This window comes from Nocardia sp. MDA0666 (assembly GCF_003023875.1).
GTDB lineage: Bacteria > Actinomycetota > Actinomycetes > Mycobacteriales > Mycobacteriaceae > Nocardia > Nocardia aobensis.
Window position 1 is genome coordinate 227,414 of record NZ_PYHT01000002.1, and the last position, 111,858, is coordinate 339,271.

Below are 111,858 nucleotides of genomic sequence, written 5' to 3' on the forward strand. Positions count from 1 at the left end.
ATCGACGCCTGCCTGCGGGTGGCCGATGCCGCCGGAGTCCAGGTCGCGCTGCATTCCGATACGCTCAACGAGGCCGGATTCGTCGAGGACACCCTCGCCGCGATCGCCGGGCGGGCCATCCACTCGTATCACACCGAGGGCGCCGGCGGCGGGCACGCGCCGGACATCATCACCGTCGCCTCGCACCCGAATGTGATGCCCAGCTCGACCAATCCGACTCGCCCGCACACGGTCAACACTCTCGACGAACATCTGGACATGCTGATGGTGTGCCACCATCTCAATGCGGCCGTGCCCGAGGATCTCGCCTTCGCCGAGAGCCGGATCCGGCCCTCCACCATCGCCGCGGAGGACCTGCTGCACGATCTGGGCGCGATCTCGATGATCGGCTCGGATTCCCAGGCGATGGGCCGCATCGGAGAAGTGGTGATGCGGACGTGGCAGACCGCGCACATGATGAAGGTCCGCCGCAGCGCGCTGCCCGGCGACGGGGCCGCCGACAATCATCGGGTCCGCCGCTATATCGCGAAATACACGATCTGCCCGGCGGTGACGCACGGCCTGGACCACGAGATCGGGTCGGTGGAAGTCGGCAAACTGGCCGATCTGGTGCTGTGGGAGCCGGCCTTCTTCGGCGTGCGCCCGCATGCGGTGCTCAAGGGCGGCGCGATCGCCTGGGCCGCGATGGGCGATGCCAACGCCTCGATCCCGACCCCGCAGCCGGTGCTGCCGCGGCCGATGTTCGGCGCCGCGCCGGTGGTGGCGGCGGGGACGTCACTGCATTTCGTCTCCCCGCAGGCCGTCGAGGACGGACTCGCCGAGCGGCTGCAGGTCCGGCGCAAACTCGTGCCGGTGGCCGATGTGCGCCGCCGGACCAAGAGCGATCTGCCGCTCAACGACGCGATGCCGCGCATCGAGGTGGAACCCGACACCTTCACCGTCCGCATCGACGGCGAGGTGTGGGATCAGCAGCCGGCCACCGAGCTGCCGATGGCGCAGCGCTACTTCCTGTTCTGAGACCCGCTCTTGCCGTATGGAGTCGCCGACGGCACTGCGCTGCACCGGTCGGGTCGCGGTGGCACACTGGCCGATATGACGAATGCCGAATGGGGCGCGGTCGATCGCTACGTCGTGGGCACTCTGATCGGCGATGCCGATTCCGATGTGGCGCAGGCGAATTCCGAGGCGGGTCTGCCGCCCATCGACGTCTCGCCGGCACAGGGCAAATTCCTGTATCTGCTCGCGCTGTCGGCCGGGGTGCGGCGCGTCCTCGAGATCGGCACGCTCGGCGGATTCAGCACCCTGTGGCTGGCGCGTGCGGTGGGACCGCAGGGCAGCGTCGTGACGTTGGAATACGATCCGCACCATGCCGAGGTGGCCCGCGCCAACCTCGATCGCAAGGGGGTGGGGGAGCGGGTGGAGATCCGGGTCGGCGCGGCGCTGGACACCCTGCCGGGAGTCGCCGAGGACCACGGCGAGCCCTTCGACCTGGTCTTCATCGATGCCGACAAGGTCAACAACGCCAACTATGTGCGGTGGGCCTTGCGGCTGACCCGGCCCGGTTCGGTGATCATCGTCGACAATGTCGTGCGTCGTGGCGCCCTGGCCGACGGCGATCCCGGCGACCCCGCGGTCCGCGGAGCCCGGGAAGCGCTGGGACTGCTCGCCGACGAGCCGCGGCTCGAGGCCACCGTGCTGCAGACCGTGGGCAGCAAGGGCTGGGACGGATTCGCCTACGCCGTGGTCACCGGCTGACCGGTGCCGAATCGCCGTGCCCGATCCGGTCGGGACGGTCGGCCAGTTCGGTCCAGAAGTCCACGTACGCCTGTTCGTGGCCGATGCCGAGTTCCAGGATGCGGGAACGGGATTGGGCGCGCACGGTATCGGCCGGGTCGATCTCGGCGTGCATGGCGCGGTAGCGGTCGAGCCAGCGGCGGTGCTCGGCCGCCTGGCGGCGCGCGAGGGCGATCACGTCCTCCGGTGCGCCGAGGTCGGCGAAGAACAGTTTCACCTGCGCCGGATCACGCGTCTCCGGCGGCGGGCACCCGGGGTCGGCCAGCCATGCGCGTAACGCCTCGCGTCCGGCGTCGGTGAGCTGGAATACCCGGCGCCGGCGGCCGGTCTCCTCGGCGTCCTCGTGCAGCAGGCCGCGCTCGGCCAGCCGGGCCGGAATGCGGTAGAGCTGCGCATGCGGCACCGGCCAGAAGTAGTCGACGCTCTCCTCCATGCGCGCTTTGAGTTCGTAGGGGGTGAGCGGGCCGTGCCGGGCGATGAGCCCGAGCACGATATGGTCCTGCGCTCCCAGATCCGCCATGGTCGTCAGCTTTCGGTTCGGCACGTCTCGGTTCGGAACGGCATTGACACGGTCTCACTGAGACTATAGCTTCATATCCGTCATACCGTATCAATGAGACTATTGGGGAGTGGACATGCGCGCATACGGAATCGGACTCTTCGACCGCTGGACGGCGATGTGGAACGGGGAACTGGACCTCGCGAGCCGAATCATGGCCCCGCACTTCACACTTCGGTATGCCCAGCCGGGCGCCGAGGCCTACGACGGCATCCACGACCCGGAGACGTTCGCGCGGCAGATCGCGGCCTTCCGAGCGGCCGCGCCCGGGCAGCGATTCGAAACCCAGGGCGAGGCGGTCGTCGAGATCGACGACCGCCGTACCGGGACCGTGGCGCGGCCCTACGGTTCGCGCCGACCCGTCGCCGACGGTGAGATCGCCGTGAGCGGCACCGATATCCTGCGCGTCGAGGACGGGCTGATCGTGGAGGTGTGGTCGGTCTCCGGCGGCGTCCAGGGCCGGTCGTACTACTGAGTGCTGGTCAGCCGTGGCGTGCGGCGAAACCGTCGCACATCGCCGACAGGCCCGAATGCAATTGCCGCACCGGATCGAGCAGATCGCCGAGTCCGGTGCCTTCGAGGGGCGCCAGCGCGGGCGGGCTCGGCCAGCGCGGGGTGCCCTCGAGAAGTGCCGTCAGACCGGAGGATTCGTCGTGCTCGTCCTCGCGGGCGGCCAGGATGGTGGCGCTGACCTGCTGGAGAGCGATGCCGGCGATATAACTCCAGACCTCGAGCGCCATCGCGGTGGCCTCGCGGCGATCATCGGTCAGTTCGAGCAGACCTTCGGTCAGCCAGCCCAGGCACGCCAGGCTGTGCGGGCCGAAGTTGTAGCGCGGCACCGCGAAGGTGAACAGCACCCACGGGTGCAGCCGGTAGAGCTGCCAGTCGATATCGGCGGCCGCGCGCACGCGGTCGCGCCAGGTCCAGCCCGCTTCCGGCGCCGGATACGGGTAGCGGCGCGCGACCTCGTCGGTCATATCGGCCAGCAGTGCGTCCTTGTTCGGTACGTGCCGATACAGCGACATCGCGCCCACGCCCATCCGCTCGGCGATGCGGCGCATGGACAGTCCGTCGATGCCGTCCGCGTCCGCCAGTGCGATGGCGGTGTCGACGATCGCCGCCCGCGTCAGCCGCTCGGGCTGAGACGGGCTCGGAGAGCCCGAAGGCGCAGGTGAGGATGGGTGGGAAGGTTTCGGCATCGAAACTCGCTTTCCTTTCTGCGGCCGGATGCGTACGCTGTACCCCGGTCGCGTACGACGTACGCACGAGATGAAGGATAGGTGATGGTCGGCATTGAGACCTCGGCGGCGGGCTACACCGCGCCGAGCGCAACCCCCCGGCGGGCGTGGCTGGGTCTGGCGGTGTTGATCCTGCCGGTGCTGCTGGTGTCGATGGACATGTCGGTGCTGTACCTGGCGATGCCGACGCTGACCGAGCATCTGGACCCCTCGGCCGAACAGCAGCTGTGGATTCTCGACATCTACGGATTCATGATCGCCGGACTGCTGATCACCATGGGTAATCTCGGTGACCGTATCGGGCGGCGCAACATATTGCTCGCCGGCGCAACGGTTTTCGGCATCGCCTCGCTGCTGGCCGCCTTCGCGCCCAGCGCCGGGGTACTGATCGCGGCGCGCGCGCTGATGGGTGTCGGCGGTGCGACGCTGCTGCCGTCGAGCCTGGCGCTGATCTCGAGTCTGTTCCCCGAGGCGCGGGCCCGCGGCACCGCGATCGGCATCTGGACGGCGTTCTTCGCCGGCGGTTCGGCGGTGGGGCCGGTGATCGGCGGTCTGCTGCTGCACAAGTTCTGGTGGGGGTCGATCTTCCTGATCAATACGCCGGTACTGCTGGTGCTGCTGGCGCTGGGACCGCTGCTGCTGCCCGAACACCGCTCCGCCGGTCGCGGACCGCTGGATCCGGTGAGCGTGATCATGTCCATCGGCGGCATCCTGCCGCTGGTGTATGCGGTGAAACGAGCGGCGGCCGAGGGCGTCGACGCGGTCTCGGTCGTGCTCGGACTCGCCGGTGTCGCGGTCCTGGTGGCATTCGTGCGACGCCAGCGCACTCTGGCCGAACCGCTGCTGGATCTGAGCCTGTTCCGTAGCGGCCTGTTCCGCGTGGCGATCGGGTCGTCCACCGTCGGCATGATGTCGCTGGCCGGTATGAGCTATCTGACCAGCCTGTATCTGCAGTCGGTGGCCGGGCGCGACGTCCTGGGCGCGGCGCTGCTGGGTATTCCGGCGGCGGTGGCGGTGTTCGTGTGTTCGATGGGCGGGGCGCGGGTGGCGCGCCGGCTCGGCACGCGCGGCTCGTTCGTGCTGGCGTTGAGTGCGGCCGCGGTCGGCAATCTGCTGTTGCTCGGTATCGGTGTCGACGGCGGAATCGGCTGGTACATCGCGGGATCCACGATCGCGGGCCTCGGCTACGGCATCGTGTTCACCCTGGTGTCGGAGGTCGCGGTGTCCTCGGTTCCGGCCGAACGCGCGGGCTCGGCGGTCGGCATCTCCGAAACCAGTTTCGAATTGGGTAACGCACTGGGGTTGTCGCTGCTGGGTTCGCTGGCGGCGCTGGTGTTCCGGTCGGGTGGCGATTTCGCCGACACGCTCGGCGAGACGCTGGTGCGCCATCGCGGCGACGCGGCCGTGATCCATGCCGCGCAGAGCTCGTTCGTCACCGGCATGCACACCGCGCTGGTGGTCGGCGCGGCACTGCTGATCATGATGGCGGTGACAGCCGCGGCGACCTCGGGGCGCCGGCGTCGGCGTGCGATCGCGGTGGATACCGCCTCCGCGGCGGCGGGAACGCGCTGACCGGTTCCCGGTCGCGGCGACGATTCCGGCCCGCCGGTGGAGGCGGCCCAATACAGTTTCGGCTGTGACAGATACCGCTTCACCGGGCCGTCCGCTGGCCGAGCGGGTCGCGACGCGGTTGTTGTATCCCACGTCGCGGCCCCGCGAAACCGCGCTGCGCGAGGCCGTCTCGGGCCGGGTCGTGCTGGTGACCGGCGCCTCGCACGGCATCGGGAAGGTCACCGCCGCCAAATTCGCCGCCGCCGGAGCCGTGGTGGTGATGGTGGCGCGCTCGACGGCGGAGCTGGATGCTGCAGCCGACGAGATCACCACGAGCGGCGGCATCGCGCACACCTACAGCGCCGACCTGACCGATATGGAGGCAGTGGACGAGCTGGCCCGCGACATCCTCGCCACACACGGGCGGGTGGATGTGGTGATCAACAACGCGGGCCGTTCGATCCGGCGCTCGATCGACGAGTCCTACGATCGTTTCCACGATTTCACCCGGACCATCGATATCAACTACCTCGGCCCGGTGCGATTGCTGCTGGCCCTGCTGCCGGCGATGCGGGAGCGCGGTCGCGGGCATATCGTCAACATCTCCACCTGGGGGCTGCGCATGCCGCCGGCGCCGCGATGGGCCGCCTACGGCGCGTCGAAGGCGGCATTCGACCAGTGGTTGCGCACGGTGGCGACCGAGGTGGCGGCCGACGGCGTCACCACCACCTCGATCTACATGCCGCTGGTGCATACGCGCATGAGCGCGCCCACCGATTTCGGCTCCATGCCGGGCCTGACCGCCGCCGAGGCCGCCGATCTGGTGTGTCACGCCGTCGTCGCGAAACCGGTGGAGATCTCGCCGTGGTGGAGCGGTCCGCTGCAGGCGTGGACGGATCTGACCCGCGGCCCGATGCAGCGGCTGATGGCCCGGAGCATCCGCTTCACCTGAACCGCATGCGTGGGCCGTGGCCGATGGCGGGATTGTTTCAGCTCTGCAGGAACGCCAGCAGATCGGCGTTGAAACGTTCCTTGTCACCGGGCACCAGGGCGATGCCATGTGAACCGCCCTCGTAGACGGTGAGGGTCGCGTCCGGGATGATCTTCGCCGCCTTGCGGGCGGTGGCGTCGATGGGCACGATCTGGTCGTCGTCGCCGTGCACGATCAACGTCGGGATATCGAATTTCTGCAGATCGGCGGTGAAATCCGTGTATGCGAAGGCGTCCACACAGCGCACCCCGGCCTCGATCGACTCGTGCATCGCCATGAACCAGAACGCGTCGCGGTTGCCCTGGGTGGCCTTGGTGCCCGGCCGGTTGGCGCTGAAGAAGCCCTCGGAGGTATCGCGCCAGAACTGCGAGCGTTCGGTCAGGATGCCCTTCTTGATCTGATCGAACACCTCGTCGGGCACGCCTTCGGGGTTGTCCGAGGTGCGCACCATCAGCGGCGGGATAGCCGACAGCAACACCGCCGAGCGCACCCGTCCGGTGCCGTGGCGGCCGATGTAGCGAGCCAGTTCGCCACCGCCCATGGAGTGCGCCACCAGTGTGACATCGCGCAGGTCGAGCCGGCTGAGCAGATCGTTCAGGTCGTCGGCGAAGGTGTCGAAGTCGTATCCGCTCCACGGCTGTGCCGAACGCCCGTGACCGCGGCGGTCGTGTGCGATACCGCGAAAGCCGTTGTCCGCCACATGTTTCAACTGATCGTCCCAGGCGTCGGCGTTGAGCGGCCAGCCGTGGATGAAGACCACGGGGCGGCCCGAACCCCAATCCTTGTAGTAGATGTCGACCTCGTCGCGCGTCGTACACACGGGCATGGACGAACCTCCTCTGCGTGCGCCCGCCGGCCTCGGTCGCGGGCCGTGAGAACGAGACACGACCTCCAGCGTAGGAGCCGCGACCGAGGCGAGGGGCTACGAATCGGTTACGTCAGCAATTGATCAGCTATCGACTGTTACGGCTCGAGGACGACCTTGCCGACGGTGGCGCGGTCCTCGAGGGCCCGGTGCGCCGCGGCGGCATCGGCGAGGGCGAACCGGTGCACCGCCGGGCGCAACCGCCCGGACCCGGCCGCGGCCAGGGCGCGCGTCTCCAGCGCCGCGATTCCGCCGCCACGTTCGAGCATTTCCGGACCGAGAACCGACCGTGAGGTGATGCCACGGGCGGCGAGGTCGCCCGGGTCGAATTCCAGTGCGGCATCGCTCCAGCCGAAGACGAGGCGGGTGCCGCCGGGTGCGAGCAATTCGACCGCCGCCCGGCCTGCTGCGCCGCCGACACCGTCGAAGACCCAGTGCGCGGGCCGGTCGCCGAAGCCCGCGCGCACCGCGTCCGGCCACCTCGGGTCGGTGTAGTCGAGGGCGAGGTCGGCGCCGTTGGCCGCCACGGTAGCGACCTTGGCCGGGCTGCCGGCCAGGCCGACGACGGTGAGCCCGGCGGCGCGCAGATATTGCACGAGCAGTGTGCCGATCCCACCCGCCGCGGCCGGCACCACCGCGAGCTGTCCCGGCTCGACCTCGGAGAATCCCAGAATGCCCAGGGTAGTTCGGCCGGTGCCGATCATCGCCACCGCCGCGGCCGCGTCAATCGCGTCCGGAATGCGGTGCAGCCGTTGCGCATCCGCGACCGCCAGCGCGGCATAGCCGCCCGGTGCGGCGCCCAGATGGGTCACGACCCGAGCGCCCAGCAGATCCGGGTCGGCGCCGGGACCGACCAGGTCGACGACGCCCGCGACCTCCCGGCCGGGGATCGTCGGTAACTGCGGCGGCGGATAGGGCCCCGGCAGGCCTCGGCGCAGATAGGTGTCGACCAGGTGAATTCCCGCCGCGGCCACCGCGATTCGGACCTGTCCGGGTTCCGGCAGGGGATCGGGGGCGGTCTCGTAGCGCAGGTTCTCGGCCGGACCGAATTCGTGCAGGCGTATCGCTTTCATGAGCCCAGCCTGCAACCTTCACCATTGTTGAGGTCAAATATGCGCGGAGGTGCCCACACCACGCAGCAGGGTGTCGACCACGATGTCGGCCGCGCGGGCCGGATCGAGCTGCGGAAGGTTCTCGGCGGCGTTGACCATCAGCTGCGCCAGCAGTGTCGACACCCAGCCCTCGGGCAGGCCGGGGCGCAGCAGGCCTTCGTCGGTGGCTCTCCGGAGAAACCTGTCGACCTCGGCGATCAGCGGTGCCCGGCGCTCGCGAACGGTTTCGTCGGCCACCAATCTCGCTGTCTGCACCGGCCAACGGCGGTTGACGCCGATGATCGCTTCCACGTACCGGTGCAGGGCGACCGCGACCGGCGCCTCCCGGAGCCGGGCACTCGCTATGGCTTCCTCGACCGCGTCGTATCGAGCCTGGTAGACGGCCGCGAGGAGGTCGTCACGCGAGGCGAAGCGGCGGTAGACCGTGCGCCTGTCCACGCCGGCTTCGGCGGCGATGGCCGACAGGCTCGCGGACGGATCGTCGGCGAGCAGCCGGGCTCCGGTGGTCAGCACCTGTTCGATATTGCGGGCGGCGTCAGCTCTCACGGCTTCAATGTACACATGTGAGCAGCGGAACTATGAATAACTGCTGCTATTAAGCAGCGAAAATTGGATTAAATGCTACATTGATGTGGCACTTCAAATTGTCTGGTCGCCGACAGCGCCCGGACCGTGGAACGGAGAAGAGAACATGGCCGGAACATGGCTGATCACCGGTGCGTCGCGGGGCCTGGGACGCGAGCTGACCGAGGCCGCGCTGGCCGCCGGGCATCGGGTCGTCGCCGGTGCGCGCCGCCCGGAACAGCTGGACGACGTGGTCCGGCGCTACGGCTCGCACATCCTGCCGGTGCGACTGGACGTCACCGACCCGGCGGCGGCCGAGGCGGCCGTGCGCGCGGCCACCGAGACCTTCGGCTCCCTCGACGTGGTGGTCAACAACGCCGGATACGCCGACAGCGCGCCGATCGAGGAGATGGCCGCCGACGATTTCCGGGCGCAGGTCGAGACCAACCTGTTCGGCGTCGTGCACGTCACCCGCGCCGCACTCCCGGTGCTGCGGGCCCAGCGCTCGGGGACCTTCGTCCAGATCTCCTCGATCGGCGGCCGGGTCGGTGGTTCGCCGGGCCTGGGCGCCTATCAGACGGCGAAATTCGCGGTCGAGGGATTCTCCGAGGTGCTGGCGAGCGAGGTGGCCCCGTTCGGGGTCCGGGTCGTGATCGTCGAGCCGGGCGCCTTCCGCACCGACTGGCAGGGCGCCTCGATGACCATCCATCCGGTGGGAGCCGACTACGAGGCGACCGTCGGCGCCGTCCACCGTTTCCGCCGCGACAACAACGGATCCCAGCCCGGCGACCCCGCTCGCGCAGCCCGCCTCATCGTCGAGGTGGCCGACTCGGACGAACCGCCACGCCGGCTGCTGCTGGGCAGCGATGCGCTGGCCGCGGCCCGCGCGGCCGGACAGGCGCGAGCCGAGGAAACCGAGAAGTGGGCCGCGGTGAGCGCTGCCGCGGACTTCGCGGCGGCCGGCTGACCGCGCGTTCTAGGATCGGAGATCGTGCCCGCCCGCAGGAGATGCCCATGAGTCTCGCGATGGTGATGTCGCTCGCCGACTCGCGGCTGCCCATCGGCGGGCACGTGCATTCGGGCGGAGTCGAGGAGGCGGTCAGCTCCGGGCTCGTGCGTGACCTCGACACGGTGGCGGCCTATCTGCGGCGCCGGATCCGCACCACGGGTCTGGTCGCGGCGTCGCTGTCGGCGGCCGTCTGTGCGGGAGCCCTGACCCCCTCGGCGGCCGAGGCGGAAGCCGATGCCCGCACCCCGGCACCGGCGGCGCGCACGGCTTCGCGGGCGCAGGGCCGCGGACTGTTGCGGCTCGCGAAACAGGTATGGCCGCAGCATGATTGGTCCGACCTGGGCATGCGGCCGCATCTGTCCACGGTGTTCGGTGCCGTGGGCCGGGCCGCGGGGGTGCAGCCGGTGGAGATCGCCGGGGTCGTGGTCTATACGACGATGACCGGAGCCGCCACCGCGGCCCAGCGGTTACTCGCCCTCGATCCGGCCGCGGTCGCGGCGATCACGCTGGAGCTGGCTGCGCTGTGCGACGAGACCGCCCGCGCGGCCACGATCGGCCCGGCGGCCCTGTCCGATCCGCTCGGTGACGTACTCGCTCAACGCCATCTCGACCGTGAGATGCCGCTGTTCGCGTCGTAGCCCGCGCGGCGGAGCAATTGCCGGCCGGGAGAGTCGCCGGCCGGGAGGTAACACCGGGTTCACATGAATCGGCCACGATGATCGCCGAGAGTCGAGGCCCGAAGGAGAGCTCATGCCGCCCCATCTGATCGACGGTGAACCGCACGATCACGCCCACGATCGTCCCAAGCGGGTGCGGACGCCGGGGGAGCCGGTGCGCATCGGGATCGGCGGCCCGGTCGGATCCGGGAAGACGGCGCTGGTCGCGGCGCTGTGCCGGCAGCTGCGCGCGGAACTGTCGCTGGCGGTGCTGACCAACGACATCTACACCACCGAGGACGCCGATTTCTTGCGCCGCCACGCGGTCCTGCCCGATGAACGCATCAGCGCGGTGCAGACCGGCGGTTGCCCGCACACCGCCATTCGCGACGACATCACCGCCAACCTCGACGCCATCGATGATCTGATCGAGGCGAATCCGCCGCTGGATCTGATTCTGGTCGAATCCGGCGGCGACAACCTCACCGCGACCTTCTCCGCGGGCCTGATCGATGCGCAGATCTTCGTCGTCGACGTGGCCGGCGGCGACAAGGTCCCGCGCAAAGGCGGTCCGGGCGTGACGTTCTCGGATCTGCTGGTGATCAACAAGACCGACTTGGCACCGATGGTGGGCGCCGACCTCGAGGTGATGCGCCGCGATTCCGCGGCGGTGCGCGCGGGCCGCCCCTTCGTCTTCAGCTCGCTGACCGAGGATCCGGCCGCGACACCGGTGCTGGCGTGGGTGCGCGATCAGCTGGACGCGGTGGCGGCCGCCGAGGCCGCCGGGGAAAGCGCTGTTGCGCACTGATATTCGCATCGTCGCGCGCGCCGGGGCGCTGCCGTGGTCGGCGGCCACCGGCGCGGTGGCGGTCCGCTGCACCGGACCGGATACGGTGCATCTGATCGGTGCCGCGGCCACGCCGCTCGGCGGGGACGAACTCGATATCCGCATCGTGGTCGAGCCCGGCGCTCGCCTGGTGGTTCGTTCGGTGGCGGCGACGATCGTGCTGCCCGGCCGCACCACCCGGACGTCGACGGCGTCGTGGTCCTTCGACGTCGGCGCGGGTGGTGAACTGGACTTCGATCCGGAACCGACGGTCGTCGCCGGGGGAGCCGGCCATCGTGCCGTCACCACCGTGCGGCTGGCCGCCGACGCCCGCATCCGCGTTCGCGAACGCGTGCAGATCGGCCGCACCGGCGAGGATCACGGCCGCTGGTGCGGTGATCTCGTCGCCGACCTCTCCGCCCTGCCGCTGCTGCGGCATCGCCTCGAACTCGGCGCCGGCACCGCCTCCGACGACCTGCTGTCGGCTCCGCGCGCGCTGTGCAGCGAACTGCGATACCCCGACGACAGCCCCGCCGCCACCGCCGGTCTCGCGGCCGCAGTGCTTCCGCTCGCCGCCGGTGGCTCGTTGTCGACGTGGACGGGTGCGCGGCTGTCCGAAGCGTCCGGCAGTTCCCGCGTCGACGCCGGGTGACCCACCCGGGCAACGTTCGCCCGCCGAGAACGGGGCACCCAGCCCCTGTCTCGGAAAGGTGGATCCGCGTCCTGTCGTGAATACACAAGGGCCGCAAGCTCATCGGCTCGCGGCCCTCGGTGCTGCGGTGGTGAAACCGGCGTGCTCAGCCGGCCTTCGGACGTGACGAGCCGGAGGTGGTCGACTCGCTACTGCCGGAGGCGGGGGACACGTCGGCGGATTCGCTTGTGGCGGAGGACTTTTCGCCGTCCGGCGTAGCGGCCGCCGATTTCGCCGGAGATTCACCCGGTGCGGCGGGAGGCGTCGTGTTGCCGACCTCGGCCTGCACCTCCCGGGCATCGGTCTCGTTGCCGTTCATGGCCTCGAGTGCCAGCCGGGCGAAGACCCACTGTTCGGTGGCCGCCATCTGCCCGCGGTTGCGGCCGAGGAAGGCGACGAACCACTGGAACACCGTGACGGTCCGGCTGCGGTAGCCGATCAGGTAGTACAGGTGCAGCACCAGCCAGATGAGCCACGCGAGGAAGCCGGAGAACTCCAGCTTGCCGATCTGACACACGGCGTTGAACCGCGAGACCGTCGCCATACTGCCCTTGTTGAAGTACTTGAACGGCTTGCGCTGATCCGGGGTCTGCTTACCGGCGACCTCGGCCTTGATCTGCTTGGCCGCGTAGGTGGCGCCCTGAATGGCGCCCTGGGCCTGACCCGGCACACCGGGCACCGCCATCAGGTCGCCGACGACGAAGACGTTCGGATATCCCTTGATCGTCAGATCCGGTTCGACCACGACTCGCCCGGCCCGGTCGGTTTCGGTGCCCTTGGACCGTTCGGCCAGCATCTTGCCCAGTTCGCTGGCCTGCACGCCGGCCGACCACACTTTGCACGCCGATTCGATGCGACGCTCGCTGCCGTCCTTGTCCTTGACCGTCACACCACGGGCGTCGACGTCGGTGACCATGGCGTTGAGCTGGATCTCCACGCCCATCTTCTCGAGGCGCCGCTGTGCCTTGCCGCCGAGTTTTGGTCCCATCGGCGCGAGTACCGCGCCGGCGCCTTCGACCAGCAGAACGCGCGCGTCGCGCGGATCGATGTTGCGGAAGGTGCCGACCAGGGTGCGATCGGCGAGTTCGGCGATCTGGCCGGCCAGTTCGACGCCGGTCGGGCCCGCGCCGACCACGACGAAGGTCAGGAACCGGTCGCGTTCCTCCTGGGTCTTCGCCAGTTCGGCCTCCTCGAACGAGCCGAGGATGCGCGCGCGCAGTTCCAGCGCGTCGTCGATGGTCTTCATCCCCGGCGCGTAGGTGGCGAACTGGTCGTTGCCGAAATAGGACTGCTGGGCGCCGGTCGCGACGATCAGGCTGTCGAAGGAGGTGACGGTGTCCTGGTTGAGCAGTTTCGACGTCACGGTCCTGTTCACCAGGTCGATATCGTGGACCTCGCCCAGGATCACCCGCGTGTTGTGGTGTTTGCGCAGCACGATGCGCGTGGCGGGGGCGATCTCACCGGTGGACAGAATGCCGGTGGCGACCTGGTAGAGCAGCGGCTGGAACAGGTGCGTGGAGGTCTTGGAGATCAGTACGACATCGACGTCGTCGTGCTCGAGATGTTTGCACGCGAACAAGCCGCCGAAGCCGGATCCGATCACCACCACGCGGTGGCGTCGATTCTCGACAGTTTCGGTTCCCATCAGCGCTCCTCGCCGGACGTTCGGTCTACGACAGGCTCAACGGTAGTCGGCTGCCCGAAGGCAGTCACGACGAGCACCGAATGTCGGCGCGTCCGCGCCTCAAGCCCGGTTTCGCCCCGCGCGGGGCGGGTATGCGTTCACTTCGGCACCGGCTCCGCCGCGCCCACCAACGGCCCGACGAGGCGGTCGCCGCCGATGCTCTCCACGCTCGGCCACAGGAAGGCCGCGAGCTGGTCGACGAATTCGGCGCGGGATCGGATCGGCTGCTGTATCCAGGCCTCGGCCGACATCAGAATGGCGCCGACGGTGGCGGTCGCCCAGATCCGCGCCAGCGCCGGGTCGGCGTCGAGGCGGCGCAGAATGATGTCGAAAATCGATGTCGCCCAATCGGATACGCGGGTGAAGAACGGCCGGTGCTCGGCGTCGCCGTGCTCGAGTCGCTGCATCATGACGTGGTGCAGGTTGGGATTGGCGTCGACGAAATCGCACATCAGGGTCACCACCGCCCGCAGCAGTTGCCGGGCGGGTAGCGGCTGGGCCAGCAGATGGTCGGCGGCGGCGATGATCGCGTTCATATGCCGCTCGGCCAGCGCGTCGATCAGCGCCGGGAGGTCCGGGAACACCGCGTACACCGCGGTGCGCGCGTATCCGGCCTCGGCGGCGACCTGCGCGATCGTCATGCGCGCACCGGAGTCGGCCACCACCCGCTCGGCCGCGTCGAGAATCTCCCCGCGCCGGCGGTCGGGATCCCGGGGTGGCCCGGGCGGGCGGCCTGGACGCCGAATTTCTGTGTCCCTTGTCACAGCGTGATTCTACCTCTAATGTACGAGGTGTACTTTTCTTGCGGCCGGGCGGCGTGGCGCGGTCGCTGTGTTCGGGAGGCATCAGTCATGGTCAGCGTCGACCCGCGTCCCTCCGGCGCCGAGCGGGAGAACATCGGCTTCATCGAAATACCGGACGGCCGTCCGATCGACCGGCTGCTGCACCGATTACCGGCGCGGGAGCAGGTCCTGGCGACGCCGCCGCGGGGCAGTGCGGCATCGGCCGTGCGCGGCGACGCCGGACTGCCGGTGCTGGGCCGCTCGCTGCAGTATCTGCGCTGGGGTCCGGCCGAGATGTACGACCGGTACCGCCGCTACGGCCCGGTCAGCTACAACAAATCCTTCGGTGTCGACCGCGTCCTGGTCGCCGGCCCGCAGGCCGTCGACGAGGTACTCGGCAAGCGGCGCAACGATTTCGGGCAGGGCTGGGACTTCCTGATCGGCTCGTTCTTCCGCCGCGGACTGCTGCTGCTGGAATTCTCCGAGCACATGTTCCACCGGCGCATCATGCAGCAGGCGTTCACCCGCGAGCGGCTGGAATCGCATCTGGCGCAATTGAGCCCGGTGGTCGAGGCCGCGGTCGAGCGCTGGAGTCCGGCCGGTGCGCGCACCCTGCGGCTGTATCCGACGGTGAAAGATCTCACTCTCGAGATCGCCACCGAAACCTTCATGGGCGTCGATGCCGGGCCGCAACGCCACCGGCTCGGGCAGGCCTTCCTCGACTGCACCCACGCACCGCTGGCGCTGGTGCGCTATCCGGTGCCCGGCGGTGCGTGGCGGGCCGGTCTGCGCGGGCGCAAGACGCTCGAGGAGTACTTCACCGCGATGGTGCCGCACAAGCGCCGCGAAGAGGGTGCGGACTTCTTCTCCGCGCTGTGTCACGCCCGCACCGAGGACGGTGCGATGTTCTCCGACGCCGACGTGGTCAACCACATGATCTTCCTGATCATGGCCGCTCACGACACGACCACCACCACCGCGACCTCGGTCGCCTACTATCTGGGCCGCCACCCCGACTGGCAGCAGCGGGTGCGCGCCGAGGCACAGGCACTGTTCGACGAGCTCGACGGCGCGCCGCCGACGATCGCCGACCTGGATCGCCTGCACGATCTGGATCTGGTGATCAAGGAGAGCCTGCGGCTGGTGCCGCCGGTGCCGGGCCTGGTGCGCCGCGCCGTACGCGACACCGAGGTGGCCGGTCACTACATTCCGGCCGGCACCCACGTCGACGTCGCCTACGGCGTCAACCATCTGATCCCCGAATTGTGGTCGCATCCCGCGCGTTTCGACCCGGAACGGTTCACCGAGGGCCGGCGCGAGGACAAATCGCACCGGCTGGCGTGGATGCCGTTCGGCGCGGGAGCGCACAAATGTATCGGCATGCATTTCGGCACCCTCGAGGTGAAGGTGGTCATCGCGGCGATGGTGCGCGCCTACAGCTGGCACATCCCCGACGACTACCTGATGCCGTGGGGATTCAACACCATCCCGTTCCCGCGCGACGGGGCGCCGATGCGGCTGTCGCGGCTGTGACTAGCGTCCGGCGAACAGCAGCTGCGCGACATGCGTGGTGGTCTCCTCGCCGTCGGTGTAGCCGCCTTGGTCGCCGAGGGAGTTCATCACCGCGAGGGTGTAGCGCTCACCGGGCCCGGCGAAGCCGACCGAGTTGACCACCCAGCCGCCGTTCTCGTCGGACCAGCCGTTCTTGAGGCCCGGATGCATGGCATCGCCGGCACCCCACACGCCCCAGTGCTGGTTGGTGTCGACCTTGCGCATCCGATCGAGCAGATAGCCGCGGTCGTCGGGGTTCATGTGGTCGAGCACATTGTTCATCAGCCGGTCCAGATCGGACGGCGTGCACTGCTGAAAACCCCAGTCCGGGAACAGATGTCCGTTGCCGTTGGTCGGGCGCGGCACCAGGCCGGTCATCCCGTCGGCGCGGAAGGCGTTGTTGAACGCCTGCCGATCCGGGCCCGCGTACTTGTTCCACAGGAAGTCCGCCGCGGCGTCGTTGGAGGTCGCCAGCATGGACTCCATCTGGGTGCGGTCCTCGGGCGTCAGCGTGATCGCGCCGACCCGCGCCCGGTTCAGCAGATCCTCGGCGATGGCCAGTTTGATGGTGGAGGCGGTCCAGAACAGGGTCTCGGCGTTGCCGTTGGCATAGGTGCCGCCGGTGACGCGGTCACGCACCACATAGCCGGTGACGCCGGGCCGGGAGGCCAGATAGTTGTCGACGGCCGCGATCCGGCTGCTCATATCGCAGTCGAAGCCGTCGCGGCAGCCCTGCATACGCAGCGGGACGGCGGCGGCCGGAGCGGGATCCAGCACGGGGGTGCCCGCCATCAGCGCGGCGGCGACGACGCAGGCACCGGCGGCCAGGCGGGTGGTTCGAATGCCGCGGGACGCGGTCCGGGGATAACGCACGGTGAGCCACAATAGCCACAAATGCGCCGATCACGCACGTCTTGAGGTCGGCCCGCGGATGTGCTAGCTACGCGGAGATCGTTGCAGGCCAGCGCATTTCGGCCATATCGACCGCAACGACGCAGGTCAGCGGAATGCTGCGAGCAATTCCTCGACGCTGCGGCCGTTGAGCCGATAGCAGTGCTCGAAGGCCTCGGAATGTCCGTCGCGAGCCCAGCTGTGCAGCACCACACCGCGGCCGTAGTGCCGGGAGTTGATCAATTCCCACGTCTCGCCCGATCGCCGTACCGTGAACCCGGATCTGGGTACGAGGGGGACCACCGTCGCAGACATGAATCGAACCAGCCTTTCGATACCGCTTCTCCCGAAACCTCCCCGCGGAAAACTGTGGCACACGACGGACCCGGTGTGCGGGTGACACGCGGTGGCGAATTGCGTTCGTGATAGCCGAATGGTCATGATGGCCGGATTCGATTGTGTTGCCGAATGTTTGGTGACATGCTGCGAAGGGCGGCAAATCGGTGGTAACGGGCGTTTACGGGTCGGTTGCGGAGGGCTCGTACCGCGGCGTTCACCGGGTGCGGCGCTCCGAGACGGGCCGGTGCCGCCGGGAGCGGTGGCCGGGTTTGTAGGATCGGGCGCGCCGCATCACCGCGACAAGGGATCGCGCGCGAGGGACTAGAGAGGCGGTGCGCAGGTGCTGCACATCCACCGGGCCGAGTCGGCGCGCACGCTCGCCGACGCGCTCGCCGCGATGCTGTCGCACCCGCTGCCGGACCCCTTCGCCGCCGAGGTCGTCGCGGTCGGCGCGCACGGCGTGCAACGCTGGCTCAACCAGCGGCTCGCGGTGACCCTGGGCGCGCGGACCGGTGACGGCGTGGCCGCCAACATCGACTATCCGACCCCGGCGGCGCTGGTCGCCGACATCTCGGCCACTGCCTCCGATATCGCCGCCGACGCCGACCCGTGGGCGCCCGACCGGCTGGTGTGGCCCGTACTGGCAGCGATGGACGCCGCGATCGGCGAGCCGTGGGCGGCGGTGCTGGCCCGGCATCTGGGCATGGGCGCCGGTCCGGCCGAGGCGTACCGGGCGGGGCGACGGCTGAGCACCGCGACGCATATCGCGACCCTGTTCGACACCTACGGCACCACCCGCCCCACCCTGATCACCGACTGGGCCGACGGCGCCGACACCGACGGCTGCGGCGCCGACCTACCCGACGACCTGCGGTGGCAGCCGCGGCTGTGGCGGCGGGTGCGCGAGGCGATCGGCATTCCCGCACCGGCGCAGCGGCTCGACACCGTCTGCCGCCGGCTGCGCACCGATCCGGCGAGTATCGATCTGCCGCAGCGCCTTTCGGTCTTCGGACTGCCCCGGATCGCGGCCGCGCAGCTCGCGGTACTCGAGGCGGTGGCCGAACACCGCGAGGTGCACCTCTGGCTGGCCCATCCCAGCCCGGCGCTGTGGGAGCGGTTACGGTCCGCCCCGGATGTCGCCCCGGATGTCGCCCGTCCGGCGGGAGCCGGCGCCACCGGATCCGGCGAGACCGCGGAAGCCGTTGCAGGGCTCGCGGGTGCGGCGACGATCGTGCGAAGCCCTCTCGCCGCTCCCCGGCGGGTGGTGGCCGATCCGATCGCCCGGCATCCGCTGCTGGCGGCGCTGGGCCGCGACGTGCGCGAGGTGCAGAACAGGCTGGCGACCGTGGATTTCGCCGACCAGCATCACCAGCCGAATCGCACGAGTGACGAAAACGGTTCGGGCACAGTGCTTTCCGAGCTGCAAGAGGCCATCCGCGCGGACCGCTGGCCACCGATGGTGTGCGACGCCGACGACAGCGTGCAGATCCACGCCTGCCACGGCCCCGCCCGGCAGGTGGAGGTGTTGCGCGATGTCCTGCTCGGCCTCTTCCAGCGCGATCCCACTCTCGAACCGCGCGACGTGATCGTGCTGTGCCCCGATCCCGACGGCTACGCCCCGCTGGTGCGGGCCGCCTTCGGCCAGGGGCCCGCCGCGCTCGACGACCCCGACGCGAATCCCGCACACGGCTTACGGGTGCGGCCCGCCGAACGCAGTGCGGGCGCGGCGAATTCGGTGCTCGCGGTGCTGGAGGATCTGCTGGCGCTGGCCGAGGGACGTCTCGGCGTCACCCAGGTGCTCGACCTCGCCGCCACCGAACCCGTCCGGTATCGCTGCGGATTCGACGACGACGATATCGAGCGGCTGCGCGAATGGGCCGCCGAAACCGGCGCCCGCTGGGGGATCGGGCAACGGCAGCGGCAGGCCTTCGGGCTCGCCGAATTCGGCCAGAACACCCTCAACGCGGCGGTCGACCGGATTCTGCTCGGCGTCGCCGCGGGGGAATCGGGCGAGGACTGGCTGGATCTGGCGCTGCCGCTGGACGACGTCGACTCCGGTGATGTGGATCTGGCAGGGCGTTTCGCCGAATTCGTCGACCGGCTCGCGGTCTGCGTGCGCGATCTGAGCGGACCCACCCCGGCCGAACCCGCCGGCGCACCGCGCCCCGCCCGGCAGTGGCTGCAGATCCTGCATCGCGCGCTCGATCTGCTCACCGATCTACCGGCCGCCGCGGCCTGGCAGGGGGTGCAGGCGCGCCGGGAACTGGCCGCCGCCTTCGAGCACGCGGATGCGGCCGAGTTGCGGCTGCCCGATGTGATCGCCGCCCTGCGGGCGCGGTCCCGGGCCCGGGCGCCGCGCTCCAATTACCGCACCGGTGAGCTCACCGTCTGCGGGCTGGCGCCGATGCGGTCGGTTCCGCATCGGGTGGTGGTGCTGCTCGGGCTCGACGACGAGGTGTTCCCGCGCACCGGCGGCATCGACGGCGACGACGTGACGGCGCGGGAACCGCTTGTCGGAGAACGCGATCCGCGCAGCGAGGACCGCGGACTGCTGCTCGATGCCGTTCTGGCCGCGCACCAGCATCTGGTGGTGCTCTACACCGGTGCCGATCCGGTGACCGGTACACCCCGGCCGCCGGTGACACCACTCGCGGAACTGATCGACGTGGTGCGCGCCCACCGTGGGACCGGTGAGGTGGTGCGTCGGCATCCGCTGCAGGCATACGACGGCCGCAATTTCGAGGCGCGGGACCCGTTCGGTTTCGACTCCCTGGCGCTGGCCGCCGCCCGCGCCGCGGCTCGCCCCGCGCAACCGATTCCGCCGTGGTTGTCCGGCCCACTGCCGGCCGTGGCGCGCACGGATGTGGAACTGGCGGAACTGGTGTCGTTCGCCGAACATCCGATCCGGGCCTTCCTGTGGCAGCGGCTGGGCATCCGGGTGCCGGAGGAGGACGAGGACATCGATGAACGCCTGCCCATCGAACTGACCGGGCTGGCCACCTGGAACATCGGTGAACGCATGCTGGCGGCCCGGCTCACCGGCGCCGATCCGGGCGCGCTGCGCGCCGCGGAATGGCGGCGCGGCACCCTGCCGCCGTTCGGCCTCGGCGCTTCGGTGCTCGCCGAGGTGGAATCCACCGTGGACCGGCTGGTGCAGGTCGCCGCGCCACTGCAGCAGGCGCCGGCACGCACCATCGATATCGCGGTGGATCTGGGCTCGGGGCGGCGGCTGACCGGGACGGTCGCCGATGTGCACGACGACGCCGTCGTGCGCGCCACCTATTCGCGGCTCGCGCCCAAACATCGGATGGCGGCGTGGGTGCGGCTGCTGGCGCTGGCCGCCACCGAACGCCATCAGAGCTGGCAGGCCGTGAGCATCGGGCGCGGCAAGTTCGGCCGCCCGGCCTGGCGTTCGTCGCTGACCGCACCGGCCCCCGCACTCGCGGCGGACCTGCTGCGCGAGCTGGCCGACCTGCGCGAGGAGGGCTTGGCCGAACCACTGTCGTTCGCGCCGTCGGCCTCGGCGGTGTACGCCGAACGCCGCTGCCGCGGAGCCGATCTCGACTCCGCCCGCGCCGCCGCGGAAGAGGAGTTCTACGGCGGGCCGAAGGGACCGCGCCCGTTCGGTGACCACACCGACCGCTACCTGACCTACATCCGAGGACCCGAACCGAGCTTCGAGCAACTGGAAACCCCGCTGCCCGAACCGGACCGCTACGGCGAGACCACCACCTTCGGCTCGGTGGCCCGGCGACTGTGGAATCCGCTGCTGGCCAACGAATCCCAGGGGCAGCCATGACCGAGGAACTGTTCCCCGTCACCGATCTGCGCGCCCCGGAAGCGGCGGCGCACACCACCACCCGCCGCCGCGCTCGTGATGCCGATGAATCGACCGGCCCGGCCGAACTTTTCGCCCTCGACGAACTCCGACCGGAAAACGAGACGGACCTTCTCGATACGGCTGCCGAACCCTCCGATGCCGCCGCCGACAGCGGTGTCGAAGAGCAGCGCAACGGTGGTTCGGATGCCGGCCGCCGTGACCGCGCCGCCGACACCGATGACAACGGGCGGCGCGACGGCGGGTTCGAGTTCGCCGACCGCGCACCCGAATCCGCAGGCGCCGAGAAGCGCGGGGACGCCATCCAGAATTGTGGAGGCACCGACGCGGAAGGTGCGGGAGAACCCACGGAAACGAAAGCCGGTGGCTCCGCACCGTTCGGCCAGTTCGCTCTGTGTGGTGACTTGCCTACGGGGACAACTGTTCTCGAGGCGAGCGCGGGGACGGGGAAGACATACGCCATTGTCGGGCTGGCGGTGCGGTTCGTCGCCGAGGGGCTGGTCGACATCTCGCAGCTGCTGCTGGTGACCTTCAGCCGGGCGGCGACCCAGGAGTTGCGGGAACGTACGCGGGAGCGGTTCGTCACCGTCGCGGCCGCGCTCGACGATCCGGAGGCCGCGCGCGCCGGAACCGACGAGTTGATCGCCCATCTGGCCGACGCCGATCCGGCCGAGGTGGCGCGGCGGCGCCGGAGGTTGGTCGCGGCGCTGTCGGATTTCGATGCCGGGACCATCTCCACCACCCACGGGTTTTGTCAGCGCATGCTCGACGAACTCGGCATCGCGGGCGAACACGATCCGCGGGTGCGGCTGGTCGAGGGCATCGAGGAACTGGTGAGCACCGTCGCCGAGGATTTGTACCTGGCCCGCTACGCCCGTGGCGGCGCGCCGATGCCGGTGCGCCAGGCGCTGTCGCTGGCGGCGGCCGCGGTGGCGGACCGGCGCGCGCGGCTGGTGCCGGGGGAGGAACTCGGCGATCACCCGGCGGCCGAGGCGGCGGCGTTCGCGGCGGCGGTGCGCGCGGAAGTCGATCGGCGCAAACGGCTTTCGGGCATCCGCGACTTCGACGACCAGCTGGTGCTACTGCACGACGTACTCGCCGACCCGGTCCACGGCGAGCGCGCATGCCGCCGCATCCGCGACCGCTTCCGCGTGACACTGGTCGACGAATTCCAGGACACCGACCCCCTGCAGTGGGACATCCTGCGGCGGGTCTTCCACGACCACACGACCCTGGTGCTGGTCGGCGATCCGAAACAGGCGATCTACGCCTTCCGCGGCGCCGAGGTCCTCAGCTACCTGGACGCTGTCGCCCACGCCGACACCCGCCGCGAACTCGATACCAACCGGCGCAGCGACGCCGGTCTGCTGGCGGCACTGCACCACATGCTCGGCGGTGCCGCCCTGGGACATCCGCAGATCACGGTGCCGCAGGTCACGGCGGTGCGGCCGCACAGCCGGCTCACCGGGCCCGAGGGTGCGGCGGTTCCGTTGCGGCTCAGGTGTTTTCCCCGCCAGGGTGCCGGAGCGTTGAACGGGAGCGGATTCCCGGTGGTGGGCCGCCAGCGCGATCGGGTCGCCACCGACCTCGCCGCCGATATCGTCCGCACCCTCGAGTCCGGGGCCCGGTTCGGCGACCGCCCGCTGGGACCCGGCGATATCGCCGTGCTGGTCCGCACCCGCGCGCAGATCGACCTGGTGCGCGCGGAACTGGACCGCGCCGGTGTCGCGTCCGTACTCGCCGGTGGTGCCAGCGTTTTCGCCACCCGCAGTGCCACCGACTGGCTGTGGGTGCTGCGCGCGCTGGAACAACCGCACCGCGGTGATCGGGTCCGGCTCGCGGCGACCACCCCGCTGCTCGGACTGTCCGCGGCCGATATCGACGCCGGTGGCGCGGATCTGGTGGGCCGGCTCAGCACCCAGCTGCGCGACGCGGCCCGGCTGTTCGCGCGGTCCGGTTTCGCGGCCGTGTTCGACCGGCTGTCCGCCCAGGCGCAGCCCGCGCCGCGACTGCTGGCCCAGAGCGGCGGTGAACGGCGCCTGACCGATCTGCGGCATATCGCGCAACTGCTCGACGAGGTCGCCGCGCGGGAATCGCTCGGGCTCACCGCGCTGACCCGCTGGCTGGCCGACCGGGTGCGTGATCCGGCCTCGGGCGCCGTCGCGGGACGCAGCCGTCGCCTCGACCGCGATGCCGCCGCGGTGCAGATCGCCACCGTGCACGCCAGTAAGGGCCTGGAATTCCCCGTCGTCTATCTGCCTTTCGCGTGGGACGGCGCGAAGAACCCCAACCCGTCGACGCTGCTGTTCCACAACGGCGACGAACGGGTCCTGGACGTCGGCGGCCCTGAGGCGCCCGGTTACGCCGAGCACCGCCGTCGCTGTGAGGCCGAGGAAGCGGGGGAGGAGCTGCGGCTGCTGTACGTCGCGGTGACCCGGGCGCAGTGCCAGGTGGTGGCCTGGTGGGCGCCGGCCTACGGAACGGCCGCCGCGCCGCTGCACCGGATGATCCTGGGCCGCGACCCCGGCAGCGCCGAGGTGCCGGCCCGCAGTGAGGTGCCCGCGGACCCGATCGTGTTGCAGCAGTTGCGCGAATGGGCCGCGGCCGCCGGTCCCGGCCTGATCGAGATCGAGCCCGTCCGCGCGGCGGTCGAGGCGCAGTTGCGCACCGAACGCGGACAGACCGGCGACCAGACGCTCGAGGCGGCGCGGTTCACCCGCTCCGTCGACCACGACTGGCGCCGTACCTCGTACTCTGCGCTCACCGCCTCGGCGCACGAAACAGCCCATGGCGCAACGGATTTGGTGGTGACGGATCCCGTCGAAGGCGGCACCGACGAGCCGTTGTCGCCGGCGCCGGAACTCGGTCCCGGCCTCGGAGCGGAGGATGAATTCGCCGGTGCGGCACCGTCGTTGATGAACGACCTGCCCTACGGCGCCGAATTCGGCACGCTCGTGCACGGCGTGCTCGAGCTGGTCGACACCGATGCGCCGGACCTGGCCGCCGAGGTCCTGCTGCGCTGCGAACAGGCCGTCGAGCAACTCATGGCCGATATCGATCCCGGCGAACTCGCCCGCGCGCTCGTCGCGGTGCTGCGCACACCGTGCGATCCGGTCGCGCTGGCCGACATCCGGTCGCGGGATCGGTTGAACGAATTGGAATTCGAACTGCCGCTCGCGGGCGGTGACGACCCGGTGGCGGAGCGGGTGACGGTCCGGCGGATCGGCGCCCTGCTGCGGAAATATCTGCGGTCCGACGATCCGTTCGCCACCTACGCCGATGCCCTCTACCTGCTCGACGACATTCCGCTGCGCGGATATCTGACCGGAAGTATCGACGCGGTGCTGCGGACCGACGGCCCCCGCTTCCTCGTCGTCGACTACAAGACCAACCGGCTCGGCACCGGTGAGCTGACCGTGGCGCACTATCGGCGCGACCGCATGGCCGAGGAGATGATGCGCTCGCACTATCCGCTGCAGGCGCTGCTGTATTCGGCCGCGCTGCACCGCTATCTGCGGTGGCGCCTGCCCGACTACGATCCAGCGCGCCACCTCGGCGGGGTGCGCTATCTGTTCGTGCGCGGCATGATCGGCCCCGCCACCCCACCCGGCCACGGCGTCTTCGACTGGGACCCACCGGCCGAGCTGATCGTGGCACTGTCGGATCTCCTGGCCGGCCAGGAGGGCCGATGACAGCGATTGCTCTGGCGCAGCGCGCCACCGGCCTGCTGCGAACCTTCAACACCGCCGGCGTGCTGTCGGCGGCCGATGTGCACGTGGCGTTGCGGCTGGGCAAGCTCGGCGGTGAATCAGGGGAGCAGGTGCTGCTGGCCGCCGCGCTCGCGGTGCGTGCGGTGCGGTCGGGGTCGGTATGCCTGGAATTGCGGCGCATGCACGAAATCGGTGTCGACGGTGAGGGTTTCGACCTCGGCGAGGCGGAACCGATCGATCCCGCACTGCTGCCCTGGCCGGACGTCGACAGCCTGTGCGAGCAGTTGCGCGCGAGCCCACTGGTGTGCGGCAGCCCGGCCGGTCCGCTGTGCCCACTGCGGCTGGTCGATTCCGAGGGCGGGCCGCTGCTGTATCTGGACCGCTACTACCGGCAGGAGCAGACGATCCGCGAGGTGCTCGCGGACCGTGCGCACGGGCATCCGCTCGTCGACCCGGACACCGTGCGCCGGGAACTGGACCGGCTGTTCCCCGGCACGGGCGGGCCCGGCGCCGCCCCGGACCGTCAGCGCATCGCCGCCACCGTCGCCGCCACCAGCTGGACCACGGTGGTCGCCGGTGGTCCCGGTACCGGTAAGACCCACACCATCGCCCGCATTCTGGCACTGCTGGTCGCGCATCAGCGCGCGGTCGCCGACACCGCACCGCTGCGTATCGCGCTGGCCGCGCCGACCGGCAAAGCCGCTGCGCGCCTTCAGGAATCGGTGCGTGAACAGGCCGGCGACCTCGACCTGCCGGAACTGACCGCGGCCACTGTGCACCGGCTGCTGGGCTGGCAGCGCGGCGGCACCACCCGCTTCCGCCATCACGCCCACAATCGGCTGCCCTACGACGTCATCGTCGTCGACGAAACCTCCATGGTGTCGCTGACCATGATGAGCAGGCTGCTGCCGGCTGTGCGCCCGGACGCCCGGCTGGTCCTCGTCGGTGACCCGGATCAGCTCGCCTCGGTCGATGCCGGTGCCGTCCTCGCCGATCTGGTCGCGGGCCCGGTGGCCGGGCCGCCGAATCCGATCCTCGAGCGGATCCTCGACACCGGTTCCGGTCCGGTGGCCGGTGCCGAAGATCTCAGTGAACGGGAACGAAACCGATTGCGCGGCGGCATGATTCGCCTGACCCGCGGCCGCCGGTTCGGCGGCCGGATCGCCGATCTGGCGGTGGCGGTGCGCGCCGGAGACGCCGAGACGGCGCTCGCGCTGCTGCACGACGGCGGTACGGAGCTGTCCCTGCACGAACCCGACGACATCGCCGATGTGCGTGCCGACGTGGTGCGCGCCGCCCGCGAATCCACCACTGCCGCCGAGGCCGGGGACGCCGCGGCGGCGCTGCGGGCGATGGAATCGCATCGCCTGCTGTGCGCGCACCGGCAGGGGCCGTTCGGCGTCGAACGGTGGGACCGCATGGCCGGCGGCTGGGTCGCCGCGGCCGGGATCGGCACGGAATCCGTTGCCGGACAGTGGTTTCCCGGCCAACCCCTGCTGGTGACAGCCAACGACCACGAGGCCCGCATCTACAACGGCGACACCGGTGTCATCGTGCGGTCCGGCGACGGTGGCCTGCGCGCGGCGCTGCAGCGTGGCAGCGAACCGTATCTGGTGCATCCCACCCAGTTCCCGGGTGTCACCACGGTGTACGCGATGACCATCCACCGCAGCCAGGGCAGCCAGTACGGTGCGGTGACGATCGTGCTGCCGGGCCCGGAGTCGACGCTGCTGACCCGTGAACTGCTCTATACCGCGATCACTCGCGCCCGGCAGCGGGTGCGCATCATCGGTACGGCCGAGGCGCTGGAGGCCGGGATCTCGCGGCGGGTGCTGCGGGCGAGCGGGCTGCGCGGCTGATCCGGGGCGTCGTCGCGGGAGTTCAGCCCTGTACGGGCAGGAAGATGCCCGGAATCGTCAGGGCGAGTTCGACATCCTCGCGTCGGCCGAGGGTGACCAGCACCGTGCGGATCATCGTCAGCCGGGCCTCGGCGACCGCCTCGGGATCCGGGTCCGCGCCCGGTGCGGTGGCCAGCGACACCTGGTAGACCACGAATGCGCAGACCTGCAGTGCCGTGTCGAGGTCCAGCGGTGCGGGCAACTGCCGGCCCAGTACGGCGAACTTCTCCCGCACCAGCGCGCGGATATCGTCGAACGCCTCCTCCCGGTACGCCGAGACCGGTGAGGCCGGATCGTGCAGTTCCGCGAACACCGGGCGCAGCATCGGCCCGTGCCCCCGGGCCCAGTCCAGGTAGGCGTCGATGATGCCGATGCCGAGCGCCACCGGCTCCTCGGACTCCTCCAGTGCCCGGCGGATACCGCCCACCAAGCCCTCGTTGGACTGCGTGAGGACGACGTCGAGCGGGGCCGTGGCGTTGGCGAAATAGCGGTAGAAGGTGGGCCGCGAGATCCCGGCCTGTTCGATGATGCGCGCGACACTCAGTCCGCGCGAACCGGATTCGGTGAACACCGCGGCGGTGGCGGCGACGATGCGGGAGCGCACCTCGTCGGCCTGTGCGGGCGTCTGCGGCGGCCGGCCCCGGCGAGCGGCGCCGTTGTGAGTGGTGAGCACCCCGTCCTGCGGCATCCGTGGTACCTCCCTGATCGGTTGTGCGGACTTGACATGGCCCGGCATCGCCCCATTAATCTAACATCGGTGTTAATCTAACACTGGTGTTCAACAAATTGTTGGCGCCTGCCGACCGAGAGGGCCGACAATGACGACCGCCCCAGACCTCGCCGCTGCACCGGCCCTGCCGCAGGAGTTGGTGCACCGCCTGCTCGCGCACGCCACCGCGGGTGGCGCTCCCTCGGTGGCGGTCCTCGCCCCGGCCACCGGCGCCAAGATCGCCGATCTGCCGCAGTCGTCCACCGCCGATATCGAGTCCGCCTTCGCGACCGCCCGCAGCGCTCAGCAGCAGTGGGCGCGGGTTCCCGTGCGCGAACGGGTGGCGGTGCTGCGCCGCTTCCACGACCTGGTCCTGGCCGAACAGGACACCGTCCTCGACATCGTCCAGACCGAGGCCGGCAAGTCGCGCGTGCACGCCTTCGACGAGGTCGGGGATGTGGCGGTCAACGCTCGCTACTACGCCGCCGCGGCCGAACGGCTGCTCGCCTCGCGCACCCCGCGCGGTGTGCTGCCGGTGCTCACCAAGGTCGAGGTCCGCAACCGGCCCAAGGGTGTGGTCGCGGTGATCTCGCCGTGGAACTACCCGTTGGCCCTGGCCGTGTCCGACGCGCTGCCCGCGCTCATGGCCGGTAACGCGGTCGTCGCGCGACCGGACAACCAGACCGCGCTCACCGCACTGTGGGCGATCGACGCCGCCGAACGCGCCGGCCTGCCCGCGGGGCTGTGGCAGGCGGTGCTGGGCCGCGGCTCGGTGATCGGCGGTGAGGTGATCGCGCGTGCCGACTACGTCGACTACACCGGTTCCAGCGCCACCGGCCGCACCATCGCCCGGCAGGCGGGGGAGCGGCTGATCGGCTACTCGCTCGAACTGGGCGGCAAGAATCCGCTGCTGGTGCTCGCCGACGCCGATGTGAGCGCGGCCGCCAAGATCGCGGTGCGCGCCTGTTTCGCCTCGGCGGGGCAGCTGTGCGAATCCATCGAGCGCATCTACGTGCACGACCGCGTCTACGATCGGTTCGTCAGCGAATTCACCTCCGCCACAAAGGCTTTGCGGCTCGGTTCGGCGCTCGACTACTCCTACGAGATGGGTTCGCTGACCTTTCCGCGCCAGCTCGACACGGTCACCGAACACGTCCAGGACGCCGTCGCCAAGGGCGCGACCGTGCTGGCCGGCGGCCGCGCGCGGCCGGACCTCGGCCCGTACTTCTACGAGCCGACCGTCCTGGCCGGGGTGCGACCGGGTATGACCGTCTACCGCGAGGAGACCTTCGGCCCGGTCGTCTCGATCTACCGCGTGCACAGCGACGACGAGGCCGTCGAGCAGGCCAACGACACCGCCTACGGTCTCAACGCCAGTGTGTGGAGCCGTGATACCGGACGCGCCCGTGAGATCGCCGCCCGCATCCACGCCGGATCGGTGAACGTGAACGAGGGCTTCATCGCCGCGTGGGGCAGTGTCGCGGCCCCCTCCGGCGGGCTCGGCATCTCCGGCAGCGGCCGCCGCCACGGCCCGGAGGGACTGCTCAAGTACGTCGACACCCAGACCATCGCGGTCCAGCGCGCGCTGCCGATCGCGCCGCTGCCGGGCATGTCGGAAGCACTGTGGGCCAAGACCATGACGCTCTACTTCGGCGTGATGAAGGCGTTGCGACAGAAATGATCTCGCCCGCTCGGGCACATCGGGAAAGGGAACGGATATGGATACGGTCGCGGGCAAGCGGGTACTGATCACCGGCGCGGCGATGGGCCTGGGCAAATCCTTCGCCCAGCGGGCGGTGCGCGAACAGGCCGCCGACGTGGTGCTCTGGGATGTCAACGAGACCGCGCTGAAGCAGACCGCCGCCGAACTGTCCTCCGGATCGGTGAGCCGGGTGCATCACTACGTGGTCGACGTCGCCGATCAGCAGTCGATCATCGAGGCCGGCGCCGCGGTGCGATCGGAGGTCGGCGATATCGACGTGCTGGTCAACAATGCCGGAATCGTGCGCGGCAACGGCTACTTCTGGGAAACCGAGAACCGCGCCGACATCGACAAGACGATGGCGATCAATTCGCTGGCGCCCATGTACGTCGCGCTGGAATTCCTGCCCGCGATGGTCAGCCGCAGGACCCCGGCACGGGTGCTGAACATCGCCTCCTCGGCGGCGCTGGTGGCCAATCCGCGCATGAGTGTCTACGCCGCCTCCAAGTGGGCGGCGCTGGGCTGGTCGGACTCGGTGCGCCTGGAACTGGAGCAGTCCGGCAACGAGCACGTGAAGGTCACCACGGTGTGCCCGACCTACATCAACACCGGAATGTTCGACGGCGCCAAGGGTTTCTGGTTCACGCCGATCCTGGAGCAGGAAGAGGTCGTCGACACCGCGTGGCGGGAGATGAAGAACGGTGCGGCGCTGGTCGTGCTGCCGTGGACCTCCCGCCTCAACCGCGCCATCTCCGGTCTGCTGCCGCTGAAGGTGCGTGACTACTATCTGAACAAGGTGGGCGTCTATCACTCGATGGACGAATTCACCGGTCGCAAGTCCTGAGGCTCAGTCGATTCCAGCGGCTTGGCCGAATCACGAGGCTTCACCGGGCCGGTCGCGCCACGGGAGCGTGACCGGTTCGGGTGGAATCCGACCCGCCAGCAGATCGCCGAGGAGCCCGGCGAGACCGAGCGGGTAGACCTCCTGATCGGTGCTCGCGAGCTCATCGACACTCCACCAGCGGAATTCGTCGATGGCGGTGCTTTCGTAGGTCAGCAGGCCACTCGTGTCCAGGTCGGTGCCCGCGGTGGGCAGCCGGTAGAAGAAATAGTCCTCGCGGAACATGCCCGACAGCCAGCCGGGGATCTCCAGATGCCCGGCCGCCACCGCCACCTGAGGTCCGAGATCGGCTGCGGTGACCCGTAATCCGGTCTCCTCGCCCAATTCCCGGGCCGCGGCCTCCGCGGGCGACTCGGCCGCATCGATCCCACCGCCGGGGGTGATCCAATACAGCGGATCCAGCGTGCCGCGATAGGCGATGAGCAGAATCCGGTCGTCGGCGTCCGCGAGGATCACCCGTCCCGACCTGCGCACGTATCGCTGCTCCACAGGGCCTCATGCTAGCGGCCGCGGCGAATCCGTTTGTGCCATACTCGGCGCGGCGGAATGCGCCGAGGGAGGACGGAAGTACGCATGGGCCTGATGGACAAGATCCGCGGTGAATTCGTCGACATCATCGAATGGCTCGACGATACGAATTCCACGCTGGCGTGGCGATTCCCGCGCTACGACAACGAGATCAAGAACGGCGCCGAGCTGATCGTGCGCGAGGGCCAGCAGGCCGTCTTCGTCTACCGGGGGCAGCTCGCCGACCGCTACGAGCCCGGCCATTACGCCCTGACCACGGAGAACATGCCGATCATGTCCACCCTGCAGGGGTGGAAGCACGGGTTCAACAGCCCGTTCCGGTCGGAGGTGTATTTCGTCAACACCCGGCCGGTCACCGATTTCCGCTGGGGCACACCGCAACCGGTGACGGTGCGAGATCCCGACTTCCGCATGGTGCAGGTCCGCGCCAACGGCACCACCATCGTGAAGGTGGTCGACCCGGCCGTGTTCCTGCGTCAGGTGATCGGCACCGAGAGCGTCGTCGACATGGAGCAGATCACCGATCTGCTGCGGCGCACGGTCGCGCTCGCGTTCTCGGATATGGTGCTCGCCACTGGTCTCGGCGCGATCGATCTGCAGGGCCGCCAGGTCGAATTGTCCGACAAGCTACGCGAATTCGTGGCGCAGCGGGTGGCCTCGTTCGGACTGGGCGTCGACGCGGTCACCATGACCATCTCGCTGCCGGAGGAGATCCAGCAGGCGATGACCCGCGGTGTGGCCCGCGGCGTCGAGGCCAGCGGATTCGCCGACAACGTCCGCGATCCGAACCGGTACCAGCAGGTGCAGGCGGCCGACGCGATGCTCGCCGCCGCGCAGAATCCCGGCGGCGGTGCGATGGGCGCGGCGATGCAGGCCGGAATGGGCGTGGCCCTGGGCGGGCAGATGGCGGGCGCGATGCAGGGAGCCTTCGCCCAGCCCGCCGCCGGCTACGCCCAGCCCGGCTACGGGCAGCAGCCGCCGCCGCTTCCGGTGCAGCAGCAGTTCCACATCGACCTCGACGGGCAGGCGGCGGGTCCTTTCCCGGTCGACCAGCTGCGCCAGTTCGTCGCCGCCGGCCGCCTCACCCCGCAGACGAACGTCTGGACCACCGGCATGTCCGCGTGGGCCGCCGCCTCGACCGTCCCCGCGCTGCAGTCGTTGTTCGGCGGTCCGCCGCCGCTGCCCGGCACCCCGCCCCCGCCGCCTCCCGTCGGCTAGCCGCACACCAGCCGAACCGGGGGACCGATGAACGACCCACGCCCACAACCGCACTCGTCTCCGATGCCGCCACCTGCGCCCGATGGTTATCGCGAGGCGGCGGGGATGCCTCCGCTGCGGTCACCTGCGCCAGGTGGCAATCGCGAGCCGGGGAGTATGCCCCCGTCACCCATGCCGGGCGGTGGTTACCGCATGCAGGACGGCACGACGCCGCCACCGGTGGGCGTCGGCGCGGATTATCCTGCCCCGGTCATCGGTCGTCCCGGGCCGCCACCGGTCGCGAATCGCGGGCCGGGAGTGGGCGGCGGCCCAGCGCTCTATCCGCCCGCGAACCATCCGCCGGCTGGCATGCCGCCGCTCGGCCCGCCGCCAGCTTCGCAGGGTTCCGCAGATCCGGCGATGCTGCACCGGACCGAACTGACTCGTACCTACCCCTGTACGGCCTGTGGCGGCCAGTTGGTATTCGATATCGCCTCGCAGCAGTTGCGGTGTCCCAGTTGCGGGAACTACTCGCCGCTGTCGGCGCCGCGGGCGCCGGTCGTCGCGCGGGATCTGCGGCAGGCGATGGGGGAGTTGCGTGCGCTGCAGGCCGTGACCGCCGGGCCGGAGGTCACCGGAGAACGAGAGGTGAAGTGCCAGAATTGCGGTGGCACAACCACGTTCGTCGGCAGTCTGACCGCGACCCGCTGCCCCTACTGTGCCACGCCGATCCAGCGCGACGACGTGCACAATGCTCCCGCCCGGTTGCCGGTGGACGGTGTCGTCCCGTTCCGCATCGACGAGAAGGCCGCGCGCGAACGCGTCGAGAAGTGGGTCTCCGGACGGTGGTTCGCCCCGACCGCGTTCAAGAAGTACAAGCGGCTCGGTTCGCTGGCCAGCGTCTACCACGCCTATTTCACCTACGACGCCGACGTGCACACCTGGTATCGCGGTGAACGCGGCGAAGAGTACACCGAACGCTACTGGGACGACGGAGAGCTGAAGAGCCGCACCGAAATTCGCTGGTATCCGGCGACGGGAGAGGTCGGCAACCGATTCGACGATCTGCCGATCCTCGCCAACGACATCGATGACAGCGCACGCGTGGCCGAACTCGAACCCTGGCCGGTCATGGAGGCCACCGGCTATTCGCCGGAGTACGTCGCCGGGCATCTGGCCCGCACCTACGATCGCGACGCCGAGCAGATGTTCCCGGTCGCCCGCGCCCGGATGGAGAAGGTCATCGAGCAGACCGTGCGCGCGGACATCGGCGGCGACCGTCAGCGCGTCCACGATGTGCGGTCGAGCTGGAATTCCCTGGCGTACAAGCACATTCTGCTGCCGATCTGGCTGCTGACCGTGGTCTACGCGAACACCCCGTTCCGGGTCTACATCAACGGCCTGACCGGTGAGGTCGTCGGGCAGCGGCCCTGGAGCAAGGTCAAGCTCGCCGCCTTCGTCACGGTCGTCACGCTGCTGATCATCGGCGCGGTCGTCGCCTTCTCGATGTGGCACGGCGGCGGAACCCACCATCACAGCACCGGCCACACCACCGTCGTCCATCACGGGAGCTGACATGTTCGTGCTGCTACTGCTCGTGCTGGCCTTCCTGGTGATCGTGGGCGGGGCGGTCGCGGTCGGCGCGGTGGCCCTGGCGCATCAGCGCCGCCGTATCGCCGCCGAGAACCAGGTGGTGCCGGGCACGGCCACCCGCGCACCGTCCGCGTGGGCGCGATCGCATGATCCCGAGGCCCGCCTGCACCGCCGCCTGCGCGATGCGATGACGGCGTTGCGCGCGGTGACCGCGTACGACACGGCGGCAACGGTGACCCTGCGGGCCGATCTGGAGCAGTCGGCACTGGCTCTCGACGACCACCTGGTCGCGATCTCGATGCTGCATCCCGACGCGCGCACCGCGCAGCGGGCACAGGCCGAACGTGCCGTCGCGGCGGTCGAGGCGGGTGTCGCCGACTATGCCACGGCGGCGACCCGGCCGGATCTCGGTGCGCTCGAGGCGGATCTGGCGGAGGTGCGGGCGCGGTTACGCACGGCCGACGACCTGCGCCGCGGCATCGGCAGCTAGCTCCCGCGGCTCAGCCGGCGGGTGTTCTGGTTCCGCACACCACGGTCGCGCCGTAGTCGGACGATTCCGCGATCGCGGGCCGCAGCCCCGCTGCCGCGACGATGGCGGTAGCGGTGTCGATCTGGGCGGTGCCGATCTCGACCAGCATCCAGCCGCCGACCGCGAGCCACCGGCCGGCGGCATCGGCCACGCGGCGCAGCACGTCGAGCCCGTCCTCGCCGCCGTCGAGGGCGGTGCGCGGTTCGTGGTCGCGGGCTTCCGGCGGCATCCGGGCGATCATCGCGGTCGGCACATACGGGGTGTTGGCCAGGAGCAGATCCACGCGTCCGATGAGTTCGCCGGGCAGTGCGGCGAACAGATCGCCCTGGAACACCTGCGCGCCCAGCGGTTCCAGATTGCGCCGCGCACACGCCACCGCGACGGTGTCGATATCGGCGGCGACCAGCTCGACGTCCACCTCACCGGCGCGCAATGCGGTCGTGGCCGCCAGGCCCAATGCGCCGGAGCCACAACACATGTCGACCACGGTGCGCCGATCACCCGGCCGGGCGGCAGTGCGTTCGAGCGCCTCGTCGATCAGGAACGCGGTGCGCTGCCGCGGCACGAAGACGCCGGGGTCGAGTGCCACCCGGACGCCGCGAAAGTCGGCCCAGCCCACCAGATATTCGAGCGGTATGCCTTCGATGCGGCGGGCGACGAGTGCGGAGAGCTCGCCGGGTGAGGAGGCGGCCTGCCGGAGCAGGGCCGCTTCCTCCTCGGCGAAGACGCATCCGGCGCGGCGCAGATCCGCCACGATCGCGTCGGTGCCGGATTCTTCGGATTCGGGGTCGATCACCCCATCATTGTCGGCACGGCGTCAACCACAATTTTTCGTGCGCGAGCACCGGTCAGCGGGCCGCCGGCAGCAGGAAGGTGCGGGTCGCGTCGAGATAGATGCCGCGCTGAGCGGTCTTGCTCGGCGGCGGCAGCTGCGACACCAGCTGGTCGAGCGAGGTCATCGCCCCGACCACGCGGGTGCCGGCGACGATGAAATCGGCCACTGCACGCCGGATGTGGTTCGGGGAAGTGACCACGACCGCACTGGTCGCGCCGGCGTCTCGCAGCATCTGGGTGCTGAACAGTGCGTTCTGCACGGTCGAGTTGGCGCGGTCCTCGACCAGCACGCGGGAGGCCGGAATGCCGTGGCCGATCAGCCAGCCGGCCATCGCGGCCGCCTCCGGCACGCCGTTCTGCGGGTTGCCGCCGGTTACCACGATCGGCGACGTCGGCGCAGCGATCGCCTGCAACCACGCGGCGGTGAGCCGGTTGACCAGTTCGGGGCGCAGACTGCCGTCGGGCAGCAGCCCGTAGCCGAGCACGACGATGCCGGTCTGCGGGCCGACCAGCGCCGGCAGCGGATTGGGCAGGGTGCCCACGGCCGCGCCGATGGCGCCGATGAGGTTGCGGGCCCCCTGAGCCATGCCGGGGTCGATGGCCGCCAGCCGGTTGAACGCGGCTTCGCGGGTGAGCAGATCGCCGGTGTAGTCCGACCAGATGCCCTGCAGGGCCAGTGCCTGCGCGTCGTCGGGGGTGCTGTCCAGCAGCGAGCGCAGGTCGGCGAGACCTGCCGCGTCGTTGCCGTTGACGAAGTTCTCCTGCGCCGAGTTGTACAGCGGCGCCGGTCCGTCGGCGGCCGTGGCCGTCGTGGTGAGCGGTCCGGCCAGCAGCGCGGCCGCCGAGGCCGCGACGAGAAGATGTTTTATACGTCTGGCGATGTTCACTGCAGTTGTCACCTTTCCGGGCGAGCGGGATCCCGCGTGGGTGGGGTGGGGCGTGGGCACAGCCGTGCCCACCATACGACCCGATTCGGTGCGGGCCCCGGATTTGCCCCCGCTGGAGTCGGCATTCGCGGGGGGTGGCGGCGGCCGTCGGCGCAGGTGCGCGGCCCGATAGGGTGGCCGGGTGGACACCTTACCGCTGACCGGGAAACAACTCGCCTCCGACCTCAACGCCGAGACGAAGAACCGCGCCGCCGCACTGGCCGAAGCCGGGGCCGCCCCCCGTCTGGTGTTGGTGGTGGCCAACGACGATCCGGCCAGCGGGTGGTATGTCAACTCGTTGCAGCGCGCGGCGGGACGCCTCGGAATCGACTGCGAGACAAAAGATCTCGGTGCGCAGGCGAGTGCTGTGGAGATTCGCGACGCGCTGGCGAAACTCAGCGAGGATCCGGCGGTGCACGCGGTGATGTTGCAGACGCCGCTGCCCGCCGGTGTGGAACTCAACGACGTCAGCTCGGCCATCGCCGCGGCCAAGGACGTCGACGGCGTCAGCCCGCTCTCGCTGGGACTGCTCGCCGCCGGACTGCCCGGATTCCCGCCGGCCACCTCACAGGCGGTGGTGGAGCTGGCCAAGCATCACGACATCGCGCTGTCGGGCCGGCATGTCGCGGTCGTCGGCCGTTCGAACGTGGTCGGCAAACCTTTGGCACAGCTGCTGCTGGCGGAGAACGCGACGGTCACGGTGTGCCATTCGCGGACCACCGACCTGCCGGCGGTCACCTCGGCCGCCGATATCGTGGTCGCGGCGGTCGGGCGAGCCGGACTGATCGGCGGGGATCACGTGCGCGAGGGCGCGGTGGTCATCGACGTGGGGACCAACGAGGGACCCGACGGTGGCATCGTCGGCGATGTCGACGCCGGCTCGGTGGAAGGCCGGGCAGCGGCACTGAGTCCGGTGCCCGGCGGTGTCGGACCGGTCACCACCGCGCTGCTGATGCGGCACGTGGTGGAGGCGGCCGAAGCGACGCGCTGATCACCAGTGGGTGGTCACCGGATCGCCCACACTCACGTTGTCGTAGTACCACTCGGCGTCGGCGGGGGCCAGGTTGATGCAGCCGTGGCTGACGTTGGAATTACCCTGCTGGCCGACCGACCACGGCGCCGAATGCACGAAGACGCCGCCCGAGGTGAGCCGTTCGGCGAATTCGCCGGTCAGGTAGTAGCCCTCCGGGTCGTCGAGCGGAATGCCGATGGTGCGCGAGTCGAAGATGATGGTGCGGTCCTTCTCCATCACGGGGAAGGTGCCGACCGGGGTCTCGCGTCCGGGCTTACCCATCGAGGCCGGCATGACCCGCGGCGCCTGGCCGGGAATGAACACGGTGAACGTGTGCGCTGACATGTCGGCATCGGCGCTGGTCCCGCCGTCGGTCCGGAATTCGGACCGGGCGTTGCCCGCGGTCACGGTGAATCGCGCATCGGCCGGCAGGTATCCGGTGGAGTTCCAGACCAGTTCCCTGTCGTCGGTCCACGAGAACGTTCCGGCCTGGGCGCCGACGTGCACGGACCGTTCGGCGCGGGCGCGATCGGTGACGGGTGCGGTGAATCGGACGGTGATCGGATGGGCGATTCCGACGACGGCGCCGTTGCCCGGTGAAATCGAGGCCACGGATGCGGTCTGTGGTGTGGCCAGCACCGCTGTCGCGGTGCCCGTGGTGACTGCGGCCAGTACTGCGATGACTGTCGCCAGGAACAAATGACGCATCATGTTCCTCATGGCTCCACCCCCTCAGGTGGTTTGCGTATCAGGACTTCGATCCTAGTTCCGGATGATCATGGTCGCCGGAATAGTTTTCGCTTCGTAACGACAGTTACGGTGTGGCAAACCAGGTTTAGCCGAGGGGTGTGGTAGTGCGATCAGCCGACGACGGCAGCGAGAACGTCCGTGTGCAGCGCGTCCGCGCGGGCGAAGATCTCCTCGATGCGCTGCAGCGCGGGCGCGAACTCCTCGGCCTCGTGGTCGCCGAGCGAGCCGACGTTGATGGCGATATTCAACTGTGAACTGGCGGCGGCGGAGCGGGCGGCATCGGCGGCGGCGCCGATGTCGGTGACCACGTTCGGATTGCCGATCGGCAGCAGATCCGCGGCCAGCGAGAGCACCTCGTCGGCTTCGGCGACCACCGCGGCCGGCACTCGCGCGGCCTGCAGCAGGGCCGAGGCGATCGCCTCCTTGCGGGCCGCGATCTGCTCGTCGCTGTCCTTGGGCAGTTTGTAGGCCGCCCCGACCGCGGTGAAGGCGGTGGCGTCGGCGTCGGCCAGGGCCAGCGCGCGCTCCCGGGCGGCGTCGGCGGCCGCGATGATCCGATCGATCGCCGGACGGTTGTCGGCATCCTTGGCGCGGGTGGTGTAGCGGGCCACCATCGCCACCAGGGCGGCTCCCTGGGCGGCATGCAGCGCCGCGACCGCACCGCCGCCGGGGGCGGGGATCTTGGCGGCGAGATCGTCCAGGTAGCGGCCGATCGTCGACTCTCCGAACGTCGTGGTGTCCGGCGACGATGCGGTGTCCTGAGACATGCTGCGGGGCCTCCCGTTTCGAGGAATCGGCGTGCGGTACGCCGATAACCGTACCGGGCCGCGCGACCGGTCATCGAGCGGGCCGCGCCGCCCTGTCGCGGACGGCGTGCGGGCGGTGTGCAGGATGGAACCCGAGGCCACCCCGGCCGTGGTCGCGGATCGCGGTTTGTGACGGGTGGTGCAGTGCGATAACCTCACTGCAACTAGTTGCATATGAACGGAGTTGCATAAGATGCGGATCGGGTTGGGCATCAACTATGCGGGGGGCTTCAAAGAAGTCGCGGCCGAGGTCGCCGACCTGGAACAAGCCGGCCTGGACATCGTCTTCGTGCCCGAGGCCTACTCCTACGACGCGGTGAGCGGTCTGGGCTATCTGGCGGCCAAGACCGAGCGGGTGCAGCTGGCCTCGGGCATTCTGCAGCTCTACACCCGCACGCCCACGCTGACCGCGATGACCGCGGCGGGTCTGGACTACGTCTCCGACGGCCGCTACGTCCTCGGCCTGGGCGCCTCGGGTCCGCAGGTCATCGAAGGGTTCCACGGCGTGCCCTACGACGCGCCGATCGGCCGCACACGCGAGGTCGTGGAGATCTGCCGCAAGGTGTGGCGACGCGAACGCCTGGAATATCAGGGCAAGTACTACACGATCCCGCTGCCCGCCGAACGCGGCACCGGGCTGGGCAAGCCGCTCAAGCTGATCAACCACCCGGTGCGTGACCGCATCCCGGTGCTGCTGGCCGCGCTGGGGCCGAAGAACGTGCAGTTGGCCGCGGAACTGGCCGAGGGCTGGCAGCCGATCTTCTTCCTGCCGGAGAAGGCCCGCGACGTGTGGGGTGAGGCGCTGGCCGCCGGCACCGCGAAACGCGATCCGGAACTCGGCGACCTCGACATCTACGCCGGACCGGCGCTGGCGATCGGCGACAACGTGGAGCCGCTGCGGGAGTTCGTCAAACCGCATCTGGCGCTCTATATCGGCGGTATGGGCGCCAAGGGCAAGAACTTCTACCACTCGCTGGCCACGCAGTACGGCTACGGCGCCGAGGCCGACCGTATTCAGGAGCTGTATCTGGCCGGCAAGAAGGACGAGGCCGCCAAGGTCGTGCCCGACGAGCTGGTGCGTGACATCTCGCTGATCGGTTCGGCGAGCTTCGTCAAGGAGCGGGTGGCGGCGTTCCGGGCGGCCGGTGTCACGGTGCTGAACGTGGTACCGCTGGCCGCGACCGCGGGGGAACGGGTGAAGCTGATCGAACAGCTGCGCGAGCTGGTCTGATCGGTCCGGCCGGCAGTCCGTTCCGGTCTGCCGGCCGTCTCGGCTCAGCCTTGGTGCAGCGCCGCGAGCGCGGCGTCGAGGGTGGGGTGCAGGGCGAATACCTGATCGAGATTGGTCAGTTTGAGCTGTCTGCTGGTGGCCGGTCCCTCGGCGACCAGGACGATGCGCGTCGCGGAGCCGGCCCGCTGATGGGCGGCCACCAGCGCGGCCATTCCGGCCGAGGCCAGGAAACTCACCTGCAACAGGTCGATGATCAGTGCCGCGGGTTTACCGCCGAGGGTCGCCTCGATCGCACTCTCCAGTGCGGGAGCGGTCGCCAGGTCGACCTCGCCGGCCACCGTGAGCACGGTCGCATCGTCGTGCACGCTGACCGAGGTGGTCATCGCGTCGGCGAGGGGATACGCGTCTCCGGAAGTATTGGTCACGGTTGTCAATCTACCTGCTGGGTACTCGTGGCTCTCTCCGGCCGGGCAATTGCTTTCCGGCGCAAAGAGTTAACCACCCGCCGCATGCGAAATTCGTCGCCCGCGCGCACCGGAGGAGGTGTCGCCACCGATTTCGCGGGTATCGCGAGCAATAACCGGAGAGGCGGTTCGCTCACGGGCGGAGCGAGTTCGCCCGATTCGATCGTGCCCGGAGGAGTGGTTGGTCAGATGTCGCATATCGAGAACGGCCGAGCGCCGGAGACGGCGTCGGTGGCCGAATTGGTCGGCACGACCACGGAGCAATTGAGCCGGCTGGTGCGCGAAGAGGCGAAACTGGCGGTCGTCGAGGCGCAGGGCAAGGCCAAGCGGCTGGGAGCCGGTGCGGGGATGCTCGCCGCGGCCGCCGTGCTGGGGCTGGCCGTCCTCGGCGCCCTGGTCGCGGCAGCGATCGCGGCCTTGGCGCTGGTGCTGCCCGTATGGGCGTCCGCGCTGATCGTGGCCGCGGCGCTGGCCGTGGTCGCGGGCGTCTTCGGTCTCCTCGGGCGGACGAGCATCCGCAAGGGGAGTCCGCCGATACCCGAGCAGGCCGCCGCGAACGTCCGGGAAGACGTGGCCGTCATCAAGGAGAGGACTCGGCGATGAACATCCCTTCCGATCCGGAAGCGTTGCGTTACGACCGCGATCTGACGCGCGAGGAACTGGGCCGCACCGTGCAGGCGCTCAGCGACAAGCTCGACGTGCCCGGCCGCACCCGCGAGCGGCTGCATCGCGGTGCCCGGTCCGCTCAGGACAATGCGGACCGCGCCGCGCAGGTCGTCAAGCAGATCCCGCTGCCGGCGATCGGCGTCACCGCGGCAGGAGCGCTCGCCGCGGTCTGGCTGCTGCGGCGCAAACGGTCGTGACGGATCAGTTCGCGCTGCCGGCGCCAGGCGGCTCCCCGAGCGGCCAGCGCGCGTAGGTACGTTCCGGCCGCACGGTGATCACATCGGTCACCTCGACGAGTTCGGCGGGGACGATGCCGTCCGGGAAATGGTCGAGACTTGGCACGATCACCGCCTCGGCGTCGTGGGTGATCGCCGCGCCGATCAGGAATTGCACCGGATTGTCGGTGCGATCGCCGAAGGCGACCGTTTCCGAGAGCTTGTAACCCAGACGTCTTGCCAGACAACGGATTTGCGCCGCATCCCATTCCCGGTGCAGGTGTGAGACCTCCGTGCGCAGAAAGCCGAGGGCCAGAAAAGTCATGGCAGTCCTCCTCGCGTCGTCCGCAATCCGGAACCACCGGCGACGTGGTGTGCGCCCGCCGATCGGTTCCGCCGCTGTACTTCTCGCGGACAGACCCGCGAATACCTAGCAAACTCAGAAGGTATTTCCCGATCGTGAAAGCGGGCAAACCCCTGTCCGGGGGTTGACGCCTTCGCTCGTCCGGTGCTGTTTGCTGGAGTCTGCCGGGGCATTCTCGACGTCAAGGCCAGTTTTCTGTTGATCTTGTGAGCGGCGGTATCGCCCCGGGAAGGGCGATGAGGTCATCTGCATCGCCGCATCGTGTCCGCTCCCGGGGTGGAGCGAACACCCATCGGTGACGGCGAGTGCGGGTGCGTTGCCGCGCGACATGTCGCCCCTTCTCGAGTCGGCTACAGCACATTCACAGCTAACTGTTGGAACCGCGCCGGTGAAGGCCGAGAGCCCCCGCAGGTTCAGGACTTGACCGCGTCGAACAGCGTGCGTGAGGAGTGAGCGACGAACGGCCCCTCCCGCCGGATCCGGTCATCCAGTTCACGCAGCCGGTCGTGATAGCGATCGACCGTGAATCCGGGGACGAGCCAGATCACCTTGCGCAGGAGGTACACGACCGCTCCGATATCGAAGAATTCCATCCGCAGTCGTTCGTGGCGCAGATCGACGATCCGCAGTCCCGCGGCGCGCGCGGCGGCGGCTTCGTCGTCGTGGTGGCGCCGGCGCCGGGCCTCGGGTTGCGGTCCGAGGAAGTATTCGATCAGTTCGAAGACGCTCGCGGGTCCGACGTGCTGCGCGAAATAGGTGCCGCCGGGCCGCAACACTCGGGCAATCTCGTGCCACCGCACCACGGCCGGATGCCGGCTGGTCACGAGATCGAAGGCTGCGTCGGCGAACGGGAGCGGGGCGTCGTCGGTGGTGGCGACCACCACGGCCCCGCGTGGATGCAACCGCGCGGTCGCGGCGGCGGCGTTCGGCGGCCACGATTCGGTCGCCGCCATCGTCGGCGGGAACCCGTCGGCCTCGGCGAGCACTTCGCCGCCACCGGTTTCGAGGTCGAGTGCCGCCGTCGCGGTCGCCAGACGCGCGCTCATCGATCGCTGATAGCCCCACGACGGCCGCTGTTCGGTGGCCCGCCCGGCCAACCACGCGAAACCCCAGCCGTCCACCGGTGCCGCCGCGGCGTCGTCGAGCAATTCCTCGAAAGTTCGCTCCATACGTCGAATTCTGCCGCCGGACCGGAATCCGGCGGCAGGGAGGTCGCTATGCGCGGTAGGCGTCGGTTCCCGCGCGGGACAGCACGATGTTCGGAACCACCGCCCGCGACGACAACCGCAGCAGGGCATCGACCATTTCGACGATGTCGCCGACGGCGAGCATCTGCTCCGGCGGGATGCGGTCGTGGATCCAGGCGCTCATATCGGTGTCGACATATCCGGGGGCGATGGTGGTGGCGCTGATGCCGTTACCCGATTCCTCGGCATTGAGGGTGGCGATCAGGGAGATGAGCGCTGCCTTGGCCGCGCCGTAGACGGCAAGTCCGGCTTCGGCGTAGACGCCCGTGATCGACGACAGCGCAATCACTTTCGCGCCGCGATCCGGTGCGGCCGCGGCGGCAGCGCGCAGCATCGGCAGCGCGCCCTGGATGAGTTGCAGCGGCGCACGCAGATTGACCGCGAGGGTTTTGTCGAAGCGCCGCATCGAGGTGTCGGCGAGCGGACCGGCGGTGCCGACGCCCGCGTTGAGGATCAGCGCCGACAGGGTGCCGAACCGGTTCGCGTGCTCGGCCACCACCCGGTCGACGCCGTCGGTATCGGACATGTCGGCGGCCACGGCGACGACGTCCGCCGCGCCGGCCGACCGCAGTTGCGCGGCGACCTCGTCGAGGCGTGCGGCATCGCGGGCGGTGACGGTGAGTGAATAGCCCTGTTCGGCAAGGCGGTGCGCGATCCCGAGCCCGATGCCTCGGGACGCTCCGCTGATCAGGGCGGACTTATGATTTCCGGTCACTTCCGGACTCCTTTCAGTGCGCGCAGCCCGGCGGCCATGAACTCCGGTGTCGCCTCGGCCGCGCGTTCGGCGGCGGAGCCGGCATCCGAGCCCCGCAGCGCGCGGTGGGTGATGCCCTCACCGATGACGCCGAGTTTGAAGTTGGCCAGGGCGAGATAGAAACCCCAATCGCCGAGATCGCGGCCCGAGGCCGTGGCGTAGGCCTGGGCGAGATCGTCAGCGCCGGGCATGCGGTGGCTGGTCCACGCGGCCGGCGAACCGAGCACCAGATCGAAGATCGGTGCCCGGTACACGCACATCAACGCGACATCGGTGAGGGGATCGCCGAGGGTGGACAGCTCCCAGTCGACGACGGCGCGGACCCGGCCGGGATCGCGCGCATCGAGAATGGTGTTGTCGATGCGGAAGTCGCCGTGCACGATCGAGGCAGCCGACCGGTCCGGCACCGACTCGGCCAGCGCGGCGTGCAGCGTCGCGACGTCGGGAAGTTCGCGGGTTTTCACCCGTTCCCATTGCGAGGCCCACAGATTGACCTGCCGGGTCACGAATCCGTCCGGGCGACCGAACTTTTCGAGTCCGACCGCGACCGGATCCACCGCATGCAGCTCGGCCAGTACCCGGACCAGTTCATCGACGGCGGCGTCGATCTGGGTGTCGGTGAGTGCGGCGAGATCGTCCTGATCGCGGATCACGGTGCCGTCGACGAACTCCACGACGGTCATCGGCGCGCCGAGTGCGGCGCCGTCGGCGTCGAAGGCGACCGTCTTCGCCACGGGCACCGCCGATTCGCGCAAGGCGTGGGTCACCGTGAACTCGCGGGCCATATCGTGCGCGGACGGGGTGAGCCCCGCGACCGGCGGGCGGCGCACCACCCATCTCGACACCTCGTCGGAGGCGACGAAGGTCAGATTCGACCGGCCGCCGCTGATCAGGTCCACGCGCAGCTCACCGCGCACGTCGACGCCCTGCTCCCGCAGGAACCGCTCGAGCGCGGCGACATCCATTCCGGGCAGGCTCATTCGGCTGCTCGCAATGCACGCTTCGCGGCGCCGACCGCACGCTTGGCGATCGCCCACCGATGGACCTCGGACGGTCCGTCGTAGATGCGGAAGGGTCGCACCTCACGCGACAGCCGCGCCAGCGGGAGATCGCCGGACACGCCGAGGCCGCCGCACATCTGCATACTGCGGTCCACGATCCGGAAAATGGCTTCGGCGGCAAAGGTCTTCGCGATCGAGGTGGCGTTGGCGGCCGGCTCGCCGCGGTCGAGTTCCCAGCACGCGCGGGTCAGCAGCGCGCGGGTGGCGGCGATATCGATCTCGTTGTCGGCGATCATCTTCTGCACCATGCCGAGGTCGCCGAGGCGCGAACCGAAACCCTCGCGCCGGGCCACGTGCGCGACCGCGACGTCGTGTCCGCGGCGGGCGGCTCCGAGCCAGCGCATCACATGCGTCATGCGGGCCGGGCCGAGACGGACCTGGGCGTATTCGAAGCCGCGGTCGACTTCGCCGAGAACGGCCGTGTCCGGAACGAGCAGGTCCTCGACGAAGACCTCGCAGTGCCCGCCGACCATCGAGCGGTCCAGCGTGTCGAGGTGGCGTCCGACCCGGATGCCGGGAGTGTCGGCCGGCGCCAGGAACATGGTCGCGCCGCCGCGCTGACCCGGCTCTCCCGACGTGCGGGCCATGATGATGAAGAAGCCCGCGCCCTCGGCGCCGGTGATGAACCACTTGCGTCCGTTGATCCGCCATCCGCCCTCGGCGCGGACCGCGCGGGTGGCCAGCGCCGACGGATCCGATCCCGCGCCGGGCGCCGGTTCGGTCATCGCGAAGGCGGACCGCACGTCGCCGCGCGCGAGCGGCGCGAGAAACTGCTGCTTCTGCTCCGGGTTCGCGATATGGGCGAGCATGTGCACATTGCCCTCGTCGGGGGCGGCGATATTCAGCGCCGTCGGGCCGAACAGCGAATAGCCGGCCTCCTCGAAGACGGGCGCGCGATCAGACATTCCGAGACCGTGGCCGCCGTATTCGACCGGCGCGTGCGGCGCGAAGACACCCGCCTCGCGGGCGGCCTGCTGCAGTTCGACGCGGAACGTATCGCCACCGGCCGCGGTGATGTCGCCGTCGTGCGCATCCTCGAGCGGCAGTACCCGATCGCGGATGAAGTCGCGGGTACGTTCGGTCAGTTCGTGTACCTCGGGCGGCAGGGACAGCTCGATCGCCACGTCCACTCCTCGATCTCAGTCGCCGAACGATCGCTCGGCGATCACCTGTCAGGCAGACTCGCATGTCACGATAAAGCCTGTCAATTCGGTGTTCTTCGCGCAGCTTCGCTGTTCAGGTATTCTGAACACCATGGATGGTGCGGAGCAGGATCGACACGGTGTGGGCGGCCGGGTGCGGCAGGCGAGAACCGATGCCGGGCTGTCGCTGCGCGCGACCGCGGAACGGATCGGCGTCAGTCCGGCCACCCTCAGCGCGGTCGAGAACGACAAGACCGGCGTTTCGATCGCCCGGCTGCGTGCCTTGGCCGCGGTGCTCGACACCACGGTCGCCTGGCTGATCGGTGAATCTCCCGCGCCGCGGCCGGCCCGCCCGCGCCTGCGAACGAGCGGTACGCCCGAGCGCGACACCGCCCGTGCCTGGCGCGAATTCCCGCCGCTGGACATCGATCCGGTCCTGGCCGCTGCCATCGATTCCTTCGTCGAGACCGGATATCACGGTGCGACCATGCGGTCGATCGCCCACCGCGCCCGGATGAGCGTGCCCGGTGTCTATCACCACTACCGCGACAAACAGGAACTTCTCGTCCGCGCGCTCGACCTCACCATGGACGAATTGCATTGGCGCACAAGTGCGGCACGCGGCGAGGCGATCGGTGGCCGCGACCGCCTGATCCGCGTGGTCGAGGCCCTCGCCCTGTTCCACACCCACCGCCGCGAGCTGGCCTTCATCGGCGCGAGTGAGATGCGCAGTCTCACGCTGGACAATCGCCGACGAATCACCGCATCCCGCAACGAGATTCAGTATCTGCTCGACGCGGACATCGACACCGCCCTGGCCGAGGCGAACCTGCCTGCCGCGCACGCGCGTGTCGCCGGCCGGGCGATCGCCACGATGTGCACGTCGTTGCCGCAGTGGTTCCGGCTCGACGGGCCCGCGACTCCCGAGCAGATCGCCACCGAGTACGCCGATTTCGCCCTCGGTCTCCTCGGAATCGAGACGCGCAACACGTTACCGGCGACGGACTGAGCTCAGACCCTGCTCGCCGCCGAGAACGTCACCAGCGGCAGTTTCGTGGTCAACCGCACCCGCGTGCCGGCATCGGTCTGCTCGATCTCCACATCGTCGGCGAGGGCGCGCATCATGGACAGCCCGCGCCCGCGGGTGCCCGGATCCTCGGGCTGCGGCCGCCACGTCCCGGTGTCGACGATCTCGAGACACACCGCGCCGCGCACATGGGCGGCGGTGAGTGTCACGTGGCCGGAAGCGCCGGGGGCGTAAGCGTGCTCGATGCTGTTCGTGCAGGCCTCGTTGGCGGCGGCGACCAGATCGGCGGCGAGGTCGTGGCCGACGGCGGCCGCGGACAGCCACGACGTCAGCGCGCGGCGCACACCCGACAGCCGTGCGGGTTCGGCGGGGATGTCCAGGTGCAGTGGTTGCGGCGGCTGCCGGTAGACCACCATCGCGATATCGTCGTCGTAGCCGACGTCGGGGCGCAGCCGCGACAGCACCGCGTCGGCCACCTCGCGCGGCAGATGCGTTGCAGCGCCGGACAATTCGTCGGCGATCTGATCGAACCGAATATCGATGTCGATTCCGCGCTGCTCGACCAGGCCGTCGGTGAACAACACCAGTGTCGAACCGGGTTCGATCGCGGTGGTCGCCTCGGGCCGATTCGGGGTGTCGAAGGTGGCCAGCGGTACCGCGCGCCCGCCTTCGAGCAGCCGGCCGGTCTGCCCGGGCGACGCCAGCACGGGCGGCATATGCCCGGCACTGGAGTACCGCACCAGCCCGCGCGCGGGATCGAGGATGGCGGCACAGACCGTCGTGCACATGGCGCCGGGGATGCGGGCGGCCACCGCGTCCAGTTCGGCCAGCAGCTGGGCGGGACCGGCGCCGCGCAGCAGCAAAGCCTGTGCCGCGGTGCGCAATTGGCCCATCACCACCGCCGCCGACAGGCCGCGGCCGACACAGTCGCCGACCACGATGCCCAGGGTGCCGTCGCGCAACTGCACCACGTCGTACCAGTCGCCGCCGATCTCGAGCGGGGGGAGTGCGGGTTCATAGTGCACCGCGAATCCGGGCGGCAGTTCCAGCGGCCCCAGCATGGCCCGCTGCAACGTCAGCGAGGTCGAGCGGGCCTGGTCGAAGTTGCGGGCGCGCTGCACGGCCAGGCTGAGGTGGCCGACCAGCAGCGAGAACAGCGCCCAGTCACCCGAGCTGATCGCCCGCGGCGCGGCGAAGCGCACCCACAGTGCGGCGTCGCCGGTTTCGCCCAGCGGCGCCACGATGCCCTCCGAACTCGCCGCGCCTTCGGGGATGGCGAACATGGCGCGATGCGGGCGCATCCGGGTGCGGTCCAGCAGCGCCCGCGCTCGTGCGTCGATCACCTGCCGGGAGACGGCGTCGCCGCCGGCCACCGGGCCCGAGACGTACAACTCGGGTGCGGTCTGGCGATTGGCCCACATCGACACCACCGCGGTTTCCGCGCCGATGGCCCGGCGCAGTTCCTCGAGCCCCACCGACAGCACCTCGGCCACCGTGGTGGCGGCGCCGACGGCGGTGGCCAGCAGCGATACCGCCTGGTCGCGGGCCTGGGCGTCGTGTTCGGCGGTCACGTCGCGGATGGTGCCGACGAAGAGCCGCTCGTCGTCTTCCGGATTGCGCAGCGACGACGTACTCACCGCCAGCCACACCCGCCGCCCGTCGCGGTGGCGGGCCGGCATCACGAATCGGGCGGCCTCGGTGCCCAGCGCCGGATAGTGCGTGGCTGATTCGTCGTCGGTCCACGGATGCGGCAGCGGGTAGGGGACGGAGTCGGGCCCGTATCCGGTCAGCGCGCCGAAGGCCGAGTTGACCTCGGTGATGGTTCCGTCGTCGGCGGCGACGAAGAAGCCGTCCTGCAGCGACTCCACCAGGGCGGTGCGGAAGGCGTCGCGGCCCTCGAGATCCTCGGCGCGCAGCCGCTGCAATTCGTAGCTGCGGGTGCTGTCGAGAAAGCCGCGGGTGGCGACGTCGAGCGCGGCGAGGGTTTGCAGCAGGAATTCCAGCGCCGCCTGCGCGCGCTGCGCGGCATCACCGTCGAGTTGCTGCGCCGCGGGGCCGGCGATCAAACCCTGTTCGTCGAGCAACCGGAAGTGATGCTCGGTGAGATCCAGAATGCTCACACCCTCGACCAGTGCGCGCCGGCCGAGTTCGTACCCTTCGGCGAGCGTGTGCTGGGTGGGTGAATCCATGTGCAGCCGAAGCGCATTCGCATACGCCTCGCGGAACGCGGCCAGTACCGCGCTCATCGCCGCACCCGGGGTGCGCTCGTCGGCCGGCCCGGCCGGCTCACGAGGCACCCGCGATCGGACCGCGGTGGCGCGCGGCCAGCACCAGCGCGTCGTCGGTGTCCTTGACGTAATCGCGCAGGATGTCGTCGGCGATATCGGTGGTCGGCTGCGCCAGATCCAGGGTGTCGACGAAATCGCTGACGATGCCGTCGGTCGACATCACCAGCACATCGCCGGGCCGGATCGCCACGGTCTGGGTCTGCAGATTCGGCGGCAGCAGATAGCCGACGATCCCACCGGTCAGCAGCGCCGTCGCGCGGACCGCGGGCTTGCCGGGGCCGATGGCGACCACCCGGGATTCGACGTTGCCGACCCCGAGCCAGTGCAGTTCGTCGTCGCCGGTGAACAGCACCAGCGAGACCGCCGCACCCCGGGTGTCGGCCATCGCGCGATGACACAGCACCATCAGCACGTCGAGCGGTTCGGCGCGATTGTCGGCGAGTACCTGCGCGGCCCGGTCGGCGGCATCGGCGGCCGCGGCCCCGTGTCCCAGTCCGTCGAGCACCGCGAACAGCACCGAACCGTCGCCGGCGTCGAGTACCACCGACCGGTCGCCGGAGACGCGCTGACCCGGCAGGGCCCGGCCCGCCACCGCCCATTCGACAGTGCCGACCGATCCGTCCTCATGCACCGGTGGGTACCCACTTCCACATCTCCACCAGCGTTCCCTGTCCGGGCGCCGACTCCACGATCAATCCGTCCATCAGCCGTCGCGCGCCGGGTAACCCCAGCCCGAGTCCGCGGCCGGTGGAGTAGCCGTCTTCCAGCGCCCGGGGGATGTCCCGGATACCCGGCCCCTGGTCTTGGGCCTGTACGACCAGGGCGCGGCGGCCGTCGCGCTCCTGCACCGCGACCCGGATCTCACCGGTTCCGGCGTAACTCGTGATATTGCGGGCGATTTCGGAGATGGCCGTGGAAATCATGGTGATGTCGGTCAACGTGAAACCCAGCTCGGTCGCCAGCTCCCGCCCTGCCTGACGCGCGGTCACGATGTCGCCCGACACCTTCACCGCTATCACCATGTTGTCGGAGGCCACGATCACCGACCGCTTCGCCGGCCGTTGGGCAGCTGTCTGTTGAGCCAGGCCAGCCCCTCCTCGAGGTCCAGAGCCGTATGCATGCCCTCGAAGGTCAGGCCTAGCTGGACCATCGCGAATGCCACTTCGGGCTGCAGACCGACGATGACCGTCTCCGCACCCCGCAGTTTGGTCATGTGCGCGATGGTACGCAGGGAGCGGGCGGCGAAGGAGTCCATGACGTCGATCGCCGTGACGTCGACGATGATTCCCTGGGCACGATACTTGCTGACATAGGTCATCAAGTCGTCCTGCAGGCGTTCGGTATCGGCGTCGGTGAGCGCCGATTGCACGGACGCGATCAGGTAGGTGCCCTGCTTCAGAATGGGTACCGGCATGAGGGGGCCTTGACTACCGTCCGTCGCGGTCGGTGAGTCTCGAGATCTCGTAGCCGAGCAGTCGCTCGGCCTCCTCGATACCACCCTGTAGGTCACCGACCGCGTTCATCTTCGTCAGATCGAGGCCGATGGTGACCAGCGCGAGCGCGATCTCCGACGAGAGGCCGGTGATGATGACGTTGGCACCCATCAGATTCGACGCGTCGACGGTCTGCACGAGGTGGTTGGCCACCGTGGAGTCGATCATCGGAACACCGGTGATGTCGATGACGACCACCTTGGCGCGATTGGCGCGGATCGCGCGCAGCAGCTGTTCGGTGAGCTGGCGGGCGCGCTGGCTGTCGAGCACGCCGATGATCGGCAGAATCAGCAGCTGCTCACGCACCTGCAGCACCGGCGTCGACAGCTCGCGGATGGCTTCCTGCTGCTGGCGGATGACGCGCTCGCGCTCCTGCACGAACGAGATGGCCACGGTGTTGGCGATCCGGTTGGCGGCGGGCTCGTAGGCGTCCAGTACTCGCTTGAGCAGTTCGAAGTCGGACTGGTATTTCTCGAACAGGCTGCGCGCGAGCACATCTCGCAGCAGCAACACGATGCCGACGACCTCGTCGGTTTCGACGCCTCGCGGGATGATGCGTTCGGACAGGTCGCGGGCGTAGGCCTGCAGCGCCTCGACGCTACCGGTCTGCAGCGCCTCGACGTAGTTGTCGTAGATGGAGGTGGCCTCGGAGAAGATCTCCTCCGGGGTCATCGCGGTCAGCAGTGCGGCGTCCCCGATACGACGAGCCCATTCCTCACGTAGCTCAGTGCGATTCTGTCGCAGATGTTCGACCAGTTGCGGCAGCAGATTCTCGACCGGACCCGCCGGTATCGAATCCGGAGAGAGGCCGATGGACACGTCGGACATGAAAACTCGTGCCCCTTTCCTAAGGGAGGTCGGTTCGTCGGGGTCGCTCGCGCGTGGCTGCCGTCGAGAAGCCGCAGTCGAGCCTAGTCTCACTCGATACCCGCTGGCGAACAATCGAAACATGTCGCGAAGGTGTGTGCTCGGCCACCCCATCAGCCCGGCTGCGGACTGGGCTCGCGCGGCACGGCGCCGCTGTGGTCGATGCAGGCCTCGCCGCCCGGATCCGGCGCGCGATGATGGGTCAGCAACGTGTCGTAGATGTCGGCGAGTGCGGCCAGCTGGTCGCGGTCGAGGACGTCGATCATGTGCCGTCGGACGCTCTCGACGTGGGCGGGAGCGGCGGTGGCCAGCACTTCCGCGCCCTTCGGAGTGAGGACGGCGGCGGTGCGGCGGGCGTCGTCGGGGATGGCCTCGCGGGCAACCAGCCCGCGCTTCTCCATGCGGGTGATCTGGTGGGAGAGCCGGCTCTGCGACCATTCCAGCACCGAGGCCAGTTCGGCGAAGCTGCGCCGGTGGTCGGTGGCGTCGGCCAGTCGGGCCAGCACCGTGTACTCGACGTAGGTGAGATTCGAGGCGCGCAGGGAGTCGCGGCCCACGGCGGCGGCGATGAGATCACGGGTGAAGACGAAGCCGAGCCACGCTCGCGTTTCGAGATCGTCGAGCCAACGGGGTTCGGTCACAATTCCTCTCCAGGGTTCTGCGTCGGTCATGGTATTGCCTTCCCGCTGTCGGCGATACCCGAAGTCGCGGTATCGGATCGACACCTACACCCACCACGTTGAAGGTGCAACCGTTGTACTCGGCAATGAAGATTAGGCTGGCCTGACCTCGGTGTGACGCGGTGTGCTGATTAGAGTCGGAGCGTTGTTTCGGCCGCGAGCGGTTCTCCCGCCGGCCGAGTGCACCCGCAGACACACAAGGAGTGCGATTCGTGACCGCGCCTGAGTTCCGCTATTCGGATCTGCTTCCCACCGGAGCCGACGAGACCCCCTACCGGTTGCTGACCACCGAGGGTGTCAGCACATTCGAAGCGGGCGGACGCACGTTCCTGCAGGTCGACCCCGACGTACTGCGGATGCTGACCGCCGAGGCGATGCACGACATCAGCCACTATCTGCGCCCGGCGCACCTGGCCCAGCTGCGCAAGATCATCGACGATCCGGAGTCCTCCGGTAACGACCGTTTCGTCGCGCTGGACCTGCTCAAGAACGTCAACATCTCCGCCGGCGGCATCCTGCCGATGTGTCAGGACACCGGTACCGCGATCGTGATGGGCAAGAAGTCCGAGGGTGTGCTCACCGGCAGCGACGACGCGGAATGGATCTCGCGCGGTGTGTTCGACGCCTACACCAAGCTGAACCTGCGGTACTCGCAGCTGGCGCCGATCACCATGTGGGACGAGAAGAACACCGGCTCGAACCTGCCGGCGCAGGTCGAGTTGTATTCCACCGCAGGCGATCCCACGCATCCGGCCTACAAGTTCCTGTTCATGGCCAAGGGTGGCGGCTCGGCGAACAAGTCGTTCCTCTACCAGGAAACCAAGGCCATCCTGAACCCCACCCGGATGCTGGAATTCCTCGACGAGAAGATCCGCTCATTGGGCACCGCCGCCTGCCCGCCGTACCACCTGGCCGTGGTCATCGGCGGCACCAGCGCCGAATTCGCCCTCAAGACAGCGAAATACGCCTCCGCGCACTATCTCGACGCGATGCCGACCGAAGGTTCGATGGCCGCGCACGGCTTCCGGGACCTGGAGCTGGAGGAGGAGGTCTTCAAGCTGACCCAATCCTTCGGTATCGGCGCGCAATTCGGCGGCAAGTACTTCTGCCACGACGTGCGTGTGATCCGCCTGCCGCGCCACGGGGCGAGCTGCCCGGTCGCGATCGCGGTGTCGTGTTCGGCCGACCGGCAGGCGCTGGCCAAGATCACCCCCGAGGGCGTGTTCCTCGAGCAGTTGGAACGCGAACCGGCGCAATACCTTCCGGAGCAGACCGACGAGATCCTCGGCGGTGACGTGGTGAAGGTCGACCTCAACCGGCCGATGTCGGAGATCCGCGCCGAACTGTCGAAGTATCCGGTGAAGACGCGGCTCTCGCTCACCGGTCCGCTGGTGGTGGCCCGCGACATCGCGCACGCCAAGATCAAGGAGCGCCTCGACGCCGGCGAGCCGATGCCGCAGTACCTGCGCGATATGGCCGTCTACTACGCCGGTCCCGCCAAGACCCCCGAGGGTTACGCGTCGGGTTCGTTCGGTCCGACCACCGCGGGGCGCATGGATTCCTATGTCGACCAGTTCCAGGCCGCCGGCGGGTCGTTCGTCATGCTCGCCAAGGGCAACCGCTCGGCGCAGGTGACCAAGGCGTGCAAGGAGCACGGCGGTTTCTACCTCGGCTCCATCGGCGGCCCCGCCGCCCGCCTTGCCCTGGACTGCATCAAGAACGTCGAGGTCCTCGAATATCCGGAACTCGGCATGGAAGCGGTCTGGAAGATCGACGTCGAAGACTTCCCCGCCTTCATCGTGGTCGACGACAAGGGCAACGACTTCTTCGCCGAAACCCAGAAGCCGATCGCGCTGCGCGTGCGGACGCGCTCCAAAGAGCGGGTCTGAGCAACTGCCCGGGCCGCTGTCGACAGCGGCCCGGGCAGTTACCCGCGGCTGAACGGAACTAGAGGGCGCCCTTGTCCGGGTCGCCCGCCGGGACGGCTTCGAGGACCTGCACGTCCAGCGTGCCGGTTACCAGCCCTTGGAGTCCTTCGTTCAAGGCTTTGAGGTTCGGTGAGCCGCCGTGGGCACCCAGCGCTGCCATGTCCCGCCACTTCTCGACGAACACGAAACGGTCCTTGCCCCGGTGCAGGGCGTAGAGCTCACACCCGTCCTCGGCGTGGACCTCCGGGATGAGGCGGGTGAGAACTTCCGCGACCTCGTCGAATTTTTCGGGCTTCGGGGTGATGGTGGCGACGATCACAGGCACGAGGCGAGGGTACCAGTCGGCCTCGGCAGGCGGGCCCGAGTCTCGGACAGGATCGGCTACGGCGAAACATCGGACGTTCTGCTCGCCCGGAAGAACCGGCGGGTCGCGAGATCGGCGGGGAAATAGGCTTCGATGGCGATCTCGTCGAGCGTGATATCGAAGGCCGCGCCGAACGTCGTCACCGTGTTGACCAAGCACAGCTCGGTCCCGTGATGCGCGATCCGGATGGGCAGCGCGATGTCGGTGGGGTCGGGAGGCGGAGGCTCGTGTGCGGGGCCGAACTCCGCCAGTTCCTCGTACAACGCGTGCAGCTGCGGATCTCCCGTGCGCGCGGCCTGGTGGGCGAGCCGGGGGAGCAGGTACCCGCGCACTTGTTCCAGGTTGCGGAGTCTCGGCGCCAGCCCATCCGGATGCAGCCCCACGCGCATCATGTTGATCGGCGGCTTCAGCAGCGCCGGATCGGCTCCTTGCAGGAATACCTCGACTGCGCTGTTGGCCGACAACAGATTCCAACGACGATCCACTGCGAGCGCCGGATAGGGTTCGTGCCCCAGCAGCACCTGCTGGACCATCTCGCGCACTCGGGCCAGATCAGGATCGTGCAGCGGATGCTCCCGGAACACCGGCGCATGCCCGGCGGCGACCAGCAGCCGATTGCGTTCCCGCAAGGGCACCCGAAGCTGCTCGGCCAGATTAAGGACCATCGCGCTGCTGGGAATTGTGCGTCCCGTCTCGACGAAGCTGATGTGGCGAGGCGACACCTCCGCCTGAATCGCCAGGTCCAGCTGACTCAGCCGACTGCGGTGCCGCCATTCGCGCAGCAGTTCTCCGATCGTCCGGTCGCTCGCCATGCCCAGAGTCTGCTCGGTCACCGCGCGCGGCCGCCATTACACGCCATGTAATCGACGCACCCCGCGCATCTCCGCAACAGTCGTCACATGGACAGAACCAACAAGCAACTCGTCGTCGACGGATTCCGAGAGTTCGCGGCAGGAAACATCGACGTACTCCGCACCCTGCTGCACGAGAACTTCGTCGAGCACAGCCCCGGAAACCCGAGCGGGCGTGATGAATTCATCGAGTTCATCACCTCCGCCCCGGTCGCCGGCGCAACTCTCGAACTCGCGCGGGTCATCGCCGAGGACGACTACGTGGTGCTGCATTACCGGATGTCTCCCGGCGGTGATGAGCCCGACGTCGCCGTCGTGGACATCTGGCGGCTCGAGGACGGGCGGATCGTCGAACATTGGGATGTGGTCCAGCCCGTTCCGGAATCCGATCAGATCCCGAACGGGATGTTCTGAATTGCGCGCCGGCGGCGGCCTACCGCACCGCGGCCGATGACGTGCTCGGCGCGGCCGTGTTCCTGGAGTCGGGCACCCCTGCGTAATCGGGCAGGTCCACACCGTTGAGCGCGCGGTCGATCAGCTCCGTGAACCATTCGCCGGTGAAATCGGGGCCCGGCTCGGAGTCGGGTCCGGCGACCTCGCGGCTGCGCGCGTGCAATCGGCCGATCTCCTGGTTGGCCTCCACGTACGGGCGCATCTGTTCCTCATAGCGGGCGAAGCCGACCTCCGGGTCCCAGTCGGCGGCCGCGAGCTCTCCGGCCAGCAGGTAGGCGCCGACCAGGGCCAGCCCGGTGCCCTGCCCCGACAGTGGCGACGAGCTGAACGCGGCGTCGCCGAGCAACCCCACTCGTCCACTCGACCAGCGGTCCATCACCACTTGGGCGACCTGGTCGAGGTAGAAGTCCGGGGTGTCGTCGAGGTGCTCGAGGATGCGTGGGGTCAGCCAGCCCATGCCGGCCATCCGGTCTCGGAGCAGACGCTTCTGGGCCTCGATGTCGCGGTAGTCGACGTCGAGGTCCGCGGCGGGGAAGGAGAACATCGCCATTGCGTGGGTGGTGTCCGGGATGGGCCGCAGGCCGGCGGACCGCCCGGACTCCTGGAAGTCGACCACCCAGCGGTCGATGCCGAATTCGTTGGGCACACTGTAGAAAGCCAGCCCCTGCCCGAGGTGACGGATGAACTGTTCGCGCGGGCCGAAGACCATCGCGCGCAGTGCCGAGTGCAGTCCGTCCGCCCCGATCACCAGGTCGAAGCGCCGCCGCGCGCCGCTCGCGAAGACGACGTCGACCCCGTCCGTGTCCTGGCTGAGCTCGGCGATCCGATCGCCGAACAGGTACTCGACATCGTCGCGGGTGTCGTCATAGAGCACCCGGGATAGGTCGCCGCGCAGGATCTCGATCTCGGTGATGTACCCGTCGCCGCCGTCGTCGTCCGCGCGGAAGGTTTCCAGCACCGCGCCGTCCGCGTCCACGGTGTACGCGCCGGCGGTCTCGGTGCGCGCCGCGCGCACCGCGGCGTCGAGCCCCATCCGCCGGATGACCTCTTTGGTCACACCGCGCGCGTCCACGGCCTGTCCGCCGGGGCGCAGCTCGGGAGCTCGCTCGACCACGGTCACCTCGGCGCCCCGCCGGACGAGCCAGTGGGCCAGCGCGGGCCCCGCGATACTCGCCCCCGCCACCAACACTCTCGTGCCGCTCACTGCGCCCCCTGCTCACTCGTGCCGATCACTGACCGGGTCGTAGGTTCCTGCTCGGGTCTGTCGGTGTCCATCGTTGCCTCCCTGTGCATTTCCCGCGCTGGAACGTGCCCAGTGCTTTCGGTGTATCCAACAGAGGTGTCGACGGCGGGGTCATAGAAAATTCATCGGTGCCGCCGAGATCGTTGTGTATTCGAGCGCGATCGGCTTCCCCTGGTCGGAAATCTAGCAGTACTAGACAATCTATCGACCCAGATGCTACCTTCGCTCTAGTCGCTAGCGATGATAGATTTCGGCTCGAGCGGCCGAAGTATCCGCGCTCGGCGCCACCGCCACTTCCGGCTGATCGCCGGGGGCACAACTGATTTCGACTTCACCGAGGAGTGATCGACATGACCTTCACCATCAACGAACAGAAGTTCCTCGCCGAGGCCGGGATCGGCCGCCTGGCCACGGTGTCGCCCGACGGTGTCGTGCAGAACAACCCGACCAACTACCGGGTGAACGCCGACGGCACCATCGACATCGGCGGTATGCGGATGCGCGCCAGCCGAAAGTACCGCAACGTCGAGGCCGGCAGCCGCGTGTCGTTCGTCGTCGACCAACAGGTTTCGTTGGAGCCGTACGAAATTCGCGGCATCGAGGTTCGCGGCACGGCCGTCGCACTCGACGACGAGGAGCCCCCGTTCCCGCCCCAGGAACGCGCGGTCATCCGCATCCACCCCGAACGGATCATCTCTTGGGGCCTCGACGGCGGATCCTTCGAATTCACCAGTCGCAAGCCGGAGTAGTAGGGGAGACCGAGATCGGCTCCGCGCGACCTCCGAGCAGGTAGTCGCGGAAGGCTCGCAGGTACTCGCCGAGTGCCTCCTGATCGGCGAACCTGATTCCGGTCGGATCGAACCATTCGTCCGGCGTCGGTCGCCACGCGATCATGTAGTCGAGCGCGTCGCGCACCAACAACCCCAGGGTCGGATCCGCGGCGCAGGCGTCACGCAGCACTGAGGCAATTTGCCGCATTCCGTCTCGGTGCTCGGCGCAGTGCATGCCGACCAGCGCCCAGCGCAGTCCATTGATGTGGGGGATCTCGTCCCACCACGTGAATGTCTTGTGAGGGGTTTCGCCGGTCCGCACTCGGCCTCGTGATGCCGTGACCGGCGTCGGGTAGACGGCGGGAGCACCGCGTCGGTCGATGTCGAGAGTCGGCCCGGTTCCGAGATTCGCGGGTGGGTACCACACGCCGCGCCACGCCGGGACTCCGAGAAAGCGGGGGTTCCCCGGCAGTGGTTCTGCCAGCGAGATGTCGACGGTAATCCGGTGCACGGTCGCCAGCACTCCGTCGGGGAACTGGGCCGCAACCATCGACAGGCAATCCCGCGCGTCGACGCCGGTCACGCCGGCACCCCGCCGGAATCGGGCGTCGTAGTTCTCGTCCGGAACGAATTCGATCCAGAACCGCCGCATCGTGGTCATCCGTGTTTCCTCCCACCGGCCCCGATGTCGAACGCCGACCCTCGATGATCGCAGAGCTCGTGTAAGAGCGGGATGGGCGGGAACCACTGCGGTATGACGGAGAACACATCGGAATCAACCACGAAGCCCGCCGAGACGGTCGCACCCGAACCGGATGAGGAAACCCGCGAGCAGGCGAAGAAGGAAGCCGAAAGGTTGGACGAGATCTACGAGCCGGGTGCACGCGCGAGCGTCGTCGTACCCGGGACCGACGGCATGGTCGCCGGTACCGCCTTCGCCGACTCGGTCGACGAGCAGATCACCGAGAACAAACCGCCGGACGAACTTCGCAAGGACGAGGATTCCTGATCTCGGACGACGTGGGTTCTGGGAGTCGTCGCAACACCCCGATCCAACGGAACCCTGGTCGAGCGATCCACGCCGTTACGTGATGCTGTTGCATCTACCGTCGGGCCGTGCTCCAGATCTGGTTCGCGATGCCCTAGTTGGAACAATGGCACCGCCTACCGGCATATCTGAAGCGATCGCTGACCTGGGATCAAGGCAGCGAGACGCACCTGCATCACGAATTCACTATTGTTGCCGACCTGCCGGTCTACTTCTGCGATCCGCACTCACCCTGGCAACGTGGTTCCAACGAGAACACGAACCGCCTTCTGCGCCAATGCTTTCCGAAAAGCACCGATCTATCGGCCCACAATCGGGAGCACCTCGATACTGTCACCGCGCGCTCATGCCGAGTTGAGGGTGTTCGAGTGAGATCCGTTGCGAGACCGGGACACCCCGAGTGGGTTTGGTGCGTCGGATGGCCGTGTGGGCGCGGGGGAAGTAGCGCAGGCGTTCGGGTAGTCGTGGCCAGGTGGTACGGATGGTGGCGGCGAAAAGGTCGAACAGTCGCTGGTCGCGCCGATTCCAAGTCAGGCCCAGTAGCTCGCGGCAGCGGGGCGGCAGCAGGGCGATGCCGAGCCAGACGTTGAGCGCCATCACCGGCCGCCAGATCACTGACCACACGGGTTCCGGGAGGCCGGGTGGGGCGGGAATCCGGTGGCCGCCCAGGGCGAACGCGTAGTCGGTGGTGGCGTTGGATTCGAGCTCGTTCTCGATGGTGTGCTGCCAGTGCCGGTGGAATTCGGCGTAGTCGCTGACCACGACCCGGTCCGACAGGCCGTAGCGACGCCACCAGGTGACGGATTCGGCGACGAGCTGGTTCTTCTCGGCATCGGTGAGGGGGGTGTCGAAGTGTTCGTTCATCGCGATCACGGTTTCGACGAACGTGACGTGGGTCCACCAGTACACCTCGGGGTTGAGTGCGTGGTACCGGCGGCCTCGGGAGTCGGTGCCCTTGAGTGGTTTGTGATAGTCCCGCACCCGGGCCGCGGTCTGTTCGGCGTCGGCGTCGTAGATGGTGCCGAGAATCTGCGGGATCGATCGGAGCAACCGGTCCCACGGGTCGTCGAAGAAATTCGAATGAGCCTGCAGCGCCGCGCCCACGGCGGGATGCATGTTCTGCATCACCCCGGTCCGGCCGAGGAACAACAGCAATCGGCGATCACCCAGGTAGGTCCACAGCAGCGAGCCCGGGCCCAGTGGTGCCTCGGGCAGGTCGGTGCGGGAGGTGGCGTCGGTAGGTACCGGGTGCATGGCGAGGACCTCTCTGTCGACTCGTGAATCAATGCGATGAATTTACTTCTTTGTCGCATAGTGACATAGATTCGGTAGCATCACCAGGGCCCCATCGAAAATTGGAAGGGACGGGCGCGATGACACCGGCAATGCCCAGCTACGCCCAGCTGCTCGACCCCGTCGGCGAAGACTCCACCGATGCGCGGATCCTGGACGCGGCGCTGGAGTTGTTCGCCGAGCTCGGGATCAGCCGGGTCGGGATCGAGGACATCGCGCGCCGCGCGAAGATCAACAGGGCTACCGTGTACCGGCGCATCGGAGCCAAGGACGAGATCGTGCGTGCCGCGGTGCTCCGCGAAGTTTCTCGCTTCCTCGATCGCATGGCGGCACGGCTGCGGGCCATCGATGATGCCCCCCAGCGGATCATCGACGGGTTCGCGCTCACCCTTACTGAACTCCGCGAGCACCCCATCTTGCGTAAAACCCTTGCCGTGGACCGGGAACACACCTTGGCGACGATCACCGTTGACGCGGCGGCATCTCTCGCTCTGGTAACAGAATTCGTCGCCCGCGAGATCCTCGCCGTGCGGCCCGGTCAGCACCGTGACGACACCGTCGACGTCACCGCGGCGATGATCGTGCGCCTGATCCACTCCCTGGTCCTGATCCCGGACGCGCCACCGCAATTGCGCACTCGAGCCGATATGCGCGATTTCGCCGCCCGCCACCTCGTCCCTCTGATCGGTCCGGCAACGCCCTGACCCCAGAGCTACACATACGACCGAAAACCGTGCACACCCGCACGCAACGAAGCAGAAGCCGACAACGCGCTCACATGCCGCCGTGCGGTCGTTCTGTGCGCCGAGATCGATTGCGGCGCAGAGTAGACCGGGCAGCCGACACAGTGCTTCCGATGACCGACGAAGCGCCCGGCTATGCTCCCGTCCATAGTCGATCACCAGCAGTGTTGCGACGACCCCTGGAATTCGCCCGAAGTTGGACCGACCTCGACGGCGAGCCGGTCCGGTTCATTGCGCAATCGAAGCTGCCGGCAGGTCGTAGTCGGGGAGTTGCTCGGGGGCCTTGGGAGCCATGATGCGTTCCATTCCGGCCATCGATTCCAGGAGCGGCAGGCGGGTGATGAGATTGCGCACCGCAATGCCGAGCCGTGATTTCGGTGCCATCAGTCGAAGGTTGGGACCGATCTGTTGCTTGCGGTCGACCAACGGTCGGTGGGCCTGCTCATACCGCCGGAAGGCGAGGCGATGGTCACCGGCGGCGGCCGCGAGCTCACCGGCGAGCCGGTAGGCCCCGATCAACGCCAGTTCGGCCCCGGCGCCGGAGGCCGGAGACGCGCAGTAGGCGGCGTCACCCACCAGCGCGACCCTGTCGATCGACCATGACCGCATGCGGACCTGGCCGAGGGTGTCGATGTAGGCGTCCGGATCGGCGAGTACACCCCTCAGCAATTCCGGTACGTGCCAGGCGTTTTCGCCACGGAACTCGGTGGCGGGCAGCGCCCGCGCCGCCTCCTGGTCGCGCGGATCGATATCGCGCCGTGGACTGCGGAACATGAGATATGCCTTGGCCTGAGTGTGGTTGCCCGAGCGGTAGACCCCGGCGAAGTGGCCGGGAGTGTTGAAGACCGTCATCCATCGATCGGGTCCCAGCGTCGAGTCGGTGTTTCCGAAGGCGAAGTAGTAGTCCATGTGCCGGACGTAGTCGGCCTCCGGGCCGAAGACCAGTCGCCGGACGGTCGAGTGCAGGCCGTCGGCGCCGATCACCAGGTCGAAGCGTCGCATCGGCGCGTGCTCGAAGGAGACGGTGACACCGTCGTCGTCCTGCTCGAGCCCGCGGATGGAGTCAGCGAAGATGTACTCCACGTTTTCGGCGGTGAGGTCGTGCAGGATTCGGACGAGATCGCCGCGCATGATCTCCGCCTCGGTGCTGCCGTACTTGTCTTTGATTCCCTGCATGTCGATCCGAGCGAGGTCGCGTCCGTCGGCGCGGACGAACCTCATGCCCGCGACATCGGCCGCGGAGTCCCGCACCCGCGCCATGATTCCCATCTTTTCGGCCACCTCGATCGCCTGATCGCGGATATCCACCCCTTGGCCGCCGGTCCGTAGCCCGACTGCTCGTTCGACCACCGTGGGCCGGAATCCGTGTCGCGCAAGCCAGTACGCCAACACCTGGCCGGCGATACCGGCACCGGAAATCAGAATCCGCTCGTTCTTCACCGCGTCCTCCTTGTTTCACAATTACTGACCATTGGTCAGTAGTCTCACGATAGGTCGCTGACCGTCGGTCAGTCAAGGGGGTAGAATTCGGAACCGTGACTGACGATTCGCGTACTCGAATCCTGCGCACCGCGCTGGAGATGTTCGCCGAACGTGGCTACCACGCGGTATCCGTGCGGGAAATCTCCGAGCGGGTCGGTCTGACCAAAACCGCTGTGCTCTATCACTTTTCGAGCAAGATCGACATCGTGGTCGCTCTGGTCGAACCACTGCTGGTAGACACCGAGGCCATGCTCGAATCCGTCCGGTCCGTCCGGAATGCGGACGCACGACGGTGGGCGGTGGCCGAAGGGCTCCTCGACACCTGGCTCCGGCATCGGTCGGTGCTGCGGATCCACATGCAGGACCAGGCACTGTCGGCCGACCCCGCGACCTATCGGCGGCTGCGCGACATCGCCCTGACCGCGCAGGACCTACTCGCCGGCCCCGACGCCGATTTCACCGCGCGGGTACGGGCCGCGCAGATCTACGCGGCGCTGAGCGATCCGGTGGTGTTCTTCGCCGACCAGCCCGAAAAACAGTTACGCGCAGCGATTCTCGACGGCGTCCGCCGACTGCTGGGTGGATCACCGCCTCGTGAGACTGCTCGTCCGCCGGAGCGACCCGTCGACGCCCCACGACATCGGACCGCCCGCGGCCGCCCGGGTGCGATGACCCCCGACATGGTCGACTCCGCTCGCCGCATGCGGGATTCCGGCGAATACACCGTCGACGAGATCGCCGCGACCCTGGGCGTATCCCGCGCAACCGTCTACCGGAATCTCACAACTTCCCACGATCGCCCTACCGTCTCATAAATACTCCTATTTTTGATACAGAAATAGGAACCCGGCGCGATGTCGACCCCGACTGTGACCTTCGGCGTTCTGTCGGTATGGGCTTGTACCCCAACCGCACGGCTCGAAGGTGTCGTTCTAGCTGATGGGCCGTCGAACAATCAAAGCCAACTATCTTGAGCCGATGAGCATTCGCGAATACGAGCCGGGTGATGTCGTCTACTTCCCAGCGGGACCGTTCAACGGCATCTGCGCGGTCGTACAGGAGGTAGACGACCGCCGGGCGCGACTTCGCCTCAGCTTCAGTGAAGGCGTCGCGCATCGCGAAGGGAACGTACTACGAGAACGCCGCCACAGCTTGACCGTCGGATTCGATGAGATCGAGTTGCTCTAGGCGGACCACGATTCTGTGGTCAGGACCGACCGCGGGCCCCGCCGGCCGACGCCGACGAGGAAGAGATCGAGCGGAACGGTATGCGAAGTGGCGGCTCAACGCATACCCCAGATCTACGTATGCAGGCTGGCTTCACGGTGAGGAAGCATCTCCGGCTGAGCGAGCCTGGCGAGCGTTTGGGGGATGTCGGCGCCGGGCTGGCTGAAGTTGGCGTCGAAGTAGGCAAGCAGGTATGCCCGTTGCGGTCGATCGAACGGGCTGTGTCGATGGTGCCGACTGCTTCGGCCTTCTTGGCGGGCTCGAGCAAGCCGGCCGCGGTCAGTTGCGGCAGGATGATCTGCTGGTCGCACAGCGACATGTGCTGGGTCCCTGCGATGCGCAGGGGGATCTTCACCCCGGTGTTGGTTGCCCAGCGCGGTTCCCAGCCAGGATTGCCGAACCAGGGCGAGGTGTCGCTGGCCAGCATCAGCAGCGGCCGGTCGAGTCCATCCGCGGCGACAGAGCCCAGGATCGGGCCGTCCAGATCGGCACCGGCCCGGACACGGTGGTCGTCGTGCATGGTCTGCACGGTTGTCGACCCGCCCAGCGAGTGACCGAACATTCCGACCTTCGACAGGTCGAAATCCTCGGCGAGTTGCGGTGGGAGTCCAGCGCGTCCCGGCTGTTCGGTGGCAGCGGTCAGTTGGTCGAGGACGAAGCGTGTGTCGGCGACCCTGGTCGGCAGGAGTAGACCGGGAAGGATGTGTTGCGGTGAATCCAGTGGCACCTGAGTGTGTTCGGTGTGTCCATCGGGGAACTGCACCGCGAACGCTTCGTGGGTGTGGTTGATCGCGACCACGATGTAGCCGTGGCTGGCGAGGTCTTCGGCCTGAGCGGTGCTCCATCCGGTCGTGTCGTCCATACCGGGTGAGTTCAGCAGCACGGGGAACGTTCGTCCGTCGGCGCGGGCGGGTGCGTCGCGGCGGCTGTGGCTGGGCGCCAGAGTCCAGCTGCCGGCGGGGACACCGAGTCTGGTGAGGTATTCGGCCTGTTCTTCCCGGCCGCCGGGCGGCATCCATGCCGCAGTCGGTGCCGTCGGCCGGTCGGCGGCGGGGTACCAGATCTGCACCATCAGTTCGCGGTGTCCCGTTGTCCACGGATCCGCGCGGTCGGCATCGTCGAGGTACCAATCAGTGACACCGACCGGGTAATAGCCCGTCGGCGCAGGCAGATTCACCACCACTGGGTTCTGCGAGGGGGCTGCTTCCGCTGCGCCGACAGCCACCGTGCAAGCCACCGCCGCGGCGGCGACTGCGGCGATCTGTCGTCGTAACCCTCTGCGTTTCATGACAATTCCCCATCCCTTCTCTGCACCGAACTGGTCGTCATCGACGAGGCCGACCGGCTCACAACCCCCAGCCTCGACGCACTTCGAGACCACCACGACCGCACCGGATCCGCATCACCGGCGGCAACTTCCGGCTCACCACCCGCCTCTTGGCACAGATCCACCGAATCATGGACATCAACCAACTCCACACCATCACCAACGAAGTCGTCGACACCACCCGCGAATCCCTCTTCATCGGCACCATCTGAACGACCAACTTGCCGACAGGCCGCAGTGTCGGAGGCTGCCCTTATCGTTGGGCACATGACCGACATTGCCCCGCTGGCCGCCTCCGCGCGGGCAGTATTCGGTGACCCCGGCGTCCACGCTGTCGTCCGAGCCGGACGCACCGTGCACGCAGTCAGCCTCGGCCACTGGATCGGCGACGAACAAGCCCCAGAACTGCTGTGCCACACCGGCGTCGCCGGATGGTCACCTACCGCACTGGAACCAACACGCGCAGAAATCACCTGCGCCCGCTGCCTACGCAAACTCGGCGGCCCTGACCCCGCACCGCAGCAACTGCACCTGTTCAGCGACGAACAACCCGCCAGATAACGCCGAAGATCCCGCGCCATCGCCGAAGGTCACAACCGGAATCTCACAACCTCCCACGATCGCCCGACCGCTCATAAATACTCTGTTTTTGATACGTGATCATTCGGCTCGAGGGCGCCGTAATCCGAGAGGGTTTCGAGCCAGGGATGGCCGGGGTGCACTCGAGACAGCCATCCGGACAATCGGGATCGCCGTGAGGTGTCCATCGCGGGGAGTGCGTGCAGGAAGTCGGCCTCGTCCTTGGCTCGCCGGGCTTTCGCCTTGAACAGGAGTACGACCTCGGGGATCACGTAGGGGATGCCGTCGGCGGTGCGGAGAATCAGCTCGTCGTGGGACAGGGTGATCGAGGCGTCGCGGCGGCACACCCATCGACCGCCGCAGTGCGGCTCGCGGAATACGTCGAGGCGATAGAGCCCGGTCGCCGGTTCGCGCAGCCACGTCTGATGGTGGTTGCCGGCTTCCTCCGGGTATGGCCAGGCGTGCCCGTCGCCGACGACGTCCCATTCGTAGCCGGGGAACGCTTCCGCGATTTCGTTGAATTGCTCACGGGGAATACCGATTTCGAGATCGGAGTGCGCACGTCCGAGGCCGCCGACGAACAGGTCCAGCGCCCACCCGGCCGCGACGTACCAGGCCGTCGGGGTGCCCGACAGTCGTTCGGCGACTTCGGTGGGCGTCCAGGCTTTCCAGAGTCGGTCGCATTCCTCGACGGACAATGGGCGTCCGGTCATCTCAGGTCGCCTCCTTCACATCGGACGGGCCGGCTGGTCGTTGCACCATCCTGCCCTTCGCGGCTCACGACTGACTGCGAGCGTCAGTCGGCGTGCAGGACGAAGAACAGGAAGCACAGGAATCTGTTGTCGGTGCTGTCGCCGAGCACCTCGGGGACCAGATCGCGAGCGGCGGGCAGGGCCGGCGGTTCGCTGATGACGCCGATGCGGAAGCCGGCCGCGGTGAAGGCGTCGGTCATCGCGTGTAATGGCCGATCCCAGAAACTCAGTCGTGCGGTCTGGCCACCCATGGTCCATTCGTCGATTCGGTTTCGGGTCTGGAAATAGTCGGTCGAGTGTCCGGCCAACCGCTGGCCGAGGAAGTTGGCGAAAGGATGCTCGAACGAGACGATGAGCCTGCCGCCGGGGACCAGCACGCGTCGCAGCTCGGCGAGAGCCGGTCCCCAGTCCCGCAGGTAATGCAACACCAGAGACGCGACGACGTCGTCGAACCCGCCGTCGGGAAAGGGCAACGGGTCGGCCAGGTCGGCGACTCGCAGCTCCGCGTCGGCGCCGAGGTGTTGCCGGGCCTGCTCCAGCATCCGGGTACTCGCGTCGATTCCGGTCACGACGGCGCCGCGGTCACGCAGCGCGGCGAACAGTAGACCCGGGCCGCAGCCGACGTCGAGGATTCGCCGCCCGGACACCTCTCCGGCGAGTTCCACGATCGCGGGCCGGTTGTAGTACGCGTGCAGGAGGCCGGTCTCGTTTTCGGTCGCGTAGCCCTCGGCAATGCTGTCGTAGCCGCTCACCGGTGTCGGATCGGCGGGAACTGCATGGCCTTCGGGAACCGGAGTCATACGCTTCATCCTGGCACGACGGAGACGCGTATGCGATGTAAAGGCTTGTCAGCCAACCATTCCGGAGGAATTTCGCCGCGCGATGCGGGTCGGGATGCGCGGCTGCGGCCTGAGAGGAGGTTTCGGCTGTGGTCCGCTGCGGTACGGACGCGGGGCAACGGGTACGACCCGTCGGAATCTCCCGGCGGCCGCCTAAATAAGCTCGCGGGCATGACCGATCAGCACCAGGCCCGCACCGTCGAAGCGCGTTTCCAGATCATCGATTTCACCGAGACGGTCTATGACCAGCCGGACGTGGGCCCCAAGCTGACACGGGTGCAGATCCGCAAGAGCTACAGCGGTGTGATCGAAGGCTCGGGTGTGGTGGAAGTGCTTACCGCCCAGGGAGATTCCGGCGCCGGATTCGTTGCCTCGGAGCGCGTCGAGGGCATCCTCGACGGGCGTCGGGGGTCCTTCGTCATTCAGCATGGCGGTGTGATGCAGGGAGATACCCAGAGCACCTACGGGACCATTGTTCCAGGGTCGGGTACGGGGGAACTCGTCGAAATCTCCGGCCAGGCGACGGAGGCCCAGCAGGAGGTCCTGACCCTCACCTACACGCTGTGAGCGGGCGTGTCGCCCGGACACCAGGGCAATCCACGTTCTGGCAGAGTGCCCTTCATGACGCCGAGCGATCTCTTCTTCCAGCTGGGAGCTGAGCACAGACGACAGGTTCATCTGTCGCTGTGCGAGGATGCGCTGTCGACGTGGGTCGATTACGTCCGGGGCGAGCCCCGCGAGCTGCGCTATCGCGACTCGGTTGTCGGGATGCGGCATAAGGTGGAGGTCGAGCTTCCGGCCGATGCCCTTCGCTCCGCCCGGGCCGGTATGGATCTCGCGGGTGTGCGCGATCGATATCTCGAACCCATTTGCGCGATGCAAGACGATGATCTCGTCTTCCCCGATCCGGTCGAGTTCGCCTACTACGCGATCTACAACTGTTTTCGCAAGTACGTGAGCGGTGACGACATCGAGGATTGGCTGATCGTCAACCAGGCGTTGTCGGCTCACGACATCGACGAGGCGGCGCCGCGTTTGACGCGCACGATCGACGATGTCGCCCGAACCCTGCCCGAAAACTGATCGACAGCCCGGCCGGCAGCTCCTCGCTGCTGTCGGCCGGACCGCCCGTTCTCACTTCAAATGCCGTGCGAAGAAACGACTTCCGTCATCTCCCTCGAACTGCGGGACGCCGGTGTGCCCGCCCATATTGGCGTGCAGCGTCTTCTCTTTCGAGCCGAAGGCGTCGAACAGGTCCAGGGCCTGCTGCCGGTCGTTTCCTTCGTCGTCCCACTGCAGCAGGACCAGCAGCGGAATGGTGACCTGATGTGCCTCGTCGAACATGCTGCGGGGCACGAAACTTCCGGCGAACAGGACGGCGGCCGCGATGCGCGGCTCGACGACCGCCAGCCGGACCCCGATGGCGATCACCCCGCCCGAGAACCCGACCGGGCCGCCGATTCCGGGCAGTGACAGGAGGGCGTCCAGGGTGGCCCGCCATTCCGGTACGGCCTTGTCTACCAAGGGAAGGACGAGCCGATCCACAATTTCGGCGTCGACGGGCTCGCCGGCCTGGACTGCCCGGCGCAGATCGGCTCGGGCCTGCTCGGCGTCGGGGGAACGAGGCCGGTCACCGCTGCCGGGGAGTTCGATGGTGGCCGCGGCACAGCCTTCCGCCACCGCGTGCCGAGCCCGGCCCGCCAGACGCGGATACATCTTGTCCAGCCCGCCGGGATGGCCGAGCAGGATCAGCGGTGTCGGTGCGGAGGCGGATACGGGCGTCCACAGGATGCCGGGGATCTCGCCGAGAGTGAACTTGCGTTCGAGGACGTCGTCGCCGAGACGCTGTTCGGAGGTGAAGTGCATGGTCGTGCCTTTCGGGAGTGCTGTCGCGCGGCGCTCCCGGACGACCTATCGCCCGACCGTGACCCCGGAGGGGAGCACCCATGTCGATATTGCGTTCACGGGTACCACCTCCTCGTTCTCTTGCACGGCTGCGGGAAAGGTAGCAGTGGTCCCAATGGCTCGGCAACGGATTTTTGCACCGATGTGCGGCTACTTACACGCGGGATCAAGGGTGCTGGTGGTCGCAGCAGTCGTAGCTGTGATCGTCGGTCTGCTGTGCGACTGGGGCGGGGCAGCAGGTGTCGCCGTGCCAGGCGTTCACCCCCTCTTTCACCGCGATCAGGGCGATGGCCAGTGCGGCGATCGGATCGGCCCACGACCACCCGAACAGGGCGTTGAGCAGTAGGCCGACGAGCAGCACCGCGGACAGGTAGGTGCAGAGCAGGGTTTGTTTGGAATCGGCGACCGCGCTGGCGGAGCCCAGTTCGCGACCGGCGCGGCGCTGCGCGGCCGACAGGATCGGCATGATCACCAAACTGATTGCGGCCAAGCCTATTCCGATGGGGGAGTGGCGCGCTTCACCGAGTCCGAGCAGGCCGCGGATCGAGTCGACGGTGACGTAGAGCGCGAGAGCGAAGAACGAGAACGCGATGATGCGCAGGGCGATCTTCTCCCGGGCCTCTGGGTTCGGTCCCGCGAACTGCCACGCCACCGCGGCGGCGGAGGACACCTCGATCACCGAGTCGAGTCCGAATCCGATCAGCGCGGTCGACGACGCCCGGCTGCCCTCGGTGAGGGCGATGATCGCCTCGATGACGTTGTAGGAGATGGTCGCGGCCACGAACCAGCGGATCCGCCGCGCCAGCACCGCTCGCCGCTGCGACGACGGACCGACCGCCACGGCCGACGGTGTGCCCGGCATACCCAGCGACTGCGACATCAGCAGCAGCCTTCGGTCTCGGCGGCGGGGCAGCAGGCCGGATCGACCGCGAGCACCAGCCCGAGCAGGTCCTCGAGGGCGGCGGCGATGCGTCGGTCGGCGAGTTCGTAACGGCTACGCCTGCCTTCGGGGACCGCCACGACCAGTCCGCATCCGCGCAGGCACGCGAGATGATTGGACAGAATCTGCCGGGAGACTCCGATTTGCTCGGCCATCTCCGACGGATAGGCCGGGCCGGTACGCAGGCTCAGCAGGATCCGGGTGCGGGTCGCATCCGACAGAGCGTGCCCGAAACGAGCCAGCGCATCGGTATGGGCCACGGGCAAGGTCTGCATACCCCATACGGTACATCGAAATCTGTATACAGAAAATTGTGAATTCATTCGTGGTCGTGCTCGGGTGAATCTCGCGGTTGCATCCGCTACCGGGGTACAGGTTTACCGTCGATCTATGACGATTTCGCCGGCTCGGAACGACTGGGTGCCCTCGGCCTGCACCCTGCCCACGGTCGAGCAGCCGATCCGCGTGACCGAGTTCGATCGGTTCTTCGCTGATGCGGTCCGTGCTGTCGGTCGACCGCACCCGCATCGGCTGGAACTGATTCTCGCCTCCGACGCCGAGCCGCGCGCCCGAGACCTCGCGGCGCGGGAGACCGGCTGCTGTTCGTTCTTCGTGTTCGACTTCAGCGCCACTGAAGAAGGGCCGGTGCTGAGTGTCGGTGTGCCACCGGCCTATACGGCGGTGCTCGACGCATTCGCCGCCCGCGCCACCGGCGGTGCACGGTGACCGCGCTGCGCACCAGCGAGCTCGCGGCCGCCGCAGGGGTGAACACCCAGACCCTGCGCTACTACGAACGCCGCGGCCTGCTGGCCGAACCGCAGCGCACCCTCGGCGGGCACCGCCTGTATCCGGAGGAGGCGGTGACGGTGCTGCGGGTGATCAAGGCCGCCCAGCGGCTCGGATTCAGCCTCGACGAGGTCGCCGACCTGCTTTCCGGCACCGGCCACCATCGGCGCGCCGATGCCGGATTGGGCACCCGTGCGCGGGCCAAGCTCGCGGAGGTCGATGCCAAGCTGGCCGAACTCGGCGCGGTCCGCGATACCCTGCGCGCGGCGCTGGCCGCCGGATGTGAGGATTTGATCGCCTGTAGTGAAACGGGCTCTTGCCCAGTACCTTTCGGCGTTTCAGCTGACTGGCGGTGATTAGCGGACCGTTGACATCGGCAGTCGCGAATGCCGACACGAAGATGCCGCGCTGCACCCACCTCCATCGGCGCTGGGGCAGCGTTACGTGCCGACTGGCCGAGCGCACACGCGGTGGAACTGGGCGCCGGATCGGGCCTGGAGCGCGCTGAGATCCGGTGCCGATAGCAGGCCGTCCCGCTGCGTCGGCAGGGCTGTGGCGCAACGCTTTTCGGTCTCGCCTATTCCTGGAACAGGAATCGTGCGGAATCACCGACTGCGGGCCGCCCGGCCGACTCGCTGCGCCGGCCGACTACGCCTGTGGTTGGGAGAACCCTCCGTTCATCATGATGCCGGTGAAGGCGTCCCACTCATCGGCGGTGAAGTGAGGGCCGGGCCGTCCGGATTCGTCAAATCGCGGACACCGACCCGGCCACCCATCAGGAACGCGACCTCGACGCAATCCCTCTTCGCATCGCTCCTGGTGCTTTTGAACCACCGTGTTCGGCATGGGTCGACGTTCACTTCACGTCGCCATCCCACCTACGCGAACGGCCGGTCGAGCCCACCGTTACTCAGGGTGTCGGTGAAGGCGTCCCACTCGCCGGGGGTGAAGGCGAGCGCGGGACCGCCTGGGTCTTTCGAATCGCGGATGCCGACCATGCTGCCGTCGAGGAATGCGACTTCGACGCATTCTCTCGTGGCGGTGCTTCGGCTGCTCTTGAACCATTTCGCGCCGGATAGATCAACCGTCATCGCAAATACTCCTTCGCTACCTGTCGCAACAAGGCCCTGCTGGCCGTCGCATTCAGGGAGGCGAGCTGCATCTCCTCGTATACTCCAGCGTACCGGCGGACGGAAGCAGATTTTTCCAAATACAAATTGCCGGTGAAGGTTTCAACATAGACGACAGTGCGCGCGCGATCGTTGAACCGCAGAACAACGAAGGCGCCGACCGGATCACCCAGGGGGACTCCGGAGCTGAACGGAAGGACTCGGACCTCGACGTTCGCGCGGGTGCTCATGTCCGCGACGTGGCGAATCTGAGAGCCCATAACTTTGGCGCTTCCGACGATTCGCCGGAGCGCCCCCTCATGGATCACCACCTGGAGTTCGGCGGGACGCACCTTACGGGTGATGAGAAGCTGTCGCCGGAGCTTCAGCCGAAGGCGACGGTCGATTTCTTCCTCGCCAGCTTCGGGCAGCGCAGTGCGAATCAGTGCTCGGGCGTAGTCCGGGATCTGGAGTAGACCGGGAATCAGGTCTGGTTGGTATGTGGCGACCTCCCGCGCTCCCGTTTCCAGCCCCACATAGATATCGAAGTCGGCGGGAATCAGGTCGTCCCATTCGTGCCACCAGTTCTCCGTATCAGATTGCTGAGCAAGGCCTTTCATCGCCTCGATCTTCTCCTGATCGAACTCGTACAACCGGCAGTACGCCTCGATCTCGGAAACAGACAGCTTCTGGGTGAGTCCCTTCTCGATACGCATCAACGTGGGTGCCGAGCGTCCGATGTGTGCCGCGGCCTCGGCCAGGCTCATGCCGGTTTCCTCCCGGGCCTGCCTGAGGTAGTAGCCGAGCTGGCGTTTCGGCAGGGACAGCGGTTCCCCGGGTTCGGCCATCGAATGCCCCTTTTCTGTTTCATTGCGAAGTGAAATGGTGCTTCTGGATTCCTGTAATCCGTCCTGGCGCTTTGCGGCACTTCCGGTGGGATTTCATGTCGCGCACGCGGACCAGGCCGGTCGATGGTGTTCTGGTGCTGCTACCACGACCGACGCGAAACCATGACCGCTCCTGCGGTCGACATCAACAGAGGAACCTGACGAATCGCTAGTGCGGCTACAGGTGGAGTGCGCCCCCTGTGCCACGGCTACCGCACATGATAGCCGAGCCGCACCGGCCCGGCGAGCGCCGGTCGTGAATTGCCTTCCAGCCCAACGTTATCGAAGGAGATACAACCAGTGCCGTACCCACCGATCGACGAGGATGCTCTCCTCGCGCTACCGGGTATCTGCGATCTGACTCAGATCGAACTGGCTCACGATCTGATGCAGCAGCACCGGTGCTGCCGTATCGAACAGTGCGCGTGGAAACAGGTGGCCTATCGGACCCTGGTGCATCTCCGGCGGGTCGAGCCGCCGCGGTTGAGCCCGCGCGAGCGTGCGCATCGGCGCGGCATCGAATTCCCGGTTGGCAGTGGTGTTTCCGCTTCGCCACGTCATAACGCCGTGCCGATCGAGACGTTCCAGCAGGTGCTCGCAGGGTTGACGGAACTGGCAAATAGCGTGCACCCGAACGTCATTCGTGACCGGTGAGCGATGGGAACGTGGAACGCTCTGTCGAGCGTCGTCACGGTGCTGTCGGGGTGTGGCGTCGTGCTGCTCGCCGTCGGATGCTTCTGGCCGAGCGATGATCCTCCACGTACGGGGCACGGCGAGCGACGGAACGGTGCGAACCCCGGGACACCCATCGCGCGGCTCACGGACTGGAGCTGTGCCCCGCCCGCCCGGTCCTTCACCACTGCCGAGGCCCACCACTGGATGCAGATCCATCGCGACCACGACTGCCCGCGCAAGCGTGAGGCTTTCGCCGCGCTGGTCGCGGCCGGCCGCATTCGGCCCGATTCCACCCGCCGGAACACCCTCAGGAGCGAAGACGATGAGTGACCGCGAGACGAATACCGCAGCAGCGCAGGCAGATCCGATGCCGGAACGAATTGGCGAGCTCACCGCGCGCGCCGAAACCACCGGCTACGTTCTCCTCCGCAGCGTCCGTCCGCAACCGGAATGGAAACTGCTGGACAAGGAGAGCGGGGAGGAGGTCTTCTGTGCCGGCGAACTCGACGCGATCGAACGATGGCTCGATTCGTGATCCGTACTGCTACGACGTCGATGTGACCGCACCCCACCGCGACCGTTTCGCGCGGTGCCGGCCGCTGGGCGCGACCCCGCCTTGGCGCACCATGCGCAGCCGGGTCACCTCGTCGGCCTGCGCGGGGATCCTTCGCGTCCGTCCCGGCGCCAGGGAAGCGACTGCGACCAGCGCGCTCGCCCCCAGCGCGGCGGCCAGCGGCACCAGAGCGTTCGCGGTCAGCGGAAGAGCCATGACTGCCTCCTCGTCCTCGGGTCGACAGAGCCCACGACCGCTTCGCACGCTATCGGGTGATTCGAACGCACGGCAGGGCGACACGCCGCCGCGCATTTCGCCCGGCGCGCCGAGGTTCGGCGGCGAACACCGGCCACGATCTCTGTAACGTGTTCTAATTTCGGCATGACCGGCGTGCAGGGATGGGTGGATCCGGCCTTCGAGGCGGTCCGGGAGGTGTTCGCGGCCAACCTGGCCGAGGGGCATGATCTGGGCGCCTCGGTGGCGGTGTGCGTGGACGGGCGTCCCGTGGTGGATCTATGGGGCGGCGTCGCGGACGAACGCACCGGTCGACCGTGGGAGCAGGACACAGCCTGTGTCGTCTTCTCGTGCACGAAAGCGCTCACCGCGACGGCGGCCCTCGCCGTCGCGCAGGACGTCGGCATCGACCCGGACGAGCCGGTCGCGCGGTGGTGGCCCGAATACGCCGTCGCCGGTAAGGAATCCACGACACTCGCCGACATGCTGACCCACCGGGCCGGGCTGCCCGTCTTCGAGCGGCCGATCACGGTGGCCGAGGCCGCCGATCCGGAACTGATGGCGCGCACTCTCGCCGCGCAGCGCCCGATCTGGCGGCCGGGTAGCGAACATGGTTATCACGCGCTGACTTTCGGCTGGCTCGTGGGCGAATTCGTTCGCCGTCACACTGATTCGACGGTCGGCGAGTATGTGCGCGGCCACTTCGGTGCGGATCTGCGTATCGGTGTCTCCGCCGAGGAGGCCGCGCAGGCGGCGCGCCTGGCCCGCCCGCCCGCTGCCGAGACGGTGTGGACGGAAGACGGCGGGCCGGTCGATGCGGCCACGGCGGCCCGCCTGGAGGAGGCCTATCGCGATCCGGATTCGCTGCTGATGCGATCCTCGTCCAATCCAGTTGCCGCATACAACAATTCGGACGTGCTGGCGGGCGGGTGGCCGGCGTCCGGACTGGTCGTCACCGCCCGCGCTCTCGCCGGCTTCTATCGCGACCTCGTCGCGGGAACGCTGCTGCCGCGGGCGGTCCTCGCGGAGGCCACGCGGGAGCGGGTGCGCGGGGTGGACGCGGTGCTGCGACTCGAGACGGCGCTCGGGTGGGGATACATGCTGCCGTCGCAGAATTTCGTGCTGCCGGATACCGCGGCCCCCACCGCGTTCGGGCATCCCGGCGCGGGCGGCTCGATCGGCATGGGCGATGTCGACAACCGGGTCGCGATCGCCTTCGTTCCGAATCTGCGCCGCGATTGGCTCGCCGGTGACCGGCGTGCCTACGACCTGGTCACCGCCGTCTACGACTGCCTATGACATTAGCCGCGGTCTCGCGGACAGCGGATTCAGGCGAATGCGGCTGCTCTGCGGAGGGCGTCGAGAGTGGTTTCGGGTGAGGTGTTGAAGCAGAAGCGAATTCCCGGCGCTGCCTCCGCGACGAGATTGATGACGCGTTCGAACAGCAGGGTGTGCTCGGGGACGGCCCGCACCGCCCCGCCCACCATGACGAGGTCGAACGATCGGTTCGCCAGCGCCGCGCGGATCTCGTTCTCGGCTTCGTCGGGTGAGGCGGAGACCAGGCACGGTGTGATGTCGAATTCGGTGCCCCGAAGGGCGGCGTTGGCGGCGTCGACCCGGGCTGTGAGTTGCTCCTCGTCCAGATCGGGAAAACGACTGTAGTCCAACGCTCGTGGATGCAATCCGATCGTCAGTGCGCGGAGGCGGGCGGCGGGATCGGTCATCGTTTCTCCTCCGGGAAAGGGGTGACAGCTCGTCCACGTGGGACGATGGGCCTGTTCGGCAATTTAGCTTTGAAATCAAAGGTATTTGAGGGAGAAAGGTATGTCAACGGAGAACGACGGGCTGTCCTTGGACGACAGTGTCCGGGCGATGGTGCTGCTCATGCCGCGACTGGTCGGTCGCGCGAAACGTCTGCCGGTGCCCGAGGCGCTGCGATCGTTCGATCTGGCGCCGCGCCATCTGTCGTTGTTGACGTACGTGCTGTTCGACGGGCCGCTCACGGTCAACGAACTGGCCAGGCGACTGGAGGTGGCGCCGACCACCGTGAGCCTGATGATCGGCGACCTCAGCCGCCAAGGCGTCCTGGAACGCCGCCCCGACGACAACGACCGGCGGCGCACCCTCGTTGCGATCGCCGACGCGCACCGAACGGCCGTGGCGGACTGGCTCGGCGGTGCGGATCGCGGGTGGCGCGCCGCGCTGGGCCCGCTGACCGCGGAGCAGCGGGCCCTGGTCATCACGACACTGCGCGCCTACGAGGAAGCCGTCTCATCCGGCTGACACCGCGCAAGCGCTGTCAGGGCTCGAGATCGACGACGCCGGTGCCGCTTGCGATGTCGAACGGTACCGACACCTGGTCGTGCGCGATCAGCCAGATGCCGTCGATCTTTCGCATTCCGTAGGTGACGCGGACCCACATACCGCTGTTGGCCATCCCGTTCTTCATCGTGCCGTGCAGTCGCGCGAACGCGTGCCCGAATGCCACGTCCTCGCCCACGGTGAACGTCAGGTCGCGAATCTCGTAGTTCACGTCCTCGAAGAACAGGAACACCTTGGCCCAGTTGTCGAGTTTGGCCGCGATACCGACGTGCTGGAGTGGCGGCTCGACATCGAAGGACACCACGTCGGGCGCGTACGCCTGCCGCACCGCCTCGAGATCCTTGGCGCGCAGTCCGTCGATCACCCGGTCGATCTGCCGGCGGATCTCGAATTCGTCGGCCGCGATGCGGTCGGCGCGGGACTGAAAGTCGTTGGATACGGTCATGTTCGGCTCCTCAGGAATTGGCGAGAGTGGTTTCGGCGCCGGCCCGCAGCGGGGCGAGCGCGGTGCTCCACGCGATGACTTGGTCCAGTGTCTTGTCCAACGCGGCGGCATGATGGTCACGCGGGATGAACGTGGTGTGGTTCTCGAAATCGGTGAGCACCGAGATCGAGACCTGGTAGCCCACATCGGCCATGCCCAGCGAGCTGCAGACCGCCCGCAGCTGCACGACCGCGCGGGCGCCGCCGTTCGCGCCGTAGGAGACGAATCCGGCCGACTTGTCGACCCACTCCGCGAACACATGATCGAGGGCGTTCTTCAGCACCCCTGGCATACCGCCGTTGTATTCGGGCGTCACCAGTACGAAACCGTCGAACTGGGCGATCCGCTCGGCCCATGCCCGGGTGTGCGCATGCACCGAGGGGCCGAACATCGGCGGCACCGGCTCGTCCAGATGTGGCAGCGGGTGGTCGCGCAGATCGATCAGTTCGAACTCGGCATCGCTGCGACGCGCTGCCGAGTCCAGAACCCACTGCGCGATCTGCGCACCGTTGCGGTTGGGGCGGGTACTGCCGAGAATGATGCCGATTCTGGTCATTTCCGGAACTCCTGGATGGCTGGAAACTGGTACGTCCTCTACGACGACGCAGCCGCCCGGAATGTCAGGCGGTGCTGGTCCCGGCGGCTCGCGGGCGCGACGGCGGGCCGGCACCCGGTTGCGCGGTGTGCGGATCGGCGCTGGTTACGATCGGTTTCATGCTGCGAGGACTTGCTGGTACAGCCGTGGTGGTCGGTGTGGCGCTGGCCGGGGCCGCGGGACCGGGTCTGGCCCAACCCACCCCTACCGCATTCGCCGCCGGCACCGAGGGGTTGGATCCGCTGCTGGCCGCCGCCTACACGATGGCCGAACGCCAAGCCCACCAGCAGGGCGTGCCGCTCGGGATCGTGTCCGGGCACCGCACCCGCGACGAACAGGAACAGCTGTGGGAGCAGGGCATCGCCACCTACGGCGGTCCCGACGCCGCGCGGCGGTGGGTGCTGCCGCCGGACGAGTCGACGCACGTGAGCGGTAAGGCGATCGACGTCGGCCCGCAGCAGGGCGCACAGTGGTTGCAGGACAACGGGAATCGGTGGGGGCTGTGCCGGACGTTCGACAACGAGTGGTGGCACTTCGAGTTGCAGACCTTCCCCGGCGGCGCCTGCCCGCCCCGGTGGCCCGACGCCAGTGTCCGTCCGCACCGATAGTGCGAAACTCGCGAATCGGATAGCCACCACGCGGTATTCAGCAAACTTTCGGAGACACGCCGATTCTCCTGTCCATAACCGGTGTGGCGCACTCGCGGATGGGGCACTGTAAATGTCTGGCGGTTTCCCGGCAGACGGGCCGGGACGCTCGAAGCGATGGAGGTTCGGGTGCGAGGGCGGGTTCCGGCGCGGCGGAGCGGTGCGATACGTGGCAATGCGGTGCACAGCGAGACCGGACCGGAGATACCCACGGTCCAGCTGATCCCCGAGACCGGTCTGGCCTCGATACCGTGCGGATGGCTGCTGCCGGAACTGCCCACCGCACTGCTCATCGCGGTCTTCGTCGGCACCGGCTGGGTCGGCTACGCCGCCTCCGACCGGCCGATTCCCGATCCGCCGCTGACCGTCGTGGTCGCACCCGGCGACCGGGATTCGTTGTCGGTCACCTTCGGCGACCGCTGAGGGCGTCCGCGCCGAATATGCCCGGTGCGCAACGGGTTACGCTCAGCTGGTCGGTTCCAGCGCCTCGTCGAAGGTGATGCCGCCCTCGACGGTGTGCGGGGTACGGCGCCGGTTGGGGGAGCCCAGGGCGGTGGTCAGGTCGGAGCCGTCGTGTTCGGCCAGCAGCGCCGAGGAATCCCACACCAGCAGCGTCGCGCTGACGGTGTTCTCGGCCGCCGAATGCGCGAGATCGTAATGCGCGCACGCGGGTACGTGATCGTAGGTGATCCACAGGTCGTAGCCGGTCATGAACAGGTCCAGATCGAAATCGACCGACAGGCCGAGCAATTCGCTGCGACCGTTGTCGTCGACGCCGGCGAACGCCTCGTCCAGCGCGAGCAGTCGCGGCGCCTGCGGATCGGCCGAATCCAGCATCACGTGCGCGGCGGCGAACAGCGGAAGATGCAGCGACACCGACTGTTCGCCACCCGAGAGCGCGCTGTGCCGCGCCACGGTGAGCCGATCCTCGGAGCCATCGGCGGTCACCAGGGTGAACGAGAAAACCCGCCACGCGCGGTAGTCCAGCGTGGTGGCCAGGATCTCCGGATAGGAGCGTTCCGGGTGCGCCGCCCGCGCCGCGCGAATCTCGGCGGCGAAATGTGCACGCACCGTGGCCAATTCGCCGGGACCCAGGTCGGCAGCGGCCCGGTCGAGCAGCTTGCACACCGCGCGCGCCGACTCCGACAGATTGTCGGCCAGCACCCAGTGCACACCGATGGTGTTACCCGAGGACATGCGCCGCTGCTTCATCTCCGCGCCCATCCGGGCGATGAGATCGCGGGCGTCGCAGGTGCGTTCATGGATCTGCTGCGCGAGTCCGGTCAGCAGCGCGTCCTCGAGAATGCGCCGTTCGGCATCGGTCAGCAGCAGTTCCTGATCGGCGCGGGCGGCGGCGATGCGGTCGGCGAAATCGGCCAGCGCCGCCATCCCGTTGTCGTCGTGCACCTGCACCACGGTCAGGCCGTCGGCGGCATCCCATTGCAGGCGGTAGTCCTGGCGGGCGGAGGCCAGTGCGGCGTCGAATTCCTGCAGCGCCGCGGTGACCGCGCTGCGGGTCGACTTGCGGGCGGACTCCCCGGCGCGCACGGAAGCGGTGGCGGCGCAGAGGTTGTCGAACAACTCGTGCACCTCGACGGGCAGGACGGCGGTCGCACCCTCCGGCCCGCCAGATTCGATGCGATACAGCAGCTGATCGGCGGTCGACCAGGCCGCTGGTGAACTCGGCCACCGGCTCTCGGTGGGCGCGCCCAGCAGCGAGAGCAGATCGGGCCGCGCGTAGGGGGCGAGGTTGCGGACGTCGGTGAGCAATTCGGTCAACGCCGTGCCGAGCGACTCGTGGGCGGCGCGATAGGCGCCCTCGGCCGACCCGACCGCTTCGATCGCCTCGGCGGCGGCCTTGCGGGCGGCGCGCTGTTCGGCGCGGGCGGCGTCGATGCGCTCGCGGGCCTGCTCGAGTTCGCGGTCGATATCGGCGGCGTCGGCGCCCAGCGCCTCGCGCAGCGTCTCGAGTTTGCGCAGCTGCTCCTCGTAACCGGCGCGGGCGGCCTCCGCCTCCTCGGCGAAAGCCTCGGCCAGATCGCGGGATTCGGCGAGCCGGTCGTTCGCCTCACGGGCGCGTTCGGCCTCGCGCTGCTGGTCGCCGCGCAGTCGCAGCAGCGCGGTGCCGGTGTTCTCGAAATGGCGGACCGCCGCGGCGAGCGCGTCCAGTTCCGCGGGGTCGCGAGGCGCGTTGCGGGCGGCGGCGACCGCGCGGACCTTCTTGTCGGCCGCGGTGAACGCCGAGACTGCTTGGTCCAGATCGTGTTCGGCCTGCGCCACCGCCTCGGTATGCGAGCGCAGCACACCCGCCGCCTCCGAGACCGAACGCAGCGCCGCGATCACCGCACTGCTGCGTGGCAATTCCTTCGCGGCGGCCGCCAGCTGGGCCAACTCGCCGGAGGCCTCGTCGGCGTGCGCGCGGGCGCTCTGCTCGGCGTGTTCTGCGGCGGCGATCTCCTCGGCCAGATCGGCCAACCGCCGTTCCCGGCGCCGCGCCCGGGCGGTGGCGCCGATGAATTCCGCCTGCGGCTTGTGGTGGCGGCCGAGCTGCACGCCCTGCCGGAAACCGCCGTCGCCGCCGACGGCGACCAGATTCTCCGATGCAGGGGAGTCGTTGTCGCTCAGTGCGATCGAGGCCAGGATGTCGGCGAGATGGGTGCGCGAGACCGCGGCGATCGGCGCATCGGAATCGTCGCCGACACCGTCCTCGACGACCAGCACCTGCGCGAGGGTGGGACCGTCGGGCCGTGCGGTGGGCGGCAGCGGGGTCAGGACGATGTCCGAATCAGTCTGCTGCGCTTCGTCGTTCGCTCCGACCCAGGCGTCGAGCAAGCCCGCGGCTTGCAGAGCGGCCTCGATCCCGGCGGCGCGTTCGGCGTCGACGTCGTCGGCGAAGCGCACCAGCCGCCACAGCGGCGCACCGGCACGCATCGCCCGGGAATCGGTGCGGCTCTGCGGTGCCGGGGGCGCGTCGTCCTGTTCGGCCCCGACCCGCTGCTGTTCGGCACGCAGCGCCGCGGCGCGGTCACGCGCCTGATCGGCGGCCGCGCGGGCCTGACGGCGGCGGTCGCGCAGCGTTTCGGTGAGCGATTCACTGTGCTCGGCCAGTACCTGTGGCAGCGGCGGCGCATCGTCACCGCCGGCCTCGGCGAGCGCGGCGTCGAGCGCCTCGAATAATCCGGCGGCTACCGGGGAGTGCAGGTCGCGGTAGGTGTCCCACCAATTACGCAGGGAGGCAGCGGTATTCGCGCGCGCCAGCGCCACCGCGGCCTCCGCCTCGGCCAGTTCGGCGGTGGCGGTATCGCGGTGGCGGCTCGCGCGTTCCACGGCTCGTTCCGCGCGGGTGCGGTCGGCCGCGGCGGCATCGGCCACCGTCATCGCCTGGCGCACCGCGCGCACGTCGGCGTCGCGTTCCTCGGCGTGACTGCGCACGGTGGTGGTGAGCTGTTCGGTGCGGGCCTGTTCGGGCAGCGCGGCCCAGGCGATTCCGGCTTCCTCGGCCGCCGCGCGCAGTTCGTCCTCACCGCGGGCCAGAGCCGCGGCGGCGGTGGTGACCGCGGCGGTGGCGCGTTCGTATTCGTCGCCGCGCTGGTCGGCCGCCTGCTGGGCCTTGGTCGCCTTGTCGCGGTGGACCGCCGCCGAGGTCTCCAGCCGCCGCACCGCATCGGCCAGATCGTCGAGCTGCTGCTTGCCTTCGTAGGCGCTGGAACGCTGCAGCGTCTCCCGATCGGTGAGGGCCTGCTCATAGGCGCGATCGGCCTCCTCGGCACGATGCTCGGCCGCGGTGCGCTCGGACTCGCGTCGCTGCCGCAGCGCCGCGGCCGCGAACAGCGCGGTGCTGCCGTGGGTCACCGCGTCCAACCGGGAGCGCACCTGATCCACATCCGACTTCGCCTGCACGGCAAGGTATTTGCGATAGACGTCGACGAAGGTGCGGGTGGCGGAGTCGGCGGCGACCAACCCCTCGAGCGTGCGGCCGACCTCCTCCATATCGCTGAACGAGCGGGCGGCGTCGAGGATCAGCTGATCGTCGAGCGGGCGCAGGCCGTCGGTCAGCGCCTGCGACAGTCCGCGCGGATCGAGGTTCTTGGCCAGCTGCGGGCGGCGCAGGGTCAGAATCAGATTGATCAACTGGTCGTAGCGCTGCACGCCGAGGCCGAACATGCGCGCGTCGATAGCGGCGCGATAGTCGACGGGGCGGTCCACGATCGCGTCGGTGCCGATCTGCTCGGCCAGCTGTTTGCGGGTGAAGGGCCGATCGTCGGGACCGATCAGCGAGAAGTCCACGCCCACCCGGCCGTCGGCGACGAAATACCACCGTGTCACCTTGTCCGAGGACCGGGTGGCGCGCATACCGATGCCGACGGTCACCACCTCGGGCTCCGACCAGCGCCCGCGCGCGAATTCCATCCAGACGTAGGAGTAGGCCGAATCCTGTTTGCGGTAGAGCAGATTCGACTTCATCGTGCGCTCTTCACCGGCGAACGGATTCAACCGGCGCGGCTCGATGCGGCCGTCGAAGACGAAGGGGAACAACACCTCCAGCGCCTTGGTCTTACCGGAGCCGTTCGGCCCGCGCAGCACCAGCCGTCCGTCCGCGAAGCAGAATTCCTGATCCCGGTAGTCCCACAGATTGACGATCCCGGCGCGGGTGGGAATGAAGCGGACACCACCGTGAATGAGGTCCATGGATTACTCCGTCCCCTTTCCTGAAGTACTGGATCCCGCGGCGCCGGCCGGTGCGGTCGCCGGTTCCGCGGTGGCGTGCGCGCCGAGCGATCGTGCCGAGGCGAACAATTCGGATTCGGCCCGCGTGCGCACGGTGACCACCGCGCCCCGGTAGCGGGCGAGCGCGGGCAGGGCCAGGACGCCGCCGTCGACCGTCTCCACGAGGGACAACCGCGCCAGCAGACCGACCACTTCGGTGGTGAGCCCGCCCACGTCGGCCTGCCATTGGGCGGCGAAGGTCGAACCGTACCGTTCGGTGAGGGCGCGCACCGTCGCGCGAATCCACTCGTCGTCGACGAACGGATGGGTGACCGGCGCAGGGCCTTCCTCGTCGTCGGCCGGATCTTCCGCGTCGACGGGCTCCTGCGGCGCCGTGACCAGCGGCGCGAAGACGGTCGCCGCCGGAATGGCGGCATCGAGTCCGTCGGCCGTGCCGGTGGCGGCGGGCGGGCGCGGTTGCCGGGGAAGTGGATCGTCGATGTCGAGGACCCGGTCGGCGATCTCGCCGATCAGCAGCAGCGCCACCTGCGCGAGCGTTCCGGTGCTGGGGAAGCGCACATCGGAGAACCGGCCGGAGGTGTCGATCAAAGCCACACCCTCACCGCGGCGTTCGGCGCGCAGCCCGGTCAGCAACTCCACCTCCGCCACGATCTTCTCGCTGCCCAGCGCGGATTGCTCGGCAGCACCGAGGGTTTCGGTGTAGACGACCGGCAGTTCGATCAGCGCCCGCCGCACCCGGCGCGCGGCTGCGGCCCGCGACGGCACGGAAGTTGTTGCGGCCGAATCGGTGTCGTCGGACAGCAGGGTGCGCACGCTGTGCAGGTGCTGCAATGCGCGCGGCGGCCGGAAAATCGCGAACACCACCGAGCGGTCGATGTCGTAGAGCGCCTCACCCGCTTCCGGGTCGGCCGCCCAGCCACCGGCGTCGCCGTCGGCGAGAGTCAGTGCGCCGCGGGCGGCCAGCCAGGCCACCGCGTCCACGAACGCATCCCGGTCGGCCGCGCGTTCGGTCGACAGTTCCAGCCCCTCCACCCGCATCGCATAGGCGGCGACCTGATCGGCCAACTCCGACAGCGTGATCTGATCACCGGCGCGACCGAGAGCGGCCAGCGCGAGCGACAGATACGCGTAGCGGCGACGGTCGAAGAGACGATCGCCAGGGGTGCGGGCCGGACGGCCGGTGTCGAGCCGGTCCGGGATCGGGAACAGCCGCGCCGTGGTCTCGGTGACCTCGAGCCGGTAACCGAGCAACTCCGCCATATCCTCGCGCAGTTCGGTGGCCCATCGCCGAATCAGCGGCAGCGCAATGCGATCGGGGAAGGTCCGGGTCACCAGATGATTGGCCAGCAGGACCCGCGCGGCGCGCTGGTAGCTGTCCAATGCCAGCGGGTCGATGGTTTTCGCGTGCATCACGACCGCCCGGAGGCGGTACGGGCGCGGGAGTTCTCGCGCACCTCGAGCCGGCGGTGATCCAGATACAGCAGTCCCTGGGCGGTGCGTACCACCGTGGAGCCGGGATGTTCGCAGACCGTCAGTGTGACGCCGCTGTCGGAGCCGGTCGTGCTCACCCGGCCGCTGACCGGCACCCACGCCGTGGAGGCGGCGTCGAGCAGTCGCAGCAGGACCTCGGTTTCGCGTTCGTCCAGCACCCGGTCGTGCACATCGGCGGCGGCCAGCGACATCGCGGCCGCCGCGCGGGCCCGCTGCGTCTCCAGCTGGGCCTGGCGCAGCCGCCGCACCCCCGCATCGTTGCGCACCAGGCGCGCGGGCGCGCCCGGAGTGGGCTGGCGGCCGGTTTCGGCGAGCGTGCGCGCGATCTCCAGCGGCGCTGCCTCCCACCAGGATCGGTGCGCGGGGATGATGTCGGAGTCGGGATGTTCCATCGACAGATGACGCGGTTTGCCCAATCCGAACACGACGTCGAACAGGGCGTGCGCGCTGTCGGTGGTGGGCGCGGCGGCGAACCAGCCGGCCAGATGCCGCAGCGCCGATTCCCGGCTCACCCCGCCCTTGCGCGTTTCGGTCACGCGGCGCAGCAGCGACAGCACAGCGGCGATCGCGCTCATGGTCGCCTCCCGCAACCGTTCGGCCTCTGTCGCCGGCGCGGATTCGGCGCCGGGGTCGGGCGCGCTGCGGTCGCGGACCGCGACGAACCATCCGCGCAGCCCTTGCCAACGGGCCCGCCAATCGGCCTCGCGCGCCGCGACGTCCAGCAACACCCGCTCGTCACAGGACGCGGCCCGGCTGATCAGCGACTCGGCGCCGGTGTCGTCGACCTCGGCGATCGCGGCCGCCAGCCGGGGCGCGTAGCGGGCCAGATCCATACTGAATTCGCGCATATGCGCCAGCAGCGCATCCTTGTGTGCCAGAAAGGCTTCCGGCGTGGCCTCGGTCGTGCGGACCAGATCGCCGAGGGTCAGGTAGAAATGCGCCGCGCGGTCGGCCAATTCGGACAGCGCGGTGTCGAGCCGCTTCAGGATCCGATACACCCGCTCGGCATCACCGTCGCGATTGGCCTGCGCCAGCGCCTGCAGATCGGCCAGCAGTTCCGGAAGCACCAGCCGCGAGAGCGAGGCCTCGTCCAGGCGCGCGCCCAGTACCTCGTTCACCGCCCGATACGCCTGAAATCCGGCCTGCGAGAACTGATAGACGTAGTGCCGGTTGCGATATTCGGCGAGCGTCGCCGCGCGGGTGCCGTCGTAACTGCGTTCCAGCACACCCCAGGTGTGCAACTGCTCGAGCAGCGGACCGATCTCGGTGGCGGTGGGATGCGGGGCATCCGGCATCCGAGCCAGGGTGTCGGCCACATCGGAGGCGTGCAGCAGCACCACATAGGCGGCGCGGGCATGGTCGAACGCGCGCAGCACCCACAGATAGTCGTTGCGTTTGTCGGCGGTGGCGAAGGAGAACAACCGCAGCCGGTCCGCGCCCTCGATCACGGTCTCACCCCGGGTGGGGGAGACGCCGTCGAACAGTGCGGGTTCGGCGGGCAGCAATCGGTCAGCGGACTCGGTCACCGGCACGAGCGTAATACCTGCCCGCGCGCCGCGGCGGCGCACCCGGGCCTCGGCGTGCCGTCACCCCGCTTCGGTGGCGACCGCGGAGCGTTCCACGGTCAGCAGGCTCTCCTCACTGTGCTCGCGGTGGTAGGCGGCGCCACCGCCGTTGAGGCCGAACAACCGCTTCGACCACAACAACCACAGCACTGCGGCGATGTTGATCACCAGCGCGCCGGCGCGGAGGACGGTGATGCGCTCGGTGAGCTCGTAGATTTCGAGCGGCAGGAAGATCGAGGTGGCGATCACCGCGAAATACTCACCCCAGCGCTGCACGTACCACAGGCCCACGGCCTCCACGAATTCGATGACGGCATAGGCCAGCAACCCCACCGCGATCCAGGTGAGCACGGCCGGCGAGAGCGTCCAGCCCTTCTCGATGAATGCGACGATCTTGGAATTGTCGGGATTCCAGCCGATCTGGTCGGCGAGCGGGCGGATCAGCGGCAGCTCCCGGTCGAAGGCGGCATGCAACTGCTCCTGCGAATTGCGCACCTTGAACACCCCGGCGGCGAGCACCACGAACACCAGTCCGCGCACCACGCGCTCGGTGGCCAGCAGCCGCATGATCAGCCGGTCGCGCAGCAGCCGCCCACGCGGCACCTCGGGCGCCGCATCGGCGGGGCCGCGCCCGCGCGGCTCGCCGATCACGAAATTCCCGCAGCGCAGACACCGCCAGGCCTCGCCTGCGGCCGTCGAAACATGCAGGCGCGCAGCGAGTTCCGCTTCATCGGGGGCGTAGGTGGCGTGCCCGTGCCACGAGCAGCTGCGCAGACTGAAGTCCATTCGTCGCAGCGTACAACCCCGGCGGCCCCGTGCAATTCAGGAACGCAATTCAGCGGCGCAACGCAATCCGCTCAGCTCATCGACAGGACCCGCAACTGCTCGAGGTAGGTGCGGGTGCGGGGATCGGACGGATAGCGTTCGATCATCTCCCGCGCCGCCTCACCCGCGATCCACAGCAGCGACGGCAGCGAGCGGCGTTTGCCCTCGAACGCGCGCATCGCCTCGTCGACCGCGAGCTCCAGATCGCGATCGCGGACCGCCACCACGGCCAAAGTCAGCTGTGCCTCGGAGACGCGCATCGGCTGGCGGACCGATCCGTCGAGGCCCGTGGCGCTGCGGATCACCTGGCGGGCATAGGCTTCCGCCGGGCGGTTGTCACCGGCGACCCGGCAGCAATCCATGGCGTAGAAATCGAATTTCTGCGCGTCGACCACGAAGTGGTTGTCCAGATTTGCCGGATTGTCCAATTGCCGCAAGATATCTCGGCCGCGCTCGAGCGCGCGTTCCATCGCCTCGCGATCACCGATGCGCGCCCACGCCTTGGCCTGCTGCGCGGCCAGCTGCACGCCGACACCCATGCCACGGCAATTGTCGAGGGCGGACTCGGCCACCTCGATCGCGCCGCGATAATTGCCCTGGGTGATGGCGAACCACGCCGCCATTTCCGCACCCCAGCCGACGATTTCGGGATGTTCGGCCTCCTGGCCCAGCGACAGCGCCGCGCGGCGGGTCGCCTCCGCGGCGGTGCGCCGGCCCAGGTCGTAGTCGACACATCCGACCAGCAACGCCACCCAGCCGGCGAGGACCAGCACCTCGCGATGCTGAGCCAGGGTCAGCCGTCCGTCCAGCAGCGAGGTGATGCGCCGCAGCCACGCGGTGCCCTCGGTATGCAGTTCGTGCGGGTCGGCGAAGGGATATTCGCAGCACAGTCGCTCGGCGGTGATGCGAATGGCATCCAGTGTGGCCGAAGAGATGTCGGACATCCGCAGCCGGCCGATGAACTCGAGCGTGTCCATTCCCGTTGACGACAAAAGTTCGTCGTCGCGATTCGGGCGCGCCTTGGGGAAAAACGCCGCGGTGACGGTGTCGAACGCCGCGGCGATGATCGGCGCGTAGAAATCGTCCGGGCGCGACTCGCCCGATTCCCAACGGCGCCAATTGCGTAGGAGGGTACTGTCTGTCGGCAGGTTGTGGGATGACTTCGCGCGCATCGCGCGGACGGCATCCGCTTGGGACCACCCCCGCGCGTCTCGTTCGGAGCGCATCCTGACAGCCCAGACGGGTCGATCGTCACTCACGGCCACGTCTGTAGTATCCCACCAGTTAACGCCGGTGGACCCGATAGGGCACGCGGTTGTCCGTCATTGACATCTGCAATTGCATTTGCAGATGACGGATGCTCGATTCGGGCGGTTTTCCCGTCCACAGCGGGTGATCCACAAGCAGGTGATCCACAACAGAACAGCGAGTCCCTTACACATCCAAACGGAGGTTCGGGTGGAAGCGTTGATCTATGGATACGTGCGTGACGACTTAGCCGACGGTCACGCTGCCGAGCTGGAGGATGCGATGTGCACCCTGGCCAGCGAAGTCGGCCTCTGCTTCGCCGCGACGTTCCATGAATCGACCCAGGGTGACGGCACCGCGTTCGCCGAGCTCACGGCGGAGCTCAAGCGGGCCGAGGCACACCATGTGGTGGTTCCGTCGCTCGATCATCTTGCGGGCCAGACCATTCCGCGCGACGTGCTGATCGCGAAGCTGGCCCACGACGCGGAAGCCCAGGTGCTGACCATCGAGACCTGACCGTGTGCGGCCGGTCGCCGGACACGCGTCCGCGGGACCCGCCCGCCGGCCGAGTGTCCGGCGCCGCCACCGGTTACAGGCCGAATCCGCCCTTGCCGCCGCCTCGCCGGCGCAGATACTTCTCGAATTCCGCGGCGATCGCGTCGCCGTCGATCTTGGCCATCGCGTCGTCGAGGTCGACCGCGGCATCTCCGCGCTCCTCCAGTGACCGCACGTATTCGGTGACCTCCTCGTCACCTTCGGTCATCTCGTCGACCGCGGACTCCCAGTCCTCGGCCTGCGCGGGCAGCTCGCCCAGCGGCACCTCGAGATCGAGCACGTCCTCGACCCGGCGCAGCAGCGCGATGGTCGCCTTCGGATTCGGCGGCTGGGAGACGTAGTGGGGAACCGCCGCCCAGAAGGAGATGGCCGGCACGCCCGCTCGCACGCACGCGTCCTGCAGCACGCCGGTGATGCCGGTCGGTCCCTCGTAGCGCGTTTGTTCCAGGTTGAACTGTTCGGCCGCTTCCTTGCTGTAGGCGGTGCCGGTGACCGGGACCGGCCGGGTGTGCGGGGTGTCCGCGAGCAGTGCTCCCAGGATCACCACCGTCGTCACCTGCAGTTGCTCGATCAGCTCGATGATGTCGGAGCAGAACGCTCGCCAGCGCATATTCGGCTCGATGCCGTGCAGCAACACGATGTCGCGCTCGCTACCGGGAGGCGAGCACACCGACAGGGTGGTCGAGGGCCACTGGATCTCGCGGGTCACGCCGTCGACCTGGCGTACGGTCGGCCGGTTGACCTGGTAATCGTAGTAGTCTTCGGAATCCAGTTCGGCCAGCGGTTCGGCGTCCCAGATCAGTTCCAGATGTTCGACGGCGCCGCTGGCGGCGTCGGCCGCGTCGTTCCAGCCTTCGAAGGCGGCGACGAGAACCGGATCACGCAACGTCGGCATTGCCGGATCGGATGAGGCACTGGGGTTCACCCGGTCAGCCTACGGCGTGGCGGCGGTGTCGTTCACCGCATATTGCGGGATATCGCGTGTCGAGGGCGATGTGGTGCGGGCCGCCCGGTCCGGTGGTCAGGATTGTCGGGGCCGCCCACTACTCTGGGGTACATGTCTGTGTCCTCCCGCGCCGAGTTCGATACCACGTTGCTCGACACGCTTGCCCGGCGTGTCGTGATCGGCGACGGTGCGATGGGCACCATGTTGCAGGCCGCGGATCTGACGCTCGACGACTTCCGCGGCCTCGAGGGTTGCAACGAGATCCTGAACGAGACCCGCCCGGACGTGCTGCGCGGTATCCACCGCGCCTATTACGAGGCCGGCGCCGACGCGGTCGAGACCAATACCTTCGGCTGCAATCTGCCCAACCTTGCCGACTACGACATCGCCGACCGGATCCGCGATCTGTCCGAACGCGGCACCCGGCTCGCCCGCGAGGTGGCCGACGAGATGGGCCCCTCCGGCGACGGCACGCCACGCTACGTGCTGGGATCGATGGGCCCAGGCACCAAACTGCCCACCCTGGGCCACGCTCCCTACGTCGCGCTGCGCGATGCCTACACCGAGGCCGCGCTGGGCATGCTCGACGGCGGCGCGGATGCCATCCTGATCGAGACCTGCCAGGACCTGCTGCAGGTGAAGGCCGCGGTCACCGGCAGCCGCCGGGCCATGGAGCGGGCCGGACGGCGCATTCCGATCATCACCCACGTCACGGTCGAGACCACCGGAACCATGCTGGTCGGCAGTGAGATCGGCGCGGCGCTGACCGCGATCGAACCGCTCGGTGTCGACATGATCGGTCTCAATTGCGCCACCGGCCCGGACGAGATGAGCGAACATCTGCGCCATCTGTCCAAGCACGCCCAGCTGCCGGTGTCGGTGATGCCGAATGCGGGGCTGCCGGTGCTGGGGGCCAACGGCGCCGAATATCCGCTCACCCCGGGCGAATTGGCGAGCGCGCTGCACGGCTTCGTCACCGAATTCGGCCTCGCGCTGGTCGGCGGCTGCTGTGGCACCACCCCGCAGCACATCCGCGAGGTCGCCGACGCGGTCGCGAATGTCGCTCCGGCTCAGCGCAATCCGGAGCATGAGCCGAGTGTGTCGTCGATGTACACCTCGGTGCCGTTCGAACAGGACGCCTCGATCATGATGATCGGCGAGCGCACCAACGCCAACGGCTCCAAGGCTTTCCGTGAGGCGATGCTGGCCGGCGACTGGCAGAAATGCCTCGACATCGCCAAGGATCAGACCCGCGACGGCGCGCACATGCTGGATCTGTGTGTCGACTACGTCGGCCGCGACGGCAGCATCGACATGGCGGAGCTGGCGGGCCGGCTCGCCACCGCCTCGACGCTGCCGATCATGCTCGACTCCACCGAGCCGCCGGTGCTGCAGGCCGGTCTGGAACATCTGGGCGGGCGGTGCGCGGTCAACTCGGTGAACTACGAGGACGGCGCCGGGCCCGATTCGCGCTTCCAGCAGATCATGCGACTGGTCGCCGAGCACGGCGCCGCCGTGGTAGCGCTGACCATCGACGAGAACGGCCAGGCCCGCACGGCGCAGCACAAGGTGGAGATCGCCGAGCGGCTGATCGCCGACATCACCGGCAACTGGGGGCTGGCCGAGAGCGACATCATCGTCGACTGCCTGACCTTCACCCTGGGTACCGGGCAGGAGGAATCGCGTCGCGACGGCATCGAGACCATCGAGGGCATCCGCGAGCTCAAACGCCGGCACCCGCAGGTGCAGACCACCCTCGGCCTGTCGAACATCTCCTTCGGCCTCAACCCGGCCGCCCGGCAGGTGCTGAACTCGGTCTTCATGCACGAATGCGTGGAGGCCGGGCTGGATTCGGCGATCGTGCACGCCTCCAAGATCCTGCCGATGAGCCGGATCCCGGAGGATCAGCGCACCGCGGCGCTGGATCTGATCTACGACCGCCGCCGCGAGGGTTACGACCCGCTGCAGACGCTGATGGCCATGTTCGAGGGCGTCTCGGCGGCCTCGGCGAAGGCCTCGCGCGCCGACGAACTGGCCGCGCTGCCGCTGTTCGAACGCCTGGAGCGGCGCATCGTCGACGGCGACCGCAACGGCCTCGAGGACGATCTGGACGCGGCGATGCGGGAAGTGCCGCCGCTGCAGATCATCAACGAAACCCTGCTCGCCGGTATGAAGACCGTCGGTGAGCTGTTCGGTTCGGGGCAGATGCAGTTGCCGTTCGTGCTGCAGTCCGCAGAGGTGATGAAGACCGCGGTGGCGCACCTGGAACCGCATATGGAGGCCACCGACGACTCGGGCAAGGGTCGCATCGTGCTGGCGACGGTCAAGGGCGATGTGCACGACATCGGCAAGAACCTGGTCGACATCATCCTGTCCAACAACGGCTACGAGGTCGTCAATCTCGGTATCAAACAACCGATTTCGGCGATTCTGGACGCGGCGACCGACAAGAAGGCCGATGTGATCGGCATGTCCGGCCTGCTGGTCAAGTCGACGGTGGTGATGAAGGAGAACCTCGAGGAGATGAACACCCGCGGGGTCGCCGACCAGTTCCCGGTGCTGTTGGGCGGCGCCGCGCTGACCCGCTCCTACGTCGAGAACGATCTCACCGACGTCTACGCCGGCGATGTGCACTACGCCCGCGACGCGTTCGAGGGCCTGCGCCTGATGGACGACATCATGACCCGCAAGCGCGGCGGCGCGGTCGATCCGGACAGCCCCGAGGCCGAGGCCGAACGCGCCAAGGCCGCCGAGCGCAAGGCCCGCCACGAGCGGTCCAAGCGCATCGCGGCCGAGCGGCGCGCCAAGGAGACGCCCGTCGAGGTGCCCGAGCGCTCGGACGTGGCCGCCGACCTGCCGGTGCCGGTGCCGCCGTTCTGGGGCACCCGGGTGATCAAAGGCCTTGCGGTGGGCGAATACTCGGGCCTGCTCGACGAGCGCGCGCTGTTCCTGGGCCAATGGGGCCTGCGTGGACAGCGCGGCGATGAGGGGCCGAGCTACGAGGATCTGGTCGAATCCGACGGCCGCCCGCGGCTGCGGTACTGGCTGGACCGGTTGTCCACCGAGGGAGTGCTGCAGCACGCGGCGGTGGTCTACGGCTACTTCCCGGCCGTGTCCGAGGGCGACGACGTGATCGTTCTCACCGAACCGGATCCCGCTGCGCCGCAACGGTATCGGTTCACCTTCCCGCGTCAGCAGCGCGACCGGTTCCTGTGCATCGCCGACTTCGTGCGCTCGCGGAAGCTGGCCACCGAGCGCGGCCAGGTCGACGTCCTGCCTTTCCAGCTGGTCACGATGGGGCAGCCGATCGCCGACTTCGCCAACGAGCTGTTCGCGGCGAACAACTACCGCGACTACCTCGAGGTGCACGGCATCGGGGTGCAGCTCACCGAGGCGCTGGCCGAATACTGGCATCGCCGGATCCGGGAAGAGCTTGTGCTGGAAGGGCATTCGGTCGCCGACGAGGATCCCGCCGAGGTGACGGATTACTTCAAACTCGGCTACCGTGGCGCACGCTACTCCTTCGGTTACGGCGCCTGCCCCGAACTCGGGGACCGCGCGAAACTGGTGTCGCTGCTCGAGGCGGACCGGATCGGTGTATCGCTGTCGGAGGAGTTGCAGCTGCATCCGGAACAGTCGACCGACGCCTTCGTTCTGCTGCATCCGGAAGCCAAGTACTTCAACGCGTAAACTTTTAGCGTTTCCGTGCGTCACACATAGTGGTGGGGTGCTCGGCGTGTGAGCGCAGGAGGGGTTCGACACCATGACTTCAGATCGGCTGATCGCCGGGCGGTACCGACTGGCCGATCCCATCGGCAGCGGAGCCATGGGCGTGGTGTGGCGCGCCAGTGACGTTCGGCTACGGCGCACCGTCGCGGTCAAGCAGCTCCTGCTGGCGCCCGGACTGACCAAGGCGCAGGCGCTCGAAGCGAAGATGCGCGCCATGCGGGAGGGACGCATCGCGGCACGGCTGCACCACCAGAACGCGGTCACCGTCTTCGACGTCGCGGAGGAGGACGGCCAGCCCTGGCTGGTGATGGAGTACGTCGACGCGCAGAGCCTCGCGGCGCTGATGCGCGACAAAGGCCCGCTCGAACCGCGTGAAGTGGCCCGGATCGGGGCGAAGGTCGCCGCGGCGCTCGCGGCCGCGCACGACGCCGGCATCGTGCATCGGGACGTGAAGCCCGCGAACATCCTCGTCGCCGACAACGGGACGGTGAAGATCACCGACTTCGGCATCTCGCGCGCCGTCGGCGACGTCACGGTCACCTCGACCGGATTCCTCGCCGGCACCCCGGCGTATCTGTCGCCGGAGATCGCGCGCGGTGAGGATCCGGAACCGTCGTCCGACGTGTTCGCGCTGGGGTCGACGCTGTATGCCGCGGTCGAGGGCGCGCCGCCGTTCGGTGAGGGGGACAACCCGCTGGCGGTGCTGCATTCGGTGGTCAGCGCCAAGGTGCCCGAGCCGAAGCGCGCCGAATCGCTGGGCCCGGTGCTGATGAGCCTGCTGGCCGCCGACGGCGCCGACCGGCCCACCATGCGGGAAGCGCAACAGGCGCTCGAGGCCGTCGCCGACGGTCGATCGGCCGCGTTGGTCCCCGCGGCCACCAAGGTGCTCCCGCAACCGGGCGCCGACGCCGCCGCGACCACGGTGCTGTCGGCTCCCGAGAAGACCACGGCCGGTGCCACCCCCGCCGCAGGCGGATCCACCGCGAAAACGCCCGCGCCGCAACCGAAATCGGGCCCGCTGCGCGACCGGCGGATCTGGGCGGCCGCCGCTGCGGCCGTTCTCGTGGTCGCGGTGATCATCGGATTGGTGGCGACGTCCGGGTCCGATGACAACCACACCGCGGCGGCGGGGAACGGCACCACCTCGGCGCCGGAGCAGCCCTCGGCGACCGCGTTCGCACCGCCCGGCGCCGCGACCCCCGATGCGCCCGGCGGATCCTCGTCCAACGGTGCGGGTGGCAGCGCATCGCTCGGCAGCCCCGTGCCCAGCGGACAGACCCCGCCCCCGGCGCCGAACGGCGCCCCGGCGCCCGGTGCGAGCGCGTCCCGGACGGCCCCGCCCGGAACCAGCGCTCCCTACGGCCCGGCCCAGTCGGCCGATGTCGCGGGCTTCATCTCCGGCTATTACGGCATGCTGCCCGGTAACACCAGCGGTGCCTGGGCCGAGTTGGCACCGTCGTACCAGTCTCAGACGGGGGGCTACGCGCAGTACTCGAATTTCTGGTCGACGGTGTCGTCGGTGCGGGTCGGCGGGGTGACGCAGAGCGGTCCCGGGCGGGCGGTCGCGACGCTCACCTATACCCTGAAGAACGGGACCGTCACCTCCGAGAGCCGCTGGTTCACGGTGGATACGGCCACCGGCCGGATGCTCATCACCGCGTCGGGAACCTGATGCGGAATCGGAAGGAGAGCTCCGGGTGACTGTGGCCGCCGTGCTGTGGGATATGGACGGCACCCTGCTGGATTCGGAGAAGCTCTGGGATATCGGCGTACGCGAACTCGCCGAGGAACTCGGCGGCCGGATGACCGACGCCATCCGGCACGCGCTGATCGGCGCCGACGCCCGCAACGCGCTGCGGATCCTGTTCGACGGACTGGGCCTGGAACTCGACCCGGCGGCGATGCTCGCGGCGGGACAGTGGCTCGAGCGCCGGGTCACCGAACTGATGGCCGGGCCCATCCCGTGGCGGCCCGGTGCGCAGGACGCGCTGGCCTCGCTGCGGACGGCGGGCCTGCCGGCCGCGCTGGTGACCAACACCAAGCGATCGATCACCGAGCTGTGCCTGGAGACGCTGGGTCGTCACATGTTCGACGTCTCCGTGTGCGGCGACGAGGTCGACAGCGGCAAACCCGCGCCCGATCCCTATCTTCGCGCCGCGCGGTTGCTCGGTGTCGCCCCGGAAGATTGTGTGGCCGTGGAAGATTCGCCGACCGGCTCGGCCGCCGCGCTGGCCGCCGGTTGCCGGGTGCTGGTGGTGCCGTGCGAAATCGCGGTCCCGTCGCGGCCCGGACTCGAATTCCGCGAATCGCTGGTGGGCCTCACCGTCGACGAGCTGGCCCTGGTTCACGCGGGCGCTCGCTGACACGAGTCACCGAGCTCGTCGGCGCCGCGGACTCGGTGCGGTACCGCCTCGGACGCGGTGTGTGTTCGGCGCGGGCGCGGCGCTCGGGCGGCACCCGCGGTGCGATGTCGGCGCGCGAAGTCACCGCGAGCTTCCGCAGGACGGCTGCGACCTGAGCGTCCACCGTGCGCGCCGAACTGCCGCGTCGCGCCGCGATGTCGCCGTTGGTCCAGCCCGCCGCTGCCAGAGCGGCGACCTCCTGTTCGGCCCGGGTCAGTAGATCCCATTCCGGTGCGTGCGGGCGGGCCGGGCGGTCGTCCGGCACAGCGATATCGCAGGCGAGTCTGCTGATCTCGGTCAATGTCGGGCGCACCTCGGTGCCCTCGCGATAGGCGGCGTCGAAGGCGCGCGAACCCGATAACCGCCGCATCCCGTCGGCCGCGCGGTCGGTTTCGGCCACGAAGGGCCGCAGCTGGGCGATCTCGACGCCGAGCCGGCGCCGCAGCGCCGCCGCGGCGCCGAGCAGTCGCGCGATCTCCACGGCCGTCGCGCGCACGGCCGTAGGGGACGCGTCGAGGGTCAGCCGCGCCAGTGCCCACGCCCGCGCGTGGACCGACCACACCACGCCCCACGTGTCGCGGGTCGCGACCTGCCGGGCCAAGGTGGCGGGCGCGGCCGCGGCGGCCCACCGCGCGTCGCCGTGCAAGGTTTCGGCGATGATGCGCGCGATCTCGGCCCACGACTTCGCCCAGTCCGCACCCGAATCCGCCGCTTCGAGGTGGCGGGCGGTCACGGCGAGGGCCTGCTCGGGCGTACCGAGGAAGGCGGCGGCGAGTGCCTCGAACAGCGCGCTGATCGCCGCGTGCCCGTAATCCGCTGCGGTGGTGAACATTTCGCGAGCACGGGAGAGGAGCGCCAGCGCGCGCACATCCTGATCGACGAGCATCAACCGGCAGCCCAGGGTGAATACCACCGGGGCCGGCAGCGGAACGTCGGCGGTGGGGTCGGCGGCCAACCGTGCCCGTGCCGCCGGCTCGGGCACCGCGGCCGCCACACAGCGGTCGAGCAGCTCCTCCGCCTCGCCGGGCTGCCCCTGGCACAGGCAGATCCAGGCGATCGTGGCCATCGCGCGGATCCGCAGCGGCACGGGCGCGGATTCGGCCACGGCCAGGGTCTTCTCGGCGCGGCGCCGTGATTCGCGCAACGACCCCCGGAAGAAGGGCACGTGCAACGCGATCATCCCCAGCGCGATCTCCAGCCCGGCCACCGCGTCGTCGGGCGAGTCCAGGCTGCGGTCGATGGCGATCAGCAGGTTGTCCCACGACGCGCGCGCCCACTGCGGCAACCGGCCGTCGCCGTCGTCGGAACTGGTGATCCGGTCGCGGTAATAGCGGCGGTGCCGGTCCGCCAGCCGCCGCGGCTCACGCGGATCGCGTTCGGCCAGGCGCTCCCGGGCGAACAGCCGCAGACTCTCCAGCAGCGAATAGCGCACCTCGCGGGCGCTCAGATGCACGGTGACCAGCGATTGGTCGGCCAGTCGTTCGAGCAGTTCCTCGACCTCCCCCGCGGCCGGCTCCGCTGCGGAACCGTCGGAGGTGTCGAGGCCGGAACAGACGGCCACGATCGCGTCGAGGTCGGCGCCCACCTCGAGGCCCGAATCGTCGTCGGCGTCGGCGGGATTGACGTCGTATCCGGGTGCGAAGACCGACATCCGCTCGAACAGCAGCCGTTCGCGCGCGTCGCACAGTTCGAACGACCACGCGATCACGTCGGTGATACCGCGATGCCGGGTGTCCGCGCCGACCAGAGTGGCGGGCGGCCAGTGCAGGCGGGTGTCGCCGGCCCGGCCGTCGAGATCGCGCAGGATCACGGCCGGCGGCCGCCGCCGCAGCCGGGCCGCCGCGAGCCGGATGTGCAGCGGGTAGTGGTGCAGATGCCGGCAGATGGAGGCCACCGTGCCGGCGCTGTCGGGGCTCAGCACGGTACCGGTCAGCGCCGCGCGTTTGTGGAACAACTCCACGGCCTGGCGCTGCGTCAACGGCGGGAGCGGCAGGAGCTGCTCGTCGATCCAGCCGAGGGGGCGACGGCTGGTGGCCAGCACCGTCAGGCCCGGCACCGTCTCGATCAGCTCGGCGATCACCTGCCCCGCGCCGTCGGTGACGTGTTCGCAGTTGTCCATGACCAGCACCGGTGGCGCGGCGACGGCAGTGAGGGTATCGCTCAGCGCGGGCCAGGGATCCCGCCCGGAGAAGTCGTGATCGACGACCGCGCGCACCACTTCCTCGGCCACGCCGGCCGCGTCCGTCCCCGCCCCCAGGCGCGCCAGGCGCACCCAGTGCACGCGTCGCCCGCCGGTCCGGGGCAACCGGTGCACGGCCTCGGTGACCAGGCGAGTCTTGCCCAGCCCACCCGCGCCGATCACCGTGATCAGCCGCGCGGGCCCGGACAGCAGGGTGGCCAGCCGCCCCAGTTCCGGTTCGCGGCCGATGAATTCGTCGGAGGTGGTCGGGACGGTGCCCACCCGCAGTGGCGCCATCTCGCGACCCTACCGCCCGAGCGCGTCGGCCGGGCGGGCAGCGGTGCGTGGCGGCGTTGTGGTCGCGAATATCGCTGGCGCACATGGTTACTCGAGGGTTTGTGAGGTTTCCCAATGATATCCGGGAATCTGCTGTGCGATGGCGTCCGGCAGGTCACAATGATCTTCATGGCGGCGACAGGGGGTTGTGGCGACGTGGGTGGAATGGGCCGGGTGAACGGCGAAACGGCTGGGGGAGAGAGCACTTCGGAACGGGTGGGTGGTGCGGCGGCCGGACCGGCTCTGACCGCCGTCGTCGACACCGAGCGCTATCCGCTGGACGCACCCGGCAGCGCGCGGTGGGACGAGGTGGTGCGCCGGGCGCGCGACGACCTCGCCGCCGACGGCTGCACCGTCCTGCCCGGCTTCGTGCGCCCGGACCTGCTGGCCACGCTGCGCGACGAGGGCGCCGAACTCGCCCCCCATGCCTACTACACGGTCGAGAAGGTCAACGCGTACAACATTCCGCTCGACAGCGACCTGCCTCCCGACCATCCGGCCACGATCGTGCTCGAGCGCGGAAACGCCTTCGTCGCGCGGGATCTCATTCCCCGCACCGCGGTGATCCAGGTGCTCTACACGAGTGCGGCGTTCCAGCGATTGGTCGCCGAATGCTTCGGTCTGCCGCAATTGCACGAATACACCGATCCGCTGGCGGGGTTGTGCCTCAACGTGGTTGCGCCCGGCATGTCGCATCCGTGGCATTTCGACACCAACGAATTCACGGTCTCGATGCTGACCCAGGAACCGGACGCGGGCGGGGTCTTCGAATACTGCCCGCGCATCCGGACGCCGGAATCGGAGAATCTGGCCGATGTACGGGCGGTGCTCACCGGATCCGGCGAGCCGCTCACCCGGCGGCTCACGCTGCGCCCCGGCGATCTGCAATTGTTCCAGGGTCGTTTCTCCCTGCACCGCGTCTCACCGGTGGAGGGCGCCACCCAGCGTCACAGCGCGATCTTCGCCTACAGCGACCGCCCGGGCATCGTGGGCGCGGTCGAACGCACCCGGCAACTGTTCGGGCGGGTTCTGCCGGACCATCTGGCCGCGGCGGGCAATGCCGTACGCGGCGACCGACTTCTCGACTGATCACCCGTTCGACTCAGGAGGATCGCCCGTGACGGTTTCGATGCACAGCACCGGAAAAGCCTCGTTCGACGACATCTACGACCGCCCCGATCCGAGCGCCTACTGCCGCCGGATGGCCGAATTGGACTACTGCATACCGGAATTGGCGAAGCCCGCTTTCCTCGAACTGTTCGCCGACTACGAGGCGCACAGCGGTACCGCGCCCACCGTCCTGGACCTGGGCTGCTCCTACGGGGTGAACGCGGCACTGCTGCGCTTCGGCACCACCGTCGCCGATCTGGCCGAGCACTACGGTGACGCCGACACCGCCACCTGCATCGCCCGCGACCGCGCCCGCCTGGCCGCCGACGACCGGCTGCCCGAGATCCGCTTCATCGGCATGGACGCCTCCGCACCGGCACTGGACTACGCGGCCGCCACCGGACTGCTGCACGAAACCGTCCACGCCGATCTCGAGGCGGGCGATCCCACAGAGGCACAGCGGAAGATCATCGGTTCGGCGGATCTGGTGATCTCCACGGGCTGCGTCGGTTACGTCACCGGCCGCACCCTCACACGGGTGGCCCGCGCGCACGGTACCCGGCTACCGTGGATGGCACACTTCGTCCTGCGGATGTACGCCTTCGAACCGATCGCAAGCGAGCTCGCCGCGCTGGGGTACCGGACCGAGCGCCGTCCCGGCACCTTCCGGCAGCGTCGCTTCGCCTCCGCGGCCGAACAGCAACAGGTACTGAATACGTTGACCGCCAACGGAATCGATCCGACCGGCTACGAATCCGACGGCTGGCTGCACGCCGAACTGTACATATCCACACCGACCCCCGAGGACCGCCCGTGACCGACCGTACCTTCGCCTTCGACGATCAGCTGCCGCGCGTGCCGCTGCCCACGCTCGACGACAGCTGTGCGCGTTTCCTGCAGTGGTCGCGGCCGCTGCTGTCGGAGGACGAATACGCCGATACCGAGCGCGCCGTGGCCGATCTGCTGCGCGCCGACGGTCCGGCCCGGATCCTGCACGCCGATCTGGAGCGGTTCGACAGCAGCCCCGGCGTGGGCAGCTGGCTCGACGAGTTCTGGCCCTCGCGTTATCTGGGCCGTCGCGACCGGATCGCGGTCAACGCCAACTTCTTCTTCCTGTTCCGCGACGACACGCCACTGGCGCAGTCCACCTCGGATCAGCAGGCCGACCGCGCCGCCGCGCTGATCACCGCCGCGGTGAACTACAAACTGCTGCTCGATCGGGAGGAGATCCCGCCGGTCGTGCAACGCGGAGCGCACTTTTCGATGGCGCAGAACAAATTCCTGTTCTCCGAGACCAGGATTCCGGGCGATCCGCAGGACAGCGTGCGCGTGCCCTACAGCGACGAATGGCCCGGCCCGTCGCAGGCGCGTCACATCGTGGTCTTCCACCACGGCGCCATGTTCCGGATGGAGGTCATCGGCGCCGGCGGTGCGCCGCACGCCCCGGAGGACCTCGCCGACGGACTGCGGGCCGTGCTCAAGGCGGCGCCCGAGCAGCTGCCGGTCGACTCCTCGGCCGGGCATCTGACCACCATGGCGCGGGCCGAATGGGCGGGTGTGCGTGCCCGCCTGCTCGGCGATCCGGCGAACGCGGCGGCACTGGAGTCGATCGAGACCGCGCTGTTCTGCGTCTGCCTCGACGATGTGACCCCGGCCGATCAGCTCGCGGCCAGCGATCAGCTGCTGCACGGCGACAGCGGTAACCGGTGGTTCGACAAGGCGGTCTCGCTGATCGTCTTCGCCGACGGCAGCGCCGGTATCAACGTCGAACACTGCGGACTCGACGGCACCACCATCCTGTCGTTCGTCGACCGGCTGCTCGAGGCCCCGGCCGCCGAGCACGCCGCGCAGTCGGGGGCGCAACCGCAGGGACTGCCCTCGGTGGAGCCGATCGAATTCCGGCTCGACGATCGGTTGCGCGGTGAGATCTCCTCGGCCGCAGCCGCGTTCGCGCAGTTCGTCGCCGACAACGCCACCACCACGGTGTCGTTCGACCGCTTCGGCACCGGCCGCGCCAAGGAACTCGGCATCTCGCCGGACGCCTTCGCGCAGTTGAGCTATCAGCTCGCCCATCAGCGCAGCAAGGGGATGATCGGGGCCACCTACGAATCGATCGCGACCCGGCAGTATCGCAACGGCCGCACCGAGGCGATGCGCGTGGTGACCCCGCAGATTCTGGAATTCGTTGCCGCCATGGACGATTCGTCGGCCGATACGGCGACGAAACTGGCCGCCGCCCGGGCGGCCGCGACCGCGCACGTGGAGCGCGCCAAACAGTGCCAGCGCGGTGAGGCGCCGGAGCAGCATCTGTGGGAGCTGCAGTGGGTGCAGCGCCGGCGCGGTTCCGAACTGGGCGCGACCGAGCCGATGCCCTTCTTCGACAGCCCGGGCTGGATCATCACCCGCGACGACTACCTGAGTACGAGTTCGGCGCCCTCGGCGAATATCGAATACTTCGGTTTCGGCTGCACCAGCCAGAAGTGCATCGGCATCGCCTACGTCCTGCTGCCGGACCGCTGGAACATCTACCTCGCCACGCCGAAATCCGTTGCGGAGCAGATGTATCGGTTCGCCGACGAACTGCGGACCGCAGTGTCCGAACTGGAGGAACTGCTCGCTTCGGCCTGATCTGAGGGCATTGCTAGCCTCGTTCCCGTGGTCGACTCGGTGATGCCGCAGTTCGCCTGGCGTCAGGTGACACCGGCGGATTTCGCGCTGCTGGGACATTGGCTGGCGCAACCGCATGTGCGGCGGTGGTGGCATCACGACTTCGACGCCGCCTCGGTCGAACGCGATTTCGGCCCGACCGCGCGCGGGGAGGTGGCCGCCGAGGATCTGCTCGTCAGTGCCGACGGTGAACCCGTCGGGCTGGTGCAGCGGATCCGCTGGGCGGACTGGCCCGAGTACGTGGAGCAGATGCGGCCGATCCTCGAGGTGCCCGGCGAGGCCGTGTCGCTGGACTATTTGATCGGCGAGCCGGGGCGGGTGGGCCGCGGCCTGGGGTCGGCGATGCTGCGCGCGGTCGTCGCGGCGAGTTGGGGCGACCATCCGCGCGCCGACTGCATCGTCGTACCCGTCGCGGCGGCCAACCGCGCGTCCTGGCGGGCGCTGGAGAAGGCCGGTCTGCGCCGCGTCGCGGCAGGGGAGCTGCCGCCGGACAACCCGATCGATGACGGATGGCATTACATCTATCGCATCGATCGTCCCCGCGAGGCTTCGGCGGCATCGGCGCCCTCCGGACGGTGACCGCGCGCACACCCGCGGCAACCGCTGGGCCCGCGCCGATAACCGATTGCGGGACATATGCGGTCGTCTGAAAGAATGGCCTCCCGTGAAGACTTTCGAAACCCTGTTCGCCGAGCTGCAGGATCGTGCGGCCAACCGTCCGGAAGGTTCCGCAACCGTGGCGGCATTGGACGCCGGGGTCCATGCGCAGGGCAAGAAGGTGATCGAAGAGGCCGGTGAGGTGTGGATCGCCGCCGAACACGAGACCGACGAACAGCTGGCCGAAGAGATCTCGCAGCTCCTGTACTGGGTGCAGGTGCTGATGGTGGGCCGCGGTCTGCGGCTCGAGGACGTGTACCGACATCTGTGACGGGTGAGGTCCGGGCCATCACGGCTCCCGGGCGACACGGTTCGACCGCTCCCTGACACATCTGTCCGCCACCCGTCCCGAAAGGACACACCATGCTTCGCGTCGCAGTCCCCAACAAAGGCGCTCTGTCCGAATCGGCCGTCGAAATTCTCACCGAGGCCGGCTACCGCAAGCGCAGCGATTCGCGCGACCTGTCGGTGATCGACAACGCCAACCAGGTCGAATTCTTCTTCCTCCGCCCGAAGGACATCGCGATCTACGTCGGGTCGGGACGCCTCGACCTCGGCATCACCGGCCGCGATCTGGCCCTGGATTCCGGCGCCCCGGTGCAGGAGCGCCTCGGCCTCGGTTTCGGCCGCTCCACCTTCCGCTACGCCGCTCCCGCCGGGCGTGAATGGAAGGTCGAGGATCTCTACGACAAGCGGATCGCCACCAGCTACCCGAATCTGGTGTTGCAGGATCTGCAGCGCCGGGGCATCGAGGCCGAGGTGATCCGGCTCGACGGCGCGGTGGAGATCTCCATCCAGCTCGGTGTCGCCGATGCCATCGCCGACGTGGTCGGCTCCGGCCGCACCCTGCGCCAGCACGATCTGGTCGCCTTCGGTGATTCGCTGTGTGATTCGGAGGCCGTGCTGATCGAGGCCACCGGTTCCGATCACAGCGACAAGGTGCGCAACCAGCTCATCGCCCGGGTGCAGGGCGTGGTCTTCGCCCAGCAGTACCTGATGCTGGATTACGACTGCCCGAAGGATCTGCTGGACCGCGCCGCCGCGATCACGCCCGGGCTGGAGTCGCCGACCGTGTCCCCGCTGACCGATCCCGACTGGGTCGCCGTGCGCGCGCTGGTGCCGCGCAATCAGGGCAACGGCGTGATGGATCAGCTCGCCGAACTCGGCGCCAAGGCGATCCTGGCTACCGATATCCGTTCCTGCCGCGCCTTCTGACGTCGACGGCCGGCGCACCGGTCACGGGTGCGGCACCGTCGCGGCGGCATCGTCCGGCCAGCCCGGATACGGCGGCGGGGTACCGCCGTAGGCCGGGCACAGGGCGCGGTACTCGCAGAATTTGCAGCTCCATCCGGGCCGCGGCGGGAAATCTCCGTCGCGGCCGGCGGTAGTGATCGCCGCCCACAGGGCCGAGACGATGCGCTCGAACCGGACGAGTTCGTCCGCGTCCGGCGCGTAGGTCAGGATCTGCCCGTCGCGCAGGTACAGCAGCCGCAGCTGGGCCGGGACCACTGCGCGGGTGCGGTACATGATCAGCGCGTAGAACTTCAGCTGGAACAGCGCCTTCTGCTCGGCATCGGGCGCGGGAGTGCGGCCGGTCTTGTAGTCGACGACCCGCAACCGGCCGTCCGGCGCGATATCTATGCGGTCGACATAACCGCGCAGCGGCGATCCGTCCGCCAGCCGGACCTCCACCAGCGATTCGCAGGACTCCGGGTCGAATCCGGTGGGGTTCTCGAGGTGATAGTAGTCGCGGACCAGGCGGCTCACCTCGTCGAGAAACGGTGGGAGACCGCCTTGTTCGAGCACCACCTCGATCTCGGGGCGATCTGCCAGCAAACGCTGCCAGGCCGGTTCCACCAGCGCCGCTGCCCGCTCCGGAACGCGTTCACCACTGGGTAGCCCGTAGAGCGATTCCAGCACCGCGTGCACCACCGTTCCGCGGACGGCGTCGCGGCCGGGAGTTTCCGGAATGCGGTCGATCGCGCGTAATCGGTATTTGAGCGGACATTGTTTGAAATCGATTGCCCGCGAGGGCGACAACGCCGGTCCGCGGGAAACGGCCGGTAATTCGGGCGGGGTCGCCGTCGGTGGTGCGGACATACCTGGCAGGCTATCGGCGGGTACCGACACATTCCGCGGCGCGTTACCGCCGCCGGAAATGACGCACAGGAGAACGGAGATTCATGACGGCCAGACGGACCGGTCCATTCGCCACGGGGGACCGGGTGCAGCTGACCGATGCCAAGGGCAGGCAACACACCGTCGTCCTGGAGCCGGGCAAGGAGTTCCACACCCACAAGGGACCGATCCGCCACGACGAGCTGATCGGCGCCGACGAGGGCAGTGTGGTCCAATCCGCCAACGGCACACCGTATCTCGCGCTGCGGCCGCTGCTGGTCGACTACGTGCTGTCGATGCCGCGCGGTGCGGCCGTCATCTATCCCAAGGACGCCGCGCAGATCGTGCACGAGGGTGACGTGTTCCCCGGAGCGCGGGTGCTCGAGGCCGGCGCCGGGTCGGGTGCGCTGACCTGCTCGCTGCTGCGCGCCGTCGGGCCGAACGGCAGTGTGCGCTCCTACGAGATCCGCGAGGACCACGCCGAGCACGCCGTCCGCAACGTCGAGCGATTCTTCGGCGAACGGCCGGACAACTGGACGCTGACCCTCGGCGACGTCGCCGACTACGACGGCGAGCAGGTCGACCGGGTGGTTCTGGACATGCTCAAACCGTGGGACGCGCTGCCTGCCGTGTCGCGCGCGCTGATCCCCGGCGGGGTCCTGATCGTCTACGTCGCCACCGTCACGCAGCTGTCGGAGGTCGTGGAGGCGCTGCGCCAGCAACAGTGCTGGACCGAACCCCGGTCCTGGGAGTCGCTGGTGCGGCCGTGGCATGTGGTCGGCCTGGCGGTGCGCCCCGAGCACCGCATGCAGGGGCATACGGCCTTCCTGGTGAGCGCCCGGCGCCTCGCCGACGGCGTGGTGGCACCCAAACCGCAGCGCCGGCCCTCCAAGGGCTGAGCGGGCGACTCAGGCCTCGTTCCTCCGTTTCGCTGTGCTCGGCTCGATCGGCAGCCCCCTGCCGACGATGCGGCCCCGGTTCGCGCCTGGAACCGGGGCCGGTGTCATGCCTCGATCAGGGCTGGCAGGGTGCCATACCCATGGCCAGGATCTGGCAGGCGGAGGCGTCCGACAGCTGCCAGCCGGCGGCCGAGTGCTGCCAGGTCATCGGCATCGGGCCGGCCGGGCCGTGCGGCGAGGTGATGGTGACCTGGCCGGTGGCCTGGTCGCCCTCGGCCTTGATGTCGGCGACGGTGAAGGTGATGGTGCCGTAGTTGGCCAGCCCCTTGGTCATGGTGTCGATGTTGGCGGCGCGCTTATCCCCTCCGACCACCAGTTTTTCCTTCTCGGCGGTCGGCTTGGCCGGATCCACGAAACCGTTGAGGGTGGCCTGCAGTTCCTCGGCGGTGGGGGCGGGCGCGGCGGTGGCGCTCGTCGCGGCGGCCGATGCCGAGGTGGCCGTGGTGGCGCTCGTCGGCGTGGAGTCCTGGGAATTGTCGGACCCGCATGCTGTCATAGCGGTAACGGCGAGCGCGGCGAACGCGGTAGCCGTGGCAAGACGCAACCGGCGCGAACCGGAAACACCGGCGGTCCGCGTGGCGTTGCTCCCGGTGTGGATACTGCCACCGAAGGGAGTAACGCTGTGGCGGGTAGGAAGGAGCATCGACTAGACCTTTCGGTTCGGTCCGGCGAATTCACTCGCCGAATGCAGGTTAGGGCAGGCTAACATGGTGGCCCGGGCCGGTAGACCGCAGCTGAGATGTGATCACGACGAAACCATGTCGGAAAGCGAGAACGGTTCGCGCCCGGTAGCGTTGATAGACCGGGACTGGGAGGAGCAGCATCATGAGCCCCATCGAGAATTCGGATTCGGCGGCCTGGAGAGAACTCGAGGTGGTACGCGCCGAGGCGGCTGCACTCCGTAGGCAACTCGCCGACTCGCCGGATCGTTCAAGGGAATTGGAAGCTCGTATCGATTCGCTGACGATTCGCAACACCAAACTGATGGACACCCTCAAGGAGGCTCGTCAGCAGTTGGTGGCGCTGCGTGAGGAGGTCGATCGGCTGGGCCAGCCGCCCAGCGGCTACGGCGTGCTGATCGGTGTGTACGAGGATCAGACTGTCGACGTGTTCACTTCCGGACGCAAGATGCGCCTGACGTGCTCGCCGAACATCGACACCTCGGAACTGCACTACGGACAGACCGTGCGCCTGAACGAGGCGCTCACGGTCGTCGAGGCCGGCACCTTCGACCGGACCGGTGAGATCGGCACCCTGCGCGAGGTCCTCGACGACGGCCGTCGCGCCCTGGTCGTGGGCCACGCCGACGAAGAACGCGTGGTCTGGCTGTCGGGCCCGCTGTCGGCGCTGGTCGACGCGGACGACGTCGAAGATCCCAACGCGCCCGTGCGGCGGTTGCGCCCGGGTGATTCGCTGCTCGTCGACACCAAGGCCGGATTCGCCTTCGAGCGCATCCCCAAGGCCGAGGTCGAGGATCTGGTGCTCGAAGAGGTGCCCGATGTCGGATACGAGGACATCGGTGGCCTGGGCCGCCAGATCGAGCAGATCCGCGACGCGGTGGAGCTGCCGTTCCTGCACAAGGATCTGTTCCGCGAGTACGCGCTGCGCCCGCCCAAGGGCGTGCTGCTCTACGGTCCGCCCGGCTGCGGTAAGACGCTGATCGCCAAGGCGGTCGCCAACTCGCTGGCGAAGAAGATCGCCGAGGCGCGCGGTGAGGACGCCAAGGAGGCCAAGTCCTTCTTCCTCAACATCAAGGGTCCCGAGCTGCTGAACAAGTTCGTGGGCGAGACCGAGCGCCACATCCGGATCATCTTCCAGCGGGCTCGTGAGAAGGCCTCCGAAGGCACCCCGGTGATCGTGTTCTTCGACGAGATGGACTCGATCTTCCGCACCCGTGGTTCGGGTGTGTCCTCGGATGTGGAGACCACGGTCGTGCCACAGCTGCTCTCGGAGATCGACGGTGTGGAGGGCCTGGAGAACGTCATCGTGATCGGTGCGTCCAACCGCGAGGACATGATCGACCCCGCGATCCTGCGGCCCGGCCGCCTGGACGTGAAGATCAAGATCGAGCGTCCGGATGCCGAAGCGGCACAGGACATCTTCTCCAAGTACCTCACCGAGCAGCTGCCGCTGCACGCCGACGATATCGCCGAGTTCGCCGGCGATCGCGCCAAGTGCGTCCAGGCGATGATCGAGCGGGTCGTGGACCGGATGTACGCCGAGAGCGAGGACAACCGCTTCCTCGAGGTCACCTACGCCAACGGTGACAAGGAGGTCCTGTACTTCAAGGACTTCAACTCCGGCGCCATGATCCAGAACATCGTGGACCGTTCCAAGAAGTACGCGATCAAGTCCGTGCTGGAAACCGGTAATCCCGGTCTGCGCATCCAGCACCTGTTCGATTCGATCGTCGACGAGTTCTCCGAGAACGAGGACCTGCCCAACACCACCAATCCTGATGACTGGGCACGTATTTCGGGTAAGAAGGGCGAACGGATCGTCTACATCCGGACGCTGGTTACCGGTAAGAACGCTTCGGCGAGCCGCGCGATCGATACCGAATCCAATACGGGTCAGTACCTCTAGGAGTACCGCACACACACGAAGGCCGCGCCCGCATCGCGAGCGCGGCCTTCGCCGTATCCGGTGTCAGCGCCGGGCAGTGGCCACCGAGTCGAGCACAATATCGGTGGCCGGTGCGCCGTCGCCGGATCCGTCCTTCACGCCGCCCGCGGCGATGTTCTGCAACACGTCCATACCGCCGGTGATCCGGCCGAACGGGGTGTAGTTGGGCGGCAGTTTGCTGTCGGAGTAGACCAGGAAGAACTGGCTTCCGTTGGTGTTGGGGCCGGAGTTGGCCATGGCGACCGTTCCCGCCGGGTAGGTCGCACCGGCCAGGTTCTCGTCGCCGAACCGGTAGCCGGGACCGCCGGTGCCGGTGCCGGTCGGGTCACCGCACTGCAGCACGAAGATGCCGTCGGTGGTCAGGCGGTGGCAGCGGGTGTGGTCGAAGTACTGCTCGCCGGCGAGGAAGGCGAACGAGTTGACCGTATGCGTCGCACGCGCGGAGTCGAGGGCCACGGTGATGGTTCCGCAGTTGGTTTCCAGCGTCGCGGTGTAACCGGCGTTGGGGTCGATGGTCACCGCGGGTTCGGCCGGCCACTGCTTGCCGTTGGGCTGAGCGTCGCCGGGGGTCATGCAGCCGGGAGCCTGGGTGTGCAGTGGCAGCGGGGCGGCCACCGCAGTCGTGCCGCCGGCCAGTAGCGCGATCGCCGCACCCGCCGCCGCCAGGCCGCTGCGCACCGGCAATCTGCGCGATCTGCGGTTGCGTCGGGCGGAGTGGTCGAGATCGGACTGCGAGTGTGGGAAATCGATATGCACCGGGGCGGGCCTCCGACTTTCGTCTCGTGATTCGGTTCGGTCGCCCGGCATCATCGCATGCCCGCCCGCCGGGTGCGGGTGAATGGGACATCCCGCCCTCGGCGCTGCTAACGTCGCGGCCATGCAGGTGGTGTTGCGGCATAATCCGTCGTCCACGGTGGCGCGGTGTTTTCTCGCCGGTGGGGAGCCGTTGCGTGCGGAAACCGGTGCGATGGTGGCCCATTCGGCCGGTGTGAGCCTGGCAGCGAAGGCCGAGGGCGGATTCCTGGCGGGGCTGAAGCGTTCCGTGCTGGCCGGTGAGTCGTTCTTCGTGTCCACGTTCACCGCGCCACCGCAGGGCGGCTGGGTCGATGTCGCACCGGCGTTACCCGGTGACATGCTGGCGCTCCCGATCGCGCCGGACCGCCCGTACTTCATCAGCCGCGGCGGCTGGATCGCCAATTCCCATGGCGTGCAGGTGGAAGCGAAGTGGGGCGGGTTCGCCAACATGTTCGGCGGCGAGGGCGGATTCGGCCTGCGCGCACAGGGGCAGGGCGAGGTCGTGGTCGGCGTCTTCGGCGCCATCGACGTGATCGATCTGCAGCCGGGTGAGTCGGTGACCATCGACTGCGGCCACGTGGTGGCCTACGATCTCGCACTGAAATTCGGTATCCGCCGGGCGGTTTCGGGTCGTTCGCTGCAATCGATCACGTCGGGCGAGGGGCTGGTGTTCGACTTCACCGGCCCAGGCCGGGTGCTGCTGCAGACCCGCAACCCGGGCGCGTTCGCGGCCTGGGCCGGCGCGGTCACCTCGTCCGGTTAGGGTCGATTCCGCGGGTGCAGCAGGTCGCCGATCAGGACTCGGGTGTCGGGAACGAACGGCCAGCCGGGATCGCTCAGGTGCTCCCATAGCTGGGTGTCGGTCCACCACCAGCCCGCGGCGATCTCCTCGGCCTGAACAGTGATCGGCCCGTCGGAGCGGATCTCGTAGGCGAACAGGTGACACCGCATCGGGCGGCCCGCCCAGCTGCCGTCCCAGGACACCCGGGCCAGTGGCCGCGGGTCCGCCGGGGTCGCAACGATTCCCAGCTCCTCACCCAGCTCGCGCGCCGCCGCGGCGGCGGGATCCTCCCCGGGTGCCAGCACGCCGCCGGCCAGGCAGTCGTGCATTCCGGCGAACACCATCTTCGTATCGGTACGCCGATGGACGTAGATGCGCCGCCCGTCGAGCGATCGCACCAGCACGCCGGCACTGGCATGCCACAATCCTTCGGCATACACCTCGGCGCGTTCGGCACTGCCGGTCTCGTTGCCGTGGCCGTCGTAGACGGCGATGACCTCACCCATTCCCGCCACCCTAGGCGGTGGGCGGGGAAGAATGCGCCCACGGTGGCGTATCGGCGGCGAGCGCGGACGATGGTGGTAGGACAACGGCGAGGCGAGGTGATGCTCCGTGGTGATCGATCTGAACAGCGATCTCGGGGAGGGGTACGGTCCATACACGATGGGTGACGACGAGGCGCTTCTCGACGTCGTGACCAGTGCCAATATCGCCTGCGGCTTCCATGGCGGGGATCCGGTGATCATGCGGCGCACGTGTGATCTGGCGGTCGCGCACGGGGTGCGGATCGGCGCGCACATCTCCTATCGTGACCTCGCCGGATTCGGCCGCCGTGAGATGGCGGTGTCCCCGGCCGAGTTGACCGCCGAGTCGATCTATCAGATCGGCGCGCTCGACGGCTTCGCCCGGGCGGCCGGCGATCGGGTGCGCTATGTGAAACCCCATGGTGCGCTGTATCACTCGGCGGCGTCCGATCCCGCCGCGGCCGAGGCGGTGGTGGCGGCGCTGCTCACCTTCGGCGAGTTGAGCCTGCTCGGGCCCGCCGACTCGGAGCTTGCTCGCGCCGCGGAGGCTGCCGGAATCTCGTTCCACGCGGAGGGTTTCGCCGACCGCGCCTACACTCCCGAGGGCAGGCTGGTGCCGCGCGGGCGAGCCGGTGCGGTGCTGGCCGCGGAGGCGGCGCTGGGGCAGGCGGTGTCGATCGCCGTGGACGGACACGCCCGCACGGTGGCCGGCGACCCCGTGCGCGTCGAGGTGCGCAGCCTCTGCGTCCACGGCGATTCGCCCGATGCCGTCCGGATGGCGCGTTCGATCCGGCAGTCGCTGCTGGACAAGGGCGTCGAACTGCGGAGCTTCACATGAGCCCGGTGACCGTGCGGCCCGCGGGCGACCGCGCGCTGCTCCTCGAACCGGCCGACGCCGCCCAGCTGCCATTGCTGCTCGACCACCTGCGGCGCGCGCCGATCGACGGGGTGGCCGACCTGCTGCCCGCCGCTCGGACCGTCCTGCTCACGCTGTGTCCCGGCATCGATCCGGCGGCGATCGAATCACGCGTGCGCGCACTGGATCTCGCACCGGGCGCCGATTCCGACAACGTGGCCGAGGCGGAGACGGTGACCGTTCCGGTGTGCTACGACGGACCCGACCTCGCCGATGCCGCCGAACAGCTGGGTGTCACGCCCGGGGAACTGGTCGAGCGGCATACCGGTGCGCGGTGGCGGTGCGCCTTCGTCGGTTTCGCCCCCGGATTCGGCTATCTGCACGCACCCGACGCCGGACTGTCGGTGCCGCGGCGCCCGCAGGCCCGAACGGCGGTCCCGGCGGGTTCGGTCGCCCTGGCGGGGGGATACAGCGCCGTCTATCCACGCAGCTCGCCGGGCGGCTGGCAGATCATCGGCCGCACCGACCTGGTGCTGTGGGATGTGGCGCGGCCGGAACCGGCGCTGTTGCGCGCGGGTACCCGGGTCCGATTCGTGGCGGTGGATCGGTGAGAGCCCCGGCAACGCGGATGCGGGTGCTCGAGCCCGGGGCGCTGAGCACCGTGCAGGATCTCGGGCGGCCGGGCTGGTTCCACGCCGGGGTCGGGGTCTCGGGGGCCGTGGACCGCCGGGCGCTGCGGCTGGCCAACCGCCTGGTGGGCAATGCCGAATCGGCGGCGGCGATCGAATGCGTGCTGGGCGGGCTGAGCGTGGAATTCGACGCCCCGGCAATCGTGAGCGTCACGGGCGCGCCGGTACCGATCAGCGTCGGCGTCCGGGCGGAACCCCCGGCTTCGGTGCTGTTCGTCGCGGCCGGACAGCGGGTGCGGATCGGCACGGCCGAGGCGGGGCTGCGCTGCTATCTGGCGGTGCGCGGCGGGATCGCGGTGGAGCCGGTCCTCGGCTCGCGCAGCCGCGACACCATGGCCGGCTTGGGCCCGGAGCCGTTGCGCCAGGGAGACACCCTGCCGGTCGGTGCCCCGCCACGCGGCTGGCCGACCGTCGAGATGGCGCCTGTCGCGCCGCTCACTCAGGGGACGCTGCGGGTGCGGGCCGGGCTCGGACCGCGCGCGGACTGGTTCCACAATCCCGC

At 68.7% G+C, this 111,858-nt stretch carries 114 protein-coding genes and 1 pseudogene (2 of these 115 only partly in view); 58 read left to right on the forward strand and 57 right to left on the reverse strand.

The features are described 5' to 3' along the window. Together C8258_RS05575 and C8258_RS05580 are read left to right on the forward strand one after the other, a co-directional pair. A protein-coding gene (locus C8258_RS05575; RefSeq protein WP_106954221.1) for an urease subunit alpha crosses the window boundary here: on the forward strand, positions 1-1,017 show its 3' portion. The gene continues 705 nt to the left of window position 1, outside the view; only the last 1,017 of its 1,722 coding nucleotides appear in the window; its start codon lies off the left edge, out of view; it ends in the stop codon at positions 1,015-1,017. Positions 1,018-1,092: 75 nt separating this feature from the next. Then, positions 1,093-1,755 carry an O-methyltransferase gene (locus tag C8258_RS05580; protein ID WP_106954359.1) on the forward strand — a complete coding sequence of 221 codons (663 nt, stop codon included), beginning with the start codon at positions 1,093-1,095 and terminating at the stop codon, positions 1,753-1,755. Here the strand turns inward: C8258_RS05580 and C8258_RS05585 are convergent. Beyond that, on the reverse strand, positions 1,745-2,314 hold the full coding sequence (locus C8258_RS05585) for a PadR family transcriptional regulator (RefSeq protein ID WP_106954222.1): 570 nt from the start codon (positions 2,312-2,314) through the stop codon (positions 1,745-1,747). The genes C8258_RS05580 and C8258_RS05585 overlap by 11 nt on opposite strands. Before the next feature lie 115 nt (positions 2,315-2,429). Between C8258_RS05585 and C8258_RS05590 the strand changes: the two genes are divergently transcribed. Next, on the forward strand, positions 2,430-2,828 hold the full coding sequence (locus C8258_RS05590; protein WP_106954360.1) for a nuclear transport factor 2 family protein: 399 nt from the start codon (positions 2,430-2,432) through the stop codon (positions 2,826-2,828). 7 nt (positions 2,829-2,835) lie between these two features. Here the strand turns inward: C8258_RS05590 and C8258_RS05595 are convergent, their stop codons facing one another. Continuing rightward, positions 2,836-3,552, reverse strand: a complete 717-nt coding sequence (locus tag C8258_RS05595) for a TetR/AcrR family transcriptional regulator (protein WP_051024562.1) — start codon at positions 3,550-3,552, stop codon at positions 2,836-2,838. A gap of 84 nt (positions 3,553-3,636) precedes the next feature. Between C8258_RS05595 and C8258_RS05600 the strand changes: the two genes are divergently transcribed. Next, positions 3,637-5,163 (forward strand): MFS transporter, encoded by a 1,527-nt coding sequence (locus C8258_RS05600; protein ID WP_106954223.1) that lies wholly within the window; start codon positions 3,637-3,639, stop codon positions 5,161-5,163. A gap of 64 nt (positions 5,164-5,227) precedes the next feature. Beyond that, positions 5,228-6,094, forward strand: a complete 867-nt coding sequence (locus tag C8258_RS05605) for an SDR family NAD(P)-dependent oxidoreductase (protein WP_233224893.1) — start codon at positions 5,228-5,230, stop codon at positions 6,092-6,094. A gap of 37 nt (positions 6,095-6,131) precedes the next feature. On the opposite strand, the gene C8258_RS05610 is transcribed toward C8258_RS05605, so the two are convergent. From C8258_RS05610 to C8258_RS05620, 3 genes are all read right to left on the reverse strand, one after another. After that, positions 6,132-6,959, reverse strand: a complete 828-nt coding sequence (locus C8258_RS05610; RefSeq protein ID WP_106954224.1) for an alpha/beta fold hydrolase — start codon at positions 6,957-6,959, stop codon at positions 6,132-6,134. A 137-nt stretch (positions 6,960-7,096) separates the two neighbouring features. Further along, positions 7,097-8,071 carry a zinc-binding dehydrogenase gene (locus tag C8258_RS05615; RefSeq protein WP_106954225.1) on the reverse strand — a complete coding sequence of 325 codons (975 nt, stop codon included), beginning with the start codon at positions 8,069-8,071 and terminating at the stop codon, positions 7,097-7,099. Between the two features lie 33 nt (positions 8,072-8,104). Beyond that, positions 8,105-8,656, reverse strand: coding sequence for a TetR/AcrR family transcriptional regulator (locus C8258_RS05620; protein ID WP_233224894.1), 552 nt, complete (start codon positions 8,654-8,656; stop codon positions 8,105-8,107). A 145-nt stretch (positions 8,657-8,801) separates the two neighbouring features. Here C8258_RS05620 and C8258_RS05625 point away from each other — a divergent pair, with 145 nt between their 5' ends. The 4 genes from C8258_RS05625 (at position 8,802) to C8258_RS05640 (ending at position 11,817) form a co-directional block, all read left to right on the forward strand. After that, entirely contained in the window at positions 8,802-9,641 is an 840-nt protein-coding gene (locus tag C8258_RS05625; RefSeq protein WP_106954226.1) for an oxidoreductase, read from the forward strand. 47 nt (positions 9,642-9,688) lie between these two features. Then, complete coding sequence (locus C8258_RS05630; protein WP_106954227.1) at positions 9,689-10,321, forward strand: urease accessory protein UreF; 633 nt, start codon at positions 9,689-9,691, stop codon at positions 10,319-10,321. Positions 10,322-10,433: 112 nt separating this feature from the next. Further along, entirely contained in the window at positions 10,434-11,147 is a 714-nt protein-coding gene (ureG, locus tag C8258_RS05635) for an urease accessory protein UreG (RefSeq protein ID WP_106954228.1), read from the forward strand. Continuing rightward, complete coding sequence (locus tag C8258_RS05640; RefSeq protein ID WP_106954229.1) at positions 11,137-11,817, forward strand: urease accessory protein UreD; 681 nt, start codon at positions 11,137-11,139, stop codon at positions 11,815-11,817. The genes ureG and C8258_RS05640 overlap by 11 nt, the downstream gene beginning before the upstream one ends. A 145-nt stretch (positions 11,818-11,962) precedes the next feature. Here the strand turns inward: C8258_RS05640 and C8258_RS05645 are convergent, their stop codons facing one another. Together C8258_RS05645 and C8258_RS05650 are read right to left on the reverse strand one after the other, a co-directional pair. Continuing rightward, positions 11,963-13,501 carry an NAD(P)/FAD-dependent oxidoreductase gene (locus C8258_RS05645; protein WP_106954230.1) on the reverse strand — a complete coding sequence of 513 codons (1,539 nt, stop codon included), beginning with the start codon at positions 13,499-13,501 and terminating at the stop codon, positions 11,963-11,965. Positions 13,502-13,638: 137 nt separating this feature from the next. Continuing rightward, the gene (locus tag C8258_RS05650) at positions 13,639-14,304 is read right to left on the reverse strand and encodes a TetR/AcrR family transcriptional regulator (protein ID WP_106954231.1); all 666 of its coding nucleotides are present in this window, start codon (positions 14,302-14,304) and stop codon (positions 13,639-13,641) included. 87 nt (positions 14,305-14,391) lie between these two features. Here C8258_RS05650 and C8258_RS05655 point away from each other — a divergent pair, with 87 nt between their 5' ends. Next, a complete protein-coding gene (locus tag C8258_RS05655) occupies positions 14,392-15,855 on the forward strand; it encodes a cytochrome P450 (protein ID WP_106954232.1) in 1,464 nt (487 codons plus the stop codon). Here C8258_RS05655 and C8258_RS05660 read toward each other — a convergent pair whose 3' ends face one another. Next, positions 15,856-16,746, reverse strand: coding sequence for a tat pathway signal sequence (locus tag C8258_RS05660; RefSeq protein ID WP_106954363.1), 891 nt, complete (start codon positions 16,744-16,746; stop codon positions 15,856-15,858). A gap of 126 nt (positions 16,747-16,872) precedes the next feature. After that, positions 16,873-17,079 (reverse strand): hypothetical protein, encoded by a 207-nt coding sequence (locus C8258_RS05665; protein ID WP_025349494.1) that lies wholly within the window; start codon positions 17,077-17,079, stop codon positions 16,873-16,875. 364 nt (positions 17,080-17,443) lie between these two features. Between C8258_RS05665 and recC the strand changes: the two genes are divergently transcribed. Genes recC through recD form a run of 3 tightly spaced genes read left to right on the forward strand, consistent with a single transcriptional unit; the run spans position 17,444 to position 26,510 of the window. After that, positions 17,444-20,902 carry an exodeoxyribonuclease V subunit gamma gene (gene recC, locus C8258_RS05670; protein ID WP_233224895.1) on the forward strand — a complete coding sequence of 1,153 codons (3,459 nt, stop codon included), beginning with the start codon at positions 17,444-17,446 and terminating at the stop codon, positions 20,900-20,902. Then, positions 20,899-24,633, forward strand: a complete 3,735-nt coding sequence (locus C8258_RS05675; protein WP_106954233.1) for a UvrD-helicase domain-containing protein — start codon at positions 20,899-20,901, stop codon at positions 24,631-24,633. Before recC ends, C8258_RS05675 begins: the two co-directional genes overlap by 4 nt. Further along, on the forward strand, positions 24,630-26,510 hold the full coding sequence (gene recD, locus C8258_RS05680; RefSeq protein WP_106954234.1) for an exodeoxyribonuclease V subunit alpha: 1,881 nt from the start codon (positions 24,630-24,632) through the stop codon (positions 26,508-26,510). Before C8258_RS05675 ends, recD begins: the two co-directional genes overlap by 4 nt. Positions 26,511-26,532: 22 nt before the next feature. Here the strand turns inward: recD and C8258_RS05685 are convergent, their stop codons facing one another. Then, positions 26,533-27,237 carry a TetR/AcrR family transcriptional regulator gene (locus C8258_RS05685; RefSeq protein WP_106954235.1) on the reverse strand — a complete coding sequence of 235 codons (705 nt, stop codon included), beginning with the start codon at positions 27,235-27,237 and terminating at the stop codon, positions 26,533-26,535. 130 nt (positions 27,238-27,367) lie between these two features. Here C8258_RS05685 and C8258_RS05690 point away from each other — a divergent pair, with 130 nt between their 5' ends. Continuing rightward, entirely contained in the window at positions 27,368-28,939 is a 1,572-nt protein-coding gene (locus tag C8258_RS05690; protein WP_106954236.1) for a succinic semialdehyde dehydrogenase, read from the forward strand. Between the two features lie 37 nt (positions 28,940-28,976). Continuing rightward, positions 28,977-29,804: an SDR family NAD(P)-dependent oxidoreductase gene (locus C8258_RS05695; RefSeq protein ID WP_106954237.1), complete on the forward strand. Its 828-nt coding sequence runs from the start codon at positions 28,977-28,979 to the stop codon at positions 29,802-29,804. 30 nt (positions 29,805-29,834) lie between these two features. On the opposite strand, the gene C8258_RS05700 is transcribed toward C8258_RS05695, so the two are convergent. Beyond that, positions 29,835-30,350, reverse strand: a complete 516-nt coding sequence (locus tag C8258_RS05700; RefSeq protein ID WP_106954238.1) for an NUDIX domain-containing protein — start codon at positions 30,348-30,350, stop codon at positions 29,835-29,837. Between the two features lie 84 nt (positions 30,351-30,434). On the opposite strand from C8258_RS05700, the gene C8258_RS05705 reads away from it, so the two are divergent. From C8258_RS05705 to C8258_RS05715, 3 genes are all read left to right on the forward strand, one after another. Then, on the forward strand, positions 30,435-31,607 hold the full coding sequence (locus C8258_RS05705; RefSeq protein WP_106954239.1) for an SPFH domain-containing protein: 1,173 nt from the start codon (positions 30,435-30,437) through the stop codon (positions 31,605-31,607). A 399-nt stretch (positions 31,608-32,006) separates the two neighbouring features. Continuing rightward, the gene (locus tag C8258_RS05710) at positions 32,007-33,161 is read left to right on the forward strand and encodes a hypothetical protein (protein WP_199195601.1); all 1,155 of its coding nucleotides are present in this window, start codon (positions 32,007-32,009) and stop codon (positions 33,159-33,161) included. A gap of 1 nt (position 33,162) precedes the next feature. Then, positions 33,163-33,669: a hypothetical protein gene (locus C8258_RS05715; RefSeq protein ID WP_106954240.1), complete on the forward strand. Its 507-nt coding sequence runs from the start codon at positions 33,163-33,165 to the stop codon at positions 33,667-33,669. Between the two features lie 10 nt (positions 33,670-33,679). On the opposite strand, the gene C8258_RS05720 is transcribed toward C8258_RS05715, so the two are convergent. Beyond that, on the reverse strand, positions 33,680-34,504 hold the full coding sequence (locus C8258_RS05720) for a putative protein N(5)-glutamine methyltransferase (protein ID WP_233224896.1): 825 nt from the start codon (positions 34,502-34,504) through the stop codon (positions 33,680-33,682). A 52-nt stretch (positions 34,505-34,556) separates the two neighbouring features. After that, positions 34,557-35,429, reverse strand: coding sequence for a YdcF family protein (locus C8258_RS05725; protein WP_233224897.1), 873 nt, complete (start codon positions 35,427-35,429; stop codon positions 34,557-34,559). A gap of 181 nt (positions 35,430-35,610) precedes the next feature. Between C8258_RS05725 and C8258_RS05730 the strand changes: the two genes are divergently transcribed. Next, positions 35,611-36,459, forward strand: coding sequence for a bifunctional 5,10-methylenetetrahydrofolate dehydrogenase/5,10-methenyltetrahydrofolate cyclohydrolase (locus C8258_RS05730; protein WP_106954242.1), 849 nt, complete (start codon positions 35,611-35,613; stop codon positions 36,457-36,459). Here C8258_RS05730 and C8258_RS05735 read toward each other — a convergent pair whose 3' ends face one another. Together C8258_RS05735 and C8258_RS05740 are read right to left on the reverse strand one after the other, a co-directional pair. Further along, positions 36,460-37,200, reverse strand: a complete 741-nt coding sequence (locus C8258_RS05735; protein WP_106954243.1) for a L,D-transpeptidase family protein — start codon at positions 37,198-37,200, stop codon at positions 36,460-36,462. It lies immediately after the preceding gene. 140 nt (positions 37,201-37,340) lie between these two features. Then, positions 37,341-37,997, reverse strand: a complete 657-nt coding sequence (locus C8258_RS05740; RefSeq protein WP_106954244.1) for a cyclodeaminase/cyclohydrolase family protein — start codon at positions 37,995-37,997, stop codon at positions 37,341-37,343. Positions 37,998-38,229: 232 nt separating this feature from the next. Between C8258_RS05740 and C8258_RS05745 the strand changes: the two genes are divergently transcribed. Continuing rightward, positions 38,230-39,267, forward strand: coding sequence for an LLM class F420-dependent oxidoreductase (locus C8258_RS05745; protein ID WP_106954245.1), 1,038 nt, complete (start codon positions 38,230-38,232; stop codon positions 39,265-39,267). Between the two features lie 44 nt (positions 39,268-39,311). Here C8258_RS05745 and C8258_RS05750 read toward each other — a convergent pair whose 3' ends face one another. Next, positions 39,312-39,650 (reverse strand): STAS domain-containing protein, encoded by a 339-nt coding sequence (locus C8258_RS05750; protein ID WP_036501953.1) that lies wholly within the window; start codon positions 39,648-39,650, stop codon positions 39,312-39,314. 270 nt (positions 39,651-39,920) lie between these two features. On the opposite strand from C8258_RS05750, the gene C8258_RS05755 reads away from it, so the two are divergent. Then, the gene (locus C8258_RS05755) at positions 39,921-40,334 is read left to right on the forward strand and encodes a phage holin family protein (RefSeq protein ID WP_106954366.1); all 414 of its coding nucleotides are present in this window, start codon (positions 39,921-39,923) and stop codon (positions 40,332-40,334) included. Beyond that, positions 40,331-40,594, forward strand: coding sequence for a DUF3618 domain-containing protein (locus C8258_RS05760; RefSeq protein WP_106954246.1), 264 nt, complete (start codon positions 40,331-40,333; stop codon positions 40,592-40,594). Before C8258_RS05755 ends, C8258_RS05760 begins: the two co-directional genes overlap by 4 nt. A gap of 4 nt (positions 40,595-40,598) precedes the next feature. Here the strand turns inward: C8258_RS05760 and C8258_RS05765 are convergent, their stop codons facing one another. The 5 genes from C8258_RS05765 to C8258_RS05785 all read right to left on the reverse strand — a co-directional run bounded on the left by C8258_RS05765 (position 40,599) and on the right by C8258_RS05785 (position 45,162). After that, on the reverse strand, positions 40,599-40,937 hold the full coding sequence (locus C8258_RS05765) for a hypothetical protein (RefSeq protein WP_106954247.1): 339 nt from the start codon (positions 40,935-40,937) through the stop codon (positions 40,599-40,601). A 452-nt stretch (positions 40,938-41,389) separates the two neighbouring features. After that, a complete protein-coding gene (locus C8258_RS05770; protein ID WP_106954248.1) occupies positions 41,390-42,145 on the reverse strand; it encodes a methyltransferase domain-containing protein in 756 nt (251 codons plus the stop codon). Positions 42,146-42,191: 46 nt separating this feature from the next. Next, entirely contained in the window at positions 42,192-42,938 is a 747-nt protein-coding gene (locus C8258_RS05775; protein WP_106954249.1) for an SDR family oxidoreductase, read from the reverse strand. Beyond that, positions 42,935-43,957 (reverse strand): phosphotransferase family protein, encoded by a 1,023-nt coding sequence (locus C8258_RS05780; protein ID WP_106954250.1) that lies wholly within the window; start codon positions 43,955-43,957, stop codon positions 42,935-42,937. The genes C8258_RS05775 and C8258_RS05780 overlap by 4 nt, the downstream gene beginning before the upstream one ends. Further along, positions 43,954-45,162 (reverse strand): acyl-CoA dehydrogenase family protein, encoded by a 1,209-nt coding sequence (locus C8258_RS05785; protein WP_106954367.1) that lies wholly within the window; start codon positions 45,160-45,162, stop codon positions 43,954-43,956. Before C8258_RS05785 ends, C8258_RS05780 begins: the two co-directional genes overlap by 4 nt. 130 nt (positions 45,163-45,292) lie before the next feature. Between C8258_RS05785 and C8258_RS05790 the strand changes: the two genes are divergently transcribed. Further along, complete coding sequence (locus tag C8258_RS05790) at positions 45,293-46,189, forward strand: TetR family transcriptional regulator (protein WP_106954251.1); 897 nt, start codon at positions 45,293-45,295, stop codon at positions 46,187-46,189. A 2-nt stretch (positions 46,190-46,191) separates the two neighbouring features. On the opposite strand, the gene C8258_RS05795 is transcribed toward C8258_RS05790, so the two are convergent. The 6 genes from C8258_RS05795 to C8258_RS05820 form a co-directional block, all read right to left on the reverse strand. Next, a complete protein-coding gene (locus tag C8258_RS05795) occupies positions 46,192-48,453 on the reverse strand; it encodes a SpoIIE family protein phosphatase (RefSeq protein WP_106954368.1) in 2,262 nt (753 codons plus the stop codon). Between the two features lie 40 nt (positions 48,454-48,493). After that, a complete protein-coding gene (locus C8258_RS05800) occupies positions 48,494-49,126 on the reverse strand; it encodes a SpoIIE family protein phosphatase (protein WP_106954252.1) in 633 nt (210 codons plus the stop codon). Next, positions 49,119-49,517: an ATP-binding protein gene (locus tag C8258_RS05805; RefSeq protein WP_174552734.1), complete on the reverse strand. Its 399-nt coding sequence runs from the start codon at positions 49,515-49,517 to the stop codon at positions 49,119-49,121. Before C8258_RS05805 ends, C8258_RS05800 begins: the two co-directional genes overlap by 8 nt. A 17-nt stretch (positions 49,518-49,534) precedes the next feature. Beyond that, positions 49,535-49,909: an STAS domain-containing protein gene (locus tag C8258_RS05810; protein ID WP_030518329.1), complete on the reverse strand. Its 375-nt coding sequence runs from the start codon at positions 49,907-49,909 to the stop codon at positions 49,535-49,537. 13 nt (positions 49,910-49,922) lie between these two features. Continuing rightward, the gene (locus C8258_RS05815; RefSeq protein WP_030518330.1) at positions 49,923-50,816 is read right to left on the reverse strand and encodes an STAS domain-containing protein; all 894 of its coding nucleotides are present in this window, start codon (positions 50,814-50,816) and stop codon (positions 49,923-49,925) included. Positions 50,817-50,968: 152 nt separating this feature from the next. Continuing rightward, on the reverse strand, positions 50,969-51,496 hold the full coding sequence (locus C8258_RS05820; RefSeq protein ID WP_083870804.1) for a MarR family winged helix-turn-helix transcriptional regulator: 528 nt from the start codon (positions 51,494-51,496) through the stop codon (positions 50,969-50,971). 251 nt (positions 51,497-51,747) lie between these two features. On the opposite strand from C8258_RS05820, the gene C8258_RS05825 reads away from it, so the two are divergent. Beyond that, a complete protein-coding gene (locus tag C8258_RS05825; RefSeq protein WP_199195602.1) occupies positions 51,748-53,424 on the forward strand; it encodes a fumarate hydratase in 1,677 nt (558 codons plus the stop codon). Positions 53,425-53,482: 58 nt separating this feature from the next. On the opposite strand, the gene C8258_RS05830 is transcribed toward C8258_RS05825, so the two are convergent. Together C8258_RS05830 and C8258_RS05835 are read right to left on the reverse strand one after the other, a co-directional pair. Then, positions 53,483-53,788 carry a putative quinol monooxygenase gene (locus C8258_RS05830; protein WP_106954254.1) on the reverse strand — a complete coding sequence of 102 codons (306 nt, stop codon included), beginning with the start codon at positions 53,786-53,788 and terminating at the stop codon, positions 53,483-53,485. A gap of 56 nt (positions 53,789-53,844) precedes the next feature. After that, on the reverse strand, positions 53,845-54,660 hold the full coding sequence (locus C8258_RS05835) for a helix-turn-helix domain-containing protein (protein WP_369974708.1): 816 nt from the start codon (positions 54,658-54,660) through the stop codon (positions 53,845-53,847). Between the two features lie 66 nt (positions 54,661-54,726). On the opposite strand from C8258_RS05835, the gene C8258_RS05840 reads away from it, so the two are divergent. Next, positions 54,727-55,092 (forward strand): nuclear transport factor 2 family protein, encoded by a 366-nt coding sequence (locus tag C8258_RS05840; protein ID WP_106954255.1) that lies wholly within the window; start codon positions 54,727-54,729, stop codon positions 55,090-55,092. Between the two features lie 19 nt (positions 55,093-55,111). Here C8258_RS05840 and C8258_RS05845 read toward each other — a convergent pair whose 3' ends face one another. Continuing rightward, positions 55,112-56,335 carry an FAD-dependent monooxygenase gene (locus C8258_RS05845; protein ID WP_199195603.1) on the reverse strand — a complete coding sequence of 408 codons (1,224 nt, stop codon included), beginning with the start codon at positions 56,333-56,335 and terminating at the stop codon, positions 55,112-55,114. Between the two features lie 389 nt (positions 56,336-56,724). Between C8258_RS05845 and C8258_RS05850 the strand changes: the two genes are divergently transcribed. Further along, the gene (locus C8258_RS05850) at positions 56,725-57,123 is read left to right on the forward strand and encodes a PPOX class F420-dependent oxidoreductase (protein WP_106954371.1); all 399 of its coding nucleotides are present in this window, start codon (positions 56,725-56,727) and stop codon (positions 57,121-57,123) included. On the opposite strand, the gene C8258_RS05855 is transcribed toward C8258_RS05850, so the two are convergent. Next, positions 57,101-57,805 carry a hypothetical protein gene (locus C8258_RS05855; RefSeq protein ID WP_106954256.1) on the reverse strand — a complete coding sequence of 235 codons (705 nt, stop codon included), beginning with the start codon at positions 57,803-57,805 and terminating at the stop codon, positions 57,101-57,103. The genes C8258_RS05850 and C8258_RS05855 overlap by 23 nt on opposite strands. Positions 57,806-57,898: 93 nt before the next feature. On the opposite strand from C8258_RS05855, the gene C8258_RS05860 reads away from it, so the two are divergent. Next, the gene (locus C8258_RS05860) at positions 57,899-58,153 is read left to right on the forward strand and encodes a hypothetical protein (RefSeq protein WP_106954372.1); all 255 of its coding nucleotides are present in this window, start codon (positions 57,899-57,901) and stop codon (positions 58,151-58,153) included. Between the two features lie 48 nt (positions 58,154-58,201). Then, a pseudogene (locus C8258_RS05865) lies at positions 58,202-58,527 on the forward strand (IS30 family transposase); the annotation flags it as partial. On the opposite strand, the gene C8258_RS05870 reads toward C8258_RS05865, so the two are convergent. Next, positions 58,526-59,446, reverse strand: coding sequence for an oxygenase MpaB family protein (locus C8258_RS05870; protein ID WP_106954257.1), 921 nt, complete (start codon positions 59,444-59,446; stop codon positions 58,526-58,528). The pseudogene C8258_RS05865 and the gene C8258_RS05870 sit on opposite strands and share 2 nt — an antisense overlap. 119 nt (positions 59,447-59,565) lie before the next feature. Here C8258_RS05870 and C8258_RS05875 point away from each other — a divergent pair, with 119 nt between their 5' ends. After that, entirely contained in the window at positions 59,566-60,189 is a 624-nt protein-coding gene (locus C8258_RS05875; protein ID WP_106954258.1) for a TetR/AcrR family transcriptional regulator, read from the forward strand. A gap of 267 nt (positions 60,190-60,456) precedes the next feature. Here the strand turns inward: C8258_RS05875 and C8258_RS05880 are convergent, their stop codons facing one another. Then, positions 60,457-61,668, reverse strand: a complete 1,212-nt coding sequence (locus tag C8258_RS05880; RefSeq protein WP_106954259.1) for an FAD-dependent monooxygenase — start codon at positions 61,666-61,668, stop codon at positions 60,457-60,459. 95 nt (positions 61,669-61,763) lie between these two features. Here C8258_RS05880 and C8258_RS05885 point away from each other — a divergent pair, with 95 nt between their 5' ends. Together C8258_RS05885 and C8258_RS05890 are read left to right on the forward strand one after the other, a co-directional pair. Next, complete coding sequence (locus C8258_RS05885; protein WP_106954260.1) at positions 61,764-62,525, forward strand: TetR family transcriptional regulator; 762 nt, start codon at positions 61,764-61,766, stop codon at positions 62,523-62,525. Between the two features lie 163 nt (positions 62,526-62,688). Then, positions 62,689-62,898: a hypothetical protein gene (locus tag C8258_RS05890; RefSeq protein WP_106954261.1), complete on the forward strand. Its 210-nt coding sequence runs from the start codon at positions 62,689-62,691 to the stop codon at positions 62,896-62,898. Between the two features lie 19 nt (positions 62,899-62,917). Here the strand turns inward: C8258_RS05890 and C8258_RS05895 are convergent, their stop codons facing one another. Then, positions 62,918-64,225 (reverse strand): hypothetical protein, encoded by a 1,308-nt coding sequence (locus C8258_RS05895; RefSeq protein WP_106954262.1) that lies wholly within the window; start codon positions 64,223-64,225, stop codon positions 62,918-62,920. A gap of 306 nt (positions 64,226-64,531) precedes the next feature. Here C8258_RS05895 and C8258_RS05900 point away from each other — a divergent pair, with 306 nt between their 5' ends. After that, positions 64,532-64,825 carry a hypothetical protein gene (locus C8258_RS05900; RefSeq protein WP_106954263.1) on the forward strand — a complete coding sequence of 98 codons (294 nt, stop codon included), beginning with the start codon at positions 64,532-64,534 and terminating at the stop codon, positions 64,823-64,825. A 71-nt stretch (positions 64,826-64,896) separates the two neighbouring features. Here the strand turns inward: C8258_RS05900 and C8258_RS05905 are convergent, their stop codons facing one another. Then, positions 64,897-65,556: a hypothetical protein gene (locus C8258_RS05905; RefSeq protein WP_106954264.1), complete on the reverse strand. Its 660-nt coding sequence runs from the start codon at positions 65,554-65,556 to the stop codon at positions 64,897-64,899. Between the two features lie 83 nt (positions 65,557-65,639). Then, positions 65,640-66,395, reverse strand: coding sequence for a class I SAM-dependent methyltransferase (locus tag C8258_RS05910; protein WP_106954265.1), 756 nt, complete (start codon positions 66,393-66,395; stop codon positions 65,640-65,642). Between the two features lie 210 nt (positions 66,396-66,605). On the opposite strand from C8258_RS05910, the gene C8258_RS05915 reads away from it, so the two are divergent. Continuing rightward, positions 66,606-67,001, forward strand: a complete 396-nt coding sequence (locus C8258_RS05915) for a DUF3224 domain-containing protein (protein WP_106954266.1) — start codon at positions 66,606-66,608, stop codon at positions 66,999-67,001. A gap of 54 nt (positions 67,002-67,055) precedes the next feature. Next, a complete protein-coding gene (locus C8258_RS05920) occupies positions 67,056-67,517 on the forward strand; it encodes a hypothetical protein (RefSeq protein WP_146161169.1) in 462 nt (153 codons plus the stop codon). A gap of 51 nt (positions 67,518-67,568) precedes the next feature. On the opposite strand, the gene C8258_RS05925 is transcribed toward C8258_RS05920, so the two are convergent. The 3 genes from C8258_RS05925 to C8258_RS05935 form a co-directional block, all read right to left on the reverse strand. Then, complete coding sequence (locus C8258_RS05925) at positions 67,569-68,300, reverse strand: dienelactone hydrolase family protein (RefSeq protein WP_106954268.1); 732 nt, start codon at positions 68,298-68,300, stop codon at positions 67,569-67,571. Between the two features lie 205 nt (positions 68,301-68,505). Beyond that, positions 68,506-69,219, reverse strand: a complete 714-nt coding sequence (locus tag C8258_RS05930; protein ID WP_106954269.1) for a cation transporter — start codon at positions 69,217-69,219, stop codon at positions 68,506-68,508. Continuing rightward, a complete protein-coding gene (locus C8258_RS05935) occupies positions 69,219-69,554 on the reverse strand; it encodes a helix-turn-helix transcriptional regulator (protein WP_036507939.1) in 336 nt (111 codons plus the stop codon). Before C8258_RS05935 ends, C8258_RS05930 begins: the two co-directional genes overlap by 1 nt. 115 nt (positions 69,555-69,669) lie before the next feature. Here C8258_RS05935 and C8258_RS05940 point away from each other — a divergent pair, with 115 nt between their 5' ends. Together C8258_RS05940 and C8258_RS05945 are read left to right on the forward strand one after the other, a co-directional pair. Beyond that, complete coding sequence (locus C8258_RS05940) at positions 69,670-70,005, forward strand: hypothetical protein (RefSeq protein WP_106954270.1); 336 nt, start codon at positions 69,670-69,672, stop codon at positions 70,003-70,005. Beyond that, the gene (locus C8258_RS05945; protein WP_106954271.1) at positions 70,002-70,421 is read left to right on the forward strand and encodes a MerR family transcriptional regulator; all 420 of its coding nucleotides are present in this window, start codon (positions 70,002-70,004) and stop codon (positions 70,419-70,421) included. The genes C8258_RS05940 and C8258_RS05945 overlap by 4 nt, the downstream gene beginning before the upstream one ends. A 324-nt stretch (positions 70,422-70,745) precedes the next feature. Here C8258_RS05945 and C8258_RS33610 read toward each other — a convergent pair whose 3' ends face one another. The 3 genes from C8258_RS33610 to C8258_RS05960 all read right to left on the reverse strand — a co-directional run bounded on the left by C8258_RS33610 (position 70,746) and on the right by C8258_RS05960 (position 72,022). Continuing rightward, positions 70,746-70,841: a hypothetical protein gene (locus tag C8258_RS33610; protein WP_369974711.1), complete on the reverse strand. Its 96-nt coding sequence runs from the start codon at positions 70,839-70,841 to the stop codon at positions 70,746-70,748. Positions 70,842-70,943: 102 nt separating this feature from the next. After that, positions 70,944-71,156, reverse strand: coding sequence for a DUF397 domain-containing protein (locus tag C8258_RS05955; RefSeq protein ID WP_106954272.1), 213 nt, complete (start codon positions 71,154-71,156; stop codon positions 70,944-70,946). Continuing rightward, entirely contained in the window at positions 71,153-72,022 is an 870-nt protein-coding gene (locus C8258_RS05960) for a helix-turn-helix transcriptional regulator (RefSeq protein WP_106954273.1), read from the reverse strand. Before C8258_RS05960 ends, C8258_RS05955 begins: the two co-directional genes overlap by 4 nt. Positions 72,023-72,361: 339 nt before the next feature. Here C8258_RS05960 and C8258_RS05965 point away from each other — a divergent pair, with 339 nt between their 5' ends. Both C8258_RS05965 and C8258_RS32205 read left to right on the forward strand, forming a co-directional pair. Then, the gene (locus tag C8258_RS05965; RefSeq protein WP_106954274.1) at positions 72,362-72,715 is read left to right on the forward strand and encodes a hypothetical protein; all 354 of its coding nucleotides are present in this window, start codon (positions 72,362-72,364) and stop codon (positions 72,713-72,715) included. A gap of 343 nt (positions 72,716-73,058) precedes the next feature. Beyond that, complete coding sequence (locus C8258_RS32205; RefSeq protein WP_146161170.1) at positions 73,059-73,271, forward strand: hypothetical protein; 213 nt, start codon at positions 73,059-73,061, stop codon at positions 73,269-73,271. Positions 73,272-73,280: 9 nt separating this feature from the next. Here C8258_RS32205 and C8258_RS05975 read toward each other — a convergent pair whose 3' ends face one another. Further along, positions 73,281-73,505, reverse strand: a complete 225-nt coding sequence (locus C8258_RS05975; RefSeq protein WP_106954276.1) for a hypothetical protein — start codon at positions 73,503-73,505, stop codon at positions 73,281-73,283. A 165-nt stretch (positions 73,506-73,670) separates the two neighbouring features. On the opposite strand from C8258_RS05975, the gene C8258_RS05980 reads away from it, so the two are divergent. Then, positions 73,671-74,822: a serine hydrolase domain-containing protein gene (locus C8258_RS05980; protein ID WP_106954277.1), complete on the forward strand. Its 1,152-nt coding sequence runs from the start codon at positions 73,671-73,673 to the stop codon at positions 74,820-74,822. Between the two features lie 29 nt (positions 74,823-74,851). Here C8258_RS05980 and C8258_RS05985 read toward each other — a convergent pair whose 3' ends face one another. Continuing rightward, positions 74,852-75,247 (reverse strand): hypothetical protein, encoded by a 396-nt coding sequence (locus C8258_RS05985; RefSeq protein WP_106954278.1) that lies wholly within the window; start codon positions 75,245-75,247, stop codon positions 74,852-74,854. Between the two features lie 100 nt (positions 75,248-75,347). Here C8258_RS05985 and C8258_RS05990 point away from each other — a divergent pair, with 100 nt between their 5' ends. After that, a complete protein-coding gene (locus C8258_RS05990; RefSeq protein ID WP_199195604.1) occupies positions 75,348-75,806 on the forward strand; it encodes a MarR family winged helix-turn-helix transcriptional regulator in 459 nt (152 codons plus the stop codon). Between the two features lie 16 nt (positions 75,807-75,822). Here C8258_RS05990 and C8258_RS05995 read toward each other — a convergent pair whose 3' ends face one another. Next, complete coding sequence (locus tag C8258_RS05995) at positions 75,823-76,290, reverse strand: nuclear transport factor 2 family protein (protein ID WP_106954279.1); 468 nt, start codon at positions 76,288-76,290, stop codon at positions 75,823-75,825. A 10-nt stretch (positions 76,291-76,300) separates the two neighbouring features. Then, positions 76,301-76,885, reverse strand: a complete 585-nt coding sequence (locus C8258_RS06000; protein ID WP_106954280.1) for an NADPH-dependent FMN reductase — start codon at positions 76,883-76,885, stop codon at positions 76,301-76,303. 158 nt (positions 76,886-77,043) lie between these two features. Between C8258_RS06000 and C8258_RS06005 the strand changes: the two genes are divergently transcribed. Together C8258_RS06005 and C8258_RS06010 are read left to right on the forward strand one after the other, a co-directional pair. Next, entirely contained in the window at positions 77,044-77,532 is a 489-nt protein-coding gene (locus tag C8258_RS06005; RefSeq protein WP_106954281.1) for a M15 family metallopeptidase, read from the forward strand. A gap of 219 nt (positions 77,533-77,751) precedes the next feature. Beyond that, the gene (locus tag C8258_RS06010) at positions 77,752-77,994 is read left to right on the forward strand and encodes a hypothetical protein (protein ID WP_036501865.1); all 243 of its coding nucleotides are present in this window, start codon (positions 77,752-77,754) and stop codon (positions 77,992-77,994) included. Positions 77,995-78,036: 42 nt separating this feature from the next. Here the strand turns inward: C8258_RS06010 and C8258_RS06015 are convergent, their stop codons facing one another. The 5 genes from C8258_RS06015 to C8258_RS06035 form a co-directional block, all read right to left on the reverse strand. Beyond that, the gene (locus C8258_RS06015) at positions 78,037-82,260 is read right to left on the reverse strand and encodes a TIGR02680 family protein (RefSeq protein WP_106954283.1); all 4,224 of its coding nucleotides are present in this window, start codon (positions 82,258-82,260) and stop codon (positions 78,037-78,039) included. Positions 82,261-82,263: 3 nt separating this feature from the next. Further along, positions 82,264-83,709 (reverse strand): TIGR02678 family protein, encoded by a 1,446-nt coding sequence (locus C8258_RS06020; RefSeq protein WP_106954284.1) that lies wholly within the window; start codon positions 83,707-83,709, stop codon positions 82,264-82,266. Continuing rightward, positions 83,709-85,217 carry a TIGR02677 family protein gene (locus C8258_RS06025; protein WP_106954374.1) on the reverse strand — a complete coding sequence of 503 codons (1,509 nt, stop codon included), beginning with the start codon at positions 85,215-85,217 and terminating at the stop codon, positions 83,709-83,711. The genes C8258_RS06020 and C8258_RS06025 overlap by 1 nt, the downstream gene beginning before the upstream one ends. A gap of 159 nt (positions 85,218-85,376) precedes the next feature. Further along, on the reverse strand, positions 85,377-86,141 hold the full coding sequence (locus C8258_RS06030) for a DUF2127 domain-containing protein (RefSeq protein ID WP_106954285.1): 765 nt from the start codon (positions 86,139-86,141) through the stop codon (positions 85,377-85,379). A 71-nt stretch (positions 86,142-86,212) separates the two neighbouring features. Beyond that, a complete protein-coding gene (locus C8258_RS06035) occupies positions 86,213-87,352 on the reverse strand; it encodes a hypothetical protein (protein ID WP_106954375.1) in 1,140 nt (379 codons plus the stop codon). 286 nt (positions 87,353-87,638) lie between these two features. Here C8258_RS06035 and C8258_RS06040 point away from each other — a divergent pair, with 286 nt between their 5' ends. Next, on the forward strand, positions 87,639-87,944 hold the full coding sequence (locus C8258_RS06040; protein WP_062965122.1) for a hypothetical protein: 306 nt from the start codon (positions 87,639-87,641) through the stop codon (positions 87,942-87,944). A 73-nt stretch (positions 87,945-88,017) separates the two neighbouring features. Here C8258_RS06040 and C8258_RS06045 read toward each other — a convergent pair whose 3' ends face one another. Further along, positions 88,018-88,878: a PAC2 family protein gene (locus C8258_RS06045; protein WP_233224910.1), complete on the reverse strand. Its 861-nt coding sequence runs from the start codon at positions 88,876-88,878 to the stop codon at positions 88,018-88,020. A 162-nt stretch (positions 88,879-89,040) separates the two neighbouring features. On the opposite strand from C8258_RS06045, the gene metH reads away from it, so the two are divergent. The 3 genes from metH to C8258_RS06060 all read left to right on the forward strand — a co-directional run bounded on the left by metH (position 89,041) and on the right by C8258_RS06060 (position 95,021). Continuing rightward, positions 89,041-92,619 carry a methionine synthase gene (gene metH, locus C8258_RS06050; RefSeq protein WP_106954287.1) on the forward strand — a complete coding sequence of 1,193 codons (3,579 nt, stop codon included), beginning with the start codon at positions 89,041-89,043 and terminating at the stop codon, positions 92,617-92,619. A gap of 73 nt (positions 92,620-92,692) precedes the next feature. After that, on the forward strand, positions 92,693-94,330 hold the full coding sequence (locus C8258_RS06055) for a serine/threonine-protein kinase (RefSeq protein WP_106954288.1): 1,638 nt from the start codon (positions 92,693-92,695) through the stop codon (positions 94,328-94,330). 25 nt (positions 94,331-94,355) lie between these two features. Continuing rightward, positions 94,356-95,021: an HAD family phosphatase gene (locus C8258_RS06060; RefSeq protein ID WP_255420408.1), complete on the forward strand. Its 666-nt coding sequence runs from the start codon at positions 94,356-94,358 to the stop codon at positions 95,019-95,021. On the opposite strand, the gene C8258_RS06065 is transcribed toward C8258_RS06060, so the two are convergent. Continuing rightward, on the reverse strand, positions 94,978-97,536 hold the full coding sequence (locus C8258_RS06065; protein WP_106954289.1) for a LuxR C-terminal-related transcriptional regulator: 2,559 nt from the start codon (positions 97,534-97,536) through the stop codon (positions 94,978-94,980). The genes C8258_RS06060 and C8258_RS06065 overlap by 44 nt on opposite strands. 168 nt (positions 97,537-97,704) lie before the next feature. On the opposite strand from C8258_RS06065, the gene C8258_RS06070 reads away from it, so the two are divergent. The 6 genes from C8258_RS06070 (at position 97,705) to hisG (ending at position 103,224) form a co-directional block, all read left to right on the forward strand. After that, a complete protein-coding gene (locus C8258_RS06070) occupies positions 97,705-98,664 on the forward strand; it encodes an arpA protein (RefSeq protein ID WP_233224898.1) in 960 nt (319 codons plus the stop codon). A 28-nt stretch (positions 98,665-98,692) separates the two neighbouring features. Beyond that, positions 98,693-99,502, forward strand: a complete 810-nt coding sequence (locus tag C8258_RS06075) for a class I SAM-dependent methyltransferase (RefSeq protein ID WP_199195606.1) — start codon at positions 98,693-98,695, stop codon at positions 99,500-99,502. Beyond that, on the forward strand, positions 99,499-101,313 hold the full coding sequence (locus tag C8258_RS06080; protein WP_106954290.1) for a choline/carnitine O-acyltransferase: 1,815 nt from the start codon (positions 99,499-99,501) through the stop codon (positions 101,311-101,313). The genes C8258_RS06075 and C8258_RS06080 overlap by 4 nt, the downstream gene beginning before the upstream one ends. 27 nt (positions 101,314-101,340) lie before the next feature. Continuing rightward, positions 101,341-101,931, forward strand: a complete 591-nt coding sequence (locus C8258_RS06085) for a GNAT family N-acetyltransferase (RefSeq protein ID WP_233224899.1) — start codon at positions 101,341-101,343, stop codon at positions 101,929-101,931. Between the two features lie 85 nt (positions 101,932-102,016). After that, positions 102,017-102,280, forward strand: coding sequence for a phosphoribosyl-ATP diphosphatase (locus C8258_RS06090; RefSeq protein ID WP_030518144.1), 264 nt, complete (start codon positions 102,017-102,019; stop codon positions 102,278-102,280). Between the two features lie 92 nt (positions 102,281-102,372). Beyond that, positions 102,373-103,224, forward strand: coding sequence for an ATP phosphoribosyltransferase (gene hisG, locus C8258_RS06095; RefSeq protein ID WP_106954291.1), 852 nt, complete (start codon positions 102,373-102,375; stop codon positions 103,222-103,224). Positions 103,225-103,245: 21 nt separating this feature from the next. Here hisG and C8258_RS06100 read toward each other — a convergent pair whose 3' ends face one another. Beyond that, the gene (locus tag C8258_RS06100) at positions 103,246-104,109 is read right to left on the reverse strand and encodes a RecB family exonuclease (protein WP_106954292.1); all 864 of its coding nucleotides are present in this window, start codon (positions 104,107-104,109) and stop codon (positions 103,246-103,248) included. Positions 104,110-104,192: 83 nt separating this feature from the next. On the opposite strand from C8258_RS06100, the gene C8258_RS06105 reads away from it, so the two are divergent. Continuing rightward, positions 104,193-105,026, forward strand: coding sequence for a tRNA (adenine-N1)-methyltransferase (locus C8258_RS06105; RefSeq protein ID WP_036501807.1), 834 nt, complete (start codon positions 104,193-104,195; stop codon positions 105,024-105,026). A gap of 115 nt (positions 105,027-105,141) precedes the next feature. On the opposite strand, the gene C8258_RS06110 is transcribed toward C8258_RS06105, so the two are convergent. Beyond that, on the reverse strand, positions 105,142-105,729 hold the full coding sequence (locus C8258_RS06110) for a nuclear transport factor 2 family protein (RefSeq protein WP_233224900.1): 588 nt from the start codon (positions 105,727-105,729) through the stop codon (positions 105,142-105,144). Between the two features lie 182 nt (positions 105,730-105,911). Here C8258_RS06110 and arc point away from each other — a divergent pair, with 182 nt between their 5' ends. Further along, positions 105,912-107,672: a proteasome ATPase gene (gene arc, locus C8258_RS06115; RefSeq protein ID WP_036501801.1), complete on the forward strand. Its 1,761-nt coding sequence runs from the start codon at positions 105,912-105,914 to the stop codon at positions 107,670-107,672. Positions 107,673-107,735: 63 nt separating this feature from the next. On the opposite strand, the gene C8258_RS06120 is transcribed toward arc, so the two are convergent. Continuing rightward, positions 107,736-108,467, reverse strand: coding sequence for a peptidylprolyl isomerase (locus tag C8258_RS06120; RefSeq protein WP_369974709.1), 732 nt, complete (start codon positions 108,465-108,467; stop codon positions 107,736-107,738). Between the two features lie 82 nt (positions 108,468-108,549). On the opposite strand from C8258_RS06120, the gene C8258_RS06125 reads away from it, so the two are divergent. Continuing rightward, positions 108,550-109,269 carry a TIGR00266 family protein gene (locus C8258_RS06125; RefSeq protein WP_233224901.1) on the forward strand — a complete coding sequence of 240 codons (720 nt, stop codon included), beginning with the start codon at positions 108,550-108,552 and terminating at the stop codon, positions 109,267-109,269. Here C8258_RS06125 and C8258_RS06130 read toward each other — a convergent pair. Continuing rightward, positions 109,266-109,793, reverse strand: a complete 528-nt coding sequence (locus C8258_RS06130) for an NUDIX domain-containing protein (protein ID WP_106954295.1) — start codon at positions 109,791-109,793, stop codon at positions 109,266-109,268. The two genes, C8258_RS06125 and C8258_RS06130, sit on opposite strands and share 4 nt — an antisense overlap. A gap of 106 nt (positions 109,794-109,899) precedes the next feature. Here C8258_RS06130 and C8258_RS06135 point away from each other — a divergent pair, with 106 nt between their 5' ends. The 3 genes in view from C8258_RS06135 to C8258_RS06145 are tightly spaced (at most 17 nt apart) and all read left to right on the forward strand, a layout consistent with a single transcriptional unit that may run on beyond the window. Then, the gene (locus C8258_RS06135) at positions 109,900-110,649 is read left to right on the forward strand and encodes a LamB/YcsF family protein (protein ID WP_106954296.1); all 750 of its coding nucleotides are present in this window, start codon (positions 109,900-109,902) and stop codon (positions 110,647-110,649) included. Beyond that, positions 110,646-111,278 (forward strand): allophanate hydrolase subunit 1, encoded by a 633-nt coding sequence (locus tag C8258_RS06140; protein ID WP_106954297.1) that lies wholly within the window; start codon positions 110,646-110,648, stop codon positions 111,276-111,278. The genes C8258_RS06135 and C8258_RS06140 overlap by 4 nt, the downstream gene beginning before the upstream one ends. A 17-nt stretch (positions 111,279-111,295) precedes the next feature. Further along, positions 111,296-111,858, forward strand: the 5' portion of a protein-coding gene (locus tag C8258_RS06145; protein ID WP_106954298.1) for a biotin-dependent carboxyltransferase family protein. The gene runs 298 nt beyond the window's last position; only the first 563 of its 861 coding nucleotides appear in the window; its start codon is at positions 111,296-111,298; the stop codon falls past the right edge of the window.

What these genes read in the sequence shown, in the direction of transcription:
- C8258_RS05580 (WP_106954359.1), top strand. Translation starts at nt 1,093, where the DNA reads ATGACGAATGCCGAATGGGGCGCGGTCGATCGCTACGTCGTGGGCACT.
- C8258_RS05585 (WP_106954222.1), bottom strand. Translation starts at nt 2,314, where the DNA reads ATGGCGGATCTGGGAGCGCAGGACCATATCGTGCTCGGGCTCATCGCC.
- C8258_RS05590 (WP_106954360.1), top strand. Translation starts at nt 2,430, where the DNA reads ATGCGCGCATACGGAATCGGACTCTTCGACCGCTGGACGGCGATGTGG.
- C8258_RS05595 (WP_051024562.1), bottom strand. Translation starts at nt 3,552, where the DNA reads ATGCCGAAACCTTCCCACCCATCCTCACCTGCGCCTTCGGGCTCTCCG.
- C8258_RS05600 (WP_106954223.1), top strand. Translation starts at nt 3,637, where the DNA reads ATGGTCGGCATTGAGACCTCGGCGGCGGGCTACACCGCGCCGAGCGCA.
- C8258_RS05610 (WP_106954224.1), bottom strand. Translation starts at nt 6,959, where the DNA reads ATGCCCGTGTGTACGACGCGCGACGAGGTCGACATCTACTACAAGGAT.
- C8258_RS05615 (WP_106954225.1), bottom strand. Translation starts at nt 8,071, where the DNA reads ATGAAAGCGATACGCCTGCACGAATTCGGTCCGGCCGAGAACCTGCGC.
- C8258_RS05625 (WP_106954226.1), top strand. Translation starts at nt 8,802, where the DNA reads ATGGCCGGAACATGGCTGATCACCGGTGCGTCGCGGGGCCTGGGACGC.
- C8258_RS05630 (WP_106954227.1), top strand. Translation starts at nt 9,689, where the DNA reads ATGAGTCTCGCGATGGTGATGTCGCTCGCCGACTCGCGGCTGCCCATC.
- ureG (WP_106954228.1), top strand. Translation starts at nt 10,434, where the DNA reads ATGCCGCCCCATCTGATCGACGGTGAACCGCACGATCACGCCCACGAT.
- C8258_RS05645 (WP_106954230.1), bottom strand. Translation starts at nt 13,501, where the DNA reads ATGGGAACCGAAACTGTCGAGAATCGACGCCACCGCGTGGTGGTGATC.
- C8258_RS05655 (WP_106954232.1), top strand. Translation starts at nt 14,392, where the DNA reads ATGGTCAGCGTCGACCCGCGTCCCTCCGGCGCCGAGCGGGAGAACATC.
- C8258_RS05665 (WP_025349494.1), bottom strand. Translation starts at nt 17,079, where the DNA reads ATGTCTGCGACGGTGGTCCCCCTCGTACCCAGATCCGGGTTCACGGTA.
- C8258_RS05675 (WP_106954233.1), top strand. Translation starts at nt 20,899, where the DNA reads ATGACCGAGGAACTGTTCCCCGTCACCGATCTGCGCGCCCCGGAAGCG.
- recD (WP_106954234.1), top strand. Translation starts at nt 24,630, where the DNA reads ATGACAGCGATTGCTCTGGCGCAGCGCGCCACCGGCCTGCTGCGAACC.
- C8258_RS05685 (WP_106954235.1), bottom strand. Translation starts at nt 27,237, where the DNA reads ATGCCGCAGGACGGGGTGCTCACCACTCACAACGGCGCCGCTCGCCGG.
- C8258_RS05690 (WP_106954236.1), top strand. Translation starts at nt 27,368, where the DNA reads ATGACGACCGCCCCAGACCTCGCCGCTGCACCGGCCCTGCCGCAGGAG.
- C8258_RS05695 (WP_106954237.1), top strand. Translation starts at nt 28,977, where the DNA reads ATGGATACGGTCGCGGGCAAGCGGGTACTGATCACCGGCGCGGCGATG.
- C8258_RS05705 (WP_106954239.1), top strand. Translation starts at nt 30,435, where the DNA reads ATGGGCCTGATGGACAAGATCCGCGGTGAATTCGTCGACATCATCGAA.
- C8258_RS05710 (WP_199195601.1), top strand. Translation starts at nt 32,007, where the DNA reads ATGCTGCACCGGACCGAACTGACTCGTACCTACCCCTGTACGGCCTGT.
- C8258_RS05715 (WP_106954240.1), top strand. Translation starts at nt 33,163, where the DNA reads ATGTTCGTGCTGCTACTGCTCGTGCTGGCCTTCCTGGTGATCGTGGGC.
- C8258_RS05735 (WP_106954243.1), bottom strand. Translation starts at nt 37,200, where the DNA reads ATGAGGAACATGATGCGTCATTTGTTCCTGGCGACAGTCATCGCAGTA.
- C8258_RS05740 (WP_106954244.1), bottom strand. Translation starts at nt 37,997, where the DNA reads ATGTCTCAGGACACCGCATCGTCGCCGGACACCACGACGTTCGGAGAG.
- C8258_RS05745 (WP_106954245.1), top strand. Translation starts at nt 38,230, where the DNA reads ATGCGGATCGGGTTGGGCATCAACTATGCGGGGGGCTTCAAAGAAGTC.
- C8258_RS05750 (WP_036501953.1), bottom strand. Translation starts at nt 39,650, where the DNA reads ATGACCACCTCGGTCAGCGTGCACGACGATGCGACCGTGCTCACGGTG.
- C8258_RS05755 (WP_106954366.1), top strand. Translation starts at nt 39,921, where the DNA reads ATGTCGCATATCGAGAACGGCCGAGCGCCGGAGACGGCGTCGGTGGCC.
- C8258_RS05760 (WP_106954246.1), top strand. Translation starts at nt 40,331, where the DNA reads ATGAACATCCCTTCCGATCCGGAAGCGTTGCGTTACGACCGCGATCTG.
- C8258_RS05765 (WP_106954247.1), bottom strand. Translation starts at nt 40,937, where the DNA reads ATGACTTTTCTGGCCCTCGGCTTTCTGCGCACGGAGGTCTCACACCTG.
- C8258_RS05770 (WP_106954248.1), bottom strand. Translation starts at nt 42,145, where the DNA reads ATGGAGCGAACTTTCGAGGAATTGCTCGACGACGCCGCGGCGGCACCG.
- C8258_RS05780 (WP_106954250.1), bottom strand. Translation starts at nt 43,957, where the DNA reads ATGAGCCTGCCCGGAATGGATGTCGCCGCGCTCGAGCGGTTCCTGCGG.
- C8258_RS05790 (WP_106954251.1), top strand. Translation starts at nt 45,293, where the DNA reads ATGGATGGTGCGGAGCAGGATCGACACGGTGTGGGCGGCCGGGTGCGG.
- C8258_RS05795 (WP_106954368.1), bottom strand. Translation starts at nt 48,453, where the DNA reads ATGAGCGCGGTACTGGCCGCGTTCCGCGAGGCGTATGCGAATGCGCTT.
- C8258_RS05805 (WP_174552734.1), bottom strand. Translation starts at nt 49,517, where the DNA reads ATGGTGATAGCGGTGAAGGTGTCGGGCGACATCGTGACCGCGCGTCAG.
- C8258_RS05810 (WP_030518329.1), bottom strand. Translation starts at nt 49,909, where the DNA reads ATGCCGGTACCCATTCTGAAGCAGGGCACCTACCTGATCGCGTCCGTG.
- C8258_RS05815 (WP_030518330.1), bottom strand. Translation starts at nt 50,816, where the DNA reads ATGTCCGACGTGTCCATCGGCCTCTCTCCGGATTCGATACCGGCGGGT.
- C8258_RS05840 (WP_106954255.1), top strand. Translation starts at nt 54,727, where the DNA reads ATGGACAGAACCAACAAGCAACTCGTCGTCGACGGATTCCGAGAGTTC.
- C8258_RS05850 (WP_106954371.1), top strand. Translation starts at nt 56,725, where the DNA reads ATGACCTTCACCATCAACGAACAGAAGTTCCTCGCCGAGGCCGGGATC.
- C8258_RS05855 (WP_106954256.1), bottom strand. Translation starts at nt 57,805, where the DNA reads ATGACCACGATGCGGCGGTTCTGGATCGAATTCGTTCCGGACGAGAAC.
- C8258_RS05860 (WP_106954372.1), top strand. Translation starts at nt 57,899, where the DNA reads ATGACGGAGAACACATCGGAATCAACCACGAAGCCCGCCGAGACGGTC.
- C8258_RS05870 (WP_106954257.1), bottom strand. Translation starts at nt 59,446, where the DNA reads ATGCACCCGGTACCTACCGACGCCACCTCCCGCACCGACCTGCCCGAG.
- C8258_RS05875 (WP_106954258.1), top strand. Translation starts at nt 59,566, where the DNA reads ATGACACCGGCAATGCCCAGCTACGCCCAGCTGCTCGACCCCGTCGGC.
- C8258_RS05890 (WP_106954261.1), top strand. Translation starts at nt 62,689, where the DNA reads ATGAGCATTCGCGAATACGAGCCGGGTGATGTCGTCTACTTCCCAGCG.
- C8258_RS05895 (WP_106954262.1), bottom strand. Translation starts at nt 64,225, where the DNA reads ATGAAACGCAGAGGGTTACGACGACAGATCGCCGCAGTCGCCGCCGCG.
- C8258_RS05900 (WP_106954263.1), top strand. Translation starts at nt 64,532, where the DNA reads ATGACCGACATTGCCCCGCTGGCCGCCTCCGCGCGGGCAGTATTCGGT.
- C8258_RS05905 (WP_106954264.1), bottom strand. Translation starts at nt 65,556, where the DNA reads ATGACCGGACGCCCATTGTCCGTCGAGGAATGCGACCGACTCTGGAAA.
- C8258_RS05910 (WP_106954265.1), bottom strand. Translation starts at nt 66,395, where the DNA reads ATGACTCCGGTTCCCGAAGGCCATGCAGTTCCCGCCGATCCGACACCG.
- C8258_RS05915 (WP_106954266.1), top strand. Translation starts at nt 66,606, where the DNA reads ATGACCGATCAGCACCAGGCCCGCACCGTCGAAGCGCGTTTCCAGATC.
- C8258_RS05920 (WP_146161169.1), top strand. Translation starts at nt 67,056, where the DNA reads ATGACGCCGAGCGATCTCTTCTTCCAGCTGGGAGCTGAGCACAGACGA.
- C8258_RS05925 (WP_106954268.1), bottom strand. Translation starts at nt 68,300, where the DNA reads ATGCACTTCACCTCCGAACAGCGTCTCGGCGACGACGTCCTCGAACGC.
- C8258_RS05930 (WP_106954269.1), bottom strand. Translation starts at nt 69,219, where the DNA reads ATGTCGCAGTCGCTGGGTATGCCGGGCACACCGTCGGCCGTGGCGGTC.
- C8258_RS05935 (WP_036507939.1), bottom strand. Translation starts at nt 69,554, where the DNA reads ATGCAGACCTTGCCCGTGGCCCATACCGATGCGCTGGCTCGTTTCGGG.
- C8258_RS05940 (WP_106954270.1), top strand. Translation starts at nt 69,670, where the DNA reads ATGACGATTTCGCCGGCTCGGAACGACTGGGTGCCCTCGGCCTGCACC.
- C8258_RS33610 (WP_369974711.1), bottom strand. Translation starts at nt 70,841, where the DNA reads ATGGGTGGCCGGGTCGGTGTCCGCGATTTGACGAATCCGGACGGCCCG.
- C8258_RS05955 (WP_106954272.1), bottom strand. Translation starts at nt 71,156, where the DNA reads ATGACGGTTGATCTATCCGGCGCGAAATGGTTCAAGAGCAGCCGAAGC.
- C8258_RS05960 (WP_106954273.1), bottom strand. Translation starts at nt 72,022, where the DNA reads ATGGCCGAACCCGGGGAACCGCTGTCCCTGCCGAAACGCCAGCTCGGC.
- C8258_RS32205 (WP_146161170.1), top strand. Translation starts at nt 73,059, where the DNA reads ATGAGTGACCGCGAGACGAATACCGCAGCAGCGCAGGCAGATCCGATG.
- C8258_RS05975 (WP_106954276.1), bottom strand. Translation starts at nt 73,505, where the DNA reads ATGGCTCTTCCGCTGACCGCGAACGCTCTGGTGCCGCTGGCCGCCGCG.
- C8258_RS05980 (WP_106954277.1), top strand. Translation starts at nt 73,671, where the DNA reads ATGACCGGCGTGCAGGGATGGGTGGATCCGGCCTTCGAGGCGGTCCGG.
- C8258_RS05985 (WP_106954278.1), bottom strand. Translation starts at nt 75,247, where the DNA reads ATGACCGATCCCGCCGCCCGCCTCCGCGCACTGACGATCGGATTGCAT.
- C8258_RS05990 (WP_199195604.1), top strand. Translation starts at nt 75,348, where the DNA reads ATGTCAACGGAGAACGACGGGCTGTCCTTGGACGACAGTGTCCGGGCG.
- C8258_RS05995 (WP_106954279.1), bottom strand. Translation starts at nt 76,290, where the DNA reads ATGACCGTATCCAACGACTTTCAGTCCCGCGCCGACCGCATCGCGGCC.
- C8258_RS06000 (WP_106954280.1), bottom strand. Translation starts at nt 76,885, where the DNA reads ATGACCAGAATCGGCATCATTCTCGGCAGTACCCGCCCCAACCGCAAC.
- C8258_RS06005 (WP_106954281.1), top strand. Translation starts at nt 77,044, where the DNA reads ATGCTGCGAGGACTTGCTGGTACAGCCGTGGTGGTCGGTGTGGCGCTG.
- C8258_RS06015 (WP_106954283.1), bottom strand. Translation starts at nt 82,260, where the DNA reads ATGGACCTCATTCACGGTGGTGTCCGCTTCATTCCCACCCGCGCCGGG.
- C8258_RS06020 (WP_106954284.1), bottom strand. Translation starts at nt 83,709, where the DNA reads ATGCACGCGAAAACCATCGACCCGCTGGCATTGGACAGCTACCAGCGC.
- C8258_RS06030 (WP_106954285.1), bottom strand. Translation starts at nt 86,141, where the DNA reads ATGGACTTCAGTCTGCGCAGCTGCTCGTGGCACGGGCACGCCACCTAC.
- C8258_RS06035 (WP_106954375.1), bottom strand. Translation starts at nt 87,352, where the DNA reads ATGCGCGCGAAGTCATCCCACAACCTGCCGACAGACAGTACCCTCCTA.
- C8258_RS06045 (WP_233224910.1), bottom strand. Translation starts at nt 88,878, where the DNA reads ATGCCGACGTTGCGTGATCCGGTTCTCGTCGCCGCCTTCGAAGGCTGG.
- metH (WP_106954287.1), top strand. Translation starts at nt 89,041, where the DNA reads ATGTCTGTGTCCTCCCGCGCCGAGTTCGATACCACGTTGCTCGACACG.
- C8258_RS06055 (WP_106954288.1), top strand. Translation starts at nt 92,693, where the DNA reads ATGACTTCAGATCGGCTGATCGCCGGGCGGTACCGACTGGCCGATCCC.
- C8258_RS06065 (WP_106954289.1), bottom strand. Translation starts at nt 97,536, where the DNA reads ATGGCGCCACTGCGGGTGGGCACCGTCCCGACCACCTCCGACGAATTC.
- C8258_RS06070 (WP_233224898.1), top strand. Translation starts at nt 97,705, where the DNA reads ATGGCGGCGACAGGGGGTTGTGGCGACGTGGGTGGAATGGGCCGGGTG.
- hisG (WP_106954291.1), top strand. Translation starts at nt 102,373, where the DNA reads ATGCTTCGCGTCGCAGTCCCCAACAAAGGCGCTCTGTCCGAATCGGCC.
- C8258_RS06100 (WP_106954292.1), bottom strand. Translation starts at nt 104,109, where the DNA reads ATGTCCGCACCACCGACGGCGACCCCGCCCGAATTACCGGCCGTTTCC.
- C8258_RS06105 (WP_036501807.1), top strand. Translation starts at nt 104,193, where the DNA reads ATGACGGCCAGACGGACCGGTCCATTCGCCACGGGGGACCGGGTGCAG.
- C8258_RS06110 (WP_233224900.1), bottom strand. Translation starts at nt 105,729, where the DNA reads ATGCTCCTTCCTACCCGCCACAGCGTTACTCCCTTCGGTGGCAGTATC.
- arc (WP_036501801.1), top strand. Translation starts at nt 105,912, where the DNA reads ATGAGCCCCATCGAGAATTCGGATTCGGCGGCCTGGAGAGAACTCGAG.
- C8258_RS06125 (WP_233224901.1), top strand. Translation starts at nt 108,550, where the DNA reads ATGGGACATCCCGCCCTCGGCGCTGCTAACGTCGCGGCCATGCAGGTG.
- C8258_RS06130 (WP_106954295.1), bottom strand. Translation starts at nt 109,793, where the DNA reads ATGGGTGAGGTCATCGCCGTCTACGACGGCCACGGCAACGAGACCGGC.
- C8258_RS06140 (WP_106954297.1), top strand. Translation starts at nt 110,646, where the DNA reads ATGAGCCCGGTGACCGTGCGGCCCGCGGGCGACCGCGCGCTGCTCCTC.